Consider the following 103,664-nt stretch of genomic DNA (forward strand, 5'->3'; position numbering starts at 1 on the left):
CGTGAAGACCCTGCTGCTCACCCACAATGTCGAGACCCTTGGCCAGATGAGCTGCAACCCGGCCATCGGCGGGATCGGCAAGAGCCACCTGGTCAAGGAAATCGATGCCCTCGGCGGGGCCATGGCCACCGCTACCGACAAGGGCGGCATCCAATTCCGCGTGCTCAACAGCCGCAAGGGTCCGGCGGTACGCGCCACCCGCGCCCAGGCCGACCGCGTGCTGTACAAGGCGGCGGTGCGCGAGATTCTGGAAAACCAGGCCAACCTGTGGCTTTTTCAACAGGCGGCCGACGACCTGATTGTGGAAAACGCTGAAGTCAAAGGCGTGGTCACCCAGATGGGGCTCAGGTTCCACGCGGATTCCGTGGTGTTGACCACAGGCACCTTCCTCGGCGGACTTATCCACATCGGTCTGCAGAACTACTCCGGTGGTCGCGCCGGCGATCCGCCTTCCATCGCCTTGGCCCAGCGTCTGCGCGAGCTGCCGCTGCGCGTCGGTCGGCTGAAGACCGGCACCCCGCCGCGCATCGACGGCAGATCAGTAGATTTTTCGCTGATGACCGAGCAACCGGGCGACACCCCGACGCCGCTGATGTCCTTCCTCGGCAAGCGCGAGCAGCAGCCCAAGCAGATCAGCTGCTGGATCACCCACACCAACGCGCGTACCCACGAGATCATCGCCGCCAACCTCGACCGTTCGCCGATGTACTCGGGCGTGATCGAAGGCGTGGGCCCGCGCTACTGCCCGTCGATCGAGGACAAGATCCACCGCTTCGCCGACAAGGACAGCCACCAGGTGTTTATCGAGCCCGAGGGCCTGACCACCCACGAGCTGTATCCCAACGGCATCTCCACCTCGCTGCCGTTCGACGTGCAGCTAGAGATCGTGCGCAGCATCTGCGGCATGGAGAACGCCCATATCGTGCGTCCCGGCTACGCCATCGAATACGACTACTTCGACCCGCGCGATCTGAAGTACAGCCTGGAGACCAAGGTCATCGGCGGGCTGTTCTTCGCCGGCCAGATCAACGGCACCACCGGCTACGAAGAAGCCGGTGCCCAGGGCCTGCTGGCCGGCTGCAACGCCGCGCTGCGCGCCCAGGGCAAGGACGCCTGGTGCCCGCGTCGCGACGAGGCCTATATCGGCGTGCTGGTCGACGACCTGATCACCCTCGGCACCCAGGAGCCGTACCGCATGTTCACCTCGCGCGCCGAATACCGGCTAATCCTGCGCGAGGACAACGCCGACCTGCGCCTGACCGAGAAGGGCCGCGAGCTGGGCCTGGTGGACGACGAGCGCTGGGCCGCCTTCGAGGCCAAGCGCGAAGGCATCGTCCAGGAAGAGCAGCGCCTGAAGAGCACCTGGGTGCGCCCGGGCACGCCGCAGGGCGATGCCATCGCCGCGCGCTTCGGCACGCCGCTGACGCACGAATACAACCTGCTCAACCTGCTGGCGCGTCCCGAGATCGACTACGCCACCCTGGCCGAGGTGACCGAGTCCCCGGCTGTGGATAACCAGGTGGCCGAGCAGGTCGAGATCAAGACCAAGTACGCCGGCTATATCGATCGCCAGCAGGACGAGATCGCCAAGCTGCGCGCCAGCGAGGACACCAAGCTGCCGCAGGACCTGGACTACGCCACCATCTCCGGGCTGTCCAAGGAAATCCAGTTCAAGCTGGGCAACACCCGCCCGGCGACCCTCGGCCAGGCCTCGCGCATTCCCGGGGTCACCCCGGCGGCGATCTCCCTGCTGCTGATTCACCTGAAGAAGCGCAGCGCCGGGCAGAAGCTGGAGCACAGCGCCTGATGTCGGTCACTCAGCGTCACGCCGAAGAACTGCTGCAGGGCGCCCGCGAACTGGGCATCGAGCTCAGCGCCCGCCAGCAGGAACAGCTGCTCGCCTACCTGGGCCTGCTGATCAAGTGGAACAAGGCCTACAACCTCACCGCCGTGCGCGACCCCGACGAGATGGTGTCGCGCCACCTGCTCGACAGCCTGTCGGTAGTGCCCTTCGTCGCCGAGCTCGGCGACAACTGGCTGGACGTCGGCAGCGGCGGCGGCATGCCCGGCATTCCCTTGGCGATCCTGTTTCCCCAGCGGCGTTTCACCCTGCTCGACTCCAACGGCAAGAAGACCCGCTTCCTGATCCAGGTGAAGCTGGAGCTGAAACTCGCAAACCTCGAAGTTGTCCACAGCCGGGTCGAGGCGTTTCAGCCCGAGCGGCCGTTCGACGGCATCAGCTCGCGAGCCTTCAGCAGCCTGGAAGACTTCAGCACCTGGACCCGCCACCTCGGCAGCGCCGACACCCACTGGCTGGCGATGAAGGGCGTGCACCCGGACGACGAGCTGCAGGCGCTGCCGGCGGACTTCCGTCTCAGTGCCACCCACGTGCTGCGGGTTCCCGGTTGCCAAGGCCAGCGCCATCTGTTGATACTGCGTCGCTCGGTCTAAGGGGAAAGAAGATGGCCAAGGTATTCGCGATCGCCAACCAGAAAGGCGGGGTGGGCAAGACCACGACGTGCATCAACCTGGCCGCCTCGCTGGTGGCGACCAAGCGCCGGGTGCTGCTGATCGACCTCGACCCGCAGGGCAACGCGACCATGGGCAGCGGCGTCGACAAGCACGGCCTGGAGCACTCGATCTACGACGTGCTGATCGGCGAATGCGACCTCGGCCAGGCCATGCAGTTCTCCGAGCACGGCGGCTACCAGCTGCTGCCGGCCAACCGCGACCTCACCGCCGCGGAGGTCGCCCTGCTCGAGATGAAGATGAAGGAGAGCCGCCTGCGTTACGCCCTGGCGCCGATCCGCGAGAACTACGACTACGTCCTCATCGACTGCCCGCCTTCGCTGTCGATGCTGACCATCAACGCCCTGGTCGCCGCCGACGGCGTGATCATTCCCATGCAGTGCGAGTACTACGCGCTCGAGGGCCTCTCGGATCTGGTCAACAGCATCCAGCGCATCGCCCAGCTGCTCAATCCCAAGCTGCAGATCGAAGGCCTGCTGCGCACCATGTACGACCCGCGCATCAGCCTGACCAACGACGTCAGCGCCCAGCTCAAGGAACACTTCGGCGATAAGCTGTACGACGCGGTGATCCCGCGCAACGTGCGCCTGGCCGAGGCGCCGAGCTTCGGCATGCCGGCGCTGGTTTACGACAAACAATCCCGTGGCGCCATCGCCTACCTGGCGCTGGCCGGCGAACTGGTGCGCCGTCAGCGCTCCGCCGCGAAAACCGCTACCGCTTAAGGAACCCCCGCATGGCTGCGAAGAAACGAGGTCTGGGACGAGGCCTGGACGCCCTGCTCGGCGGCACCAGTGTCACCGCCCTGCAGGAAGAGGCCGCCCAGGTCGACAATCGCGAACTACAGTACGTGCCGCTGGAGCTGATCCAGCGCGGCAAGTACCAGCCGCGCCGCGACATGGACCAGACCGCTCTGGAAGAGCTGGCCGCCTCGATCCGCGCCCAGGGCGTGATGCAACCCATAGTCCTGCGCCCCATCGGCGGCGGTCGCTTCGAGATCGTCGCCGGCGAACGGCGCTGGCGGGCCAGCCAGCTGGCCGGTCAGGACAAGATCCCGGCCATGGTCCGCGAACTGCCGGACGAAGCCGCCATCGCCATGGCGCTGATCGAGAACATCCAGCGCGAAGACCTCAACCCGATCGAGGAAGCCGTGGCCCTGCAGCGCCTGCAGCAGGAGTTCGAGCTGACCCAGCAGCAGGTCGCCGATGCCGTCGGCAAGTCGCGCGTCACCATCACCAACCTGCTGCGCCTGATCGCCCTGCCGGAAGAGATCAAGACCCTGCTGTCGCACGGCGACCTGGAGATGGGCCATGCCCGCGCGTTGCTCGGTTTACCCCTGGAACAGCAGGTGGAAGCGGCGCGACACGTTGTCGCACGCGGCCTCACCGTTCGTCAGACCGAAGCCCTGGTGCGCCAGTGGCTGACAGCCAAGCCGGCACCGACCAAGGCCAAGGCCGATCCGGACATCAGTCGCCTCGAACAGCGCCTGGCGGAGCGTCTAGGCTCGCCTGTGCAGATAAAACACGGCAGCAAGGGCAAGGGTCAGCTGGTGATCCGCTACAACTCCCTCGAAGAATTGCAGGGCGTGCTCGCCCATATCCGCTGAAACAATTGGCCACATCTGGCCATGTAGCGCACGGTCGGAAATCACTACCCGGCAGTTGAATGGGGGGGATAGGCCCCCTATACTCTGCGCGCAATTTTGTTGGCACTTTTTATGCCAATTCATTGAGTTAAAGCGGTCGAGAGTCGAGGAACCCAGTTGATGGAACGCCGTATGCCGAAGCGCCGGCCCTTCCATCGTTTACCGGTGTTCCCGGTTCTGCTGGCACAGTTGATCGTGCTGCTGTTGGCCGCATTGGTGGCGTGGCAATCGCTGGGGAGCGTTGCCGGTTATTCGGCGTTGTTGGGCGGCATGATCGCCTGGTTGCCGAATCTGTATTTCGCCCACAAGGCGTTCCGCTTCAGCGGCGCGCGGGCGGCTAGAGAGATCGTCCGTTCGTTCTATGCGGGCGAAGCGGGAAAACTGATTCTGACGTTCGTGCTGTTCGCACTGACGTTTGCGGGCGTGAAACCCCTGGAGGCACCGGTTCTGTTCGGTGTCTACCTGCTGACCCTGCTGGTCAGCTGGTTCGCCCCGTTGCTGATAACAAAATTTTCACGACCTTAAAGCGTTCGAGGCAAATAATGGCAGCAGATACCGCTTCGGGTTACATCCAGCACCACCTGACGAACCTGACCTTCGGTCAGCATCCGGTGAATGGCTGGAGTTTCGCCCACACCGCAAAGGAAGCCCAGGAAATGGGTTTCTGGGCCTTCCACGTCGATACCCTGGCGGTGTCGGTGGTGCTCGGCCTGATCTTCATTCTTCTGTTCCGCCTGGCGGCGAGGAAAGCGACGTCCGGGCAACCGGGCGGCTTGCAGAACTTCGTCGAAGTGCTGGTGGAGTTCGTCGACGGCAGCGTCAAGGACACCTTCCACGGGCGTAACCCGCTGATCGCCCCGCTGGCCCTGACCATCTTCGTCTGGGTCTTCTTGATGAACTTCATGGACCTGATCCCGGTCGACTGGCTGCCGATGCTGGCCGCCACCATCGCCGGCGACCCGCACCTGTACTTCCGCGTGGTACCGACTACCGACCCGAACGCCACCCTGGGCCTGGCCCTGTCGGTGTTCGCCCTGATCCTGTTCTACAGCGTCAAGGTCAAGGGCATCGGCGGTTTCCTCGGCGAGCTGACCATGCACCCGTTCAGCTCGAACAACATCGCCATGAAGATCCTGCTGATCCCGGTGAACTTCCTGCTCGAGTTCGTCACCCTGATCGCCAAGCCGGTGTCCCTGGCCCTGCGTCTGTTCGGCAACCTGTATGCCGGCGAACTGATCTTCATCCTGATCGCCATCATGTACAGCGGCGGCCTGCTGCTCGGCGGTCTGGGCGGTGTGCTGCAGCTGGCCTGGGCCATCTTCCACATCCTGATCATCGTGCTGCAAGCGTTCATCTTCATGATGCTGACCATCGTCTACCTGTCGATGGCGCACGAAGATAACCACTAAGCCGTAACAAGTTCCGCGGCGTCGCCCCAGGCGGCGCCTGCCAGGACAAACCCTGCGGCCACGGCCTCGGGGCAGCTGTAAACAAACGATTTCGCTTTACCGCTTCAACAAAAACCTTAACCAATACGACTGTAAGTCGGGAGGAAAAATGGAAACTGTAGTTGGTTTGACCGCTATCGCCGTTGCACTGCTGATCGGCCTGGGTGCCCTGGGTACCGCCATCGGTTTCGGTCTGCTGGGTGGCAAGTTCCTGGAAGGCGCCGCGCGTCAGCCGGAAATGGTTCCGATGCTGCAAGTGAAAATGTTCATCGTCGCCGGTCTGCTCGACGCCGTGACCATGATCGGTGTTGGTATCGCACTGTTCTTCACCTTCGCGAACCCCTTCGTTGGTCAAATCGCAGGCTGATTCACTCGTTTTCGAGTGAATTGGTGTGACGGACAACGAACGAGCGAGGTGTTGGCGTGAACATTAATGCAACCCTGATTGGCCAGTCCGTTGCCTTCTTCATCTTCGTGCTGTTCTGCATGAAGTTCGTATGGCCTCCGGTCATTACGGCTCTGCAGGAGCGTCAGAAGAAGATCGCAGACGGTTTGGACGCTGCCAACCGCGCGGCTCGTGATCTGGAGCTGGCCCACGAGAAAGTGGCCCAGCAACTGCGCGACGCCAAAGGTCAGGCTGCCGAAATCATCGAGCAGGCCAAGAAGCGCGCGGCGCAGATCGTCGACGAAGCCCGTGATCAGGCTCGTGGCGAGGCTGACCGTGTGAAGGCCCAGGCTCAGGCCGAGATCGAACAGGAAATCAACGGCATCAAAGACGCCCTGCGCGCCCAAGTGGGCAGCCTGGCGGTCAGCGGTGCGGAGAAGATCCTGGGCGCATCCATCGACCAAAGCGCGCATGCGGAGCTGGTTAACAAACTGGCAGCCGAAATTTAAGCGAGGGCGCGATCATGGCAGAACTGACCACGCTGGCCCGACCTTACGCTAAGGCTGCCTTCGAGTACGCCCAGGCCCACCAGCAACTGGCCAATTGGTCAGCCATGCTCGGCCTGGCTGCAGCGGTGTCGCTCGACGACACCATGCAGCGCGTGCTCAAGGCCCCGCGTCTGACGAGTACAGAAAAGGCCACCGCCTTCATCGAGGTGTGTGGCGACAAGTTCGACGCCCAGGCACAGAACTTCATCCATGTCGTCGCCGAGAACGACCGTCTGGCCCTGTTGCCGGACATCTTCGCCCAGTTCGAGCTGTACAAGGCCGAGCAGGAGAAGTCGATCGACGTGGATGTCACCAGTGCCTTCGCATTGAGCGATGAACAGCAAGACAAACTCGCCAAGGTTCTCAGTGCACGGCTCGGCCGAGAAGTGCGTCTGCACGCCGCGGAAGATGCCACCCTGATCGGTGGTGTACTGATCCGCGCCGGCGACCTGGTTATCGATGGCTCAGTTCGCGGCAAACTCGCGAAGCTGGCCGAAGCATTGAAATCTTGAGTTTGAAGGGGCAGCAGAGCTATGCAGCAACTCAATCCTTCCGAAATTAGTGAAATCATCAAGGGGCGCATCGAGAAACTCGACGTCGCCTCCCAAGCCCGTAACGAAGGCACCATCGTTTCCGTCTCCGACGGCATCGTGCGCATTCACGGTCTCGCCGACGTCATGTACGGCGAAATGATCGAGTTCCCAGGCGGCGTCTACGGTATGGCGCTGAACCTGGAGCAAGACTCCGTCGGTGCCGTCGTACTGGGTGCTTACACCAGCCTTGCAGAAGGCATGAGCGCCAAGTGCACCGGCCGCATCCTGGAAGTCCCGGTTGGTCCGGAACTGCTGGGCCGCGTGGTCGATGCCCTGGGTAACCCGATCGATGGCAAGGGCCCGATCAACGCCGCCGCTACCGACGCTGTCGAGAAAGTGGCTCCGGGCGTGATCTGGCGTAAGTCGGTCGACCAGCCGGTGCAGACCGGCTACAAGTCGGTCGATGCCATGATCCCGGTCGGCCGTGGCCAGCGCGAGCTGATCATCGGTGACCGTCAGATCGGTAAGACCGCCCTGGCCGTCGACGCCATCATCAACCAGAAGAACAGCGGCATCCGCTGCGTCTACGTGGCCATCGGTCAGAAGCAGTCGACCATCGCCAACGTCGTACGCAAGCTGGAAGAAGCCGGCGCCCTGGCCAACACCATCGTGGTTGCCGCCTCGGCTTCGGAATCGGCGGCCCTGCAGTTCCTCGCGCCGTACGCCGGCTGCACCATGGGCGAATACTTCCGCGACCGCGGTGAAGACGCCCTGATCGTCTACGACGACCTGTCCAAGCAGGCCGTGGCCTACCGCCAGATCTCCCTGCTGCTGCGCCGTCCGCCGGGCCGCGAAGCCTACCCGGGCGACGTGTTCTATCTCCACAGCCGTCTGCTGGAGCGTGCTTCCCGCGTTTCCGAAGAGTACGTCGAGAAGTTCACCAACGGCGAAGTGAAAGGCAAGACCGGTTCGCTGACCGCCCTGCCGATCATCGAAACCCAGGCTGGCGACGTTTCCGCGTTCGTTCCGACCAACGTGATCTCCATCACCGACGGTCAGATCTTCCTGGAATCGGCCATGTTCAACTCGGGTATCCGTCCGGCCGTCAACGCCGGTATCTCGGTATCCCGCGTCGGTGGCGCCGCGCAGACCAAGATCATCAAGAAGCTCTCCGGTGGTATCCGTACCGCCCTGGCTCAGTACCGTGAACTGGCGGCCTTCGCCCAGTTCGCCTCTGACCTGGACGAAGCCACCCGCAAGCAGCTCGAGCACGGTCAGCGTGTCACCGAGCTGATGAAGCAGAAGCAGTACGCGCCCATGTCGATCGCCGACATGTCCGTATCGCTGTACGCTGCCGAGCGCGGCTTCCTGACCGACGTGGAAGTGAACAAAGTTGGCGCCTTCGAAGCGGCCCTGCTGGGCTACTTCAACCGTGAGCTGGCCGATCTGATGGCCAAGATCAACGTGAAAGGTGACTTCAACGACGAAATCGACGCCGCCATCAAGGCCGGCATCGAGAAGTTCAAGGCCACCCAAACCTGGTAAGCCGCAGCGGGCGTCGCGAGACGCCCGCCTGCTAACCCGATAGGTGTCAAATGGCAGGCGCAAAAGAGATTCGCAGCAAGATTGCGAGCATCAAAAGCACGCAGAAGATCACCAGCGCCATGGAAAAGGTGGCGGTCAGCAAGATGCGCAAGGCACAACAGCGCATGGCTGCTAGCCGTCCCTATGCGGAGCGTATCCGCCAGGTGATTGGTCATCTGGCCAACGCCAACCCGGAGTACCGCCATCCCTTCATGATCGAGCGCGACGTCAAGCGTGCCGGTTATGTGGTGGTGAGCAGTGACCGCGGTCTGTGCGGTGGTCTGAACACCAACCTGTTCAAGACCCTGGTCAAGGACATGGCGAAAGATCGCGAGCAAGGCGTGGAGATCGATCTCTGCGTGATTGGCTCCAAGGGCGCGGCATTCTTCCGCAACTTTGGTGGCAATGTGGTTGCTGCGATCAGCCACCTCGGCGAGGAGCCCTCGATCAACGACCTGATCGGTAGCGTCAAGGTCATGCTCGATGCCTACCTCGAAGGGCGTATCGACCGTCTGTCCGTGGTCTCGAACAAGTTCATCAACACCATGACGCAGAAGCCGACGGTGGAACAGCTGGTTCCGCTGGTGGCCGATCCGGATCAAGAGCTCAAGCATCACTGGGACTATCTGTACGAGCCCGATGCCAAGGAGCTGCTCGACGGCCTGATGGTTCGCTACGTCGAATCGCAGGTGTACCAGGCGGTGGTCGAGAACAACGCGGCCGAGCAGGCTGCGCGGATGATCGCGATGAAGAACGCCACCGACAACGCCGGTGAACTGATCAGCGATCTGCAGCTGATCTACAACAAGGCGCGTCAGGCAGCGATCACCCAAGAGATTTCGGAAATCGTCGGCGGCGCTGCCGCGGTTTAAGAACGGTTCAAATATTCAGAGGAACCAAAGATGAGTAGCGGACGTATCGTTCAAATCATCGGCGCCGTTATCGACGTGGAATTCCCGCGTGATCAGGTGCCAGCCGTATACGAGGCGCTGAAAGTAGTCGGCGCCGAAACCACCCTGGAAGTCCAGCAGCAGCTGGGCGACGGCGTGGTGCGTTCCATTGCGATGGGTTCGACCGAAGGCCTCAAGCGTGGCCTGGACGTCACCCGCACCCACAAGGCCATCTCGGTACCGGTCGGTAAAGCGACCCTGGGCCGGATCATGGACGTGCTGGGCAACCCGATCGACGAAGCCGGTCCGATTGGCGAAGAAGAGCAGTGGGAAATCCACCGCGCTGCGCCGAGCTATGCCGAGCAAGCCGGCGGCAATGAGCTGCTGGAAACCGGCATCAAGGTAATCGACCTGGTCTGCCCGTTCGCCAAGGGCGGTAAGGTCGGTCTGTTCGGTGGCGCCGGCGTCGGCAAGACCGTGAACATGATGGAACTGATCCGTAACATCGCCATCGAGCACAGCGGTTACTCCGTGTTCGCCGGTGTGGGCGAGCGTACCCGTGAGGGTAACGACTTCTACCACGAGATGAAGGATTCCAACGTTCTCGACAAGGTAGCCCTGGTCTACGGTCAGATGAACGAGCCGCCAGGCAACCGTCTGCGCGTGGCACTGACCGGCCTGACCATGGCCGAGAAGTTCCGTGACGAAGGTCGTGACGTACTGCTGTTCGTCGACAACATCTACCGTTACACCCTGGCCGGTACCGAAGTATCCGCACTGCTCGGCCGTATGCCGTCGGCAGTAGGTTATCAGCCGACCCTGGCCGAAGAGATGGGCGTTCTGCAGGAACGCATCACCTCCACCAAGAAAGGCTCGATCACCTCGATCCAGGCCGTCTACGTTCCCGCGGACGACCTGACCGACCCGAGCCCGGCGACCACCTTCGCCCACTTGGACGCTACCGTGGTACTGTCGCGTGACATCGCTTCGCTGGGTATCTACCCGGCCGTTGACCCGCTGGACTCCACCAGCCGTCAGCTGGACCCGAACGTCATCGGCAACGAACACTACGAGACCGCTCGTGGCGTTCAGTACGTGCTGCAGCGTTACAAGGAACTGAAGGACATCATCGCCATCCTCGGTATGGACGAGCTGTCCGAGTCGGACAAGCAGCTGGTATCGCGCGCTCGTAAGATCCAGCGCTTCCTGTCCCAGCCGTTCTTCGTGGCCGAAGTCTTCACCGGTTCGCCGGGCAAGTACGTGTCCCTCAAGGACACCATCGCCGGCTTCAGCGGCATTCTCAAGGGCGACTACGACCACCTGCCGGAACAAGCGTTCTACATGGTTGGCGGCATCGAAGAAGCCATCGAGAAGGCGAAGAAACTGTAATCACCCCATGCGCCCGGCGACGGGCGCATCAGGTTGTGGATAAACTTGTCCACAACCTGTCACGTGAGGCAAGCGTATGGCTATGACAGTCCATTGCGATATCGTCAGCGCGGAAGCGGAGATCTTCTCCGGCCTGGTCGAGATGGTGATTGCGCACGGCAACCTGGGTGATCTGGGTATCGCCCCGGGCCACGCGCCGCTGATCACCGATCTGAAGCCGGGTCCGATCCGCCTGATCAAGCAGGGCGGCGAGGCCGAGGTGTTCTACATCTCCGGTGGCTTCCTCGAAGTGCAGCCGAACATGGTCAAGGTTCTCGCCGACACCGTGCAGCGTGCTGCCGATATCGACGAAGCCGCTGCCCAGGAGGCCCTCAAGGCCGCCGAGAAGGCGCTGCACCAGCAGGGCGCGGAGTTCGACTACGGTAGCGCCGCCGCGCACCTGGCCGAAGTCGCCGCTCAGCTGCGTACCGTCCAGCAACTGCGCAAGAAGTTCGGCGGCTAACGCCAACGGCTTCAACCGCGTCGGGAGAAAGGGTAGCCTTGGCTACCCTTTTTCTTTGTCCGCCGTTTTTACCTTTGTCAGTCAGTAGCCCGGATGCAATCCGGGACGATCACCCCCGGACCTGATCCGGGCTACAGATAGGATCTGCTTCCATGTCGCTCGATATCGTTATCCTCGCCGCCGGCCAGGGCACGCGCATGCGTTCCGCCCTGCCCAAGGTCCTGCACCCGGTCGCCGGCCAGTCCATGCTCGGCCACGTGATCGCCACCGCCCGCCAGTTGCAGCCGCAAGGTATCCACGTGGTGATCGGCCATGGTGCCGAGCGGGTACGCGAGCGTCTGGCGGCCGACGACCTCAACTTCGTCCTGCAGGCCGAGCAGCTCGGCACCGGCCATGCCGTGGCCCAGGCGCTGCCGGCGTTGACTGCCGAGCGCGTGCTGATCCTCTACGGCGACGTGCCGCTGATCGAGGCCGAGACCCTGCAGCGTCTGCTGGCCAAGGTCGACGACGAGCAGCTGGCCCTGCTCACCGTCGACCTGGTCGACCCCACCGGCTACGGCCGTATCGTTCGCGACGGCGCCGGCGTGGTGCAGGCCATAGTCGAACACAAGGACGCCACGCCCGAACAGCGGCAGATCTGCGAGGGCAATACCGGCATCCTCGCCGTGCCCGGCAAGCGCCTGGGCGACTGGCTCGGCCGCCTTTCCAACAGCAACGCGCAGGGCGAGTACTACCTCACCGACGTGATCGCCATGGCCGTGACCGACGGCCTGCTGGTGGCCACCGAGCAACCGCAGGACGCCATGGAAGTGCAGGGCGCCAACGACCGCATCCAGCTCGCCGAGCTGGAGCGCCACTACCAGCGGCGCGCCGCGCGGCGCCTGATGGCCCAGGGCGTGACCCTGCGCGACCCGGCGCGTTTCGACCTGCGCGGCGAGGTGACGGTGGGCCGTGACGTGCTGATCGACGTCAACGTGATTCTCGAAGGCCGGGTGCTGATCGAGGATGAGGTACAGATCGGCGCGAACTGCGTGATCAAGGACTCGATCCTGCGCAAGGGCGCCGTGGTCAAGGCCAACAGCCACCTGGAGGGTGCCGAGCTGGGCGAGGGCGCCGACTGCGGGCCGTTCGCCCGCCTGCGTCCCGGCGCCAAGCTGGGGGCCAAGGCCCATGTCGGCAACTTCGTCGAGCTGAAGAACGCGGTGCTGGGCGATGGCGCCAAGGCCGGCCACCTGAGCTACCTGGGTGACGCCGAGATCGGTGCGCGCAGCAACATCGGCGCCGGCACCATCACCTGCAACTACGACGGCGCCAACAAGTTCCGCACGGTGATGGGCGAGGACGTGTTCATTGGTTCCAACAGTGCCCTGGTAGCGCCGGTGACCCTCGGCGACCGCGCCACCACCGGCGCCGGCTCGACCATCACCGCCGATGTGCCGGCCGACAGCCTGGCCGTCGGTCGCGCCAAGCAGCGCAATATCGAAGGCTGGAAGCGGCCAACCAAGAAGACCTGACGGAGCCGGCAAGGATGCCACTGCGTAAACGCTGGATAGTGCCCGGCCTGCTGCTGGTCTGGGCCTTGCTGCCGGAATGGCCGCGGATTCCGGTGGACGGCGCCAGTTCCAGGGACTGGAATCCCCGGACCTTCTGGTTCGAGCCCTGGGGACGTTCCGGCGTGCACAAGGGCATCGACATCTTCGCCAGGCTCGGCACGCCGGTGCGCTCCAGCAGCTACGGCCTGGTGCTGTTTCGCGGCGAGATCGAGCAGGGCGGCAAGGTGGTCGTCGCTCTGGGGCCGAAGTGGCGCATTCATTACTACGCCCACCTGCACCGCATCGACGTCTACCCGGGCCAGCCGCTGCTGACCGGCAGCGTGCTGGGCTCGGTCGGCGACAGTGGCAACGCCCGCGGCAAACCGGCGCATCTGCACTACTCGATCGTCAGCCTGCTGCCGTTGCCCTGGCGTGCGGACGACTCGACCCAGGGCTGGAAGAAGATGTTCTACCTCGACCCCAACGCGATCCTGCCGGCTCGTTGAGCGAGCTGGTCCGGCAGGGCGCCGCCAGGTTCGGCGGCCGCGCCTGCGACCTGCCTGCTCCACGTCGATTGCCGCTTGACTCGAAAGCTTCGTTAGGTTTTGATTTGCGCCATTATCTTTCGAATCGAAACTTAAGCATGTCGAAGCGCAATACGCCGCAACGTCGCCACACCATTCTCGCCTTGCTCGCCGAGCAGGGCGAGGTGAGCGTGGACGCCCTGGCGCAGCACTTCGCCACCAGCGAAGTGACCATTCGCAAGGACCTCGCCGCCCTGGAAAAGAATGGTCTGCTGCTGCGCCGCTACGGCGGCGCGGTGCCGCTGCCGCAGGAACTGATCGGCGAGCCGACACAACCGCTTTCCCCGCACAAGCAGGCCATCGCCCGCGCCGGCGTGGCGCGCATCCGCGAGCACGCGCGGATCATCATCGACAGCGGCACCACCACCGCGGCGATGATCCCCCAGCTCGGCCACCGGCCCGGCCTGGTGGTGATGACCAACTCGCTGAACGTGGCCAACGCCCTGCGCGAACTGGAGCACGAACCGGTGCTGCTGATGACCGGCGGCACCTGGGACCCGCACTCGGAGTCTTTCCAGGGCCAGGTGGCCGAGCAGGTGCTGCGTTCCTACGATTTCGACCAGTTGTTTATCGGCGCCGACGGCATCGACCTGGAGCGCGGCACCACCACCTTCAACGAGCTGCTCGGTCTGTCGCGGGTGATGGCCGAGGTGGCCCGCGAGGTCATCGTCATGGTCGAGAGCGACAAGATCGGCCGGCGTATCCCCAATCTCGAGCTGCCCTGGGGCAGCGTGCATACCCTGATCACCGATTCGCGCCTGGATGCCCAGGCGGCCGAACAAATACGCGCGCGCGGCATCCAGCTGATTCTCGCGCCGCTGGAAACTTGAGGAGACAAGCATGTGTGGAATCGTCGGCGCCATCGCGGAGCGCAATATCACCCCTGTTCTGGTGGAAGGCCTCAAGCGCCTGGAATACCGCGGCTATGACAGCGCCGGGGTGGCGCTGCTGACCGAGCAGGGCGCACTGGATCGCCGCCGCCGCGTGGGCAAGGTCAGCGAACTGCAGGCCGCCCTGCAGGCCGAGCCCCTGGCCGGGCGTCTGGGCATCGCCCACACCCGTTGGGCCACTCACGGCGCGCCGAGCGAGCGCAATGCCCACCCGCACTTTTCGGGGCATGAGTTGGCCGTGGTGCACAACGGCATCATCGAGAACCACGAAGAGCTGCGCGAGCGCCTCACGGGCCTGGGCTACCTGTTCAGCTCCGATACCGACACCGAAACCATCGTCCACCTGCTCGAGCACAAGCTGCAGCAACTCGGCGACCTCACCGCCGCGCTCAAGGCCGCGATTCCCGAACTGCACGGCGCCTACGGCCTGGCGGTGATCAGTGCCAAGCAGCCGGACCGTCTGCTCGCCGCCCGCAGCGGCAGCCCGCTGGTGATCGGCCTGGGCCACGGCGAGAACTTCCTCGCCTCCGATCAACTGGCGCTGCGTCAGGTCACCGACCGCTTTATCTACCTGGAAGAGGGCGACATCGCCGAGATTCGCCGCGACAGCGTGCAACTGTGGGACGCCGCCGGCCAGCCGGTGCAGCGCGAGGCGGTGCAGTACCACGAAGGCGCCGAGGCAGCCGACAAGGGCGAATACCGCCACTTCATGCTCAAGGAAATCCACGAGCAGCCCAAGGTGGTGCAACGCACCCTGGAAGGCCGTCTGGGCAGCGACCATGTGCTGGTGCAGGCCTTCGGCCCGCAGGCCGCCGAGCTGTTCGCCAAGGTGAAGAATGTGCAGATCGTCGCCTGTGGCACCAGCTACCACGCCGGCATGGTCGCCCGTTACTGGCTGGAAGAGCTGGCCGGCATCCCCTGTCAGGTCGAAGTGGCCAGCGAGTTCCGCTACCGCAAGGTGGTGGTGCAGCCGGACACCCTGTTCGTCAGCGTGTCGCAGTCCGGCGAGACCGCCGACACCCTGGCCGCGCTGCGCAACGCCAAGGAGAAGGCGCCGGGCCAGGGCGGCTACCTGGCCAGCCTGGTGATCTGCAACGTCGGCACCAGCTCGCTGGTGCGCGAGTCCGACCTGTGCCTGCTGACCCAGGCCGGCCCGGAAATCGGCGTGGCCTCGACCAAGGCCTTCACCACTCAGCTGGTGGGCCTGATGCTGCTGACCCTGGCCCTCGGTCAGGTGCACGGCAACCTGAACAAGGCGCTGACCGCCGAGCTGGTGGAAGAGCTGCGTCGCCTGCCGACCCGCCTGGGCGAGGCGCTGGCGATGGACAAGACAGTCGAGAAGCTCTCCGAGCTGTTCGCCGAGAAGCACCACAGCCTGTTCCTCGGCCGCGGCGCGCAGTACCCGGTGGCCATGGAAGGGGCGCTCAAGCTCAAGGAAATCTCCTATATCCACGCCGAGGCCTACCCGGCCGGCGAGCTCAAGCACGGGCCGCTGGCGCTGGTCGACGCCGACATGCCGGTGGTCACGGTGGCGCCGAACAACGAGCTGCTGGAAAAGCTCAAGTCCAACCTGCAGGAAGTGCGCGCCCGCGGCGGCGAGCTGATCGTCTTCGCCGACCAGCAGGCCGGCATGCGCAACGGCGAGGGCACCCACGTGGTGGCCATGCCGCATATCCACGACCTGCTCGCGCCTATCCTCTACACCGTGCCGCTGCAGCTGCTGTCCTACTACGTCGCCGTGCTCAAGGGCACCGACGTCGACCAGCCGCGCAACCTGGCCAAGAGCGTCACGGTCGAATAAGGCCGCTGGCGAAGAAAAGCCCGTCCATCTGGACGGGCTTTTGCGTTTCTATCACGCCGAAATCTTGCTCAGGTGCAGCTCTTCGGGGCGCAGCGTAAGCACGCGTACGCCGTCTCGGGTGACCGCCACGGTGTGTTCGAATTGCGCCGAGAGCTGGCCTTCGCAGGTCACCACCGTCCAGCCGTCGCGCAGGGTGCGTACGTCCGCCTTGCCCTGGTTGAGCATGGGTTCGATGGTTAAGGTCATGCCTTCGCGCAGCGTCAGGCCGGTGCCGGCTTTGCCCCAGTGCAGCACTTCGGGTGGCTCGTGCATTTCCCGGCCAATGCCGTGGCCGCAGTAGTCGCGAACCACCGAATAGCCGTGGGCGCGAGCGTGCCGTTCGATGGCGTGGCCGATGTCCCCGAACCGGGCGCCTGGCCTCACGGCTTCGATGCCCTTGCACATCGCTTCATAGGTAATCCGGGTGAGCTGACGAGCCTGGTCCGACACCTCACCGATCAGGTAGGTCTTGCTCGAATCGGCGATGTAGCCGTTCTTTTCCAGGGTGATGTCGAAATTCACCAGATCGCCGCTGCGCAGAATCTCGTCAGCGCTGGGTACGCCATGGCACACCACCTCGTTGCGCGACGTGTTCATGGCGTAGGCGAAACCATACTGTCCCTTGCTTGCCGGGCGCGCCTTGAGTTCGCCGACGATGTAGTTATCCACAAGGTCGTTGACCTGCAGGGTGGACATGCCGAGCAGATCCAGGCGGTCCAGATAGGCGAACACCGAGGCCAGCAACCTGCCAGACTCGGCCATCAGTGCGATCTGCTGCGGCGTCTTGCTCATGAGGCGTCCGCCATGCGCGGCGGGACCACTACGCCGGCAGCACGCAGCTCGGCGGCCATCACCTCGTTGAAGCTCAGCGTCGGGTTCATCTCGCAGAGCATGCCGATGCGGATCCAGAACCCTGCCTGGGCATTGATGGAACGGCCCGACACGCTGCTCGCCCGGCGAATCTGGTCATGCAGCTCATCATCGATATTGACGATACCCATGCTGATTTCCTTTATATGTTTCGTATATGAAGCATATATAAACACGGATAGGTTTAGTCCACCAGCGCCAGTAGCAGGGCAAAGGAGGCTCACTCATCCCTTACACTGGTGCCAGGCATGCGGGGCCCCTGACTCAGGCAGGAACAGGAGAGCGGATGAAGCGCGCAGATGTGAAACGCAGAACGGCCGAGGGCGTTCTGTTCGATACCCAGATCATGGTCAACCCGGCCAACACCACGGAGTGGATCGTGTTGTTCAAGAAAGACGCGGGCCGCAGCTTCTTTCTGGTGGATGAAGCCGAGCAGGTGCAGACCTTTGCCAGCCTGGATGAGTTGATGCCGGAACTGCGGGGCCTGGGTATCAAGTGGGTCGAGGTGCAGCTCTGAGCCGTTGCCCACAGTTGCCGAGGATCAACTTGTGGATATCCTCGTGATACCTGGCTAAAGCCCTGATAGATAGGGTCTTTCAGCGACTTGTACAGAAACTGCTCGCCTGCCTGTCCACTATCCACAGAGCATCTGGATAACAACCTTTCTATCCTGTTGATAAGGCTCTGAAATCAAGAGATAGCAAGGCTTTCAGCGCTTTGTACGGTTTTTCGCCAAGCTCAATCGGTGCCGGGACGGTAGAGATGACGATGCGCCGCGTCATACAACGCCGATTCGGCGAAGGCGCCCGGATCTAGCACGCGGCCGACCAGAATCAGCGCAGTGCGGCGAAAGTCCTTGGCGGCGATCTTGGCCTCGATATCGGCCAGGGTGCCCTGCACCCAGTCCTGATCCGGCCAGCTCGCCCTGTGGATAACCGCGATGGGGCAGTCGGCGCCGTAGTGCGGCAGCAGCTCGCCGACTATGGCCGGCAGCTGACGCACGCCGAGGTGGATGGCCATAGTCGCGCGGTGCCGCGCCAGGTCGTGCAACTGCTCGCCCTCGGGCATCGGCGAGGTGGTGCCGTAGCGGGTAAGGATCAGGGTCTGCGACACGCCGGGCAGGGTCAGCTCGCTTTCCAGCAAGGCGGCGCAAGCGGCGGTGGCGGTGACGCCGGGAACGATCTCGAAGGGGATGCCGAGGGCGCGCAGCTCGCGAATCTGCTCGCCGATGGCACCGTACAGCGAGGGGTCGCCGGAATGTACGCGGGCCACGTCCTGGCCGCGCTTATGGGCCTGATGCAGCAGGTTGACGATTTCTGCGAGATTCAGCTCGGCGGTATTCACCACCCGTTCGGCGCTATGGCCCTGCAGCACCGCTTCGGGCACCAGCGAGCCGGCGTAGAGGATCACCGGGCACGAACGGATCAGGCGCTGCCCCTTGACGGTGATCAGCTCGGGGTCGCCGGGGCCGGCGCCGATAAAGTAGACGGTCATGCTGCGGGCTCTCTCTCGAAAGTGGCCAGCGCACAGGTGGCGTTGGCCGTGCGGTTTTTCTCGCCGAGCAGACGAGGCGTGGCGCCCAGGCGGGCGGCCAGGGCCAGGGCGCAGGGCTCGGCCACCGCGGGGCTGCCGGTGACGGACTGGACCAGGGCGTTGCCGCCGGTGGCCGACTGCTGAGGCGCGAGTTCTTCGCTGCTGAAGAACTGCAGCCTCAGCTTCAGCTGCTCGGCCAGTTCCTGCAGTGCCGTTTCCTCGCGCTTGTGGGCGATGCTGGCCAATCCGGCCAGGTTATCCACAGTCAGCTCATGCTGGCTCAGGCTGTGGATAAGCAGGGCTAGCAGCTCGTCCAGGCTGCAGCCGCGTCGGCAGCCCAGTCCGGCCACCACCTGCGGCGGCGATGCTGAGCGGCATGTGGAAGAGGCGGGCAGCATAGGCGGTATTCGGGCTGAGTGGCGGCGTAGCTCAACATGGCGCCCCCCACCGGTCAACCGCGATTGACCGACCGCCGCGGCCTGCGTAGCCTTCTCGCGTTCGAGGTTCTTCCCGGCAGTGCCGCCGGGAAGCTAAGAGGGAACAGGGTCGATGCCCTGGCTGCCCCCGCAACTGTAAACGGTCTCAAGCCCTTCGACGCACCACTGCCCTATGGCGGGAAGGTGAAGGGTCGCGTATTACGCAGACCGTGAGCCAGGAGACCTGCCTCGTTTCGTCAGCCAACTGTTCGGACGGGGTGATCCGACGCGGCCAGCATGCTCGCGCGTGCTTGTCTGCCCGTCCCCGTCCGCCGAATTTATCGTCGCCACGGGGCCCGCCATGAAAACCCTCGCCAAACTGCCCGTCACCATCGTCACCGGATTTCTCGGTGCCGGCAAAACCACCTTGCTGCGCCATCTGCTGACCCATGCCGAGGGGCGCCGTATCGCGGTGATCGTCAACGAGTTCGGCGAGCTGGGCATCGACGGCGAGATCCTCAAGCAGTGCGCCATCGGCTGCAGCGAGGAAGAGGCCATGGGCCGCGTCTTCGAGCTGGCCAACGGCTGCCTGTGCTGCACCGTGCAGGAGGAGTTCTTCCCGGTGATGCGCGAGCTGGTGGCGCGGCGTGGCGATCTCGACCATATCCTGATCGAGACCAGCGGCCTGGCCCTGCCCAAGCCGTTGGTCCAGGCCTTCAACTGGCCGGAAATCCGCAACGCCTGCACCGTCGATGCGGTGATCACCGTGGTCGACAGCCCGGCGGTGCTCGCCGGCACCTTCGCCGCCTTCCCCGAGCAGGTGGACGCGCAGCGCCAGCTGGACCCCAACCTGGACCACGAGTCGCCGCTGCACGAGCTGTTCGCCGATCAGTTGGCCAGCGCCGACCTGGTGATCCTCAACAAGGCCGACCTGCTCGACGCCGAGGCGCTGGCCGCGGTGCGCGCGGAGGTGGCCGAGGAATTGCCGCCAACGGTCAAGGTGATCGAGGCGCACGGCGGCGAGCTGCCGCTGGACGTACTGCTGGGCCTGAACAGCGAAACCGAGCTGCATATCGACAGCCGCCGCACCCATCACGACGACGAGGACGACGACCACGATCACGAGGAATTCGCTTCGTTCCACGTGGAACTACCGGAGGCCGAGGAGGCGCGCCTGCTGGCCGCGCTGAAGGACGCGGTGGGCAAACACGGCATCCTGCGGGTCAAGGGCTTCGCGGCGATCCCTGGCAAACCGATGCGTCTGCTGGTGCAGGGTGTCGGCCAGCGCTTCGACCGCCACTTCGACCGCGCCTGGCAGGCCGGCGAGCCGCGCCTGAGCCGCCTGGTGCTGATCGGCCAGCAGCTCGACCGCGCGGCCATCGAAGCCGAGCTGAAGGCGGCGCTGGCCTGAGCTGTAGGAGGGGCTAAAGCCCCTCCCACGGAACGAACATGCACCTACTGCGCACCCAGCCCGGCGCCCAACTGCCGGCCGACAGCATCGCCGACCTCGGCCAGACCCCGGCCGAGCTGGTGATCCTGTGCACCGGCGATTCGCACCTGTCCTTGCTGGCCGAGGCCGCCCGGCAGCTGCCGGACGACTACCCCAGCCTGCGCCTGGCCAGCCCGGCGCAGCTGAGCAACCACGCCTCGGTGGATTACTACGTCGAGCAGGTGTTGCAGCATGCCAGGGTCATCCTGGTTTCGCTGCATGGCGGGGTGAGCTACTGGCGCTACGGGGTCGAGCGCCTGGTGGAGCTGGGTGCGCGCGGCGCCAGGGTGATCATGGTGCCGGGTGACGACAAGCCCGACCCTGAGCTGAGTGCGCTCGGCAACGTCGGTGAAGAAGACAGCCAGCGCCTCTGGCAATACCTGCGCCAGGGCGGGCTGGACAACGCGCGCCAGCTGTTTCGCTGCATCGGCAGCCGCTGGCTGGGGCGTGACGACAGTTGGCGGGAGCCGCAAGCGCTGCCGCGCGTCGGCCTCTATCACCCGCAGCACAGTCCGGCCACGCTGGTCGACTGGCGTGCGCAGTGGCAGCCCGGCGCGCCTGTGGTGGCGCTGCTGTTCTATCGCAACCATGTGCAGTCGGCGAACACCGCCTTCGTCGATGCCTTCTGCCGGCATTTGCAGGCCCAGGGCCTCAACCCGCTGCCGATTGCCGTGGCCAGCCTCAAGGAGGCCGTCTGCCTGGAGCAGGTACAGGCCTGGCTGGATGAGACGGATACCGCGCTGATCATCAACACCACCGGCTTTGCCCTGTCCAACCCCGAGGCGCCGCAGGCGCGGGTGTTTCGCCGCGATATCCCGGTGCTGCAGGCCATCTGCGCGCTGGACAACCAGGCGCAGTGGCAGGCCAGCGCCCAGGGCCTGGGCTCGCGCGACCTGGCCATGCACGTGGTGCTGACCGAGCTGGATGGCCGGCTGATTGGCACCGCCATCAGCTTCAAGGGCCTGGCCTGGCGTAGCGAGCGCAGCCAGAGCGACGTGCTGTGCTACCAGGCACATGAGCCGGGGATGGCCTTCGTCAGTGAGCTGGCACGTAACTGGTGCAAGTTGGCGCTTAAAAGCAACAATCAGAAGCGAATCGGTCTCGTCCTGGCAAACTACCCGACCCGCGATGGCCGCATCGGCAATGGTGTGGGTCTGGATACGCCGGCTGCCGCGCTGAATATCCTGCAGGCGCTGCAACAGCAGGGCTACCCGGTGGATAAGCTGCCGGACAGCGGTACCGAACTTGTCCACAGCCTGCTCGGCGGCGTCACCAACGATCTGGATGGCCTGGATTCGCGCCCCTGTGCGCAGAGTCTGGCACTGGATGACTATCTGCGGTTCTTCCACAGCCTGCCTGAGCAAAATCAGCAGGCGGTGCGCGAACGTTGGGGCGAGCCGCAGGACGATCCGATGTTCCGCAGCGGGCGGATGATGGTGGCCGGCCTGCGCTTCGGTCTCACCTTCGTCGGCATCCAGCCGGCGCGCGGCTACCAGCTCGACCCGGCGGCGGTATACCACGACCCCGATCTGGTGCCGCCGCACGGTTATATCGCCTTCTACGCCTGGCTGCGCACGGCCTTCGCCGCCGATGCGCTGATCCACGTCGGCAAGCACGGCAACCTGGAATGGTTGCCGGGCAAGAGCGTCGGCCTCTCCGAGGGCTGCTGGCCGCAGGCGCTGCTCGGCCCGCTGCCGAATATCTATCCCTTTATCGTCAACGACCCGGGCGAGGGTGCGCAGGCCAAGCGCCGCACCCAGGCGGTGATCATCGATCACCTGATGCCGCCGCTGACCCGCGCCGAGAGCTACGGCCCGCTGCGCGACCTGGAGCGCCTGGCCGACGAGTATTTCGAGGCCAGCCAGCTCGACCAGCGCCGCGCCGTGGAGCTGCGCGGCGAGATCCTGGCCAAGGTGCGCGAGGCCAGCCTCGACCGCGAGCTGGGCCTGCAACTCAACGACGATGCCGACAGCTGGCTGCCGCAGCTCGATGCCTACCTGTGCGACCTCAAGGAATCGCAGATCCGCGATGGCCTGCACGTGTTCGGCGAGTCGCCGGCCGGCCAGCTGCGCCGCGACACCCTGCTGGCGCTGTTGCGCATTCCCCGTGGCGATGGCCAGGGCGCCAATGCCAGCCTGCTGCGCGCGCTGGCGCGCGGCCTGGAACTGGGCCTCGACCCGCTCGATTGCGATATGGGCCAGGCCTGGGCGGGGCTGCGTCCACAGGCGTTGCAGGCTGTGGATAACAGCCTGTGGCGCAGCGTCGGCGATACCCGCGAGCGCCTGGAGCTGCTGGCGCTCGCATTGATCGAGCGACGCCTGAATGGTGAGCGCATCGGCGATTTCGGTGCCGAGGTGGCGCTGATTCTCGACGGCCTGGCCGAGCATATCGCGCCTTTGCTGGATGCATGCGGCGACGCCGAGATGGGCGGCCTGCTGGCAGCGCTGGAGGGGCGTTTCGTCCCTGCCGGGCCAAGCGGCGCGCCGAGTCGCGGGCGCCTGGACGTGCTGCCCACCGGGCGCAACTTCTTCACCCTCGATGTGCGCCATCTGCCCACGCCCACCGCCTGGCGCCTCGGCGTGCAGGCGGCGGATCGCCTGCTGGAGCGCCATCTACAGGACGAGGGCGACCACCTGCGCCAGCTCGGCCTGTCGGTGTGGGGCACGGCGACCATGCGTACCGGCGGCGACGATATTGCCCAGGCGCTGGCGCTAATGGGTGTGCGCCCGCTGTGGCAGCCGGGCAGCCAGCGCGTCGAGCGCTTCGAGGTATTGGCTCTGGAACAGCTTGGTCGACCCCGGGTGGATGTCACCCTGCGCGTATCGGGCTTCTTCCGCGATGCCTTCAGCAACCTGATCCGCCTGTTCGACGAGGCGGTGCAGGCGGTGATCGAGCTGGACGAGCCGGAGGAGATGAACCCGCTGTCGGCGCGGGTCTGGCGTGAGTCGCTGGCATTGAAGGACAGCGGACTGGATGAAGCCGAAGCGCGGCGCCAGGCCGGCTGGCGGGTGTTCGGCGCCAAGCCGGGGGCCTATGGTGCCGGGGTGCAGAACGCCATCGAGGAGCGCCTGTGGCAGAGCCGCGCGGATCTCGCCGAGGTGTATCTGAACTGGGGCGGCTACGCCTACGGCAGCGGCGCCGAGGGCACGCCGGCGCGGGCGCAGTTCGCCGAACGCCTGGAGCAGCTGCAGGCGGTGCTGCACAACCAGGATAACCGCGAGCACGACATCCTCGATTCCAACGACTACTACCAGTTCCAGGGCGGCATGCTGGCGGCGGTGGAAACCCTGCGCGGGCTCAAGGTGGCCAGTTACCTGGGCGACAACAGCCAGCCGGACACCCCGCGCATCCGCACCTTGAAGGAAGAACTGGGGCGCGTGGTGCGCGCCCGCGCCGCCAATCCCAAGTGGATCGCGGGCATGAAGCGCCACGGCTACAAGGGCGCCTTCGAGCTGGCCGCGACCGTCGACTACCTGTTCGCCTTCGACGCCACCAGCGAGCTGGTCGATGACCACCAGTACGCGCTGCTCACCGATGCCTACCTGCTCGACAAAGACACCCGCGACTTTATCCAGCAGCACAACCCCGGCGCCCTCAACGACATCCTCGAACGCCTGCTGGAAGCCCAGCAGCGCGGCCTGTGGCAGAACCCCGGCGAGTACCGCGAGGCGCTGGAAAACCTGCTGCTCGATAGCGAGGAGTCATGACGCGAGGCATTCCCCTAGGGTGGGTTAGCCGGCTGTCGCCGTGCCTGGTCGATTCGCCGAAGCGGGTGCGGCGTAACCCACCATCGGCGCCACACGCAACATCGCCCGGTGGGTTACGCGGCGCGCCGAGTTTTTCTGCAGATACAAGGCCGGCGTTCTGCGCCGCTAACCCACCCTACGGGGGCATGCAGCCCGTAGCCCGGATGCCATCCGGGCACTGCGCGACCAACGGCCCCGGATTGCATCCGGGCTACATCCATACCCACGGATCATGTCCATGACCGAATACCACTTCCCCCTCGCCGCCGTGGTCGGCGCCGATTCGCTGAAGCTGGCGCTATGCCTGGCGGCCATCGATCCGGCCATCGGCGGCGTGCTGATCGAAGGCCCGCGCGGCATGGCCAAGTCCACCCTGGCCCGTGGCCTGGCCGATCTGCTGGACGGCGGGCGCTTCGTCACCCTGCCGCTGGGGGCGAGCGAGGAGCGCATCGTCGGCACCCTGGATCTGGATGCGGCCCTCGGCGAAGGCCGCACGCAGTTCTCGCCCGGCCTCTTGGCCCGGGCCGACGGCGGCGTGCTCTATGTCGATGAGGTCAACCTGCTGCCCGATCATCTGGTCGACCTGCTGCTCGATGCCGCCGCCAGCGGGGTCAATCACGTCGAGCGTGACGGCATCTCCCACCGCCATGCCGCGCGCTTCGTGCTGATCGGCACCATGAACGCCGAGGAGGGCGAGCTGCGCCCGCAACTGCTCGATCGTTTCGGCCTCAATCTGGCCCTCGACGGCCAGCCGCAGCCGGCCGAGCGCGCCGAGATCGTGCGTCGTCGCCTGGCGTTCGATGCCGACCCCGCCGCCTTCCTGCAACGCTGGCAGACCGAGCAGCACGCCCTCGCCGAACGCTGCCAGAACGCCCGCCAGCGTCTGGCCGATATACCGCTGGCTGACGCCGCCCTGGGCGAGATCAGCCAGCGCTGCTTCGCCGCCGCGGTCGATGGCCTGCGCGCCGACCTGGTCTGGCTGCGCGCCGCCCGTGCCCATGCCGCCTGGCGCGGCGCGGCGACTATCGAGCCGGTGGATATCGAGGCGGTGGAGGACTTCGTCCTGCGCCACCGTCGTCAGTCGCAACCGCAGGCCGCCATGCCGCCCGAACAGAACCAGGTGCCACAGCAGGCGCCAGAGCAGAGTCAGGGCGAAGGCCAGTGGGGCGAGTTGCCGGCGCAGCCGCAGGCCATGGGCGAACGGCGGGTGCCGCCGCGCTGGGCAAAAAAGCCCTGAGCATCCGCCCGCACACAGCCACAGGCGCGGATGCCGGCAATCGGCCCGGACGACTCGGTGGCGGCCTGCTTGGCGCCGCACGAGCTGGCGCGGGCGGGCGAATCGACTGGCCGGCGACCCTGCTCAAGGGCCGTCCGCAACGCCGCGAGCAACTGGTGCTGCGCCCGCGCAGCCGGCAGGCCGAGCAGCTGTGGCTGGTGCTGGTCGATGCCTCGGCTTCGACCCGCCGCCACGGCGCGCTGAGTCTGGCCAAGGGCGTGCTCGCCGAGGTTTTCGACAGCGCCTACCGTCTGCGCGCGCGCCTGGCCGTGCTGCAGGCCGGCGGTCGTGAGGCGCAGTGGCTGTGGCAGGGGCGCAAGGCCGGCGCCGAACTGCATCGCTGGTTGCAGGAACTCAGCGCCGGTGGCGGCACGCCGCTGCTCAATGCCCTGCAGCAGGCCGGCGACTGGCTGCAGCGTCGCCAGCGGCTGAAACCCAGTGAACGCCAGCGCCTGCTGATCCTCACCGACGGCCGTCTGCGCGATTGGCCGGCGCTGGCGCCGCTGCCGTGTCCGAGCCTGCTGCTCGACACCGAGCGCGCCCCCATCCGCCTGGGCCGCGCGCGCCAGCTGGCGCAGCAGCTGGGCGCCGACTACCACCATATCGACGACCTGGCGCCCGGCGTGCCGGGGCGCACCTGGAGAACCCCATGAAAACCCTGCTGCTGGTCGGCATCGGCGCCGGCGACCCGGACTACATCACCGTCCAGGCGATCAAGGCGCTGCGCCGCAGCGACGTGATCTTGCTGATGGACAAGGGCCCGGCCAAGCACAAGCTCAACGCCCTGCGCCGCGAGATCTGCGCGCGTTTCCTCGACGGCCACACGCCGCGTTTCGCCGAAGGCCTGCAGCCGGAGCGCGAACGCGACGCCGCCGACTACCGCGCCAGCGTCGACGAGCTCAACCGCGACAAGCAGGCGGTGTTCGAGCAACTGATCGACCAGCAGCTGGCCGATGGCGAAACGGCCGCCTTGATGGTCTGGGGCGACCCCTCGCTGTACGACAGCAGCATCCGCATCGCCGAGGCCATCGCCGCCAGTCGCAGCGATTTCGCCTTTGAGGTGATCCCCGGCATCACCAGCCTGCAGGCGCTGACCGCGCGCCACCGCATCCCGCTCAACAGCATCGGCCGCGCCGTGGAGATCACCACCGGCCGCCTGCTCGCCGACGGCTGGCCGCCGGGGGTGGACAGCGTGGCGGTGATGCTCGACGCCAAGGACAGCTACCGCCGCTTCGTCGGCCAGGGCCTTGCCATCTACTGGGGCGCCTACGTCGGCACCGCCGATGAAATCCTCATCGCCGGCCCGCTGGACGAGCTGGCCGAGCGCATCGCCAGCACCCGCGCCGCGGCGCGCGAGCGCAATGGCTGGATCATGGACAGCTATCTGCTGCGTCGAGGGCGGAGCACCGCTTAGGCCGGCTGATAGTTCAACGCCCGCTTCGACGACTCCGGCAGTGCCAGGCCGCCGGCCAGCGCCAGCAGGGCGATGGCGATCAGGTAGTAGGCCGGCGCCATGCGGTCGCCGGTTTGCTCGATCAGCCAGGTAGCGACCAGTGGTGCGGTGCCGCCGAAGATCGTATAGGCCAGGTTGTAGGTGAAGGCCGAGGCGGTGTAGCGCACCCGGGTGGGGAACTGCTCAGACAGCAGCACGGCGGTAACCACGCCGCAGATCACCGCGCCAACGGCCAGCAGCATGGCGCCCAGCGCCGAGGCCAGCAGGCTGCCGGAGGCGGCGAGGGTGAAGGCCGGGTATACCGCGACGATCAGAGCCATGCCGGCGCTGAGAATGGTACGGCGGCGGCCGACGCGATCCGAGTAGCGGCCAACGAAGGGGCATAGCAGCGCGGCGAACAGCAGCGCCATCAGGCTGGCGAGCAGCGCCACCGGGCGTGCGGCATCGCCGACCACCTGCATGTAGGTGGTCAGGTAGGTGGTGAACATGTAGAACGACAGCGCGGTGGCGGAGATGAACGCCCCCAGGCAAAGGATGGTGGCGCCGTGTTCGCGCAAGGTTTCCCGCAATGGTGAATGATTCGGTGCTGGCTCGGCGGCCAGGGCCTGGAATGCCGGCGACTCGTCCAGACGCAGACGCATGTACAGGCCGACCAGGCCCAAGGGCGCAGCGATCAGAAACGGCAGGCGCCAGCCCCAGGCGTGCATCTGTTCGCTGTCGAGCACCTGATCGAGGCCGAATACCAGCCCGGCCGCCGAGGCGAAGGCGAGAAAGGTGGATACCGGCACGAAGCTGCCGTAGCGCGCTTTCTGCTCGGTGGGTGCGTGCTCCATGACGAAGGCGCAGGCACCGGCATATTCACCGCCGGCTGAGAATCCTTGCAGGCAGCGCGCCAGCGCCAGCAGTAATGGGGCGAACAGGCCGATGCTGGGGTAGGTCGGCAGCAGGCCGATCAGCGTGGTGGCGCCGGCCATCAGCAGCACGGTGATCGACAGCACGCGTTTGCGGCCGATGCGGTCGCCGAGGATGCCGAAGACGATGCCGCCGAGTGGGCGCAGGGCGAACGACACGGCGAATACCGCGAAGGTCTGCAACAGCGCCAGTGTAGGGTTGCCCTGAGGGAAGAACAGGGCGGCGATGGTCACGGCGAGAAAGCCGTAGACGGCGAAGTCGAACCATTCGACGAAATTGCCGATGGCCGAGGCAGCTATCACTTTGTGCAGGGTGGCCGGGCTGACCTGTTGGCCGTGACTAGTAGCGTTCATGCGTCTCTCCTGATCCTTGAGTTAGACGGCTTGCGCTGTCTTCAGGGACGTTACCCAGGGGGGTACAGGAGTGACGCTTCGCAGGCGACCGCGGCGTTGCTGTGAGCGACCTCGGCCCGGCTCAGCCCTGTGGAAAACGCGCCGGATCGGCAAAGCAGGCGTGCAGGTGATCGAACACCAGGCGCACGCGGGGTGACACAGGGCCTTGCTGCGGGCGGTAGATGAACAGCTGCCAGGGATCGGGCGCTTGTTCTTCCAGCACCGCCTGCAGGCGGCCGCTTTCCAGGTACGGCTGAGCCAGGTAGGCGGGCAACTGACCGTAGGCCAGGCCGGCGAGCACGGCCTCCAGCTCGGCCTCGGGGTCGTCGCACACCAGCGCCGGTGTGGGCGGATGCAGGCTGGGCCCCTGGGCGAAGGTCCAGGGCCAGGGACGACCGTTCTTGCGGTCGATCAGCACCGACAGCGGCCGCTGTTGCAGATCGTCGAGGGTGCGCGGCGCGCCGCTGGCGGCGATCAGCTCCGGCGTGGCCACCACCTGCAACGGCACCGGCGCCAGGGCGCGGGCGACGTAGCGGCTGTCGCGCAGGAAGCCGACGCGGATGCCGATGTCGATCTGCGCCTCCACCGCGTCGGTGATCTCGTCCTCCAGGCGCAGGTTCAGCACCAGTTGCGGGTGCTGTTTGAGCAAGGGTTGCAGAAAGCCGACCAGAAAGCGCTTGCCGATGGCCTGCGGCGCGGTGATGCCGATGCGCCCGCTGATGGCCGATTCGGCCTCGGCGCGGTGGCCGCGAAACAGCGCGTCGAAATCTTCCAGCATCTGCCGGGCGCGCACCGCGTAGGCCTCGCCGAAGGCGGTGATATGCACCTGGCGGGTGTTGCGATGAAAGAGAATCTCGCCGAGCTCCTCCTCCAGCGCCTTGATCGCGCGGGTCACCGCCTGTGGGGAAACCCCCAGGCGAGTCGCTGCCTCGCGGAAATTGCTGCAGTCGGCTGCGCTGCAGAAGATGCGGATCATCTTCATGCGGTTGAGCATGTCGGGGCGCCTTTGTGTTCCAGAATGTGGAATAGCCTAATCCAAACTCTTCCATTCATTGAAACTGAAATCGCCCCTAACCTGAGCCCATGTTCGGCGTATGGCGCGGACACTCCAACGAATCGAGAGAGGGCTTACCCATGAGCAACAACATTTCCGGCAAGGTCGTGGTCATCACCGGCGCCAGCAGCGGCCTGGGCGAAGCCACCGCGCGTCACCTCAGCCAGCTGGGCGCCAAGCTGGTGCTGGCCGCGCGGCGCCAGGAGCGTCTCGAGCAGCTGGTCAGCGAGCTGGTCGCCGCCGGTGGCGAGGCCGTGGCCTACCCGACCGACGTGACCCGCGCCGATGAGGTGAAAGCGCTGATCCAGGGTGCGCTGGACACCTTCGGTCGTGTCGATGTGCTGGTCAACAACGCCGGGCTGATGGCCATCGCGCCACTGAGCGACGTGCGCGTCGAGGAGTGGGAGCGCATGATCGACATCAACATCAAGGGCGTGCTGTACGGCATCGCTGCTGCACTGCCGGTGTTCCAGCAGCAGAACGCCGGGCATTTCATCAACATCGCCTCGGTGGCCGGGATCAAGGTGTTCAGCCCGGGCGGCACCGTCTACAGCGGCACCAAGTTCGCCGTGCGCGCCATCTCCGAAGGCCTGCGCCATGAGGTCGGTGGCCGCATCCGCACCACCACCATCGAGCCGGGCGCGGTGGATTCGGAGCTGAAGTTCGGCAGCTCGCACCAGCAGAGCCGCGACTTCGTCGTCGACTTCTACAAGCAGGCGATTCCGGCCGAGTCGGTGGCGCGCGCCATCGCCTACGCCATCGAGCAGCCGGCCGATGTCGACATCAACGAGATCGTCCTGCGCCCCACCGTGCAGGAATTCTGATCCACTGCCGCCGGCGCTTGCGATGCGGGTCTTCACGGGCCAGCATGCGAGCGCCTTTTCCGCTTTCAGGAGTCTGCATGAGCGCGTCCATCCGTCCCGTCGACCTGGCCAAGGCCTACCGCCTGCTCAACCATGGCCCCACCGTGCTGGTGTCCGCCCGCCACCAGGCTGTGGATAACGTCATGGCGGTGGCCTGGTGCTGCGCCCTGGATTTCGACCCGCCGAAGCTGACCCTGGTGCTGGACAAGGCCACCCGCACCCGCGCGCTGATCGAAGGCAGCGGCCTGTTCGCCATCCAGATTCCGACCGTAGCGCAGCTGCAGCTGACCCAGGCGGTGGGCAATACCAGCCTCGCCGACGAGCCGGCGAAGCTGGCCCGCGCCGGTGTCGAGTTGTTCGAAATGGACGGCCACGACCTGCCCCTGGTGGCCGGCTGTTCGGCCTGGCTGGTCTGCCGCTTGCTCGATGAGCCGCACAACCAGCAGGCCTATGACCTGTTCATCGGCGAGGTGATCGCGGCCTGGGCGGACGAGCGGGTGTTCCGCGACGGCCGCTGGCACTTCGAGACCGCCGATCCGGCTCTGCGCAGCCTGCATCATGTCGCCGGTGGTCATTACTATGCCGTTGGCGATGCGCTGCAGGCCTGAAGGCTGGGCAACGAGGAGGCTGCATGTTTTCCCATATCTGTATCGGCGTGAGCGACTTCCCACGGGCCTGGGCCTTCTACCAGCCGCTCATGGCGTTGCTGGGCATCGAGCTGCGCTTTGTCGATGAGCACAAGCCCTGGGCCGCCTGGCAATCGAAGCCGGAGCCCCGGCCGTTGCTGCTGATCGGCAAGCCTTTCGATGGCGCCGCCCATCATCCCGGTAACGGGCAGATGGTGGCGCTGTTGGCGCAGAGCCGCGCCCTGGTCGACCAGGCCCATCGGCTGGCGCTCGCCCAGGGTGGACGTTGCGACGGCGCGCCGGGCCTGCGCCCCGAATACCACCCCGATTACTACGGCGCCTACTTCCGCGACCCGGACGGCAAAAAGCTGTGCGTGGTCTGCCACCAGGCCGAATGAGACGGCCGCTGCCCCGGCATATCGGCTAGCCCGGATGCAATTCGGGGCCTGGCCATCGGCCACTCAGTCGGGATACCAGCGCGGCGTATAGACCCACGCGCCCCCCTCGGCGCGGGGGAAGCGGCGGGTCTGGCTGGAGCCGATGATCACCAGGGTGCGCATATCGACCAGCTCCGGCGTCAGTTCACCGAGGGTGAGGGTTCGCAGCGCTTCGGCCGGGCGGCCGATATCGCGGCCGAGCACCACCAGGGTCTGCGGTTCGCGATGCTGGCGCAGCAGCTCCAGGGCGCGGCCGAGCTGCCAGGGGCGGGCCTTGGAGATCGGGTTGTAGAAGGCCATGGCCAGATCCGCTGCGGCGGCGTGCTGCAGGCGTTTTTCGATCACCGCCCAGGGCTTGAGGTTGTCCGACAGCGAGATCAGGCAGAAGTCGTGGCCCAGCGGCGCGCCGGCCTTGGCGGCGGTGGCCAGGGCGGCGGAGACGCCCGGCAGCACCTCCAGCTCGACGCCGTGCCAGGCCTCGCTCTGCGGGCTTTCCAGCGCCTCCATCACCGCGGCAGCCATGGCGAACACGCCGGGATCGCCGGAGGAGATAATCACCACGCGGCGGCCAGCGGCGGCCAGCTCGAAGGCGTGGGCGGCGCGCTGCAACTCTTCGCGGTTGTCGCTGGGATGCAGGCATTGATCGGCGCGCAGCGGGCCGGCCATCTTCAGGTAGGTGTCGTAGCCGAGCAGGTCTTCGGCCTGGTCCAGGGCGCGGCGCACGGCCGGGGTCATATGCTCGGCGGCGCCGGGGCCGAGGCCGACCACGCTAAGGCGCCCGCGGCGCTGGCCGAGGCGCTCGATCTGCAGCGGCTGGTCGCCCAGCAGCAGGCGCAGGCCGTCGCCCCGGTGGCATTCGGCAGGCAACTGGGAGTCGCTGTGGATAAAACGCAGCGGCAGGTTCAACTCGGCTGCTGCCGCATGCAGCTCGCTATGGGCCATCCAGCCTTTGTCCGCCAGCAGGCAGGCCAGCGCCTGCGGCGCCAGCTTGGCTTCGCTCAGCGCCTGCTGCAGACGTGCCGGCAGCTCGCCATCGGGGCGTTCGATCAGCGCGGCGGCGCAGCGCGGGTGGATCAGCAGCTCGTCGGCCCTGGGTGGACGCTGCTCTGCGGTGACATGAATCACCCGCGACGCGGTCTGATCTATCGGCAGCTGCGCGGCCTCCAGCCAGGGCGCCTGGCCTTCGATACGCACGCTTTCGCCGCCGAGCAGGTCGCTGACGAAGCGCTTGCCCTGCTGCAGGTCGGCCAGGGCATAGCCGGCCGGTGGCTCCAGCAGGCAGGTGCCGAAGCGCAGCTCGCCGCTGGTGGTGATGGCCGGCGTAACCCCCAGGTACGCGGCGATCTCGCGGGCCAGGCGATTGACCCCGGCCAGGCCGCCGAGCAGTGGCACCACGGCGCTGCCGTCCTCGGCCAGGGCCAGCACCGGCGGCTCGGCGCCCTTTTCCGCCAGCAGCGCAGCCAGGCTGCGGATGACGATGCCGGCGGCGCACAGCACCAGCAGTGGCTGGCCTGTGCGATACAGGCTACGCAGAGTCTCGCCGAAGTCGTCGTAATGGCGCTCGGCGCCATCGGCGCGCCCGCGCAGGCCATGGATCACGGCCTGTGGATAAAGCCCCTGGAGGCCTTGGGCGGTGGCCAGCGCGCTGGCGCCGAGGATGACGATGTTCATGCGGTAAATCCTGTGGCCCGGATGTTATCCGGGGAATGGGTTTTCCGGATTGCATCCGGGCTACGTTCGAGCGATCCGAACGGGTGTGTAGGGTGGATCGGGGCGCGTAGCTGACGCTTTTTTCATCCACCCTTGCGCGCGGTGGATGGGTGAAGCGTCATCCACCCCACGGATTCAGCCGCGCCATTTCTGCCCGGGCACCAGAATCATCGAGAAATAGGGCGAATCCATCGGCTCCACCTCGTCCAGCGCCACTATCTTCTGTTCGGCCATGGTCGCCCGTTCGACGTAATGGGCGCGGCCATCCAGGCCCAGCTTGCGCAGCACGCGGCGCACCTTGTCGAAGTTGCGCCCGAGCTTCATCACCACGGCGGCTTCGGCGTCGCGCAGGCGCTGTTCCAGCTCGTCTTCCGCCAGCACGCCGGAGAGCACGCTCAAGCTCTGGTTGCGGTACACCAGCGGCGTGCCGAGCACCGAGGCGCAGCCGAGCATGGAACACACGCCGGGCACCACTTCCACCTCGTAGCGGTCGGCCAGGCGGTCGTGCAGGTACATGTAGGAGCCGTAGAAGAACGGGTCGCCCTCGCAGATCACCGCCACGTCCTGGCCGGCGTCCAGCAGCCGGGCGATCTGCGCGGCGCAGGTGTCGTAGAAGTCGGCGATCACATCCTCGTAGGACAGTGGCGGGGCGAGCTTCTCGGTGGTCACCGGGTAGACCAGCGGCAGGCGCTGCTGCGCCTCGTTAAGGTGGGCCTCGATGATGCCGAAGGCATTGCCGCCGTGGCCGGCGTTGTGCTTGGCCTTGGCCACGAAGTAGGCCACCACCGGTGCCGACTGGAGCAGGCGCAGGGCCTTGAGGGTAAGCAGCTCGGGGTCGCCGGGGCCGACGCCGAGACCGAGCAGACGACCGGCCATCATTCCACCTCCGAGGCCAGGGCGTTGACCGCGGCCACCGCCATGGCGCTGCCGCCACGCCGGCCACGGACGATCACGTAGGGCACGCCGCGGCTGTCTGCGGCCAGGGCGTCCTTGGATTCCGCCGCGCCGATAAAGCCCACCGGCATGCCGATGATCAGCGCCGGCTTGGGCGCGCCGGCGTCGAGCATTTCCAGCAGGTAGAACAGCGCGGTGGGGGCATTGCCGATCACCACCACGCTGCCCTCCAGGTGCTCGCGCCAGTGCTCCAGGGCCACCGCCGAGCGGGTGTTGCCCAGTTCGCGGGCCAGCTCCGGCACGCCGGCGTCGTGCAGGGTGCAGATCACTTGGTTGTTCGCCGGCAGGCGCGGGCGGGTGATGCCCTCGGCGACCATGCGCGCATCGCAGAGAATCGGCGCGCCGGCCAGCAGCGCGGCGCGGCCAGCGGCGCCGGCACCGGGGGAGAAGCGCAGATCCTCCACCACGTCGACCATGCCGCAGGCGTGAATCACCCGTACGGCGAGTTTCTCCAGGTCGGCGGGGATGCCGTCCAGGTCGGCTTCGGCGCGGATGGTGGCGAAGGAGCGGCGGTAGATTTCCTGGCCGTCGCGGATGTAATCAAGCATCGGGTGTTCCTGCGGGGTGTTGGCGGGCGAACCAGGCGCCGGCCTCGTCGATGGTCAGGGCCGGCGCCAGCAGACGGCCGAAACCGGGCGCCGCGGGCGTGCGTTGATAGAGCTGGTAGTGGTCGGGTGTGCTGGCCAGCAATGTGTAGGGCTGCACGCGGGCGCTGGCGCAGCTGCGCGGGCAGGCGCTGAGGTGTACTTGCGGGCGGGCGTGGCTTGCGCGCAGCAGCTCGGCCAGGTGCAGGGCGTGCTGCTTGCTGTCGGCCAAACCGCGGGCGCAGGCGGCCGAACCGGTGCAGGCGACCAGGCCGAGCAGCGGCTCGTCGATGTGGGTCAGCAGGCCGAGTTCGCCCAGTGCTGCCAACAGCTCACGGCTGGCGGATTCCGGCACATTGCCCAGCAGCAGGCCCTGCCAGGGCGTCAGGCGCAGCTCGCCGTCGCCATAGCGCTCGCTCAGCTCGGCCAGCGCCAGCAGTTGTTCGGCATGCAGCCGGCCGAGGCGGGCGCCAGCGGCGACCATGCACAGGCCGCTCTGCGCCTGTGGATAAATCCCAGCCGGCGCGCGCTCGACGGCGGCGGCAGGCTGCCAGGTGGCCGGCGCCGGCTGCAGGGCAAAATCCAGGCGCGCCTGCAGGCGTTGCAGCAGTTCGTCGGCTGGCACCTGTGCCAGCAACTGGCGCATCCGCGATTGCTCGGGCGTGGCCAGCTCGAGGAACAGCAGCAGCAGCTGGCGCACCAGTTCGAGCACCTGGCTCGCCTCGATGCGCGCCAGCGGCGTGTCCATGGGGCAGCCGGCCAGGCCCAGCAGCAGGTGCTGGTCGTCCTCGGCGGCCAGCCACAGGTCGTGCGGGTGCTCGCGCATGGCCAGGGCTTCGCCGCCATCGAGTTGCAGGGCGAACTTGGCCGACAGCGCGTGCAGCGCCGGGCTGTCCTGCAGCAGGTCGAGCAATTGGCTGGCCAGCGGGCGCATGTCCATCCGCGCCTGCGGGTCGAGGCCGGCGGCGGGGCTGAGCAGCAGGTTGCGCACATCGTCGGCGGCGGCCACGCGCGGGCCGAGGCCGGCGCTCAGCAGGGCGTCGATCAGCGCGCTTTCCTGGCCGGGCAGCACGCCGCGGATCTGCAGATTGCTGCGGTTGGTCAGCTCCAGCACACCGCTGGCGCCATGCCGCGCCGCCTCGGCAATGGCCCGCGCCTGGGCGCTGCGCAGCACGCCGCCGGGCAGCTTGATGCGGCAGATGCCACCGTCCAGCGCGGGGACGATGCGCAGCAGGCCGGGACAGGCGGAAGGGCGGACGGAGGCGTGCAAGCGGTCACCTGTGGCTAACGACGCGGCGACCGAACCAGCGAAATCCGCCCACAGGGGGACTCCACGGCATCGGTACACCCCGCCCGATGTTGGCACTCGCGACCAGCGTTCGTCGGCAGGTCTCCTGGCTGACAGGTCTTCGTCCGCCGCGCCTTCCCGGTTACCCAGTGGCCGATTGCATTGGACTCGCTGCTTACAGTTGCGGGGGCAGCCACGGTATGACCGTGTTCCCTCTTAGGCCCGTTGCGGAGTCGTATCGACTCAAGGGCACCGACGAAGGCGCTATTATGCCCGCTTTGCCCGGAGCGCGGACAGGCGCTCCGTCGGGCTTGCGCGAGGACATTGGATGAAACCCTGGTTGACCCTGGTCGGCATCGGCGAAGACGGCTACCCCGGCCTGGGCAAGGCCGCGCGCCGCGCGCTGCTGGCGGCTACGCGCATCGTCGGCGCGCCGCGCCAGCTGGCCTTGCTGCCGCCGTGCATCGGTGGCGAACGGGAAACCTGGCCCAGCCCCTTCGACCTTGAGCCGCTGCTGGCCCGGCGTGGCGAGGCGCTGTGCGTGCTGGCCAGCGGCGACCCGATGTTCTACGGCGTCGGCGCCAGCCTGGCGCGCCAGGTGCTGGCCGACGAGTTGCAGGTATTGCCAGCGCCGTCCTCGGTGTCGCTGGCGGCGGCACGTCTGGGCTGGCCGCTGCAGGAGGCGGAGGTGCTATCGCTGGTCGGCCGGCCGCTGGCCACGCTCAACGCCCGGCTGTTTCCCGGCGTGCGCCAGCTGGTGCTGAGCGCCGATGGCGACACGCCCGCGCAGGTTGCCGCAGCGCTGCGCGCCCGTGGTTTCGGTGCCAGCCGCCTGACCCTGCTGGAGCATCTGGGCGGCCCCGAGGAGCGCCGTCTCGATGGCCTGGCCGCGAGCTGGAACCTGCCGCGTGGCGCCGACCTCAACCTGCTGGCGGTGGAGTGCCTGGCCGAGGCCGGGGTGCAGCCGCTGCCACCGACCTGCGGCCTGCCGGACGAGGCCTACCGCCACGACGGCCAACTGACCAAGCGTGACGTTCGCGCGGTGACCCTGGCGCGCCTGGCGCCGCTGCCCGGTGAGCTGCTGTGGGACGTCGGCGCCGGCTGCGGCTCCATCGGCATCGAGTGGATGCGCGCGCATCCGGCCTGCCGCGCCATCGCCGTCGAGGCCAACGAGGGGCGTCAGGATCATATCCGCCACAACCGCGACGCCCTCGGCGTGCCCGCCCTGCAACTGGTCGCCGGGCACGCGCCCGAGGCGCTGGCCGGGCTGCCGCCACCGGATGCGATCTTTATCGGTGGCGGCGTCACTGTGCCCGGCGTGCTGGACGCCTGCTGGGCCGCACTCAAGCCGGGCGGGCGCCTGCTGGCCAATGCCGTGACCCTGCAGAGCGAGGCGGCGTTGGTGGCCTTCCGCGAGCAGCAGGGCGGCGAGCTGCTGCGTCTTTCCGTGGCTCAGGCGCAGCCGCTGGGCGGTTTCGACACCTGGCGCGCCGCACTGCCGATCACCCTGCTGGCGGTGCGCAAGGCGTGAGTGCGCGACTCCTGCTGCTCGGCGGCACCACCGAAGCGCTGCGCCTGGCCCGTTGGTTGGGGCCGGAGACCGTCTACAGCCTGGCCGGCCTCGGCCGCGTGCCGGACGATCTGGCCTGCCGCGTGCGCGTCGGCGGCTTTGGCGGTGCCGAAGGCCTGGCGGCCTTTATTCTGAGCGAAGGCATCGAGCTGCTGCTGGATCTGACCCACCCCTATGCCGCGCAGATCAGCCATAACGCCGCCCGCGCCGCCGAGATCGCCGGCGTGCCCTGCTGGGCCCTGCGTCGCCCCGGCTGGCAGCCGGGCCCGGGCGACGACTGGCGTGAAGTGGATGGCTGGGATGCGTTGACCCGCGCGCTGGCGCCGTTCCAGCGGCCGTTTTTCACCTCCGGGCGCGAGCCGCTGGCCCATCTGCACGAGATACCCGCGCACCAGCACTGGACGGTGCGCTGCCTGCAGAGCGAACCGGCGCCGCCGCGCGCCGAGATCATCGGCGCGCGCGGGCCGTTCTCGCTGGACGTGGAACGCGCGCTGTTCGCGCGTATCCGCTGCGACGTGCTGGTGAGCAAGAACAGCGGCAGCGCTTCCACCGAGCCGAAGCTGCAGGTCGCCCGTGAGCTGGGGCTGCCGGTGCTGCTGTTGCGTCGTCCCCCGTTGCCGGCGGTGACGCGCGAGTTCGGGGATCCGGATAGCCTGTGGGCCGCGTTGGCGCGGTAGGTTGGCGCTGAGCGCAGCGAAGCCCAACAGGGCGCCCGCAGGGCTCCGCGCGGCGATCTGCAGCCCCCGAAAATCCCTGTTGGGCTTCGTCGCAAGCTCCTCAGCCCAACCTACATGCTGCCCCGGATTGCATCCGGGCCACGGGCGGCTGCTAGACTGCCGGCCCGTTTTGGAGACCCCGATGAACCAAGCCCCCTACGCGTGCATCCTGTTTATCGGCCCCGGCCTGGGGCGTGGCGCATCGGCCGAGCGTCTGCAGCAGCGCGTCGAAGCGCTGCTCGGTGAGGCGCACCTGTATGACAGCGAACAGGACGGCTGCTGGCAGGCCATCGACCAGGCGCCGCGACCGCTGTTGGTGGTGGATCTGGAGCCGCGCGCCGATGCCGCGCACCGCGACTGGCTGCGCCAGCGTATCGCCGAGCGCGGCGACGGGGCCCAGGTGTTCGTGCTCTGCACGGCGCTGGAAGACGCCTGGCTCGACGGCCTCGGCGCGCTGCTGGAGCGCCGCGCGGCGCATCTCCCCTGCAGCGAGGTGCCGCCGCTGCCGGCGCAGCATGCCTGGTCGCAGATCCCGCCGCACGCGCAGCGCCTGCTGTTGTGCAACGGCCCGCGCTGCACCCGCAAGGGAGCCCTCGGCCTGTGGAAAAGCCTGCGTCAGCGGCTCAAGGCCGCCGGCCGGCTGGAGTGCGACGGCGGTGTGCATATCACCCGCAGCCAGTGCCAGTTCCCCTGCGACCTAGGGCCGACCGCGAGCCTTTATCCACAGGGCGAGTGGTACGGCATCAAGGACGAGGCGGCGGTGATTCGCCTGGTCGACGAGCGCCTGGTAGCGGGCCGGGCGCTGCCCGAACTGCGCATCGACCGGGACTGACTCTCGGGCCCACGGCACGGCGTGTTGCCCGGGCAATTGAACCCTTGGCCTGACAGAGGGATCATCTGGACTAGGCTGGATGTGTCTTCACGTGCATCCGCAGGAGGGTTTCGCATGCTCGCGCAACTGCCATCCGTACTCCGCGAACTCCAGCTGCCGCTGCGTCTGAAGCTGTGGGACGGCAAGCAGATCGACCTGGGGCCGCGGCCCAAGGTGACCCTGGTGGTCAAGGATCCGAGCCTGGTCAGCCAGCTGGCCAGCCCCAGCCTGGACGCCCTCGGCGGCGCCTATGTCGAGGGCAAGCTCGACCTGGAAGGGCCGATCGATCAGGCCATCGCCGTGGGCGATGCGCTGAGCAGCGCGCTGCTCGGCGACGCCGCCGCGCCGGTGGAGCTGCGCACCGCCCACGACAAGCGCAGCGACGCCGAGGCCATCAGCTACCACTACGACCTGTCCAACGACTTCTACTGCCTGTGGCTGGACCGCGACATGGTCTATTCCTGCGCCTATTTCGAGACCGGCGAGGAAGACCTCGACCAGGCCCAGCAGGCCAAGCTGCGCCATCTGTGCCGCAAGCTGCGCCTGCAGGCCGGCGACAAGCTGCTCGACGTCGGCTGCGGCTGGGGCGGCCTGGCCCGCTTCGCCGCGCGCGAGTTCGGCGCCGAGGTGTTCGGCATCACCCTCAGCCAGGCGCAGCTGGAACTGGGCCGCCAGCGCGTGGCCGAGGAGGGCCTGGGCGACAGGGTCGAGCTGCAGCTGCTGGACTACCGCGACCTGCCGCAGGACGGTCGCTTCGACAAGGTGGTCAGCGTCGGTATGTTCGAGCACGTCGGCCACGCCAACCTGGCGCTGTACTGCCAGCGCCTGTTCGCTGCGGTGAAGACCGGCGGCCTGGTGCTGAACCACGGCATCACCTCGCGCTTCACCGACGGCCGCCCGGTGGGGCGCGGCGCCGGCGAGTTCATCGACCGCTACGTGTTTCCCCAGGGCGAGCTGCCGCACCTGGTCACCATCGGCACCGCGATCAGCGAGGCCGGCCTGGAAATCGTCGACGTCGAGAGCCTGCGCCTGCACTACGCGCGCACCCTGCAGCTGTGGAGCCAGGGCCTGGAGCAGCGTCTGCAGCAGGCGGCGGCGCTGGTGCCGGAAAAGGCCCTGCGCATCTGGCGGCTGTACCTGGCCGGCTGCGCCTACGGCTTCCAGCACGGCTGGATGAACCTGCACCAGATTCTCGCGGTGAAGCCGCGCGAGGACGGCAGTCACGACCTGCCCTGGACCCGCGCCGACCTCTATCGCTGAGCAGCTGCTGGAGTAAGATGCGGCTCGACTCCGCCCTCCGAGCCGCCCATGCCGCAGCAGCACCGCTACCGCGTCGCCTTCACCGTTCTGGCCATTCTCGCCGGCCTGCTGCTCAGCGTCTGGCTGGGCGGGCGCCATGCCGAGCAGCGCGCCTGGGCCGAGCGCAGCGTCGAAGCGCGCGGCCAGCTGCAGCTCTACGCCCAGTCGATCCGCACCCTGGTCGAGCGCTTCAGCTCGGTGCCCGAGGTGCTGGCGCTGGACAGCGACATCAAGAGCCTGCTGCGCGCGCCGCAGGATCGCCAGCTGCGCCATGCCCTCAACCAGCGCCTGGAACGGCTCAACGCCGCCGCCGGCTCCACCGTGCTGTACCTGCTCGATGCCCGCGGCGAGACCCTGGTGGCGAGCAACTGGCGCGACTGGAGCAGCTTCGTCGGCAACAACTACGCCTTCCGCCCCTACTTCCAGGACGCTCTGCGCGACGAAGGCGCGCGCTACTTCGCGGTCGGCGTGACCACCGGCATCCCCGGCTACTTCCTCTCCCATGTGGTGCGCGACGACGACGGCAGCCTGCTCGGCGTGCTGGTGGTCAAGCTGGAGCTGGAGGAGCTGCAGCGCGAATGGGTCGGCCAGCCCGGCGTGCTGCTGGTGGCCGACAGCTACCAGGTGGTGATCCTCAGCAACAAGCCGGCCTGGCGCTTCCGCGCCCTGCAGGCGCTCGACGAGCAGGCGCGGGCCGAGCTGGTGGAGGTGCGCAAGTACGCCGAACAGGCGCTGCAGCCGCTGGCCCAGGAGGTCCACCGGCGCATCGACGAGGATGCCCAGTGGGTGCGGGTGGACGGCCCGGACGGCAGCCGCGACTACCTCTGGCAGCGCCTGGCCATGCCCGAGGAGGGCTGGACCCTACACCTGCTCGGCGAGCCGTCCGGCCTGGCCGACAGCGTGCGCAGCTACCGCCTGGCCGCCGCCGGGGTGTGGATGACCCTGGCCTTCCTGCTGCTGTTCCTCGCCCAGCGGCGCAAGAACCAGCGCCTGCAGGCCGGCATCCGCGAGCGCCTGGAGCGCGAGGTGGAGCTGCGCACCGCCGAGCTGCGCCAGGCCCAGGACGGCCTGGTGCACGCCGCCAAGATGGCCGCCCTGGGGCAGATGTCGGCGGCCCTGGCCCACGAGATCAACCAGCCGCTGACCGCCCTGCAGATGCAGCTCGGCAGCCTGCGCCTGCTCCTCGACAGCGGCCGGCCGGAAGCGGTGCGCGAGGGCCTGCAGCGCATCGACGGCCTGCTGCAGCGCATGGCCGCGCTCACCGGCCACCTGAAGACCTTCGCCCGCAAGACCCCGGCCGGCCTCAGCGAGCGTCTGTGCCTGGGTGGCGTGCTGGAACAGGCGCTGCAGCTGCTGGCGCCGCGCATGCGCAGCGAGCAGGTGGAACTGCGCACGCGGGTGGACGACGAGGCCGAGGTGCTCGGCGACGCCATCCGCCTCGAGCAGGTGCTGCTCAACCTGCTGCACAACGCCCTCGACGCCATGGCCGACAGCGAGGCGCGCATTCTCGAGGTGCGTATCGCCCGCGACGGCGACGCCTGCCTGCTGAGCGTCGAGGACAGCGGCGGCGGCATCGCCGAGGAAACCCTGGGCCGGGTGTTCGAGCCGTTCTTCACCACCAAGCCGGTGGGCCAGGGCCTGGGCCTCGGCCTGGCGGTGTCCTACGGCATCGTCCGCGAGCTGGGCGGTGTGCTGCAGGCGGGCAATGGCGAGCGCGGTGCGCGGTTCACCCTGAGCTTGCCGGCGGCACCGTAAACCTTGTGGCAGGGGGCTTCAGCCGCGACAGCAGCGCCGATGTTTCGCGGCTAAAGCCCCGCCCACGGCCCGTGCACGCTCCGTAGCCCGGCTGCAGTCCGGGGAATTGGTGGTGCGTAGGGTGGATGGCGCTTCACCCATCCACCAGGCCATGGCAACCATGGTGGATGAAAACAGCGTCATCCACCCTACGGACCGCGTTGAATCTTGTGGGCTACACTGCCCGCCGTTTTCGAGAGGAGGTGCCATGAGCGCTCAGGTGATAGTGGTCGACGACGAGGCGGCGATTCGCGAGGCGGTGCAGCAGTGGCTGGAGCTGTCCGGTTTCACCGTGCGCAGCTGCGCCAGCGCGGCCGAGGCCCTGGCCCTGGTCGATCGCGACTACCCCGGCATAGTCGTCAGCGATGTACGCATGCCCGGCAGCGATGGCCTGCAGCTGCTCGACAAGCTGCTGGCGCTGGATGCCGACCTGCCGGTGATCCTGGTCACCGGTCACGGCGACGTGCCCATGGCGGTGCAGGCGCTGCGTCAGGGCGCCTACGACTTCATCGAGAAACCCTTCACCCCCGAGCGCCTGCTCGACAGCGTGCGCCGCGCCCTCGACAAGCGCCGCCTGGTTTGCGAGAACCGCCTGCTGCGCCAGCAGGTGGCCGACAAGGGCCGTATCGAGAGCCAGCTGATCGGCATCTCGCGGCCGATGGAGAACCTGCGCCGGCAGATCCTCGAGCTGGCCGGCACCTCGGTCAACGTGCTGATCCGCGGCGAGACCGGCAGCGGCAAGGAGCGCGTGGCGCGCTGCCTGCACGACTTCAGCCCGCGCGCCGGCAAGGCCTTCGCCGCGCTGAACTGCGCGGCGATTCCCGAGACCATCTTCGAGAGCGAGCTGTTCGGCCACGAGAGCGGCGCCTTCACCGGCGCCCAGGCCAAGCGCATCGGTCGCATCGAGCACGCCGACGGCGGCACCCTGTTCCTCGACGAGGTGGAGAGCCTGCCGCTGGCGCAGCAGGTCAAGCTGCTGCGCGTGCTGCAGGAGAAGACCCTGGAACGCCTCGGCTCGAACAAGAGCATTCAGGTCGACCTGCGGGTGATCAGCGCGGCCAAGCCGGATCTGCAGGGCGAGGTGAAGGCCGGGCGCTTTCGCGAGGACCTGCTGTACCGTCTGAACGTCGCCACCCTGCAGATTCCGCCGCTGCGCGAGCGCCGCGAGGACATTCCGCTGCTGTTCGAGCACTTCGCCCGCGCCGCCGCCGAACGCCACGGCCGCGAGGTGCCACCGCTGGCGCCCAGCGAGCTGGCGCGGCTGCTCGGCCACGACTGGCCGGGCAACGTGCGCGAGCTGATCAACGCCGCCGAGCGCCATGCCCTGGGCCTGTCCAGCCCGCCGCCGGCCGAGCGTTTCGCCGGCCAGGCGCTGGCCCAGCAGATGGAGGCCTTCGAGGCGCAATGCCTGCACAACGCCCTGCTGCAATGCCAGGGCAATATCGCCGCGGTGATGGAGATGCTGCAGCTGCCGCGCCGCACCCTCAACGAGAAGATGCAGCGCCACGGCCTGGCGCGCGGCGACTATCTGCCCGGCGGCGAGGAATAACCCCCCTCTTAGGAGTCCGCCTGCCGGCGATGTTGGTAACGCCGATCGCCCGCCGGTGGGCCAGGGCTTTGCTGGCCTGCATCCGGGCGACCCGATAAGCGGATTTTCGCCGACTGCGTCACAGGGCTAGGCGGATTCCCGCTCAGCGACGCCCCGGTCTCTCGATAAAACCCCTCTATTGCGGGCCTTTCAGGCCCTGGCACGGCATCTGCTATGACTGTTTCAGTCGCCCGGCAGCTTGCCGCCGCGGCGACCATAACAACGACAAGAGGTCTGCCCATGAACTGCCCAGTCTTCCGCGCCATGCTGCCGTGCATGGGCCGCCTCTCGACCGCGCCCGCCGCGGCCCTTGTCCGACGCTGCACCCTGCGCCGCTGATCGCGCACCGCCGACGTCGCCTGACCGGCGTCGTCTAGAGTGAAACTCTGCATAAAGCCATAACAACGACGGAGATACTTCCATGCGACTGACCAAGAAACTCAGCCTGTTCGCCGCTGCCGCGGCCATCACTGCCAGCACCGCGGTGCTCGCCGCACCGACCTTCATCAACGTGCTGACCGGCGGCACCAGCGGCGTCTACTACCCGATCGGCGTGGCCCTGTCGCAGCTGTACAGCAACGGCATCGACGGCGCCAAGACCTCGGTGCAGGCGACCAAGGCGTCGGTGGAAAACCTCAACCTGCTGCAGGCCGGTCGCGGCGAACTGGCCTTCGCCCTCGGCGACTCGGTGGCCGATGCCTGGAACGGCGTGGAAGACGCCGGCTTCAAGGCGCCGCTGAAGAAGATCCGCGCCATCGCCGGCACCTACCCGAACTACATCCAGATCGTCGCCAACGCCGAATCCGGCATCAAGACCCTGGACGACCTCAAGGGCAAGCGCATCTCCGTCGGCGCGCCGAAGTCCGGCACCGAGCTCAACGCCCGCGCCATCTTCGAAGCCGCCGGCCTGAGCTACGAGGACATGGGCAAGGTCGAGTTCCTGCCCTACGCCGAGTCGGTCGAGCTGATCAAGAACCGCCAGCTGGACGCCACCCTGCAGTCCTCCGGCCTGGGCATGGCCGCCATCCGCGACCTGGCCTCGACCATGAAGATCAGCTTCGTCGCCATCCCGGCCGAAGTGACCGCGAAGATCGACAACGCCGCCTACCAGGCCGCCACCATCCCGGCCGGCACCTACGACGGCCAGGATAGCGACGTGCCCACCGTGGCCATCACCAACATCCTGGTCAGCCATGAAGGCGTCTCCGACGAGGTGGCCTACCAGATGACCAAGCTGATGTTCGACAACCTGGATCGTCTCGGCACCGCCCACTCCGCGGCCCAGGACATCAAGCTGGAAAGCGCCACTCAGAACCTGCCGATCCCGCTGCACCCGGGTGCCGAGCGCTTCTACAAGGAAACCGGCGCGCTCTGATGCAGGGCGGGCCGTGGCACGGCGCCACGGCCCTGGTGGGCTGTCTCGGCAGCGTTGCAACGATCACCGGTGCGTATGGCCTCGGCGGCCACGCGACACCCTGCGGATCGCCGCCGCGACAAGGTTTCGAGACAGCCCGCCGGCGATGGGGCTGGCCGCATTGCGGCCGACCCATCCGACGCAGAATCGCGAATAAAACCGGCGTTCACAGGCGGTGGGTTTTGTTGGCGACTCTGTCTCCGTATCGAAGTAGTCACGAGGTTTGCACTTCATGAGTGAGCAGAATCAGGGTCTGGGCGCCAGCCCGTCCGACTGGCCGAAGGCGCTTTTTGCCGTCGCGCTGCTGTTTTCCATCTTCCAGATCGTCACCGCGGCCTTCCACCCGGTGTCGACCCAGGTGCTGCGTGCGGTGCACGTCGGCTTCCTGCTGCTGCTGGTGTTCATCAGCGTGCCGGCCTTCGGCGCCAAGCGCCCCTGGCAACCGCTGGCCTGGCTGCTGGGCCTGGCCGGCATGGCCACGGCGGGCTACCAGTGGTACTTCGAGGCGGACCTGATCCAGCGCTCGGGCGACCTGACCACGGCCGACATGCTCATCGGCCTGACCCTGATCGTGCTGGTGTTCGAGGCCGCGCGGCGGGTCATGGGCATCGCCCTGCCGATCATCTGCGCGATGTTTCTGGTCTACGGCCTGTTCGGCCAGTACCTGCCGGGCGACCTGATGCACCGCGGCTACGGCATCGACCAGATCGTCAACCAGCTGTCGTTCGGCACCGAGGGACTGTACGGCACGCCGACCTACGTCTCGGCCACCTACATCTTCCTGTTCATCCTGTTCGGCGCCTTCCTCGAGCAGGCCGGGATGATCAAGCTGTTCACCGACTTCGCCATGGGCCTGTTCGGCCACAAGGTCGGCGGCCCGGCCAAGGTGTCGGTGGTGTCCTCGGCGCTGATGGGCACCATCACCGGGTCCGGTGTGGCCAACGTGGTCACCACCGGTCAGTTCACCATCCCGCTGATGAAGCGCTTCGGCTACCGCCCGGCCTTCGCCGGCGGCGTCGAGGCGACCTCGTCGATGGGCAGCCAGATCATGCCGCCGATCATGGGCGCGGTGGCCTTCATCATGGCCGAGACCATCAACGTGCCGTTCTTCGAGGTGGCCAAGGCCGCGCTGATCCCGGCGCTGCTGTACTTCGGCTCGGTGTTCTGGATGGTCCACCTGGAGGCCAAGCGCGCCAACCTGAGCGGCCTGCCCAAGGACGAATGCCCGAACCCGTGGAAGGCCGTGCGCGAGCGCTGGTTCCTGCTGATCCCGCTGCTGATCCTGATCTACCTGCTGTTCTCCGGGCGTACCCCGCTGTTCTCCGGCACCGTCGGCCTGGCCCTGACCGCCATGGTCATCCTCGGCTCGGCGATCATCCTGCGGGTGTCGTCCAAGGCCATGCGCTTCGCCTTCTGGATCGCCCTGGGCGTGCTCTGCGCCGGCTTCTTCCAGCTCGGTATCGGCGTGGTGTTCGGCGTCATCGGCCTGCTGGTGGCGGCCTGCTGGTTCGTCAAGGGCGGCCGCGACACCCTGACCCTGTGCCTGCACGCGCTGGTCGAAGGCGCGCGCCACGCGGTGCCGGTGGGTATCGCCTGCGCCCTGGTCGGGGTGATCATCGGCGTGGTGTCGCTGACCGGGGTGGCCTCCACCTTCGCCGGTTACATCCTCGCCATCGGCCAGGACAACCTGTTCCTCTCGCTGGTGCTGACCATGCTCACCTGCCTGGTGCTGGGCATGGGCATCCCGACCATCCCCAACTACATCATCACCAGCTCGATCGCCGCGCCGGCACTGCTGGAGCTGGGTGTGCCGCTGATCGTCTCGCACATGTTCGTCTTCTACTTCGGCATCATGGCCGACCTCACCCCGCCGGTGGCGCTGGCCTGCTTCGCCGCGGCGCCGATCGCCAAGGAGCGCGGCCTGAAGATCAGCCTGTGGGCGGTGCGCATCGCCGTGGCCGGTTTCGTCGTGCCCTATATGGCGGTCTACTCGCCGGCGCTGATGCTGCAGGGCGACAGCCTGCTGGCAACCGTCTACGTGGGTCTCAAGGCCTTGCTGGCCATCGGCATCTGGGGCGCGGTGTTCACCGGCTTCCTGCAGGCCAAGCTGAGCTGGTGGGAACGTGCCCTGGGCTTCGCCGCCGGCGCCAGCCTGATCCTGGCCACGCCGATCAGCGACGAGATCGGCTTCGCCCTCAGCGTCATCTTCATCGGTCAGCACATCTGGCGCGCCCGTCGCGCCCAGGCGGCGCTGGCGTGATCGGCCTGTGCCTGGGGCTGGCCGGCGCTGTATGGGCAGAGCTGCCCGTGCCGGCCTTCACCCTGGCCTGGGATCACAGCATCGAGAAGATCCGCTGGGAAGAGGATTACCGCGTCACCGCCGAGGGCCTGGTCCTCGGCGAGGCGCGGGTCAAGGGTTCCGGCGCCGGGATGGAGATTCCCGACGGCGCCGAACTGCGCAATGGCAGCTGGCACTACAAGCGTCGGCTACCGCCTTTGCAACCCCTGCGAGTCGGGCGTACGCCCGAAGCCGGGGATTACCAACTCTGTATCGACCAGCGTTGTCGCCCGATGAGCGACTGGCTCGGCCCGCCACAAGCGAGCCAGCCGGCGTTGGAACTCTGGAGCTGCGAGCTGGGCTCCCCCGCGGCTGACGCGGGCTAGGTTCGCCAGAGCGGACCAGGCTTCCGGCGCCACAAGTGCCGGGCGGAAAAGAAGAGAACCCCCATACGGCGCAGGCCGGTGGGGGTTTTGTTCGTCTGCGGCCTGCTAGGCTTGGCTAACCACCTGCCCAGGAGATCTGTCATGCGCCCCATCTTTCGTTTCGCCCTTCCGCTCGCTCTCTGTCTGTCACCCCTGACGGCCAGCGCCCTGGACATCCAGCCCGGCGTCTGGGAAGTCAGCTCGCACAACATGCAGGTCGGCGGTCAGGCCGTGCCCGGCATGGAGCAGATGCTGGCGCAGATGCAGAACCTGCCGCCCGAACAGCGGCAGATGATGGAAAGCATGATGGCCGAGCAGGGCATCAAGCTCGGCGCCGGCGGCGTGCAGATGTGCCTGACCGCCGAGCAGATCGCCGCCCAGGACATTCCCCTGCACGACCCCGAGTCCGGCTGCAGCAACGAGATTCTCGAACGCAGCGACCAGCGCTGGCGCTTCCGCTTCACCTGCCCGGATGCCCAGGGCGAAGGGGAGACCCAGTTCGTCAGCGATCGGGAGTTCACCACCAAGGTCACCGGCACCTACAACGGCCAGCCCAGCAGCATGGAAAGCCGCGCGCGCTGGGTGGGTGCGGACTGCGGCAGCTTGCGCAGGCAATGATTTTCAAATGTAGATGTAAATAATTCGTATTGACGCGGGAGGCATTCTATTGCGAGAATTCTGTCGATAATTATTAGCATTTGCACCCATGGCGAATGCACTGCCAATGAGGCAGCCGGCTGCCAAGGGACGAATCGCAGCCATCGACAGCGCATTAGGAGAAGTCCCTTGTTCAGTAGAAAAAACCGCCTGGCCGTGGCGATTGCGGCCGCCTGCAGTTTCAACCAGGCCCTGGCCGCCGAGCAGGAACAGCTCGAGCTGGATGCCCAGACCGTGGTCGGTGCCGCCGAAGCGGCCGAAGTCGACAGCTACAAGTCGCAGCCCAGCAGCGCCGCGACCAAGCTGGACCTGACCCCGCGGCAGACCCCGCAGTCGATCTCCACCATCACCCGCGCCCAGCTCGACGACTTCCACCTCGACAGCGTCAACGACGCGCTGAAGATGGCCACCGGCATCCAGGTGCAGGAGGTCGAGACCGACCGCACCTACTACACCGCCCGCGGCTTCGACATCACCAACTTCCAGTACGACGGCATCGGCATTCCCTTCGTCTACGGCAACGTCGAGGGCGATATCGATACCGCGGTGTTCGAGCGCGTCGAGGTGATCCGCGGCGCCAACGGCCTGATGTCCGGCACCGGCAACCCCTCGGCCACCATCAACTTCGTGCGCAAGCGCCCGACCGCCACGCCGCAGGCGCGCATCGACCTGACCGGCGGTTCCTGGGACAAGCGCCGCATCGACGCCGACGTCTCCGGCGCGCTGACCGACGCCGGCAACATCCGCGGCCGTGCGGTCTACGCCCACGAGAACAAGAACTCCTACCTGGACATGTACTCGCGCGAGAAGAACGTGTTCCACGGTGTGCTGGAGGCCGACCTCGGCGACAAGACCCTGTTCACCATCGGCCATACCCTGCAGAAGAGCGACGCCAACTCGCCGATGTGGGGCGCCCTGCCGCTCAACTACAGCGACGGTTCGAAGACCGACTACTCGCGTTCCACCAGCACCTCGGCCGACTGGGCCTACTGGGACGTGCAGGAGAACCGCACCTTCGCCGAACTGGCCCACGACCTGGGCAACGGCTGGCAGGCCAAGGCCGTGCTGACCCATGTGAAGAAGGAGGGCGACGGCTCGCTGTTCTACGTCTACGGTACCCCGGATCGCACCACCGGCCTGGGGCTGTTCAGCTATCCCTCCGAGTACAAGGACAAGAACACCCAGCTGATCGCCGACCTGCAGCTCAGCGGCGCCTTCGCCCTGGCCGGCCGCGAGCACGACGCGGTGCTCGGCGCCAGCTGGTCGCGTTCGGAGCTGGAGGACATCTCCTGGTACGACTCCTCCACCGGCACCGCCCTGCCGCCGCTGGAAGAGTGGGACGGCAACTATCCGCAGCCGCGTAACGACGCCGGCACCGCCGGCAGCGATTTCACCGACCGCATGAAGAGCGTCTACGGCGCCGCGCGCTGGAGCCTGACCGACGACCTCAGCCTGATCACCGGTACCCGGGTGGTCGACTTGAAGAGCGACGGCACCAACTACGGCCTGGCGAAGTCCTCGAAGAACAGCGGCAAGGTGGTGCCCTATGCCGGCCTGGTCTACGACCTCACCGAGCAATATTCGGTCTACGCCAGCTACACCGAGATCTTCGACCCGCAGACCAAGACCGATATCACCGGTTCGCGCCTGGCGCCGGTGGAAGGGGTCAACTACGAAGCCGGGATCAAGGGTGAGCTGTTCGACGACCGCGTCAATGTCTCCCTGGCGGTATTCCGCACCGAGCAGGACAACGTCGCCGAAGTGGCGGGCATGGTCGGTTCCACCACCATCTACCGCGCCGTCGAAGGCATCACCAGCGAGGGCTACGAGCTGGAGGTCTCCGGCGAACTGCTGCCGGGCCTGCAGGCGATGGCCGGCTACACCTTCGTCGACATCACCGACGCCGAGGACAAGCACGCGGTGACCTACTCGCCCAAGCATATGTTCAAGGCGTCCACCACCTACCGCATTCCCGGCCTGGAGCAGCTCAAGGTCGGTGCCAGCCTCAATTGGCAGGACAAGGTGTACAACGGCATCGCCGAGCAGGATGCCTATGCGGTGGTCAACCTGATGGCCAGCTACGATATCGATCCCAACTGGAGCGTCTCGGCCAACCTCAACAACGTTACCGACGAGAAGTACCTGACCAGCCTCTACTGGAGCCAGGCCTACTACGCGGCCCCGCGCAACGCCAGCATGAGCGTCAGCTGGAAGTACTGATCCACCGCCGCATCGCCACGGGCCGGCTCACAGCCCGTGGCGACGGCGGATTTCCCCCACCAGTTCGGCCCGCTCCAGCAGGAAACGGTCGAACTCGGCAATCAGCTGCGGGCGCTTGATGCTCGACAGGTAGTAGTGATCCTCCACGTGCGCCAGCTGCGCATCGAACACCAGGGCGTCCGGCGCCAGGCCTAGCTGACGCAGGTGGTGGGCCACCACCCGCGGGTTGAGGTACACCGCGTCGACCCGGCCGCTCATGGCCATGCGCAGCAGCGAGTCGATCTGGTTGGCCTGGATCAGCTTGATGCGCCCGGCGCGAATCTCCTCCAGATAGGGCCAGGGGGTGAAGCCGTTCTGCGTGCCGAGCAGGCGGATGCGCGCCTGGCCCTGGCCGAGGTGCGCCGGCTTGACCAGGATGCCGTCGATGTAGGGTGCCGCCGGCTGGCTGTAGCGGATGGCGTGGCCGGCCTTGCGGTCGGCGTTCCATTGCGGGTGGTCGGGGAACTTGAGGTCGAGCCGGCCGCCGAGGAAATCGCCGAGCAGGCGCCTTACCGGCAGCGGCGCGTAGACGAAGCGGTAGCCGCGCTCGGCGGCGAAGGCGTCCAGCAGCTCGCGGGCGTAGCCGCGGTACTCGCTGCCGTGCACGTCGGAGTAGGGCTGGTAGGGTTGCAGCTCGACGCCGACGCGAATCGGCTCCTGCGCCAGGGCATCGAGGCAGAGGCAAAGGCAGAGCAGCAGGGCGAGCGGTGTCTTCATCGCGGGGTCTCGCTGACGGCAAGCAGCGGGCGGCCCCTTAACCATAGTCGCGGCTCAGAGAATCGGCGAGATCAGCCGCGCCACGCGCATGCCCAGTTGCTGCAGGCGGTGCAGGTTGCGCCGGTCGGCGTTGACCAGCTCGCGCGAGCGGCTGAAGTCCTCCTCCAGCATGCTCGCCACCTGCTCGGCGACGGCCGTGTCCAGGGTCAGCAGGCTGACCTCGAAGTTCAGGCGGAACGAGCGGTTGTCCAGGTTGGCGCTGCCCAGCAGGCAGGCGCTCTGGTCGATCAGCAGTGCCTTCTGATGCAAGAAGCCCGGCTGGTAGCGGAAGATCCGCACCCCGGCGCGCAGCGCCTCGAAGGCGTACAGGCTGGAGGCGGCGTAGACCACCCGGTGATCGGGGCGCGCCGGCAGCAGGATGCGCACGTCCACCCCGCGCAGCACCGCCAGGCGCAGCGCCGCGGACACCGCCTCGTCCGGGACGAAGTAGGGGCTGCTCAGCCAGACCCGCTCCCGCGCCGCCTGGATCGCCTCGACGAACAGCAGCGAGCAGGTCTCCTGCGGGTCGGCCGGGCCGCTGGCGATCACCTGACAGAGCACTCCCGGCTCGTCCTGCTTGTGCGGCAGCAGCAGCGGCGGCAACTGGTGGCAGGCCCAGAACCAGTCCTCGGCGAAGGCCTCTTGCAGGCTGGCCACCACCGGGCCGCGCACCTCCACGTGGGTGTCGCGCCAGGGCGCCAGCGGCGGCTTCTGCCCGAGGTACTCGACGCCGACGTTGAGCCCGCCGAGAAAGCCGATCTGGCCGTCGACCACGACGATCTTGCGGTGGTTGCGGAAATTCAGCTGGAAGCGGTTGAACAGCCCGCCGCGGGTGGGGAAGGCGTGGATCTGCACGCCGCCGGCGCGCAGCGCATCGATATAGGGCCGCGGCAGGGCGTGGCTGCCGATGCCGTCGTAGAGCACATGCACCTTCACCCCCGCGGCGGCGCGGGCCAGCAACAGCTGCTGCAGGCGGCGGCCGAGGGCGTCGTCGCGGATGATGAAGAACTGCAGCAGGATCGCCCGCTGCGCACCCTGCAGCGCCTCGAACAGCGCGGCGAAGGCGGCCTCGCCGTCGATCAGCAGCTGCACCCGGTTGCCGGTCAGGCCGGGCATCTGCGACAGCCGCGGCAGGGCGCGCAGGTGCTGGTAGGCCGGCGCCTGGTGCGCGGCCTTGGCTTCCTCGACCCAGGGCCGCCAGTCCTGCGCGGTCATGGCCTGGCGCATCTCGGCGTCGGCCTGGCGGCGCGCCTTGACGTAGGCATCGAAGCGGCTGCGGCCGAGCACCAGGTAGGGCAGCAGCGTCAGGTAGGGCATGAAGAACAGCGACAGGCCCCAGGCCAGGGCGCCCTGGGCGGTGCGCACGGTGAGCACCGCATGGATCGCGGCGAGCACGCCGAGGCCGTGGATCGCGGCGATCAGCCAGGCGAACAGGTGGGGGATGCCAAACTCCATGGACTTCCTCGCTGCGGGGGCCGTATCCAGCTGACCACGGGCGTTGCGCGCCGTTCGCCGGCCATCCTGCCACGGCCCCGCGGCGAATGGCAGGGGGCGGTTTAGCCGTTGTATTTGCCGCTTTCATGCAGTTCTGTTTCTGCATGAGCCGGTTTCATCTGTTACCCTTGTCGGTTCGACCCAAAGGTGGGTCGTCTTTACTCGAGGAGGGCAGACCGTCCTGTTCACGCTCGTTCAGCGAGTCAAACGCATCAAGGAGCACGCCATATGGGAAACGTCCCTTCGCATGACATGACCCCGCCACCCGTAGCGGCAACCCCCGACGGCATTCCGGCCCCGACCGGCGCTGCCAACCTGATCGACACCGACTACGTCATCGGTCAGGACAACATCCAGGGCAAATTCATCTTCTCGATGGATATCCACGGCAAGGTCTTCAGCATCTCCGCGCTGGTCGCAGTGATCTTCGTGGTGCTGGCCCTGGCCCTGCAGAACCAGGTCGAGCCGCTGTTCAGCGCGCTGCGCGACTGGCTCACCCACCACATGGCCTGGTTCTTCATCGGCGCCGCCAACGTCTTCGTCCTGCTCTGCCTCGGCCTGATCGTCTCGCCGCTGGGCAGGGTGCGCATCGGCGGCAAGGACGCCACGCCCGACTACAGCTACGCGGGCTGGTTCTCCATGCTGTTCGCCGCCGGCATGGGCATCGGCCTGATGTTCTACGGCGTGTCCGAGCCGATGTCGCACTACAGTTCGGCGATGGCCGGCATCACCGTCGGCGAGGACGGCGTGCGCACCGACTGGGCGCCGCTCGCCGGCGCCGCCGGCAACAGTGAGGAGGCGGTGCGCCTGGGCATGGCCGCCACCATCTTCCACTGGGGCCTGCACCCCTGGGCGATCTACGCCATAGTCGCGCTGGCGCTGGCGCTGTTCTCCTTCAACAAGGGCCTGCCGCTGTCGATCCGCTCGATCTTCTACCCGATCCTCGGCGAGCGGGTGTGGGGCTGGCCGGGCCACCTGGTCGACATCCTCGCGGTGTTCGCCACCCTGTTCGGCCTGGTCACCTCGCTGGGCCTTGGCGCCGAGCAGGCCGCCGCGGGTATGGAATACCTGTTCGGCATCAGCGCCAGCGACACCAGCAAGGTGCTGCTGATCGTCGCTATCACCATCATCGCCCTGGCCTCGGTGGTCGCCGGCCTGGACAAGGGGGTCAAGCGCCTGTCCGAACTGAACATGGCGCTGGCCCTGGCGCTGCTGCTGTTCGTCATCATCGCCGGGCCGACCCTGGCCATCCTCACCGGCTTCTTCCACAACCTCGGTGCCTACCTGCAGTACCTGCCGGCGCTGTCCAACCCCATCGGTCGCGAGGACGCCAACTTCAGCCAGGGCTGGACCGCCTTCTACTGGGCCTGGTGGATCAGTTGGTCGCCCTTCGTCGGCATGTTCATCGCCCGGGTCAGCCGCGGCCGCAGCGTGCGCGAGTTCCTCATCGCCGTGCTGCTGGTGCCGTCGCTGGTCTCGGTGCTGTGGATGACCGCCTTCGGCGGCACCGCGATCAACCAGCTGCTGGTGGACGGCTTCACCGGCGCCCAGGACGCCGGCCTGGAACTGAAGCTGTTCAGCATGCTCGGCGAAATGCCGCTGACCGCCATCACCTCCTTTATCGGCATCGTGCTGGTGGTGGTGTTCTTCATCACCTCGTCGGACTCCGGCTCCCTGGTGATCGACACCATCACCGCCGGCGGCAAGGTCAACGCGCCGGTGCCGCAGCGGGTGTTCTGGGCCAGCATCGAAGGGGTGATCGCCATCGCCCTGCTGCTCGGCGGAGGCCTGGTGGCGCTGCAGGCCATGGCGGTGTCGACGGGGCTGCCGTTCACCATCGTGCTGCTGGTGGGCTGCGTGTCCATCGTCAAGGGGCTGCTGAGCGAGCCGCGCTAAGCGCCGGCCTCGCCGCCCCGGAGAGCGCGCCTGCGGGCGCGCTTTTTTATGCGCGGGCCCCGCGACCTCGGGTTCGACACCCTCCTGTAGGAGCGGCGCCCCCCCATCGCCAAGCGCCGCCCTCGTCGCTATTGGATAGCCCCGCGCCGCTTGCGCCGCGCAGGCCGGTTTTTCCTTCTGTTAGCGTCGGCCTCCGCGTTCGGCACTGCGCCGCGCGCCGCGTCGAGCACGCGATAACTATAAGGAGCAGCCATATGAGCCATGCCCGAGGGTCCAAGGGGCCCAGTACAGCCAACGACGACGGCATCCCCGCCCCGAGCGGCGCTGCCACTCTGATAGACACCGACTACGTGGTCGGCCAGGACAATATCCGCGGTCGCTACCTGGTCAATCTCGATATCCACGGCACGGTCTTCATCGTCTCGGCGCTCAGCGCGCTGTTGTTCGTGGTGCTGGCGCTGGCCCTGCACAACGAGGTGGAGCCGCTGTTCAAGGCCGTACGCGACTGGCTGACGCAGAACCTGGCGTGGTTCTTCATCGGCTCGGCCAATATCTTCGTGCTGCTGTGCCTCGGCCTGATCGTCTCGCCGCTGGGCAAAGTGCGCCTCGGCGGCACGCTGGCGCGGCCCGACTATTCCTACACGTCCTGGTTCGCCATGCTGTTCGCCGCCGGCATGGGCATCGGCCTGATGTTCTACGGCGTGGCCGAGCCGATGTCGCACTACGACTCGTCGCTGGCCGGCATCGCCGTCGGCGACAACGGCGCGCGCAGCGACTGGGCGCCGCTCGGCGCGGCCGCCGGCGATTCCGCCGAGGCGGCGCGGCTGAGCATGGCCACCACCATCTTCCACTGGGGCCTGCACCCCTGGGCGATCTACGCCATAGTCGCCCTGGCACTGGCGCTGTTCGCCTTCAACAAGGGCCTGCCGCTGTCGTTCCGCTCGATCTTCTTCCCGCTGCTGGGTGAGCGGGTGTGGGGCTGGCCGGGGCATGTGATCGACATCCTCGCGGTGTTCGCCACCCTGTTCGGCCTGGTCACCTCGCTGGGCCTGGGCGCCGAGCAGGCCTCCGCCGGGCTGCACAGCCTGTTCGGCCTGCCGGCCGACACCACCACCAAGGTGCTGCTGATCGCCGTCATCACCCTGATCGCGCTGTGCTCGGTGCTGGCCGGTGTGGACAAGGGGGTCAAGCGCCTGTCCGAGCTGAACCTGGGCCTGGCCCTGCTGTTGCTGCTGTTCGTGGTGGTCGCCGGTCCCACCGCGCTGCTGCTGAGCGGCGTGCTGGACAACCTCGGCGCCTACCTGCAGTACCTGCCGGCGCTGTCCAACCCGGTCGGTCGCGAGGACGCCAACTTCAGCCAGGGCTGGACGGCGTTCTACTGGGCCTGGTGGATCAGCTGGTCGCCCTTCGTCGGCATGTTCATCGCGCGGGTCAGCCGTGGCCGCACCGTGCGCGAGTTCCTGATTGCGGTGCTGCTGGTGCCGTCGCTGGTGTCGGTGCTGTGGATGAGCACCTTCGGCGGCACCGCGCTGCATCAGGCCCTGGGCGGTCTGACCGAACTGCAGCAGGCGGCGCTGGAGCTGAAGATGTTCGTCATGCTCGACCAGCTGCCGATCAGTGCGCTCAGCTCCTTCGTGGCCATCGTGCTGGTGGTGCTGTTCTTCATCACCTCGTCGGACTCCGGGTCCCTGGTGATCGACACCATCACCGCCGGCGGCAAGGTCAACGCGCCGCTGCCGCAGCGGGCATTCTGGGTGCTGCTCGAGGGCGCGCTGGCGGTGGCGCTGTTGCTCGGCGGCGGCCTGGTGGCACTGCAGGCCATGGCGGTGTCCACCGGCCTGCCGTTCACCCTGGTGCTGCTGGTGGGTTGCGTCGCCGTCATCAAGGGCCTGCTCAGCGAGCCGCGTGCGCTGCCGGGCGGGGCCGGGGTGCTGTCGCGCGACTAGCGTCTGTGCGAGGAGCCCCTGGCACTGGAGAAAAAGCCGCGATGCCGCTGGGTATCGCGGCTTTTTTCATGGGCGTTCGGGGCGCACCGGCTATTCCCCTGCGAAGGTTGGGGCGCGGCTAGTGCCACAGCTCGCCCACCGGCGTATGCGTCCAGTGATGAGTGGCCGCCTGCGCCTGCAGCAGTTCGGCGGTGGCCAGGGCGTCGCTCAGCGCATGGTGCGCGCGGTACGCCGGCAGGCCGTAGCGCTGGCGGCTGTCGGCCAGGCGGATGGAGATCGGCCGTTGCCCGCGCAGGCGTCCCAGCAGGCCGGGGCGCCGCCGTGGATGCAGGCGCGCCTCCAGCGCCATGGTGTCGAGCAGGGGGAACAGCAACCCCTCGCCCATTTGGCGGCGCAGCGCCTGGTCGAGGAAGCCGCGTTCGATGCGGTGGTAGTGCACCACCACCAGCTTGCCGGCCAGGGCCTCGAGCACCTCGCCGAGCACCGCGTCCAGCGGCGGCGCATGGCGCACGTCGGAGTGGGTGATGTGGTGGAAGGTCACCGAATCGCCGTGCAGTTCGCTGCTGGGACGCACCACCCAGTAGCGCGCCTCCTGGCAGCGGATGCGGCGCAGATCGAAGGGCACCAGGCCGAGGCTGACGATGGCGTCGCGGCCCGGCTCCAGGCCGGTGGTTTCCACGTCCAGGGCGAGCAGCGGCGCCTCGCCCAGCGGCGTCTCGGCGGCCGGGCAGCCGGCGCGGTAGAAGGCCGCCAGGCGGGGATCGCGGGCAGCTTCGCCGAGCAGGCGCAGGCGCTCGGACCAGTTCGCGGCGCTCATCACAGGCGCCCCATGGGCTGCGCCGGATAGCGGAAACGGAGGAATTTCTGCGCATTGCTGACGATCTGGAAGGCTTCCTTGAGGTTGTGCCGTTCCTCGCTGCTGATCTGCTCCGGTTCGATGTAGTTGCTCAGCTTGCGCTCGGCTTGCAGGTCGTGCGCCTGGTGGCGGATGCGCACCAGGCCGAGGAATTCGAAGGCGTAGCGCAGGCCCTCCAGCGCTTCGTTGGGCAGCAGCTTGGTGGTGGCGATGGCGTCCAGTCGTTCCAGCGAGTTCTGCGCGCGGGAGCCGCAGGCCAGGGCGTGCACGCGGATCAGGTCGGTGAGCGGCGCGGTGCCGCGGCCCTTGAGGTTGATGATGTGTTTCTGCTGGCCGTCGGTCTCCATCACGAAGGTGCGGAAGAAGCCCAGCGGCGGCGTGCGATTGAGCGCGTTGCGCGCCAGCGCGGCGAGGAACGCGGGGTTGCCGCTGGCGCGGCTGGCGAGCAGGTCCTTGAGGTTTTCCACCAGCTCGGTGGCGCCGTAGACGCCGTCGAGGTCGAAGAAGATGCTGGCGTTGAGCAGGGTCTCCGGGTTGGGCTGCTCGATCCACTGGATGAAGTAGTCGCGCCATACCCGCAGCGGTTTGCGCCACTTGGGGTTGTTGGCCATGATCCCGCCCTTGCAGTAGGCATAGCCGCAGGTCGCCAGGCCGTCGTTGACGAACTGCGCCAGCTCGGCGAAGTAGTCGCCGTGCAGGGCGGGGTCGAAGCTGTCGTCGAGCACCAGGGCGTTGTCCTGGTCGGTGAGCAGCAGCTGCTCGTCGCGTGCCAGCGAGCCGGCGACCATGAAGCAGTAGGGCACCGGCGGTGGGCCGAGCTTGTGCTCGGCGAGCGCCAGCAGGCGCTGGGCGAAGGCGCGGCCGATGCCGCTCATGGCCTTGCCGACCATGTTGACGTTGGCGTCGTCGGCGACCATGCGCAGGAAGGTGGCGCGCAGGTCCGGCGTCAGGCGCTTGAGCTCCTCCACCGACTGCTTGTTGAAGATGCCGTTGACCAGATACAGGCTGCTGCGCGACTCGTAGCGGACGATATCGGCCAGGTTGATGACGCCCACCGGCACGTTGCGGCTGAGCACCGGCAGGTGGTGGATGTTGTGCCGCAGCATGCTCAGCATGGCTTCGAACACCGAGTCGTCGGCCTGGGTGGTGATCGGGTCGGGCGACATCACCTGGCTGACCGGGGTGTGGCCGGGCAAGCCTTCGGCCAGCACGCGGGTGCGCAGGTCGCGGTCGGTGAGGATGCCGGCCATCCGCTGCGCGGGGCGCTCGCCGGCGGCCGGCGCGGCGTCCTTCTGCGGCGCCACGACTATCACCGAGGACACGCTGTGCTCCGTCATCACCCGGGCGACTTCCTGCACCGGGGTGTCCGGCACGACGCTGACCGGCGCCCGGGTGACCAGCTTGCGCACGGTGATCTTCATCAGCTCGCTGGCCTTGCCCTGGCTGTCCTCCAGCGCCGACTTCAGGCGCGACTGGCCGACCAGCTCGACGAAGTCGGCGAAGCTGTCGAACTGCTCGCACAGCTGGTGGAACAGGACGCCGGGGATGAAATAGATCAGGCTGTCTTCCAGCGCCCGCGCCGACAGGCGCACGCGGTTGCCGCCCATCAGCCCGGCCTGGCCGAAGATCTCGCCCTCGGTCAGGCGGTTGTGCAGCTCGCCGCTGCGCCTGTGGATCTCTACCGCGCCGTTGCGCACGTAGTGCAGCTCATGGATCGGCGCCCCCGGCGCGAGGATCTCGCTGCCGGCCTTGAAGTAGCCGACCTGCACCTGGCGGGCGATCTCGCCCAGGGTCTCCTCCGGCAGCTTGTCGAAAGGCGGAAAGCGCTTCAGGTGATCGCGGATCTCGATCAGCTCGATCTGCATGGGGCGTCCTTAGCTCGCGGGTGGCCTCCATCTAAGCACAGAGGCCACGGGATTCGCCCCTCCGAATGCGCCCAGCGCCGTCGCAGGCCCGCCGGCGTTTATGGCCGGGCGGGGCAGCGGCTCGTGCCTCACCCCCAGTTCCAGCGGCTCTCGGCCACCGCGTCGTGGGCGTGCAGGCTTTCCGCGTGCACCACCCGCACGCGCAAGGCGCTGGCCTGCGGCAGCTGGCGCAGGGCGCGGTGCAGGCGCCGTACGGCATCTTCGCAGAACATCAGGTTTTGCCCGTTGGCCAGGGCGAAGGCCTGCTCGTCGGCGCGTTTGACCGCGGTCTGCACCGGCGTGCCGAGGGCGCGTTCGGCGCCGTCGAGCAGCGCCAGCAGCGGCAGCTCCTTGCAATCCGGGTTCAGGCGCAGTTGCAGGGTCGCCGTGCTGCGCTGGCTGTGCGGCGTGGCGAGGATGCCCCGGGTGCTGCCGAGCCAGCCGATGATGTCGGCGCGATCGAGGTTTTTGCCTGCAAAATCTTCGTTGAATTGCTGCTGGATCAGCTGCCGGGCCAGCGCCGCCGAGCACGGGCAGGTGGACGAATAGGCCAGCTCGACCTGCAGTTCGACCTGGAATTGGCGGCCGTCCTGGCGTGCGCGAACCTCGAAGGGGTAGTGCTTCCAGCCGCTCAACGGGCTGATCAGCGCCGGGCGCTCCAGCGGCAGCGCGCCGCGCAGAGTCAGGCTGGCGCTGTCCGACAGCTCGCGGTGGCTGCCCAGGCAGTCGTCCAGCAGCCGCTGCAGCGCCGGCACGTCCAGGGGTTGGCCGGCCAGCGCCTGCAGGGCCAGGTACAGGCGTGACATATGGATGCCGCGCGCGCCGCCATCAATCAGGCTGACGCCGATATCGGCCTGGGCCGTCAGCGTCTGGCCGGCCAGCCGCAGCGGCAGGGCGATGCCGGCCATGCCCACCCAGTCCAGCGGCAGGTCGTGGTGGGTGGCTTGGGCGGCTATGTCCGGCAGGGTCTGTACGTTCATCGCAAATCCGTGGGTTGCTGGTTCAATTGAATGTTATGTTATAACACTAAAAAATAAACCAGCCGATGTGCCATGACCCTGACTGTGCCTACCGAAGCCGAACTGCTCGCCCAGCCCGCCGACGCCTATATGAACGACGCCCAGCAGCGCTTCTTCCGCGCCCTGCTGCTGGCCCAGCGTGCCGAATTGCAGGCGCGCATCGACGAGGAATTCGCCGAACTGCGCGAGCGCGAGACCAGCAGCGACGTCGCCGATATCGGCAGCGCCGAGGAGCAGCGCCAGTGGCAGCTGCGCCTGCTGGAGCGGGAGAAGAAGCTGCTGGACAAGATCGACCAGGCGCTCGAACGCCTGGCGCGCGGCGAATACGGCTGGTGCGCCGAGACCGGCGAGCCCATCGGCCTCAAGCGCCTGCTGCTACGCCCCACCGCGACCCTGTGCATCGAGGCCAAGGAGCGCCAGGAGCAGCGCGAAAAACATCAGCGTGACCGTGACTGAACAAGGAACCCCCATGAATCAGCGTCTACCCGTTACCGTGCTGTCCGGCTTTCTCGGCGCCGGCAAGAGCACCCTGCTCAACCATGTGCTGAAGAACCGCGAAGGCCGCAAGGTCGCGGTGATCGTCAACGACATGAGCGAGATCAATATCGACGGCGCCACCGTCCAGCAGGACGTCAGCCTCAACCGCGCCGAAGAGAAGCTGGTGGAAATGAGCAACGGCTGTATCTGCTGCACCCTGCGCGAGGACCTGCTCGACGAGGTCAGCCGCCTGGCCAGCGAAGGCCGCTTCGACTACCTGCTGATCGAATCCACCGGCATCAGCGAGCCGCTGCCGGTGGCCGAGACCTTCACCTTCCGCGACGAGCAGGGCCGCAGCCTGTCCGACCTGGCGCGGCTGGACACCATGGTCACGGTGGTCGACGGGGTGAACTTCCTGCGCGACTTCCACGAGGCCGACAGCCTGGCCAGCCGCGGCGAAACCCTGGGCGAGGAGGACGAGCGCTCGATCACCGACCTGCTGATCGAGCAGGTGGAGTTCGCCGACGTCATCCTCATCAGCAAGATCGACCTGATCAGCCAGGCCGAGCGCGAGGAGCTGATGGCCATCCTCCGTGGCCTCAACACCCACGCCGAGATCCAGGCCATGAGCATGGGCCAGATCGCCCTGGACAAGATCCTCGACACCGGTCGCTTCGACTTCGAGCGCGCCGCGCAGGCGCCGGGCTGGCTCAAGGAGCTGCGCGGCGAGCACGTGCCAGAAACCGAGGAGTACGGCATCGCCTCCAGCGCCTACCGTGCGCGCCGGCCCTTCCATCCGCAGCGCTTCTTCGACTTTATCGCCCGCGACTGGGTCAACGGTCGCCTGCTGCGCTCCAAGGGCTTTTTCTGGCTGGCCAGCAAGTACCAGGAAGCCGGCAGCTGGTCGCAGGCCGGCGGCCTGATGCGCCATGGCCTGGCCGGGCGCTGGTGGCGCTTCGTGGCCAAGCAGCACTGGCCGCAGGACGAGGAGGGGCTGCAGGCGATCATGCAGCACTGGAGTGCCGAGGTCGGCGACTGCCGCCAGGAGCTGGTGTTTATCGGCCAGAACATCGACTTCGCCCGGCTGACCGCCGAGCTGGACGCCTGCCTGCTCACCGACGAGGAAATGGCCGGCGGGCCGGAGGCCTGGCGTCTGCTGCCCGATCCCTTCGGCGCCTGGCAGCAGGAGGCGGCCTGATGTTGGCCCTCAAGCTGCGCCCGGCGCCGCGTCAGGCGCTGGGCGAGGATATCCAGGTGCTCACCGAGGTGCTGCGCGACGAGGTCAACCTGGCTGTCTGGCAGCGCCGCCTGCCGGCGCAGATCGAGGACTTCGCCGCGGCGCTGCTGGCCCAGGGCGAATCCCTGGCGCAGTCCATGACCCTGGAGCTGGCGACGCCCGACAGCGCGCCGAATCTCGACGGCCTGGTGGCGCAGTACGCCGATCTGCCGGGCCAGGCCGCCTTTCTCGCCGACGTGGCCTGGCTGGTGCGCGCCTACGCCTGCCTGCTCGATGCCGAGCGCATCGGCCTGCGCCTGCGTGTGCTGGACAAGGCCATGTGCCCGCGCTTTCACGTCGACCACGTGCCGCTGCGGCTGATCACCAGCTACGCCGGGGTCGGCAGCCAGTGGCTGGAGGAGGGCGGCATGCCGCGCGCACGCCTGGGCGATGGGTCGGCCGAGCCGCAGGACGCGGCAGCGATCCGTCAGCTGCAGGCCGGCCAGGTGGCACTGGCCAAGGGCGAGAAGTGGCAGGGCAACGAAGGCCGTGGGCTGATCCACCGCTCGCCGCAGCCGCCGGCCGGCGAACGGCGGTTGCTGTTGACCCTGGATTGGCTGGCCTGAGGGCGGTTGCGAGGGTTTCCGTTGGGCTTCGTCGCGGGCTCCTCAACCCACGGGATGGCGAACCAAAAAAATAGGCCGGAGCGACTGCCCCGGCCTTAAGCACCAAGAGATCATGTCGACGCGTGACTCGACATGAGGGCCATGTGAGGTACCCGCAGTCATTAGGCGCTGTTTGGGTGACGTTTTGATGTCAGGGTTCGATCCAGGTGCCCTGATACTGGCTGGTGCAGGCCGGCTGCAGATACAGCGCATCGCTGGCCACGCCGTAGTAGTGGATGTCCTGCCGATACAGACCGCTGCCGGCCCGCGCCTCCTGGCACACGCCGTAGGCGCCCGCGGGGCACTGTTCGAGGAACTCCACCTCCACCTTCTGGCCCTGCAGCTGCGGCTGGCAGAAGCCCTCGCGGAACAGCTGGCTCGGGATATTGCGGTTCTCCTGGCACAGCTGCACGTCCAGGCGCTCGGCCTGGCTGTGCACCACGCAAGCCTCGCCCAGGGCCAGGCCGGGCAACAGGGAGAACGGCAGCAACCACGCACGCATCGTATCGACTCCAGAGCAAATTGCCGGCGAATCTAGCACGCCGTCCACCTGCAGTCTGTGCTGGCAACGGCAGCCAAGACCGTCGACCATAGGCCCATGCTCAGTCAGATCCCCACCCACCTGATCGCCGGCCCCCTCGGCGCCGGCAAGACCAGCCTGATCCGCCAGCTGTTGGCGCAGAAGCCGGCGGCCGAGCGCTGGGCGGTGCTGGTCAACGAATTCGGCCAGATCGGCCTGGACGCCGCGTTGCTGGAGCGCGGCGAGGATGGCGTCGCCCTCGCCGAGGTGGCCGGCGGCTGCCTGTGCTGCGTCAACGGCGCGCCCTTTCAGGTCGGCCTCGGTCGCCTGCTGCGCCGGGCGCGGCCGGACCGCCTGTTGATCGAGCCATCCGGCCTCGGCCACCCGCTGCAACTGCTGGAGCAGCTGCGCCAGCCGCCCTGGATTGGGGTGCTGGCGGTGCAGCCGATGCTGCTGGTGCTGGACGCCGCCGCCCTGGCTCGCGGCGAGGCGCTGCCCGACAGCCAGCGCCTGGCGCTGGACGGCGCCGGCCTGCTGCTGCTGAACAAGAGCGAGCACCTGAGCGCCGAGGACCGCGCCCGTATCGCCGCCGCATTGCCGCCGCTGCCACTCTTCTGGACCACCCAGGGCCGCCTCGAACTGGCGCTGCTGCCGGGCCGCTCCGCGCAGGGCGGCAACCTGGGCGCCGCCGCACTGCCCAGCGCCGCAGCGCCCCTGCCGCAGCTGTGGCGCACGCCGGACGAACCCATCTGCCTGATCCAGGATCAGGCCGAAGGCTGGAGCATCGGCTGGCGCTGGCACCCGAGCCAGCGCTTCGACCTGCTCCGGGTGCAGCGCTGGCTGGATGGCCTGGACTGGCGCCGGGCCAAGGCGGTGCTGCACGGCGAAGACGGCTGGCGCTCGCTCAATGCCCTGCACGGCCAGGCCGGCGAGGGCTGGCGCGCCAGCGAATGGCGCAAGGACTCGCGCCTGGAGCTGATCTTCAGCGAGGCGCAGGATGCCGCAGCCCTGCGCGTCGGCCTGGCCGCCTGCCGCGTCTCGTAGACCGCGTTAGCGGTCAGGGATGACTCTGGAACCAGGCGAGGATCTTGCCCGGCGAGCTGGCGAACCACTCGTGCCCGCCCAGCGCCTCGGTATGCCGCGCGGTCGGTATGCCCTGATGGAGCAGGCGGTCGTAGTACAGCTCCATGCTCCACCAGGGCACGGTGAGGTCGACGAAGCCGTGCACGAACAGGGTCGGCGGATGGTCGGCCGGCAGCGTCGGCACGCTGCACAGCGGCCCGGAGCAGGTGGCGTAGGAGCCGGACTGGATCGCCAGCGCCTTGAATCGGCCGGGGAAGGACACCGCCATGCGGCTGCTGTTGTAGCCGCCACTGGAGATGCCGGTGGCGTACTGGCGGCTGGCGTCGAGCGGGCCGAAATGGCCGGCGGCGATGGCCTCCAGCACGTTGCCGAGAAAGTCGTAGTCGGTGCTCAGCTCGTAGTGCTGCGCCAGCCCGGGGATATTGGTCTGCCAGAACAGATCGGCCGGTGCGCTCGGCGCAACCACCGCGTAGCCGTTGTCGAGCAGGCGCTGGATCAGCTTGCCCTCGTAGAAGCCGCCGAACGGCATATTGCTGTAGTAGGTGAAGTCGTCGAGCGGGAAGAACGAGCCCTGGTAGATCAGCACCACCGGCCAGCCGGCGGCCGGCGGCGTGCCCAGCGGCGTCTGGTAGATCACCTGGCGCTGGCCGACCAGGCCGGAATCGATCCAGGCGGACTGATAGCTGCAACTGACCTTGGCCGGCAGCAGCAGGCTCTTGGCGCGCTCGCTGCAGCGCGAGGCGGCCTGGGCCTGGAGGGTGGACAGGGACAGCAACAGCAGGCAGAGACAGGCGGTGCGAAGGCGGGACATGGCGGAATGCTCCGTTGTTGTTATGGGGACCGCGCATCGAATTGAAACAGGAATTCCGATTCCGTCAAGTGCCGCAGGCCGCGCCAATCCTGGCCTGCAGGCGAATGCGGCGGGCTTGAGCGCTGCGGAGAAGAGAAAAATAGAACCGGGGGCTTGCCAGGCTGAAACCAGCGTACTAGTTTATTCGGAACCGATGTTCCGATTCCGATAAAAACAACAGCTGGAGGTCATCGTGGCACATCAAGGAAGGGGCCTGGCGGCAGCCGGCCTGGCATTGCTCGGGGCGCTGCCATTCGGCGTGGCGCAGGGGTTTCAGACCCGTCATGGCGACTGGGGCGTGTCGCTGGACACCACCCTGTCCTACGGCGTCAGCTACCGCATGGAGGGGCAGGACAGCAAGCTGATCGCCCGCGCCAACGGCGGCACAGGCGACAACACGGCGCTGATCAACTCCGACGACGGCAACCTCAACTTCAAGAAGGGCGAGCTGTTCTCCGAGGTGGTCAAGGCCGTCTCCGAGCTGGACCTGCGCTATCGGGAACAATACGGCCTGTTCGTCCGCGGCCGCGCCTTCTACGACTTCGAGCTCGAGGACGACGAGCGTCGCCATCGCCCGATCAGCGACGCCGGCCTCGACGAAGCCGGCTCCAGCACCGACCTGCTCGACGCCTTCGTCTATGGCAGCTGGACGCTGGGCGAGCGCGCGCTGAACGCCCGTCTCGGCCGTCAGGTGATCAACTGGGGCGAGTCGCTGTTCTACCAGAACGGCATCGGCGCCACCAACCCGGTGGACATCAACGCGCTGCGCGCCCCGGGTTCGGAGATCAAGGAGGCCTATATGCCGACCGCCATGGTCTATGCCTCCTTCGAACTGCGCGACAACCTCAGCATCGAGGGCTACTGGCAGCCGGGCAAGGCCTGGGAGGCGTCGAAGATCGACCCCTGCGGCACCTACTACTCGACCCTCGACGTGCTCGGCGAGGGCTGCAACTACCTGTCGGTGGCGCCGCTGCAGGAGGCTATTCTCGGTACTGCCTTCGACAGCCCGGCCGTGGCCGCGGCCTACGGCGAGGCGCTCGGCCCCGGCTTCGTCAACGAGCTGATCCGCGGCTACCTGCCGCGCACCTTCATGCCGCGGGCGCAGGACATCGACGGCGACGACTCGCCCCAGTACGGCGTGGCCCTGCGCTGGTACGTGCCGCAGCTGAACGACACCGAACTGGGTTTCTACTACCTGCGCTACAACATGCAGGTGCCGATGATCGGCCTCACCGTCGGCCAGCCGGTGCTGGTGCCGGTGGTCGGCCTGCTGCCGGACGCCAGCAGTTCGCGCTACTACGCCGAGTATCTGGAGAAGCGCGACCTGTTCGGCGTCAGCTTCAACACCTCGGTCGGCGGCGACAGCATCTTCAACGGTCTGTCGCTGGCCGGCGAGCTGAGCTACCGGCCGGACACGCCGATCGCCCTGGGCCTCGGCGAGTACCTGCCGGACGCCCTGTTCGGCAACCTCGCCGGTCTGCCGGTAGGCACGCGTCTGGACGGCTACCGCGAGAAGGACATGGTCCAGGCCTCGCTGTCGGCCATCTACAACTTCACCGGGCTGCTCGGCGCCAACTCCGCGACCCTGTTCAGCGAACTGGTGGCCAGCCGGGTGCAGGGCCTGGAGTCGGACGTCGACTACTACGAGGCCACCAGCAGCGCCTACGGCGCCCAGGCCAGCCTGCAGCTGACCTACAGCAACGTGTTCAACCTGGTCACCCTGGCGCCGAGTGTCAGCTACCAGTACAGCATCAACGGCGTCGCCCCCCAGCTCACCAACGGCCTCGACGAGGAAGCGCAGAGCTGGTCGCTGGGCCTCGACGCCATCTATCAGGAGGCTTTCACGGTCGGCGCCCGCTACGTCGGCTACAGCGGCGGCGGCTTGTCGAACAAGCGCACCGACCGCGACTACCTGAGCCTCAACGTCAAATACAGCTTCTGAGAGGGAACGCCATGCATCGTCTGAATATCACCCTGCTGGCCTTCGCCCTGTTGGCAGCCGCGCCGGCCATGGCCCAGGTCGACGCCGCGCAGGCCGCGCGGCTCGGCCAGGATCTCACCCCCATGGGGGCCGAGCGCGCCGGCAATGCCGCCGGCAGCATTCCCGCCTGGGACGGCGGCCTGGCCAAGGACAGCGGCGCCTTCGACGCCAAGCTCGGCTACAAGGACCCCTTCGCCGCCGACCAGCCGCTGTTCACCGTGACCCAGGCCAATGCCCAGCAGTACCGCGAGCAGCTCAGCCCCGGTCAGCTGGCCATGCTGCAGCGCTACCACGACAGCTGGAAGCTCAAGGTCTACCCGACCCGACGCTCGGCGTCCTACCCGGACAAGGTGTACGCCGCGGTCAAGACCAACGCCACGACAGCCAAGCTGATCGAGAACGGCAACGGCATCGCCGACTTCCAGCTGGCCACGCCCTTTCCCATTCCCCAGTCGGGCCTGGAGGTGCTGTGGAACCACCTGGTGCGCTACCGCGGCGACAGCGTCAAGCGCTACTACGCCCAGGCCGTGCCGCACGCCAGCGGCGACTACTTCATGACCCGCATCGAGGACCTGTTCCTGTTCAACCAGGACGCCGGCGATCTCAGCAAGGGCAACGGCAACGTGCTGTTCTACTTCCGCCAGTCGGTGCTGGCGCCGGCGCGCCTGGCCGGTACCGAGCTGCTGGTTCACGAGACCGTCAACCAGGTCAAGGAACCGCGTCTGGCCTGGCTCTACGCCGCCGGCCAGCGCCGCGTGCGGCGCACGCCGAACGTCGCCTACGACTCGCCCGGCACCGCCTCCGAGGGCATGCGCACCACCGACAACTTCGACATGTTCTCCGGCGCGCCGGACAAGTACGACTGGCAGCTACTGGGCAAGCGGGAAATGCTGGTGCCCTACAACAGCTACCGCTTCGCCGCCAAGAGCAACAAGTACAGCGACATCGTCCAGCGCGGCCACGTCAATCCCGAGCTGCTGCGTTACGAGCTGCACCGCGTCTGGCACGTACGCGCCACGCTGAAGGCCGGCCAGCGCCACCAGTACAAGCGCCGCGACTTCTACTTCGACGAGGACAGCTACCAGATCCTGCTGGTCGATCACTACGACAACCGCGACAACCTCTGGCGCCTCGGCGAGTCCTACACCATCAACTATTACGATCAGCCACTGGTGTGGACCAAGGGCGACGCAATATACGACCTGATCGGCGGCCGTTATGTCATCGGCATTCTGTCCAACGAAGAACCGGCGGATCAGTTCGATATTGCCCTGAAACCCACCGACTTCACCCCGGCGCAACTTAGAAGGGACAGCGTGCGTTAATTATCGGCAACTTTCAGATAATTGCAGATAAGCCGAGAAAGTTCCTCTGGCACAACTTCCCTGGGCGTCGTGCCGAGGCTGCCGACCATGGTGAAGTAGTTCATCCCGGCCAGCAGCAGATGGGCGCACAGATCGGCCGCCTGGGCGGGATTGGGGTGGCCCAGTTCGGCCGGGTTGGCCAGGGCGATACGGCAGAAGGTCTGACCGATATGGGCATTGAGCTGATGGAAGCGCTGGCGGAAACGCAGGTCCGCCGAGCTGCGCCGGATCAGTGCGCGGAGCAGACCCTCGCTGCCTTCGAACTGGCGCACCAGGCCCTGGATAAAGGCCGCGACGCGCGTCTGCAAAGGCGTTTCGGCATGTGCCAGCTGCTCGGCGAGGGCATCGATGGCGCTGCCGCTCTGCTCGATGAAGCGCTCGTGCACGGCGTACAGCAGCACGTCCTTGTCGCCCAGCAGGCGATAGAAGGTGCCCACCGAGGATTCGGCCAGCTGGGCGATCTGGGAAATGCCGGTGTCTTCGAAGCTGTCGTTGGCGAGCAGCTCGGCGGCGACGTTGAGGAAGCGTTCCAGAGCCTTTTTGCTGCGTGCCTGGGTAGGGCTGGCGATGCTGTACATGATCAATTCTCGAACCGGCACGGGCCGATTCTAGGGGGTTTGGCAAGTCAAGGCAAATAACCGCTCCATTATTAGAAAGTTGTCTGGAAAGTTGATGGATTAACGCCCGGTGGATGATTCCTTTATTGCGAGTCAGGGCACTTTATTGTTTGTTGTTAATTAAGGAGTCGAGTGAGCTATGGACTATCTGCATCTACCCAGTGGACGCATCGCCTATGTTTGCCGCGGCCAGGGCCCGGCCGTGCTGTTGCTGCATGGCCTGGGCTCTTCCTCGCTCGACTGGCAGCCACAGATCGAGCACCTGGCCCGGCACTATCGGGTCTATGCCCTGGACCTGCGTGGCCATGGCCAGAGCGCGCCGCTGCGTGCGCCGGTGAGCCTGGCCGAGCTGGCGGCGGATGTGGCCGACTTCATCCGTGCCCTGGATATCGAGCCGTGCGTCCTGGTCGGCATCTCCATGGGTGGCATGCTCACCTTCCAGCTGCTCGCCGATCACCCCGAGCTGCTGCGCGCGGCGGCGGTGGTCAACAGCGCGCCGAGCTTTCCGCTGGACAGCTGGAAGATCCGCGCCCAGGTCGGCCTGCGCCTGCTGCTGGTGCGCGTGCTCGGCCTGCCGACGCTGGCGCGGCTGCTGGCCGGCAAGCTGTTCCCCAAGGCCGAGCAGCAGGCGCTGCGCGAGCAGCTGATCGAGCGCATCGCCGGTAACGACCGCACCTCCTACCTGCACGCGATGCGCGCCATTCCCGGCTGGAGCGCCTTGCCGCGGGCGGCGCAGGCGGACACCCCGCTGCTGGTGGTGGCCGGCGACCGCGACTACACGCCGCTGGCCTACAAGCGCGCCTATGTCGCCCAGTTGCGCAACGCCCGTCTGGAGGTGATCGAGGATTCCGGCCACGCCACCCCGCTGGACCAGCCGCAGCGCCTCAACCAGTTGCTGCAGGCCTTTATCGCCGAACATTCGCCGCCCGTGCCGGCCTGACGCGGCGCCGGCGCGCCGCTACACTGGCCAGCCGTCATTGGCTGCGGCTGGTCCTCTATGCAACTGCTTCCCTGGTCCCATTCCTGTTCCGCCGGCTTCACCCTGCGCGGCTGGCACAGCCCGCCCTCGGGCAAGCCGCTGCTGCATTTCCTGCACGGCAACGGCTACTGCGGGCGGGTCTACGAGCCGATGCTGGCGCGGCTGGCTGAGGACTTCGACCTCTGGCTGTGCGACGTGCAGGGCCATGGCGACAGCGATCACGGCGGCCGCTTCCACGGCTGGAACCGCAGCGCCGAGCTGGCGCTGGAGGCCTTCGAGGCGTTGCGTGCGCCGTTCGGCGAGGTGCCGCGCTTCGCCCTCGGCCACAGCTTCGGTGGCGTACTGACCAGCCTGATCCTGGCCCGGCATCCCGAGCTGTTCCGGCGCGCGGTGCTGCTCGATCCGGTGCTGTTCAGCCCGGCGATGATCGGCGTGATGGCGCTGTCCGACGTGGTCGGCCTGGCCCAGCGCAGCGGCATGGCGAGCAAGGCGCGCAAGCGTCGCCGGCAATGGCCGGATCGCCCCGCCGCGCACGCCGCGCTGCACGGCCGCGGCATGTTCCGCGGCTGGGACGAGGCGGCTTTTTCCGCCTATATCGAGCATGCGTTGAAGGAGGTGGCGGATGGCGTCGAGCTCAAGTGCCGGCCGAGCCGCGAGGCCGAGATCTTCGGTTCCTACCCGCGCCGCCTGTGGCCGTCGCTGGCCAAGGTGAGCACCCCGACCGAGGTGATCCACGGCGCGCGCAGCTATCCCTTCGTCGCCCGCTCGGTGGCGCGCTGGTGCGCGGGCAACCCGCATGTGCGCGGCCAGGTGGTGCCCGGCGGGCACTGCTTCATGCAGGAGCGGCCGGCCGACAGCGCCGAGCGGGTGGCCAACTTCCTGCTGCAGCGTGGCTAGGTCGTGAGCGCCGAGCGCGAGGAGGTCTGGCTGGCGCTGTCCGACCTGTGGCTGGACAGCGAGCTGGACGAGCCCTGGCTGCGCAGCATCGCCGCGGTGCTGCGCAACAGCGGCCTGAGCCGCGCGGAGCTGGAGCGAATCTTCCACTACGAGGTGGCGCCGGTGGTGTGGCTCAACCACTGGGTGACGGCCGGGGTCTGGGGCGCCTTCGACCGCGACTGGCTGGTGGAGGGCTGTCGGCGCAACCAGGCCCGTGGACGCTGGCATCGCGGCTGTTGCCGGCTGCTGCGCTGGCCGATGAGCTACGGCTGCCGCGGCGAATGGCGGCAGGTGCTGGCGCTGCTGGATGACGCCGAGGGCTGAGGGCTCACTCGGCCTTGCGCCGCCAATCCTCCAGGCGAATCACCTTGTCGCTGCCCTGGGTCGCCACCGGCTCCGGTTGGGCCTCGAGCACCGGATGCGGCTGCAGCTCGATACGCCCCAGGTGCTGGCCGAACATGCTGATCTGCCCGCGCAGGCGCTGCTCGCCGGTGACGGTGAACTCGAAGTCGTAGAGCCGCGCCAGGCGCCGGTGGCCGCGGGCGTCGCGCAGGATGGCCAGGCGGCGCAGGGCCACCGCGCCGTCCAGCAGCTCGACGTCGAGCCTTGCGCAGTGCTGCTTGGCCAGGCTCAGGGCGCGTTCGCGAATGCCGTGGCCGCGCCACAGCCAGGCGCAGAAGGCGGCGAACAGCATCAGCAGGAAGACATCGAACAGATCGATCATTATGACTCCGGCGGCGGGAGAGAGAGCTTAGCAGGCCGTTGAAAAACTACCTACGTTGCCATTGCTGCGTTAAAAACAGACTCGGAATGCTCATTTACAGCTCGTAAACTCCGCTTCCTCGCCTGTTTGACTCGCTGGCGCTCGCCCTTCGGGCCAGCCTTCGGCTGTTACTCCCGTTGGTCGTTGCGCCTTGCACTGGCTGCCTCGCCTACGTTTTTCAACGGCCTGCTAGCCTATCTGCCGCCCGCTTCTCAGCCCATGCTGTCGGGTGGACGCTGGGTGGCTCTCAGCTTTTCTCTTCGCTCAGGGCCTGGTAGCGCTGCTGCAGTTCGGCGCGGATCTGCCGGCGCTGGGCGGCCTGGCGCTGGCGGCGCAGGCCGTCGGGGGTGTCCGGCTGCAGCTCCGGTACCGGCGCCGGGCGGCCCTGTTCGTCCACTGCGACCATGGTGAAGAAGCAGCTGTTGGTGTGGCGCACCGAGCGCTCGCGGATGTTCTCGGTGATCACCTTGATGCCGATCTCCATCGAGGTGCGCCCGCAGTAGTTGACCGAGGCGAGGAAGGTGACCATCTCGCCGACGTGCACCGGCTCGCGGAAGATCACCTGGTCCACCGACAGGGTCACCACGTAGCGACCGGCGTAGCGGCTGGCGCAGGCGTAGGCGACTTCGTCGAGGTACTTGAGCAGGGTGCCGCCGTGGACGTTGCCGGAGAAGTTGGCCATGTCCGGGGTCATCAGTACGGTCATCGTCAGTTGTGCGGTTCCGGCTTCCATAGGTACTCCGTGGGCGGGGGATGGGCGGGACGCTGCAGGACGCCTGCTGTCGTGCCGGCTCGGCGCCGGGATCGCGGCGGCCTCCTGCAAGGACGCCGGCGGGCGCTCGCGCGCCACAGTCCACGGCCGGTTTGGCTGCCGAACGTCAGCGCAGGCCGTACTGCGCCTTGAGCCGCTGCACGCTGGCGTCCTGTTCGACGAGGAAGCGGTCGAAGCGGCGGATCAGTTCCGGGTGGCGGTAGCTGCTCAGGTGGAAGCTGGTGTAGGTCAGCGGCAGTTGCTGATCCAGCTGCAGGTAGTCGCTGGCCAGGCCCATCTCGCCGAGCTGGTAGCGCACCACCTGGGGGTTGGCGTAGAGCGCATCGAGCCGGCCGCGGGCGACCATGCGGATCAGGCTCTGGATGTCCTGGGTCTCCACCAGGTCCACCCCACCCTTGGCCAGCAGCGGCTGCCAGGCTTCGGCGGTGAAGCCGCGCACCGTGCCGAGCTGGCGCACCCGGGCCAGGCCCTGGCCGCGCCGTTCGGCGAGCACCAGGGTGCCGTCGACGATCTGCGCGGCGGCATCGCTGTAGTGCAGGTGCCGACCGGTCTTGGCCTGGCGTGCCCAGGCCGGGTTGTCGGGGAACAGCAGATCGAGGCTCTGCTCGTCGAGCAGGTTGCGGTACAGGCGGTTGATCGGCTGCGGCAGCAGTTCCAGGGTCAGGCCCTCGTGCTCGGCGAAGGCCTGCAGCAGGTCGAGGCAGTAGCCTTCGGGCGGGCTGCCGGCGACGGCGCGGTAGTAGGGGAAGTAGTCGTGCAGCTCAATACCGACGCGCAGCGTCTCGCCCTGGCCCAGATTGGCCAGCAGTGCCAGAGCCAGCAACAGCCAGCGTTTCATGCGTTTCTCCCCGCCCCTCGCCGTAGCAAGCTTAGCCCAGGGGGCGGCGTTCAGGCGTGGCTCAGGTACCAGCGCCAGTCCTGTTCGCCCACCTCGCCCATGAACTGGCGGTACTCGGCCCATTTGATCGCCAGGAACACCTTGAGGAACTCCTCGCCCAGCGTCTGTTTGGCCCAGGCGGAGTTCTCCAGCGCGCGCAGCGCGGTGAGCCAGTCGGTGGGCAGGGTCTCGCGCGCCTGCTGGTAGCCGTTGCCGATGATGGCCTGGCCCGGGTCGATCCGCTCGCGGATGCCCTTGTGGATGCCGGCGAGGATCGCCGCCGCGGCCAGGTAGGGGTTGGCGTCGGCGCCGCAGATGCGGTGCTCGACGTGGCGACTCTTGGCCGGCCCGCCCGGCACGCGGAACGACACGGTGCGGTTGTTCACCCCCCAGCTCTTGGCCAGCGGCGCGTAGCTGTTGGCCTGGAAGCGGCGGAAGGAGTTGGCGTTGGGGCAGAAGATCGCCAGGGCGTCGTCGAGCGTGGCCATCATCCCGCCAATCGCATATTTCAACAGCGGCGTGCCCTGCGGGTTTTCGCTGGCCATGAGATTGTTGCCGTCCGCGTCGGCCAGCGACACGTGCATATGCAGGCCGCTGCCGGCCTGGTCGCCGAACGGCTTGGCCATGAAGCAGGCCTGCAGCCCGTGCTTGTTGGCCACGCCCTTGACCAGGCGCTTGTAGCGCACGCCTTCGTCCACCGCCTGCAGCGCGTCGAAGCGGTGCTCCAGGGTCAGCTCGAGCTGGCCGGGGGCGTATTCGGAGATCGCCGTGCGCACCGGCAGGCCCTGCGCCTCGCAGGCGGCGTAGAGGTCGTCGAGGAACGGCTGCAGCTGCTCCAGCTCGTACACGCCGTAGACCTGCGGCGCCTGCGGGCGCACACCGTTCATCTGCAGCGCCGGTTGCGGCCGGCCGCAGGCGTCGCGGGTCTTGTCCAGCAGGTAGAACTCCAGCTCCACCGCCATCACCGGGTGGTAGCCGTCGGCCTTGAGCGCCTCGATGGCGCGCACCAGCACGTGGCGTGGATCGCCCGGGGTAGCCGGCAGGCCTTCGGTCGGGTGCATGCTCACCTGCAGCTGGCCGGTGGGCACCGCGCGCCAGGGTTGCAGGCACAGCGAGCCGGGGATGGGGTAGGTCCAGCAGTCGGCATCGGCCACTTCCCAGACCAGGCCGCTTTCTTCCACGTCCTCGCCCTGAATGGTCAGCGACAGGATCGAACTGGGCAGCGGCCGGCCGTGCTCGTAGATGGCCAGCAGCTCGTCGCGGTGCAGCAGCTTGCCGCGCGGGATGCCGTTAGCGTCGATCAGCATCAGCTCGATGCTGCGTACCTCGGGGTGGCGTTCGAGGAAGTCGCGGGCTTCCTGGGGGTTGGCGAATTGCATGGTGGTCTCTCACCTGATGGGCACGTTGTGCACCGGGGCGTAGGGTGGATGGCGCTTTATCCATCCACCGGGTATCGGTGGCCTGTTGGTGGATGAAAAGAGCGTCATCCACCCTACGGATTATTCGCGGGCGCCGGGAATGGCCAGCAGCTCGGTGAGGGCCTGGTCGAGCATGCCTATCAGCTGGTCCACATCCTGCTCTGTGGTCGAGGGGCAGCACAGGGTCATATTGTGGAAGGGGGTGATCAGGATGCCGCGGTTGATCAGGTACAGGTGCAGGGCCATCTGCAGCTCGTCGTGGAAGGCCGCCTCGGCCTCGGCGCCGGTGCGCGGCGCGGTGGCGCAGAACTGGAATTCGCAGCGTGCGCCCAGCTCGGTCACCGACCACTTGAGCGCATGCTGGCCGATCAGGCGGCGAAAGCCCGCCGCCAGTCTGGCGGCCAGCGGCAGCATATGGGCGTAGGCGGCCGGGGTCATCACCTGTTCCAGGTTGGCGCGCATGCAGTGCATGGCCAGGGCGTTGGCCGACAATGTGGTGCCCATGCCGCTGTGGCCGTGGCCATGGCTGCCTTCGCTGGCGCGTTTGCGCGCTTCGGTCATGGCCTCGGCCATCGCCGCGCTGCAGCCGAAGATGCCGCAGGGCACGCCGCCGGCGATGGGTTTGCCGACCACGAAGAAGTCCGGCTCGAGATCCCAGAGTTTGGTGCAGCCGCCGATATCGGTGGAGATAGTGTGGGTTTCGTCGATGATCAGCAGCGCGCCGTATTTGCGGGTCAGCTCGCGGCACTGATGCATGAAACCCGGCTCGGGCATGACCATGCCGATATTGGTCATGGCCGGCTCGCAGAGCAGGGCGCAGACGTCGCCCTGGGCCAGCGCGGCCTCCAAGGCGGCGACATCGTTGAACGGGATCGAGCGGCTGTACTGGGTCAGGTCATAGGCCTGGCCGACCAGGCCGGAGCGGGCCACGGTCTGGCCATCGCGATGGCGCACCATCACGTCGTCCACCGTGCCGTGGTAGCAGCCGTCGAACACCAGCAGGGTCTTGCGCTGGGTAATGGCGCGGGCCCAGCGCAGCACATAGCGATTCGAGTCCGTTGCCGTGGCGGTCACCTGCCAGAACGGCAGGCCGAAGCGCGCCGCCAGCAGCTCGCCGCAGACCACCGCGTCCTCGCCCGGCAGCATGGTGGTCAGGCCGTTGTTGCCCTGTTCGGCGATGGCCTTGGCGATCGGGTCCGGCGAGTGGCCGAACATGCTGCCGGTGTCGCCCAGGCAGAAGTCGATGTACTCGTGGCCGTCGACGTCGTAGAAGCGCGCGCCCTTGGCCCGCTCGACGAACAGCGGCACCGGGGTCGACCAGTCGGCCATCCAGTGCATCGGCACACCGCCGTACAGCGAATGCCGCGCGCGCTCGGCCAGGGCGACGGACTTGGGGTTGCGGGCCAGGAACAAGGCGCGCTCGGCGGCGGCGAAGCGTTCCACGGCGGCGGGGCTGATAGCGCTGGCGGTCATCTGGGCATACCTCGGTAAGAATCTGGCGGTATGATATTTTGTGATCACATATTAGTAAATGATGTCGATGAATCCGCTATATTTCGCCGATTCACGGTTTTTTGGTGATCACAAATAAGATGCGCCAGTTCGTCGCTTAGGCACAAAGCGCCGTCTTGAGTACACTCGTGCACATTTTTCACGGAGGCCGCCATGCGTGACTGTAGCCTGACCCTTGCCCAACTGCCGGCGCCGCCGCTGGAGGCGCTCGATGGCCGATAACCTGCAGGAGCAGCTGTACCAGAAGATTCGCGAGGGCCTGCTGGCCGGGCGTTTCCAGCCCGGCGAACGGCTGAAGATCCGTGACCTGGCGGCGCAGTGGGGCACCAGCCCGATGCCGGTGCGCGCGGCGTTGCAGCGGCTGGTGGCCGAGGGCGCGCTGGAGGGCGAGCCGCAGCGTTCGGTGCGGGTGCCGGCGATGACCCGCGAGCGCTACGAGAACATCTTCCAGGTGCGCCTGGGCCTGGAAGGGCTGGCGGTGGAACTGGCCACGCCGCGCCTGCGGGCGGCCGATCTGGCCCTGCTGCGCGACTGCGTGGCGCGCATGGATGCGGCCATCGAGCAGCGTCAGGTGCAGGACTACCTCCGCGCCAACAGCCAGTTCCACCTGCACCTGTACGCCGCCTGCGGCAACCCGGTGCTGCTGCGCTCCATCGAGTCGCTGTGGCTGCAGATCGGCCCCTTCTTCAACCGCCTGTTCACCGGCGCCGACCTGTCGTTGCGGCTCAACGACTTCCACGAGGACGCCTTCGCCGCCATCGAGGCCGGCGACGCCAAGGCCGCGCGTCAGGCGATGGAGCAGGATCTGCTGTACTTCGCGCGCTTTTTGCTCAACCTGCTGGCGCTGGAGCAGGGCGAGGGGTGAGGCGCTGCCCCCCAACGGCGTCGGGGGCAGTCCTGCAGGCGGGGTTAGCCGCCAGCATGGTCAGTGGGGCGGGCGGCACTTTCGCGGCGGCCTGACCCAGCGCCGCTGCCCGGCCCTCAGCTTTCCAGCCAGACGTCGCGGCACCAGTGCCACACCGAATCCCAGCTCTCGTCGGTCAGCTCGCCCTCATCGCCGTCCCACAGCCAGACCTGGCCTTCCACGTCCACCGCGTAGTAGTCGCGGCCGCTCTGGCACAGCGGCACCAGGTCGCGCGGCAGGCCCAGGCTCCAGGCCTCGGCGGCCACTTCCGGCAGGTAGGTGTGCGATTGCGGGTCGCTGGCGGTGACCGGCTCCAGGCGGCCGTAGACCACGTCGCTGACCTTGAGCAGGAACTCGCGCAGCTCGAAGGGCAGGTGGATGAGGATCTGCTCCTGGATCTCCACCAGGGTTTCCTCGTCCGGCAACTCCAGCGGCACCGGCACCGGTTCGTTGAGTTCGCGCAGCTGTTCGATGACTTCTTCCACGGGGGCAACCTCCTGATCAATGCGGCGGGCTTTATACCCCAACAGCCTGCTGGGGCGGTATCGGTGCGCGACGGCTTCAGCCGGCGTGGAAGAAGGCCAGCTTGTTGCCGTCCGGGTCGCGGAAGTAGCCGATATAGAAGCCGGGCATGCGTTCGCCCGGTGCGCCTTCGTCGCTGCCGCCGAGGCTCAGTGCCTTGGCGTGCAGTTCGTCGACCTTGGCCCGCGAGCCCGCCACCAGGGCGGTCATGCAGCCGTTGCCGACGCAGGCCTGCTGCTGGTCGTAGGGCAGGCAGACGCCGAACATCGGCTGCTTCATGCTGGTGCCGAACAGGGTCAGCCGGCCGATATCCACCAGCGGCTTGGCGCCGAGGCCGGCGAGCAGCTCGCCGTAGAAGGCCTTGGCCTTGTTCAGGTCGTGGGTACCGACTGTGGTGTATCCGATCATCCGCGCGTGCTCCTCGAGGTAGGCGCTATCACTCTAGCCGAAAGTCGACGGGCAAAAGAAACCCGGGACAAGCCCGGGTTGCTGTGCTGCGCGGCGCGATCAGTTCTGGCGGATGCCAGCGATCAGCCAGGGCTGGTTGTCGCCCTGGGCGCGTTCCAGGCGCCAGCTTTCGCTGAACGGCTCGCCCTGGTCGAAACGCGAGGTCTTGGCCACGCCGCTGAAGGTCAGGGTGGCGGTGGTCTTCTCGGCGTTGTCGTCGACGCCGTCCAGCTGCACGGCCAGCTCGTCGATGTAGGTGGACTGGAAGCCCTCGCCCAGTTCGGCACGTTCGCGCTTGAGGAAGTCCAGCAGCTGCGGGGTGACGAACTCGGCGATCTTGTCCATCTCGTCGGCGTCCCAGTGCTGCTGCAGGTTCATGAAGTGCTCGCGACCGGCGGCGATGAAGCTCTGCTCGTTGAACCAGGCCGGGGCGTTGATCACCGGACGGGCCGCGGCAGCGGCGTTGCCGCCGAAGATCGAGGTCGGCGCGGCGCTGGCCGGCATTTCGCGCTGGTAGGGCGCGCCGGCGGCGGCGACTTGCGGCTGCTGGCGGGCGCGACGGGCGGCGAGGAAGCGGAACAGCAGGAAGGCGATCAGGCCGAAGATCAGCATGTCCATGATCTGCAGGCCTTCGAAGCCGTCACCCATGAACATCGAGGCGAGCAGGCCGCCGGCGGCCAGACCGGCCAGCGGGCCGAGCCAGCGCGAAGCGCCGCTGGCGGCGGCCGGTTGGCGACCGGCGGTCGGGGCGGTGGCGGCCGGCTGCGTGGGCTGGGCCTGACGGGTCTGGTGGCTGGGCGCGGAGCCGAACGACTTGCCGCCGCCGAAGCGCTTGGCATGGGCCTCGAAGCTGAAGGTCAGGGCCAGGCACAGGACCATGGCGATACTGAGGAAACGCTGCATCACGGTTTTCTCTCTGGTGGAAAGGCGTGGCGGCATCTTGCCCGGCATGGGCGGCGATGACCAGTGACAGAATGTTTCCGGCTTTTGCTTTGCGCCGCGACGGTGCAGCATGGCGGTCGAGTCGAGCCTGTCCGGAGCCGCCACCTTGTATCAGCCGAAAGCCTTCGCCGTGAGCGATCTTGCCACCCTGCACCAGTTGATCGAGCAGAGCCCGCTGGCGACCCTGGTCAGCCCGGGCGCAAACGGCCTGCAGGCCAGCCATCTGCCGTTGCTGCTGGTGGCGCAGGAGGGCGAGTTCGGCACCCTCTACGGTCATTTCGCCCGGGCCAACCCGCAATGGCGCGAGCTGAACGGCGACACCGAGGCGCTGGCGATCTTCCAGGCCGGCGAGGCCTACGTCAGCCCCGGCTACTACCCGAGCAAGGCCGAGCACGGCAAGGTGGTGCCGACCTGGAACTACCAGGCGGTGCACGTGCACGGCCGGCTCGAGGTTTTCGACGAGCGCGAGCGCCTGCTCGATCTGGTCGGCCGCCTCAGCGCCCATCACGAGCGGGGGCAGGCGCAGCCCTGGGCGGTGAGCGATGCGTCGGCCGACTATATCGACAGCATGCTGCGCGCCATCGTCGGCTTCGCCCTGCCGATCCGGCGGATCGAGGGCGTGCGCAAGCTCAGCCAGAACAAGGGCGCCGCCGACTTCGCCGGCGTGCGCGAGGGCCTGGCGCAGTCGTCGCGGGCGGAGGAGCGGCGGATCGCCGAGGCGATGGCGGGTCTGAAACGCTAGGCTGTCGCCGGGCCGCCCGGGCGGTGCGCATCACGGCCTTGTCGGGATTGCGCCCCGGTGTGCGGTTGCTCCTGTAGCCGGATGCAATCCGGGGCTGTGCACGAGGATTTTCCGCGGATTGCCTCCGCGCCGCGCATGCGCGCCATTTCCCCTTCAGCGGCGCAGCAGCAGGGCCAGCGCGCCGCAGCGCAGCTGGCCGCGCAGAAAGGCGCGGAATTCGGCGGCGTCTTCCTCGGGGTGGCGCAGCCAGTGCACGAAGCTGCACAGGTAGGCGCCGGTGAGCAGGGTCTCTTCGGCGATGCGGCGCAGGTGCAGGGTCTCCCGTCCGGCGGCCTCGCGCCACCACTGCACGGTGCGGCTGACGCGCATCAGGCCGAGCAGTTGCAGGTGGATATGCCCGGGCTCGAGCTTGTACAGCAGCATCTGCCCGGTCACCGCGCGGTGCGCGGCGAGGCTGTCGAGCCAGGCCAGCAGGCAGGCTTCCAGGCGCTGTTCGGCGTTCAGTTCGGCGAGGTCGGGCTGGCGTGCGCGGGCCAGCATGGCCAGGTCGGCGCGGTCGAACCAGGCTTCGACCAGGGCGTCCTTGTCGCGATAGTGCGGGGCGATGTCGTCCAGCCCGGCGCCGAGGGCGGCGGCCACTTCGAACAGGTGCAGGCGCTCCCAGCCGCAGACGTCGGCCAGCTGCAGGGCGCTGTCGAGGATGCGGGCGGGGGTGAGGGCGGCTTTCTTCATCGGTTCACCTCGCCTTCGAGTATGGCCGCGCCGCCGCCACCCAGGGCCTGAAACGACAAACGGAAGCCGAGGCTTCCGTTTGCGGGCATGTCATCCGGGCTACGCAGTTCGTAGGGTGGATGTAGAAAGCGACAGCTACGCGCCCCGATCCACCCTACGCTTGTCCGGCTGCGACGCTCGCCTCAGCGCCAGTTGTACAGTTCCTTCTCCGAGACCGAATGCATCGGCGCGGCGAGGGCCTGGAAGGCCTTCATCGAGGCCCAGATGCGGCCGTTCAGCTCGCTCTGCGCGGCCAGCTCGCCGAGCACCACATCGGCCTCGCGCTGCATGGCGTCGAGCACCTCGTCGGGAAAGCGCTTGAGCAGGGTGCCGCTCTTCTTCAGCTGATCCAGGGCCAGGGCATTGTGGTAGACGTAGTCGTCGAGCATGTCCTGGCTGGCGCCGCGGGCGGCCTCGGTGAGGATCGCCTGCAGGTCGGCCGGCAGGCTGTCCAGGGCCTTCTGGTTGACCAGCAGCTCGAGCACCGCCTGTGGTTCCTGCCAGCCCGGGTAGTAGTAGTACTTGGCCGCCTGCTGCAGGCCGAAGGCCTGGTCGTTGTAGGGGCTGACCCAGTCGGTGGCATCGATGGCGCCGGTCTGCAGGGCGGTGAACACCTCGCCGCCGGGGATGTTGACGGTGATCGCGCCGAGCTTGGCCAGCACCTCGCCGCCCAGGCCCGGGGTGCGGATCTTCAGGCCCTTGAGGTCCTCCAGCGAGTTGATTTCCTTGTTGAACCAGCCGCCCATCTGCATACCGGTGTTGCCGACCACGAAGGGCTTCACCCCGTGCGGCGCATAGGCCTCGTCCCACAGCGCCTGGCCGCCGCCCTTGCTCAGCCAGGCGTTCATTTCCAGGGTCGACAGGCCGAACGGCACCGAAGTGAAGAACTGCGCGGTGCTGACCTTGCCCTTCCAGTAGTAGGCGGCGCCGTGGCCCAGCTCGGCGGTGCCGCGCGACACGGCGTCGAACACCTCCAGCGGCGGCACCAGTTCGCCGCCGGCGTAGACCTTGATGGTCAGGCGGCCGTCGCTCATGGTCTTGACCCGTTCGGCCAGGCGCTCGGCGGCGGTGCCCAGGCCGGGGTAGTTCTTCGGCCAGGCGGTGACCATCTTCCACTGGTAGGTCTGCGCCGGGGCGGCGGCCTGCTCGCTGCCGGCCTGGTCGTCCTTGCAGCCGGCCAGGCCGAGGGCGGCCAGCAGGGCCGCGGTGGCGGTGAAGAGATGACGGCGATTCATCGGGGCTTCCTTATTGTGGGTTCTCAATCCCGTGGTCCGGAGGCGAATCGGGACGATGGTCAAAGCGCCTCCAGCTTGGCGTAGCTGAGCATCAGCCACTTGCTGCCTTCGCTTTCGAAATTCACCTGCACCCGCGCCTGCGCGCCGGCACCCTCGAAATTGAGGATGGTGCCCTCGCCGAACAGGCTGTGACGCACGCGCTGGCCCAGGTTGAAGGGGGTCTGCGGCACGGCGCTGCCGGCGAACAGGCTGCCACCGCCCATCGCACTGGTGCTCAGCGGGCGGCTGACACTGTTGCTCAGGCGCACTTCCTGAATCAGCGGTGCGGGGATTTCGCGGACGAAGCGCGACACCTTGTTGTAGGTCTCGCTACCGTAGAGACGGCGGGTCTCGGCGTAGCTGATCACCAGCCTGTGCATGGCACGGGTAATGCCGACATAGGCCAGGCGGCGTTCTTCTTCCAGGCGGCCCGGTTCTTCCAGGCTCATCTTGTGCGGGAACAGACCCTCTTCCATGCCGACCAGGAACACCAGGGGGAATTCCAGGCCCTTGGCGCTGTGCAGGGTCATCAGCTGAATGCTGTCCTCGTTCTCGGCGGCCTGGGTGTCGCCGGCCTCCAGCGAGGCGTGGGTGAGGAAGGCCTGCAGCGGGGTCAGCTCCTCGTCTTCGTCGTTCTCGAAGGCGCGCGCGGCGCTGACCAGTTCTTCCAGGTTCTCCACCCGCGCCTGGCCCTTCTCGCCCTTTTCCGCCTGGTGATAGGCGATCAGCCCGCTCTGCTCGATGACGGTCTGGGTCATCAGGTGCAGGGGCATGGCCAGGACCTTCTCGGCCAGGGTCTCGATCAGCTCGATAAAGCCGGCCAGGGCAGTGGAGGCGCGTCCCGGCAAAGCCTTGCCCGCCAGCATCAGGCGAATCGCTTCCCACATGTGCACGTCGTGGGCGCGGGCGTATTCGCGGATGCTCTCGATGGTCTTCTCGCCGATGCCGCGCGCCGGCACGTTGACGATGCGCTCCAGCGCCGCGTCGTTGCCGCGGCCGTCGAGCAGGCGCAGGTAGGCCATGGCGTTCTTGATCTCGGCGCGCTCGAAGAAGCGCTGGCCGCCGTAGATGCGGTAGGGGATCTTCTCGCGCAGCAGCGCCTCTTCCAGCACCCGCGACTGGGCGTTGGAGCGGTAGAGGATGGCGATCTCGCTGCGCTTGAGGCCTTCCTTGCGCAGCGCGTCCTCGATGCTCTCGACCACGTAGCGCGCTTCGTCGTGCTCGTTGAACGCGGCGTACAGCGCCAGCGGCTCGCCGTCGTCGCCGTCGGTCCAGAGTTCCTTGCCCAGGCGCCCCTGGTTGTTGGCGATCAGCGCGTTGGCGGCCTTGAGGATGCCGGCGGTGGAGCGGTAGTTCTGCTCCAGGCGGATCAGCTGGGTATCGGGGAAGTCGCTGGAGAACTGCTGGATGTTCTCGATCCGCGCGCCGCGCCAGCCGTAGATCGACTGGTCGTCGTCGCCCACCACCATCAGGCTGTCGCCGCCCTGGGCCAGCAGACGCAGCCAGGCGTACTGCACGGCGTTGGTGTCCTGGAACTCGTCGACCAGGATATGGCGGAAGCGCCGCTGGTAGTGCTCGAGCAGGCCCGGCTTGTCGCGCCACAGGTCGAGGGCGCGCAGCAGCAGTTCGGAGAAGTCGATCACCCCGGTGCGCGCGCAGGCCGCCTCGTAGGCCTCGTAGATGCCGCGCATGGTGGCCAGGAACAGGTCGCCGCCGGCCTGGATATGCGCCGGGCGCAAGCCCTCGTCCTTTTGCCCGTTGATAAACCACTGCGCCTGCTTGGCCGGCCAGCGCTGCTCGTCCAGGCCCAGCTCGCGGATCACCCGCTTGATCAGGCGCTGCTGGTCGTCGGAGTCGAGAATCTGGAAGTTCTCCGCCAGCCCGGCTTCCTGCCAGTGCGCGCGCAGCAGGCGATGGGCCAGGCCGTGGAAAGTGCCGACCCACATGCCGGCCGGGTTGTGGCCGAGCATCTGCTCGATGCGCGCGCGCATCTCGGCGGCGGCCTTGTTGGTGAAGGTCACCGACAGGATCGAATGGGGCGAGGCGCCCACCGCCTGGATCAGCCAGGCGATGCGGTGCACCAGCACGCGGGTCTTGCCGGAACCGGCGCCGGCCAGCACCAGTTGGCGCCCGAGCGGGGCGGCCACGGCCTGGACCTGGGCGTCGTTGAGAGAAGCGATCAGGAGTTCGGGGTCGTTTTGCATCGCGGCATTCTAGGGGGCGCGGCCACGCCGGGCAAACCGCGCGCGGCGCACGGCGGCAGCTGACGACCGGCGGGTCAGCGCGGCGACCGGCAAACCAGGGCGGCGGCGGCGCGGACGGCCCGTCGAAAGTTAGGCGCGAGCGGGTGAAATTGGTCACATCTTGGTTGGGCGATGCGTCTGTCTCGGGTATTCTGCCGCGACGCCTAGGCACCATTACAAGAAAATCGCCTATGACCGCCACCACTAGCGCCGTAGTCCCTGAAGTGACGCTGGATCCGTACGCGGCCGAACAGCTGTTCGCCACGGATATCGCCGTCGAACGTACCCGCCTGCTCTACCAGGGCTCGCGCCTGCCCACCCTGTTGATGCTGCTCACCGGCCTGGCCTGTGCCTTCCTGTTATGGAGCGAGCAGCGCGCGCCGCTGCTGGCCGCCTGGCTGGGCTGGATGGTGCTGCTGGTATTGCTGCGCCTGGTGCAGGTCAAGGCCTTCGACGCCGCGCTGCCCAGCCGCCAGGCCGAAGCCCACTGGCGCCGGCGCTTCCTGTTCGGCGCCGGCGCCTCGGGGCTGACCCTGGCCTTCGCCGCCATCGTCCTGGTGCCGGCCGATGCCTTCTATCAGCAGGCGCTGCTCTACGGCCTGATCGCCGCGGCGATCCTCTCCGCCAGCGTCGCCTACGCCGTCAGCCTGCCGGCCTTCCTCACCTTCGCCTTGCCCTGCCTGCTGCCCTCGGTGACCTTCCTGCTGGCCGAAGGCAACAACCTGCAGCGCGGCTGGGGCGGGCTCGGCGTGATCCTCTCGCTGGCCTTGCTGGTGGTGGCCTGGCAGGTCAACCGCCTGGTCCAGCGCAGCCTGCTGCAGCGTTTTCACAACCAGGCGCTGATCGCCAACCTGGAGCACGCCAAACAGCGTGCCGAAGGGCTCAATGAAGAACTGGCGCGTGAGGTGGAGCAGCGTCGCCGTGCCGAGCGCGAATTGCGCGGCGCCCATGGCGAGCTGGAAATGCGCGTGGCCGAGCGCACCCTGGAACTGGACGAGGCGACCCACGCCCTGGGCAAGAGCCAGGCGCGCCTGGCCCTGGCCCTGGAGGCCAGCGAACTGGGCCTGTGGGACTGGGATCTGGAAAGCGACCAGGTGCACCACTCGCACCTGCGCGAGCTGTTCGGCCTGGACGCCGAGCAGGTGCAGGTGATGCTGCGCGACCTGACCCCGCGCCTGCACCCGGACGACCTGCCGACGCTGCGCCGCGCCCTGGTCGAGCATATGAAGGGGCGCAGCGACGGCTATCAGGTGGAATACCGGTTCAAGCACGCCGACGGCCACTGGCTGTGGATCGAGGACCGTGGTCGCGCGGTGGAGCGCGACGCCGCCGGGCGCGTGCGGCGCATGCTCGGCACCCGCCGCGACGTCAGCGCGCGGCGTCAGCAGGAGCAGCAGCAGCGCCTGGCGGCCACGGTGTTCGAGGCGGCCAGCGAGGGCATCTTCATCCTCGACCCGGACTACCGCCTGCTGGCGGTCAACCGCGCGTTCAGCGCGGTGACCGGCTACGCCCGCGAGGAGGTGCTGGGGCGCACGGTGACCAGCCTGATCGGCAGCCGCGAGATGCGCCGCCAGTACCAGCTGATCCGCCAGGAGCTGGACGGCAGCGGCAGCTGGCAGAGCGAGCTGATCGAGACGCGCAAGAGCGGCGAGCTCTACCCGCAATGGCTGCAGCTCAACCTGGTGCGCGACGCCAGCGGGCGGCCCAGCCATATCGTCGGCTTCTTCGCCGACCTCAGCGCGCGGCGCGAGGCCGAGGAGCGGCTGCGCTACCTGTCGCACTACGACGAACTGACCGGCCTGGCCAACCGCAGCCTGTTCAAGGAGCGCCTGCACGAGGCCAGCCAGCGCGCGCGGCAGAGCGGGCGCAGCGTCGCCCTGCTGCATATCGACCTGGACCGCTTCAAGCTGCTCAACGACAGCCTCGGCCACGAGGTCGCCGACCAGCTGCTGCGGCAGATGAGCCGCCGCCTGACCCAGGCGGTGCCGGAGGCCGACTGCATCGCGCGGCTGTCCGGCGACGAGTTCGCCATCATCCTCGATGCCTACGGCAGCCTGTCCAGCCTGGCGCGGGTGGCCAGCCGGCTGCTGGCCAAGCTGCGCGTGCCGATGGACGTCGGCGGCCACGAACTGGTGGTCAGCGCCTCGCTGGGCATCAGCCTGCTGCCGGACTACGCGCGCGAGATCAGCGCGCTGATCAGCCAGGCCAACATGGCCGTGCAGCACGCCAAGCACCTGGGCGGCAACACCTTCCAGTTCTTCACCGACAACCTGCAGGCCTGCACCCTGGAGCGCCTGCAGCTGGAGAACCAGCTGCGCAAGGCGATCGAGGAGGGCCAGCTGGAGGTGTTCTACCAGCCCAAGCTGTGCCTGGCCGACGACAGCCTGAATGCCGCCGAGGCGCTGGTGCGCTGGCGCCATCCGCAGCAGGGGCTGGTGCCGCCCGGCGAGTTCATCGGCCTGGCCGAGGAAACCGGGCTGATCGCGCCGATCGGCGAATTCGTCCTGCGCCAGGCCTGTCGGCAGGCGCGCGAGTGGCAGCGCCAGGGCCTGGCGGAGATCCGCGTGTCGGTGAACATCTCGGTGCACCAGCTGCGCCAGGGCAACCTGACCAGCCTGGTGCGCCAGGTGCTGGAGGAAACCGACCTGGCGCCGCGATACCTGGAGCTGGAGCTGACCGAGAGCCAGCTGCTGGACAACGTCGACAGCGTCATCGCCACCTTCCGCCAGCTGCGCGAGCTGGGGGTGAAACTGGCGATCGACGACTTCGGCACCGGCTACTCCTCGCTCAGCTACCTCAAGCGCTTCCCGGTGCACTACGTGAAGATCGACCAGACCTTTATCCGCGACCTGTCGCCGGGCGGCGAGGACGCGGCGATCACCCGCGCGATCATCGCCATGGCCCACAGCCTGGAGCTCAAGGTGGTGGCCGAGGGGGTGGAGACCCAGGCGCAGATGGATTTCCTCAAGAGCCAGCACTGCGACGAGATCCAGGGTTTCCTCATCAGCCGGCCGGTGGAGGCCGAGGCCTTCGCCGCCTTGCTGCGTGCGCAGATCGACGCCCCGGTGTACTGAGGCTGTTCCCTCCCTACCCAGGCGCCGCGGGGACGGCCGGGCCGACCGAATCAAAGATGGCTGCCGGCGTGCGCCGTCCTGGGGGATGCTGGGGGCTCCCGCTCACGACAAGGAGTTCCCGATGGCCGAAGCCCCATCCCTGAGCCTTGGCCAGCGCCTGCTGCTGGCTTCGCAGCGCATGGCGCCGGTGCCGGTGAAGGCGGCCCTGGTGCAGAAGCTCGGCGCCGAGCAGGCGGCGCAGCTGTCGCCGCATCTGCCGCCGGCGCAGCTGCGCGAGCTGATCCTGGCGCTGCCCGTCGAGTTCCTCGCGCAGGTCACCACCCACCTCGACCCGCAGCTGATCCTCGCCACCTACCTCAGCCTGCCCGACAGCCTGCACCTGGAGGTGGCGCGCCGGCTTTGCGTGATCGGCGCCTTCGCCACCGCCGCGCGCTACGCCGAATGCCTGTCGGCCAGGCAGGTCAAGGTGCTGATCTACGGCATCAACGACGCCGACCACGTGCTGCAGATCGCCCGCCATATCCTCGATATCGAGCTGATCGTGCAGAGCCTGCGCAGCTTCTCCACCGCCTACCTGTGCAAGCTGACCGAGGCGGCGGCGGCCGACGACAACGTCGCGGTGTCCGCCCGGGTGCTCGCCGGCCTGCCGTTGCCGCGCCAGGCGGATGTCTGCGCCCACCTCAGACCGGCCGTGCTGCGCGAGCTGCTGCCGCAGCTGCTGGCCGCCAACCCGCAACTGCGCGACTTGCTGCCTGAACGCCTGCAGCAGACGATCCTGGCCTAGGCTGCGCCGCCGGCCCTCACTTGGCGAACAGCTGGCCGATATCCTTGAACGCCTTGAACTCCAGGGCGTTGCCGCAGGGATCGAGCAGAAACAGGGTGGCCTGCTCGCCGACCTGGCCGGCAAAGCGCACGTGGGGCTCGATGACGAAGGCCGTGCCACGTGCCTGCAGGCGCTCGGCCAGCGCCTGCCAGTCGTCCCAGGCCAGCACCACGCCGAAATGCGGCACCGGCACGTCGTGACCGTCCACCGGGTTGCGGTGCGCCGCCTCCTGGTGCGCCATCTTCGGCGCTTCATGGATCACCAGCTGGTGGCCGAAGAAGTCGAAATCCACCCAGTGCTCGCTGCTGCGGCCTTCGGCGCAGCCGAACAGCTCGCCATAGAAGTGCCGCGCCGCGGCCAGGTCGTACACGGGAATCGCCAGGTGAAAGGGAGCTAGGGCCATTGCGGAGTTCCTCTTGGTTGTTCGCCCCCAGCCTAGCAACAGCCAAATCGATTGAAAGCGAATATCCTTGCTCGCAAGCTCAAATAATTTTGATGGATTGCCGATGCTGCGCGAGTTCAAGACCTTCGTCGCCGTCGCCCGCCTGGGCACCTTCGCCGCCGCCGGCCAGCAGGTCGGCCTGACTCAGTCGGCGGTCAGCGCGCAGATGCGCGTGCTGGAACAGCAGCTGGGCGTGCGTCTGTTCGACCGCAGCGGCCGCGCCGCCGTGCTCAACGCCGCCGGCCGGCATGCCCTGCCGCTGGCTGAGCAGATGCTGGCGCTGTACGCGCAGATGGCGCTGCCGCAGGCGGCGGACCAGTGGCAGGGTGAGCTGCGCGTCGGCGCCATCGCCACCCTGCAGACCGGCTTGCTGGCCGAGGCGCTGCCGCGCTTTCGCCAGCTGGCGCCGCGGGTCGAGCTGAAGCTGGTGCCGGGGGTGTCGCTGCAGCTGCTCAGCCAGCTGGATGCCGGCGAACTGGATCTGGCCCTGCTGATCAAGCCGCCGTTCCCGCTGCCCAAGGAGCTGCTGCAGGTGCCGCTGGCGCGCGAGCCTTTCGTGCTGATCGCGCCGCTGGCGACGGAGGGCGACGAGCCGCTGCGGCTGCTCGCCGAACAGCCGTTCGTGCGTTACGACCGCGCCTCGTTCGGCGGCCGTCAGGTCAGTCGTTTCCTCCGCGAACAGCGCCTGAACGTGCGCGAGGCGCTGGAGCTGGACGAGCTGGAGGCCATCGTGCGCCTGGTGGAGAACGGCATGGGCGTGGCCCTGGTGCCGCGCGCCGGGCTGTGGCTGCAGCGGCCGACGCGGCTACGGGTGCTCGAGCTGGGCGAGCTGACCTTCCACCGCGAACTGCTCGCCCTGCTGCGCCGCGCCCAGCGCCAGCCGGCGCTGGATTGCCTGCTGCAGTGCCTGCAGGCGTAGACACCCTGCGTGCGCAACGTGCAGAAAAAAGCCCGCACGGCGGCGGGCTTCTGGATCGGGCAGTGGCTGCGGCTTAGAACGCCGGCACCACGGCGCCCTGGTACTTCTCGGCGATAAAGGCTTTGACCTCGGCGCTGTTCAGCGCCTTGGCCAGCTTCTGCATGGCGGCGCTGTCCTTGTTGTCCGGACGGGCGACCAGCAGGTTGACGTAGGGCGAGTCGCTGCCCTCGATGGCCAGGGCGTCCTGGGTCGGGTTGAGCTTGGCTTCCAGGGCGTAGTTGGTGTTGATCAGGGCGAGGTCGACCTGGCTCAGCACGCGCGGCAGGGTGGCCGCTTCCAGTTCGCGCACCTTGATCGCCTTGGGGTTTTCGACGATGTCCTTGGGCGTGGCGAGGATGCCGGCTTCCGGCTTGAGGGTGATCACCCCGGCCTTTTGCAGCAGCAGCAGGGCACGGCCGCCGTTGGTGGCGTCGTTGGGGATGGCCACGGTGGCGCCCTGCGCCAGTTCGCCGAGGTTCTTGACCTTGCTGGAGTAGGCGCCGAAGGGCTCGACGTGCACGCCGACCACGCCGACCAGCTCGGTCTTGCGGCTGGCGTTGAACTCGTCCAGGTAGGGCTGGTGCTGGAAGAAGTTGGCGTCGAGGTTCTTCTGCTGCACCTGCAGGTTGGGCTGCACGTAGTCGGTGAACACGCGCACCTTCAGTTCCACGCCTTCTTTGGCCAGCGCCGGTTTGACGAATTCGAGGATCTCCGCGTGCGGCACCGGGGTGGCGGCGACGTTGAGGGTTTCGGCCTGGGCCGAGAAGGCCGCGCAAGCGGCCAGGGCAGTCAGCAGTTTCTTCATTTCAAGGTTCCTTTTGGGAAGGTTCGCGCGGGTCCCGCGGGTGGCGAGTCGCCGCTTTTCATCATTACTTGCGAGAAAAATGTACGACGAGGCGATCACCGACCATCTGCAGCACCTGCACCAGGATCAGCAGGAGGATCACGGTCACCGCCATCACGTCCGGCTGGTAGCGCTGGTAGCCGTAGCGCACGGCCAGGTCGCCGAGGCCGCCGCCGCCGATCAGGCCGCTCATGGCGGTGTAGGAGACCAGGGTGATGGCGGTCACGGTGGCCGCCGCCAGCAGCCCGGGCAGGGCCTCGGGCAGCAGCGCGCGGGTGATGATCTGCCAGGTGCTGGCGCCCATGGCCTGGGTCGCCTCGATGATGCCGCGCTCGACTTCGCGCAGGGCGGTTTCCACCAGGCGCGCGAAGAACGGCGTGGCGCCCACCACCAGCGGCGGGATGGCGCCGGCCACGCCCAGCGAGGTGCCGACCAGCAGCTCGGTGAGCGGGATCATCAGGATCAAGAGGATGACGAAGGGCACCGAGCGCAGGATGTTGACCACCAGCGACAGCGCGCCGTACAGCGCCTTCTGTTCGAACAGCTGGCGCGGGCCGGTGAGAAACAGCAGCACGCCGAGCGGCAGGCCGAGCAGCACGGTGAACAGCATCGAGCCGAGCAGCATGTTCAGGGTGTCGAGGCTGGCCTGCCAGATTTCCGGCCAGAACACGTTGGGCAGCAGTTGTTCGAGCATCAGCGCAGTACCTCCAGATGCACCTCGGCGGCGCCGAAGCGCGCCAGCGCGGCGTCGATGTCGCCACCGGTCAGGGCCAGGGTCAGCTGGCCGTAGGGGGTGTCCTTGATGCGGTCGATGCGCCCGGCGAGGATGCTGTAGTCCACTCCGGTCTCGCGCGCCACGGTACCCAGCAGCGGCGCGTAGGTGGCTTCGCCCTGGAAGGTCAGGCGCAGGATGCGGCCCTGCACATGAGCGAAGTCGTCGTGCTGCTCGGCCTCGTCGACGTGCTCGGACTCCAGCACGAAGCGCCGCGTGGTCGGGTGCTGCGGATGGAGGAACACCTGGGCCACCGGGCCTTCCTCGACTATGACGCCGGCGTCCATCACCGCCACGCGGTCGCAGACGCGGCGGATCACGTCCATCTCGTGGGTGATCAGCACTATGGTCAGGCCCAGTTCGCGGTTGATCTCGGCCAGCAGCTGCAGCACGGCGGCGGTGGTCTGCGGGTCGAGGGCGCTGGTGGCCTCGTCGCACAGCAGGATCTTCGGCCGGGTGCTCAGCGCCCGGGCGATGCCGACGCGCTGCTTCTGCCCGCCGGAGAGCTGCGCCGGGTACTTGTTGGCGTGCTCCTGCAGGCCGACGCGGGCCAGCAGCTCGGCGACGCGGGCGTCGATCTCGGCGCGGCTCAGCTCGCCGGCCAGGCGCAGCGGCATGGCGATATTGTCGGCGACGGTCTTCGACGACAGCAGGTTGAAGTGCTGGAAGATCATCCCGACCTGCTGGCGGAAGCGGCGCAGGCCCTGGGCATCGAGGGCGGTGACGTCGACGCCGTCGATCTCGATGCGCCCGCCGGAGGGCTCCTCCAGGCGGTTGATCAGGCGCAGCAGGGTGCTCTTGCCGGCGCCGGAATGGCCGATGATGCCGAACACCTGACCGCGTTCGATCTGCAGCGCGGTCGGCTGCAGTGCGGGGATCTCGCGGCCGGCGACGCGGTAGGCCTTGTGGACGGATTGAAACTGGATCACGCGAACGACCTTTTGGGTATGTTCAAGGGCGGGCTCCACGGTAGGTGAGCCGGCCAGCGGGCGCCGGGTGGGCGCAAAAGGGCGCTAGTCTACCCGGCCGTGTTTAGGCCGAGAAAATCTTTGTTGGCCTATGGTTATTACAAAATCGCATTAATGAGGCAGGTTTTCCGAACAGTCTAGGCGGCTCACGCTCAGCCGCGTCGCGGGCTGAGCAGCAGCCGCGGCACCTGTTGCGGCACGATCGTCTGGCTCAGTTGCGGGCGAAAGGTCGGGTCGAGCTTCTTGATCCGCGCCGACAGCAGCGCCGCGACCCAAGGATAGTCCTTGGCCTCGCGCACTTCGATGCGCACGGCGCAGCGGAAGGTCACCACGTCCGCCGCCACGCCATCGAGCAGGCGGCGCAGGCGCTCGTTGTCCTGCTTGTCCAGCATCGGCATGGCCACCGCGCTGCTGGCCGCGGCGGGGTCGATCAGGCGCGCCCTGGGCGGCTCGGCGACGGCCGGCGCGGGGGCGGCGAGCTTGGCCGGAACGGCGGCGGCCAGGCGCTCGACCGCCAGGCGCTGCTCGCGCAGTTGCGCTTGGCGCTGCGCGTCGAGCTGGGCGGCGTCGCGCGCCTGCTGTTCGGCGGCGGCCTGGCGGGCGTCGCGGGCGTTCTCGATGGCCTGCTGCAGATCGCCGCTCAGCGCCGGGGCCTGCGGCAGCAGGCTGCGCGCCTGGCCGAGGGCCTTGGCGGCGCGATCCAGATCGCCCTGCTGCAGGGCTTCGCGGCCCTGCTGCAGATAGGCGTCGGCCAGCTGGCGGCGGTACTGCTCGAGACGGGTGTCGCCGGCGGCGCTGCGCTCGAGGGCGGCGAGCTGGGTCTGGGCATCGTCCAGCCGCTCCTCGGCCAGGCTCAGATCGAGCTGGCGCAGGGCGAGCACCAGCTCGTCGACCGGCGGCAGCGGCTGCTGCGGGGCCTGCTGGCAGCCAGCGAGGAACAGAACCAGCAGCAGGGGGAAACCACGGAAAACGAACGACTTCATGACTGTGCGTCTCGGATTGTGCAAAAAACGCGCAATCATACAGGGTTGCACCGGCGAATTCACGCCGATCGGCAAGGCTCTGGCCCGGATGGCATCCGCGCTACGCAGGGGCGAGGACGCTATCAGGCGTTGCGCTTGGGCAGGGCGAAGCTGGCGAGAAACAGCGCGGCGGCACTGACGACTATGGACGGCCCGGCCGGGGTGTCCTGGAACCAGGACAGGCTGAGCCCGGCGCACACCGCCACCAGGCCGAGCAGGCTGGCGCCCAGGGCCATCTGCTCCGGGGTGCGCGCGTGGCGCTGGGCGGCGGCCGCGGGGATGATCAGCAGCGAGGTGATCAGCAGCACGCCGACTATCTTCATTGCCACGGCGATCACCACGGCGATCAGCAGCATCAGCGCCAGGCGGATGGCCGCCACCGGCAGGCCCTCGACCCGCGCCAGCTCCTCATGCACGGTGATCGCCAGCAGCGGCCGCCACAGCAGCGCCAGCAGCACCAGCACCAGCGCGCTGCCGCCGAGAATCCAGGCCAGGTCGGCCGGGCCGACGGCGAGCAGGTCGCCGAACAGGTAGCCCATCAGGTCGATGCGCACCTCGTGCATAAAGCTCAGCACCACCAGCCCCAATGACAGGGTGCTATGGGCGAGGATGCCCAGCAGGGTGTCCGAAGCCAGCGGCTGGCGCTGCTGCAAAGTCACCAGCAGCACGGCGAGCAGCACGCAGCCGACCGTCACCGCCAGGGTCGGGCTGACGTCGAGCATCAGGCCGAGGGCCACGCCGAGCAGGGCGGCGTGGGACAGGGTGTCGCCGAAATAGGCCATGCGCCGCCACACCACGAAGGAGCCGAGCGGGCCGGCCACCAGGGCCAGCGCCAGGCCGGCGAGCAGGGCGTTGAGGAGAAAATCGGGCATCAGTGTTTGCAGTCCGGGCCGTGGACGTGGGCCGGGCCGTGGATGGTCAGGCCCGGCTTGACCACGCTGCCGTGCAGGTCGTGGTCATGGTCGTGATGGTGGTGGTAGACGGCCAGGCTCTTGGCGTCCTGGCCGAACAGTTCGATAAAGGCCGGATCGAAGCTGACCTGTTCCGGGTGGCCGGAGCAGCACACATGGCGATTCAGGCAGACCACCTGGTCGGTGGCGCTCATCACCAGGTGCAGGTCGTGCGAGACCATCAGCACGCCGCAGCCGTGGCGCTCGCGCAGGCGCGAGATCAGCCGGTACAGTTCGGCCTGGCCGGCGACGTCGACGCCCTGTACCGGCTCGTCCAGCACCAGCAGTTCGGGCTCGCGCAGCAGCGCGCGGGCCAGCAGCACGCGTTGCAGCTCGCCGCCGGAGATGCCCTGCAGCGGGCTGTCGATCACCTGTTCGGCGCCGACTTCGGCCAGCGCGGCCAGCGCGCGGGTGCGGTCGACACCCGGCACCAGGCGCAGGAAACGCAGCACCGACAGCGGCAGGGTGGCGTCGACGTGCAGCTTCTGCGGCATGTAGCCGATGCGCAGGCGCGGCTTGCGCCAGACGCTGCCGCGCTCGGCCTGCAGCAGGCCGAGGACGACGCGCACCAGGGTGGTCTTGCCGGCGCCGTTGGGGCCGATCAGGGTGACGATTTCGCCCGGGCGCACGCTCAGATGGGCGTCTTCCAGCACCGCCTGGCCGTTGAAGCTGACGGCGATGTTGGCGAGGCGGATCAGCGCCTCGCTCATGCCGCGCCCTTGCAGCCGGCGCAGAGACCGACCACTTCCACGGTCTGCGCTTCGACGGCGAAGCCGACCCCGGCGGCGCCCTCGACTATGGCCTGGCTTATGGCCGGCTGTTCCAGCTCGATGGCGGCATGGCAGGCGCGGCAGATCAGGAACTGACCCTGGTGCGCGTGCTCCGGGTGGCTGCAGCCGACGAAGGCGTTGAGCGAGGCGATGCGGTGCACCAGGCCGTTTTCCAGGAGGAAATCAAGCGCCCGGTAGACGGTCGGCGGCGCGGCGCGGCGGCCGTCCTCGTCGCTCAGCACGCCGAGGATGTCGTAGGCACCGAGCGGCTTGTGGCTGGCCCACACCAGTTCCAGCACGCGCTTGCGCAGGGCGGTCAGGCGCAGGCCCTGGCGCGTGCAGATGGACTCGGCCTCGGCCAGGGCATGGCTGACGCAGCGGGAGTGGTCGTGGGGGCGCGAGGCCAGGGGCGTGTCGGTCATGGGCAAGGACGGCGCGGGCTGGAGACGTTATTATATTACCCGTTCAATCCCGCCCGAGTATGCCCCGTGTCGCGTCTTTTCTGTCTCGTTGCCCTGCTGTTCGTCGCCAATGCCCAGGCCGAGGTGCGCCTGCTCACCAGCATCAAGCCGCTGCAACTGATCGCCGCGGCGGTGCAGGACGGCGTCGGCGTGCCCGATGTGCTGCTGCCCCCCGGCGCCTCGCCGCATCACTATGCGCTGCGTCCGTCCGACGTGCGCCGGGTGCGCGAGGCTGACCTGCTGTACTGGATCGGCCCGGACATGGAAGGCTTCCTGCCGCGGGTGCTGGATGGGCGCGACAAGCCGGACGTGGCGGTGCAGGAACTGCCCGGCCTGAGCCTGCGTCATTTCGGCGACAGCCATGCTGGGCACGAGCACGAGCACGAGCACGAGCACGAGCACGACGAGCATGGCCATGATCAGGCGGACGACGGCCTGGGCCATGACCATGACCATCGCCCTGGCAGCCTCGACGCCCACCTCTGGCTGCTGCCGGCCAACGCCCGGGTGATCGCCGCGCGCATGGCCGCCGACCTGGCCAATCTCGACGTTGCCAACGCCGCGCGCTACGCCGCCAACCTGCAGGCCTTCGAAGCCCGCCTGGATGCACTGGATGGCCGTATCCGCCCGCAGCTGGCGAGCATCGCCGACAAGCCCTATTTCGTCTTCCACGAGGCCTACGACTACTTCGAGGCCGCCTACGGGCTCAAGCATGCCGGCGTGTTCAGCGTGCTCGACGAGGTGCAACCCGGCGCCCGCCACGTCGCCGCCATGCGCCAGCGCCTGCAGCAGGCCGGCCCCAGCTGCGTGTTCAGCGAGCCGCCGCTGCGCCCGCGCCTGGCGGAAACCCTTACCGCCGGCCTGCCGGTGCAACTGGCCGAGCTGGATGCGCTCGGCGGCGAGCTGCCGGTGAGCGCCACGAGCTACGAGCAACTCCTGGAAAACCTGGCCAATGGCCTGACGGAGTGTCTGGGTAGCCTGTAAAACGAGTCTCGCTCTGCTTCCGGGTGAGGTCCTCATAATTCGTAGCGCCTTCTCGCGGCAGTGTGCGTGGGAGGGCTTTAGTCGCGACCAGCCGAGCTACGAACTGTAACCACCCGTACGTTGCCGCTCGCAGTCGCTAACCACTAGGCTTGCGCTTTTGCCGCGAGCGCCCGCCATGTCGCCATCCGCACCTCGCCCGTCCAACGCCACGCTGGTGCTGCTGGCCTCGCTCTATTGCGCGCAGGGCCTGCCATCCGGGCTGATCGCCCACTCGCTGCCGGTGCTGCTGCGCCAGCACGGCGTCGACCTGGCGCTGATCGGCCTGCTCAAACTGCTGGCGCTGCCCTGGCTGCTCAAGGTGTTCTGGGCGCCCTGGATCGACCGCCTGGCTTCACCGCGCTTGGGCCATCATCGCGGCTGGATTCTGCCGCTGCAGGCAGGCGTGATCCTCTGCGTGGCTGCGTTAGCCACGTTGGCGCCGCAGACCCTGTTCGGCTCAGGCCTGTGGCTGCTGCTGGGCCTGCTGCTGACGATCAATCTGCTGGCGTCCACCCAGGACATCGCCACCGACGGCCTTACCGTGCGCCTGCTGCCCGAGCGCTGGCGCGGCCTGGGCAACAGCCTGCAGGTGGGCGGCTACAAGGTCGGCATGATCGTCAGCGGCAGCGGCCTGCTGCTGGTGATCGACCCGCTGGGCTGGAACCTTGCCGTTGGTCTGCTGGCCGGGCTGATTCTGCTGATGACCGTGCCGATCTGGCTGTTCCCCGAGCGCCGGGTATTGCCCTTCCAGCCGGCATTGGCGGAAAGCGCACTGGGCCCGCGTCTGCTGCTCGAGCACTACCGCGGCCTGCTGGCGCAACCCGGCATGCTGCTGTGGCTGGCAGTGGTGCTGACCTTCAAGCTGGGCGATTCGCTCGGCTCGCCGATGATCAAGCCGATGCTGGTGGACCAGGGCTGGAGCACCGCGGCGCTCGGTCAACTGACCCTGATCAGCAGCCTGGCCGGCATCGCCGGCGCCCTGCTCGGCGGCCTGCTCTACGCCCGCATCGGCGTGTTGCGCGCGCTGATCCTGTTCGGCGCCCTGCAGGCTCTCGGCATCGCCGCCATGGCACTGCTGGTGGGGCAGGGCGGCAATGTCGGACTGGTCTACGCCGTGACCCTGTTCGAACAGGTGGCCGACGGCATGTCCACCGTCGCCCTGTTCGCCGCCATGATGCGCATGTGCCGCCCCGAACACGAAGGCGCCGATTTCACCCTGCAGGCCTCGGCGCAGTTGCTGCTGTCCGGCTTCGTCGGGGCCAGCAGCGGGGTGTTGGCCAAGGTGTTGGGGTATGAGGGGTTGTTCATCGGGGCGGGGGTGTTGGGTTTGCTGGTGCTGACGGTGGTTTTCATGCATGCGAGGTGGTCGCGACGGGGCCTCTAGAACCAGGTCACGAATAGGGCGTCAGAGACAAATCCATGCTTCGTATGACAGGGCGCACAGAGCACGGGCGTGAACCTGGCGTTGCCCGCCTGGCGGTAGGTATTGTCTGAGCCCTGCCGATAAAGCCAATTTCCCTGGCTGGCCTGTTAGGCTAAGCCGCCGATCTGATTGACAAGGACGTTGCCATGTATCGTCGACTGATACTTCCTCTTATCGCTCCGCTGCTGGTGGTGGGTTGCCAGGCGCAGTCGCAGCCCCTGCCGAAAAGCGAAAAGCTCAGCCCGGAGAAGGTTGCGGCCATCGCCGAGCGAATCGACTCGCAGTACGCCAAGCTATCCGCCGAGCTGCGCAGCCAGGTGCTCACTACAGTGGTGCGCTCGCTGGATGAGATGGTGTTTATCGAAGGGGGCGAGTTCGAGATGGGCGACTTCGGCGCGCCCTGCGATTTCGATCAGACCAATATGGGCACCTGGCCCTATGGCTACGAGCCGGATGAGCTGTGTCCGATTACCCCCAAGTTCCACGATGACTATCTGCATCAGGTGCGTTTGAGTAGTTACTACCTGGCGAGTTACCAAACTCGGCTGGGAGATTTCGATTTATTCCGTACCAGCCAGGGACTACCTTTGTTCGATGTGGAGTATCGAGATAGGAAAGATTTAGCTGGCGAATTTGATCCGAACAAGCCTGCTCCACCCAAAGAATGGCAAGAGGCCAAAGACTATTGTCTGTGGTTGGGGCAGCTCAGTGGCTATCCAGTGGGCTTGCCGACTGAGGCACAGTGGGAATATGCCGCCCGTAATCGTGGACAGTACGTACAATTCCCTACGGATACGGGAAGCCTGGACTATGGGCGTAATATTCCTCGTGATGAAGACACCGACATACATCCCGTTGGACAGTTCGCTCCGAATCCACTGGGCCTATATGATATGGCTGGTAACGCCACCGACTGGGTCAATGACTGGTATGACCCTGATTACTACAGAAATTCGCCTGCTGATAATCCACAAGGGCCAACTACAGGCGCCCAGAAGATTCGTCGAGGGTCAAACTATTTTGAGTCAGGTTGGCAGTCTGCGAATACAGTTCGACGCTGGGCAGATAAGCCAGAGCAGGACGGATATTATCCAGGAACCAGTTTCCGCTGCGCTATTCAGCTCGACCATGAACTTTAAGAGACAAGGGCTCCCTATTGGGAGCCCTTGCTTTTTAGGCTAGCCCGTCGAACTGCCCACTGGATCTTGCCGCGATCAGAACGTCGCGCTTGCGCCATGCGTCTGTGGGTGTCCAAGCCAGCATCACAGTCGGGCTGGAGTCCATTGAGCCCGGTAGACCGCGTACGGCCAGTTGCTCGATAAATTGATTGAACTCCTGCTGCTGCCGTCCATCGAGCAGACGGTTAAGACGATTGAGGCTTTCCATTGCATTGACCTTGGCGCCATTCGGTGAGCAATGTTCCATTGCCTCTATGAATTGACGCCAGCGGCGATAAAGGTGGCTGAGTAGCAGGACGATCGCTTTTTCTTGGTATTCCTGAAAGCTTTCCACATAGCTTTCACTAAGCACATACAGCATTGGGCCGACGGTTTGCGGTGGAAGTTTATCTAGAGGTAAGCGCTTGCCATTTATCAGTACGGCGCGATTAGTCAGAAGATAGCGGGCTAGGTTTTCTGCCTCGACCATGGAGGCGCTACGCCTCCTCCACCAAATGGACATCTTTTGAGCACCATTTTCAAACGCCTGGATTGCAGCAGTACCAGGTGCGCTTGCCACTTGATACAAACCCCAAGCCATATAGTTAAAAGCCTCCTGAGAAACCCCCAGCAGATATCGATAATCCACATCAGCCAGTGCTTCACACACCAGCTTCAGCAGTGCGTAGGTTTTCTCCAGATCCACCACGGTCGAGAAGCCACCGCTGGCCCCGGGACCGAACACCAGGCGGCCTTTGCAGTTCACGGCGAGTCGGTCGCTGGCGATGGTGATACCGAAGTCGCCACCAATACCGGCACCGAAGGCCGCGCTGGCCTCGGCCTTGATTTCGGCCAGGCTGCTCCATCTGCTGCCAGCGTTGGACTGACCGCTGACAATGGCGCCGCGTCCCTGTTCGGAAGGGTCGACCCACTGCAGCGCACCGCTCAATGCGCCACCTGCCTGGGCACCGGCGAAGGCATCGCCTTTCAGGCCGATATTGCCGCCGCGGCTGGGGGCGATATGAGGTGAGCCGAGCAGCGCCGTGGCGCCCCCCGCGGCTTCGTCGCCGGGCTTGTAGCGCACGCTGACGCCCGCCGAGGCCTGGGCATGGGCACCGACGAAACAGGACAGCTCCACTTTTCCTTGCAGACGTATGACGCCCAGCGGGCAATCGACCTCGCGCCCTTCCGCGTTGCGGTAGCGCAGGCGCAGTGGGTAGCCGCCTTGGGAGGGGAAGAAGCTGGTGAGCGAAACCGAGCCTTCCGCCAGCGAGAACGCGGCACTGCCCTTGGCGCCGACTTCGATATTGCCCTGGGCTGGATTCCAGTTGTTCACGCCGGCACTGGCGCTGGCAGCAAAGCGCAGGGCATGGGCTTCCGATGAGACGGCGTAGGGGGCGGAGTCATCCGGGTTGCTGGTCCAGCTGGTCTCTTTGTGCAGGGCGTTGAGTAGGTTGTCTTCTTTGCTCGTCCAGCCGACCAGCTTGGCCTCCAATGCGCCGATTGGGCTGGCTTTGCGGCCTTCGCCAATTCCCTTGCGGATATCGTCGAGCAAATCCTTGGCCAATTGACTGCCGAAGGGTTTGCCTGCCAGTACGGTACTGCGCACCTTGAGTTTCCAGTCCACCTGCTCGTGGTAGCGGGTGCTGATGTAATAGCGTCGGTCCGGTTGGCTGAACAGCACGACTTCGACGACGGTGACACCACTTCGGCGTCTTGTACCTCGTTCTCTTTCGCCGCTGCGGCCACGTCCGTGAGCCAGATCCGGGCGGGTGCCGCTGCCCAGGGTGCTGCTGTCATCCGGCTTGCTCGATAGCCGTCCACGTAGAGTGACGATCTCTGCATCCAGCTCGGCCAGCTTCTTCTGCCGCAGTGCTCGCCAGTTGCTTTCCATCAGGTTGCCGGTGGCGTGAGAAGAGTTGAACCAGGGGGTATAGGATGCGTACCAGTTGCGCGCATCCTGCAGAGTGCGCAGCTGGCCCTGGATGTCTTCCGCGGAGGTCAGCAGGGGGATTTCGTTCTCCTGCGGAGGAGGGGACAGCAGTAGAAGGCCGGCCTGTTCGGCTTTTTCGTTCCAGGCCTGTTTGATGCAGCGGCTGCAGTCGCATGCGTTGCCCTGGGTGCGTTCCTTCAGGCATTCGATGCGTTCTTTGGCCTGGGCCAGCTTCTGCTGCAATTCGTCCATCAATGCCTGTACACGCTGGATTTCGCGCTTCAGTGCCTGGGCTTGTGGTTCGGTCAGCACGTAGTAGTGGGTGTCGCCTGTGATATGCACCACATCGACCAACTCGTCGTTGCATTGGCTGGCACACTGCGCCTGCGCGCTGCTGGGGTCGTTGGCGTGCTGGGCAGGGGGTAACTGTCTTGCCCCGCCAGCGGAGGGCGCCGCTGCGGGCGTTTCATTGGCCGCAGCCTGGGCGGGGAGTTTGAGCTTCCAGCCGGGCTGAATGATGTTCGGGTCGCGAATTATCGGATTGATTCGCTGCAGCTCAGCCGTTGTGGTGGCGTGTTGTTGGGCGACGCCGCTGAGGGTATCGCCGCGTTGCACGATGTAAGTCTTGCCGCTCGACATGTCCTTGTCCCTAGCCCGAAAGGCTTTCCAGTTCATCCAGTTTTGCGCCCGTCGTCAGATCCTGGCGCGCCAGGACTGTTCGTGCAGGCTCTGATTTCCAGAATCCCGTGCCATGGCTCAGGGTCAGTCGCAGCCAGCGTTCGTATTGGGCTTTCTGGGTAATGCCGATGTCGTAGGCAGCAAGCAACTGTTGTTGCACGAAGTCTTCGGGAGGCGAGGCTTCGATCACCGCGGCGTAGTCATCGGCCATCTGTGCGGCGATCAGCCGTAGTCGCACCTTCTCCATCTCTCGCTGTCGTTGTTGACCCAACCATAGCCAGCCGGGCTGTTGCAGCCTGCCGTCCCACGGTTGTGGGCGAGAGGCGTAGCGCCAGCCCAGTTCGTTGCGCCAGGCCAACCCGGAAAACGGGCCAAAGAATGCCTGCCGCTCTCCAGCGCTCAGGGTTTCCAGAAGCGGCTCGATCCAGCGTGGTTCGAAGAAGCGCATCAACTGGTCGGGACGCTCTTCCGTGCGGACGCAAAGCAGGCTTTGGCAATGTGTAACCGCGGCATTCCAGTGTTGCAGGTCATCCAGATAGAGCAGGCAGCCCGCGTCGCTTTGGGCCAGCAGGGCGTGGGCGTACTCGCTCCACGGATCGTCTGTCGAGCTGATCACCAGCGCTGGGCCCTGCTCGCTCAGGGCCCGATAGGGCGTATCCAGAAAAAGCGGCGCCCATTGTGGCGTGCCCTCTGGCGCTAGCTGATAAAGCCACCTTGGCATATCCGGGTCGGCGGTAGCTTCGAGGATCACGCAGCGAAGGTGTGTATCCGGTGCCTGCTCGAACGGGGAGGGGATCGGGTTCGCCATGTCGCTCATCCGTGATTGTGGATCATGCATTTCCCGCTGGCGTCGAACACGCAACCAGAGGCAGGCAGCAGGTGTCCGGCTAGGGCCTGGTCGCGGTAGTTGCTGGTTACCATACCGGCTTCATCCGCATCCGCCGGCTTCGCCGCCCCCGGCAGTATCGGTGCCGCTCCCGAGCCGCTGCCCGGTACGCCGCCGGAGTTGATCTTGATCACCGGCCCGACCAGGGTGATGCCGCCGCCGTCGAGTTTGATAAAGCTGCCGCCGCCCTTGAGGGTCAGTTCGCTGCCTGCCTCCAACACCACCTTGAGCCCGCTGGAGAGGTGGATCTCGCTGCCGGCCTGGATGAACTGGCCGTTGCCCAGCTTGATGTGCTGGCTGTCGCCGACGGTGAGGTGGTCGTTGGCCTTGATCTCGGTCTTGCGGTCGGCATGGGTGGTGCGGTGTTCTTCGGCCTTGAAGTGGCTGTAGGCATTGGCCTCGACCGTGTCGTGGCGTTCGTTGCCGACGCGGATCTTCTGGTCGTGCTCGATGTTCTCGTCCCAGTCGCGCTGGGCGTGAAGATAGATCTGCTCGGCGCCCTTGCGATCCTCGATGCGCAGTTCGTTGTAGCCGCCACCGCCGGGGCTGCTGAGGGTCTTGAACACGCTGCGGGTCTTGTTCGCCGGCAGGTCGTAGGGCACCACATGTTCGGCGTGGTACAGGCAGCCGGTGATCAGCGGCTGATCGGGGTCGCCTTCGAGGAAGGTGACCAGCACTTCCATGCCGATGCGCGGGATGGTGATGGCGCCGTAACGATCACCGGCCCAGCTGGAGCTGACCCGCAGCCAGCAGCTGGTCTTGTCGTCGGCCTGGCCTTCGCGATCCCAGAAGAATTGCACCTTCACTCGACCATATTCGTCGCAGTGGATTTCCTCGCCGACAGGTCCCGTGACCACGGCGCTCTGGCTGCCGAGTATGCGCGGCTTGGGGTGGGCCAACTGGGGACGGTAGGGCACGTTCCAGGGCGTGGCGGTGAAGCGGTTGCGGTAGCCTTGGGTGAAGC

General features: G+C 67.2%; 96 protein-coding genes and 2 riboswitches (1 of these 98 running past the window's edge). Of the genes, 56 read left to right on the forward strand and 40 right to left on the reverse strand.

Features of this window, described 5'->3' with window-relative positions:
• The 17 genes from mnmG to glmS all read left to right on the forward strand — a co-directional run.
• On the forward strand, window positions 1–1,807 hold the 3' portion of the coding sequence (mnmG, locus tag ACIGFL_RS18605) for a tRNA uridine-5-carboxymethylaminomethyl(34) synthesis enzyme MnmG (protein ID WP_397498118.1). It extends 86 nt beyond the left edge of the window; 1,807 of the gene's 1,893 nt are visible here — the last part of the coding sequence; the start codon falls outside the window, past its left edge; the stop codon is at window positions 1,805–1,807.
• Window positions 1,804–2,451 carry a 16S rRNA (guanine(527)-N(7))-methyltransferase RsmG gene (rsmG, locus tag ACIGFL_RS18610; RefSeq protein WP_397498193.1) on the forward strand — a complete coding sequence of 216 codons (648 nt, stop codon included), beginning with the start codon at window positions 1,804–1,806 and terminating at the stop codon, window positions 2,449–2,451. Before mnmG ends, rsmG begins: the two co-directional genes overlap by 4 nt.
• An 11-nt stretch (window positions 2,452–2,462) precedes the next feature.
• Window positions 2,463–3,251 (forward strand): ParA family protein, encoded by a 789-nt coding sequence (locus tag ACIGFL_RS18615; RefSeq protein ID WP_021442432.1) that lies wholly within the window; start codon window positions 2,463–2,465, stop codon window positions 3,249–3,251.
• An 11-nt stretch (window positions 3,252–3,262) separates the two neighbouring features.
• On the forward strand, window positions 3,263–4,132 hold the full coding sequence (locus ACIGFL_RS18620; protein ID WP_397498119.1) for a ParB/RepB/Spo0J family partition protein: 870 nt from the start codon (window positions 3,263–3,265) through the stop codon (window positions 4,130–4,132).
• Between the two features lie 159 nt (window positions 4,133–4,291).
• The gene (locus ACIGFL_RS18625; protein ID WP_031302725.1) at window positions 4,292–4,696 is read left to right on the forward strand and encodes a F0F1 ATP synthase subunit I; all 405 of its coding nucleotides are present in this window, start codon (window positions 4,292–4,294) and stop codon (window positions 4,694–4,696) included.
• A 17-nt stretch (window positions 4,697–4,713) separates the two neighbouring features.
• Window positions 4,714–5,580, forward strand: a complete 867-nt coding sequence (gene atpB, locus ACIGFL_RS18630) for a F0F1 ATP synthase subunit A (RefSeq protein ID WP_122109589.1) — start codon at window positions 4,714–4,716, stop codon at window positions 5,578–5,580.
• 148 nt (window positions 5,581–5,728) lie between these two features.
• Window positions 5,729–5,986, forward strand: coding sequence for a F0F1 ATP synthase subunit C (gene atpE / locus ACIGFL_RS18635; RefSeq protein WP_003097235.1), 258 nt, complete (start codon window positions 5,729–5,731; stop codon window positions 5,984–5,986).
• A 56-nt stretch (window positions 5,987–6,042) separates the two neighbouring features.
• Entirely contained in the window at window positions 6,043–6,513 is a 471-nt protein-coding gene (locus tag ACIGFL_RS18640; RefSeq protein ID WP_021442428.1) for a F0F1 ATP synthase subunit B, read from the forward strand.
• Between the two features lie 14 nt (window positions 6,514–6,527).
• On the forward strand, window positions 6,528–7,064 hold the full coding sequence (locus ACIGFL_RS18645) for a F0F1 ATP synthase subunit delta (protein ID WP_397498120.1): 537 nt from the start codon (window positions 6,528–6,530) through the stop codon (window positions 7,062–7,064).
• Window positions 7,065–7,085: 21 nt separating this feature from the next.
• Window positions 7,086–8,630, forward strand: a complete 1,545-nt coding sequence (gene atpA, locus ACIGFL_RS18650; protein ID WP_397498121.1) for a F0F1 ATP synthase subunit alpha — start codon at window positions 7,086–7,088, stop codon at window positions 8,628–8,630.
• 50 nt (window positions 8,631–8,680) lie between these two features.
• The gene (gene atpG / locus ACIGFL_RS18655; protein ID WP_397498122.1) at window positions 8,681–9,541 is read left to right on the forward strand and encodes a F0F1 ATP synthase subunit gamma; all 861 of its coding nucleotides are present in this window, start codon (window positions 8,681–8,683) and stop codon (window positions 9,539–9,541) included.
• 30 nt (window positions 9,542–9,571) lie between these two features.
• Window positions 9,572–10,948 (forward strand): F0F1 ATP synthase subunit beta, encoded by a 1,377-nt coding sequence (atpD, locus tag ACIGFL_RS18660; RefSeq protein ID WP_021442424.1) that lies wholly within the window; start codon window positions 9,572–9,574, stop codon window positions 10,946–10,948.
• A gap of 76 nt (window positions 10,949–11,024) precedes the next feature.
• Window positions 11,025–11,450 carry a F0F1 ATP synthase subunit epsilon gene (locus ACIGFL_RS18665; protein WP_397498123.1) on the forward strand — a complete coding sequence of 142 codons (426 nt, stop codon included), beginning with the start codon at window positions 11,025–11,027 and terminating at the stop codon, window positions 11,448–11,450.
• Between the two features lie 152 nt (window positions 11,451–11,602).
• Entirely contained in the window at window positions 11,603–12,964 is a 1,362-nt protein-coding gene (gene glmU, locus ACIGFL_RS18670) for a bifunctional UDP-N-acetylglucosamine diphosphorylase/glucosamine-1-phosphate N-acetyltransferase GlmU (protein ID WP_397498124.1), read from the forward strand.
• Window positions 12,965–12,978: 14 nt separating this feature from the next.
• A complete protein-coding gene (locus tag ACIGFL_RS18675) occupies window positions 12,979–13,488 on the forward strand; it encodes a M23 family metallopeptidase (protein WP_397498125.1) in 510 nt (169 codons plus the stop codon).
• A gap of 137 nt (window positions 13,489–13,625) precedes the next feature.
• Complete coding sequence (locus ACIGFL_RS18680; protein ID WP_397498126.1) at window positions 13,626–14,396, forward strand: DeoR/GlpR family DNA-binding transcription regulator; 771 nt, start codon at window positions 13,626–13,628, stop codon at window positions 14,394–14,396.
• A 10-nt stretch (window positions 14,397–14,406) separates the two neighbouring features.
• Complete coding sequence (glmS, locus tag ACIGFL_RS18685; RefSeq protein ID WP_397498127.1) at window positions 14,407–16,257, forward strand: glutamine--fructose-6-phosphate transaminase (isomerizing); 1,851 nt, start codon at window positions 14,407–14,409, stop codon at window positions 16,255–16,257.
• 51 nt (window positions 16,258–16,308) lie between these two features.
• Here glmS and map read toward each other — a convergent pair whose 3' ends face one another.
• Both map and ACIGFL_RS18695 read right to left on the reverse strand, forming a co-directional pair.
• Window positions 16,309–17,088 (reverse strand): type I methionyl aminopeptidase, encoded by a 780-nt coding sequence (gene map / locus ACIGFL_RS18690; RefSeq protein WP_397498128.1) that lies wholly within the window; start codon window positions 17,086–17,088, stop codon window positions 16,309–16,311.
• Window positions 17,085–17,297, reverse strand: coding sequence for a ParD-like family protein (locus tag ACIGFL_RS18695; protein WP_021442417.1), 213 nt, complete (start codon window positions 17,295–17,297; stop codon window positions 17,085–17,087). Before ACIGFL_RS18695 ends, map begins: the two co-directional genes overlap by 4 nt.
• A 155-nt stretch (window positions 17,298–17,452) precedes the next feature.
• Here ACIGFL_RS18695 and ACIGFL_RS18700 point away from each other — a divergent pair, with 155 nt between their 5' ends.
• Window positions 17,453–17,683, forward strand: a complete 231-nt coding sequence (locus ACIGFL_RS18700; protein ID WP_397498129.1) for a hypothetical protein — start codon at window positions 17,453–17,455, stop codon at window positions 17,681–17,683.
• 221 nt (window positions 17,684–17,904) lie between these two features.
• Here ACIGFL_RS18700 and cobM read toward each other — a convergent pair whose 3' ends face one another.
• Both cobM and ACIGFL_RS18710 read right to left on the reverse strand, forming a co-directional pair.
• Window positions 17,905–18,660, reverse strand: coding sequence for a precorrin-4 C(11)-methyltransferase (gene cobM / locus ACIGFL_RS18705; protein WP_397498130.1), 756 nt, complete (start codon window positions 18,658–18,660; stop codon window positions 17,905–17,907).
• Window positions 18,657–19,097: a cobalamin biosynthesis protein gene (locus ACIGFL_RS18710; protein ID WP_397498131.1), complete on the reverse strand. Its 441-nt coding sequence runs from the start codon at window positions 19,095–19,097 to the stop codon at window positions 18,657–18,659. Before ACIGFL_RS18710 ends, cobM begins: the two co-directional genes overlap by 4 nt.
• 86 nt (window positions 19,098–19,183) lie before the next feature.
• A riboswitch (cobalamin riboswitch) is annotated at window positions 19,184–19,382 on the forward strand.
• Between the two features lie 94 nt (window positions 19,383–19,476).
• Between ACIGFL_RS18710 and cobW the strand changes: the two genes are divergently transcribed.
• From cobW to cobF, 5 genes are all read left to right on the forward strand, one after another.
• The gene (cobW, locus tag ACIGFL_RS18715; protein ID WP_397498132.1) at window positions 19,477–20,526 is read left to right on the forward strand and encodes a cobalamin biosynthesis protein CobW; all 1,050 of its coding nucleotides are present in this window, start codon (window positions 19,477–19,479) and stop codon (window positions 20,524–20,526) included.
• 38 nt (window positions 20,527–20,564) lie between these two features.
• Window positions 20,565–24,311, forward strand: coding sequence for a cobaltochelatase subunit CobN (cobN, locus tag ACIGFL_RS18720; protein ID WP_397498133.1), 3,747 nt, complete (start codon window positions 20,565–20,567; stop codon window positions 24,309–24,311).
• Between the two features lie 271 nt (window positions 24,312–24,582).
• The gene (locus ACIGFL_RS18725; RefSeq protein WP_397498134.1) at window positions 24,583–25,587 is read left to right on the forward strand and encodes an ATP-binding protein; all 1,005 of its coding nucleotides are present in this window, start codon (window positions 24,583–24,585) and stop codon (window positions 25,585–25,587) included.
• A complete protein-coding gene (locus tag ACIGFL_RS18730; protein ID WP_397498194.1) occupies window positions 25,569–26,279 on the forward strand; it encodes a VWA domain-containing protein in 711 nt (236 codons plus the stop codon). The genes ACIGFL_RS18725 and ACIGFL_RS18730 overlap by 19 nt, the downstream gene beginning before the upstream one ends.
• Window positions 26,276–27,040, forward strand: coding sequence for a precorrin-6A synthase (deacetylating) (cobF, locus tag ACIGFL_RS18735; protein ID WP_397498135.1), 765 nt, complete (start codon window positions 26,276–26,278; stop codon window positions 27,038–27,040). Before ACIGFL_RS18730 ends, cobF begins: the two co-directional genes overlap by 4 nt.
• Here cobF and ACIGFL_RS18740 read toward each other — a convergent pair.
• Window positions 27,037–28,344, reverse strand: coding sequence for an MFS transporter (locus ACIGFL_RS18740; RefSeq protein WP_397498136.1), 1,308 nt, complete (start codon window positions 28,342–28,344; stop codon window positions 27,037–27,039). The two genes, cobF and ACIGFL_RS18740, sit on opposite strands and share 4 nt — an antisense overlap.
• A gap of 121 nt (window positions 28,345–28,465) precedes the next feature.
• Entirely contained in the window at window positions 28,466–29,377 is a 912-nt protein-coding gene (locus ACIGFL_RS18745; RefSeq protein ID WP_397498137.1) for a LysR family transcriptional regulator, read from the reverse strand.
• Window positions 29,378–29,517: 140 nt separating this feature from the next.
• Between ACIGFL_RS18745 and ACIGFL_RS18750 the strand changes: the two genes are divergently transcribed.
• The 3 genes from ACIGFL_RS18750 (at window position 29,518) to ACIGFL_RS18760 (ending at window position 31,324) form a co-directional block, all read left to right on the forward strand.
• On the forward strand, window positions 29,518–30,261 hold the full coding sequence (locus ACIGFL_RS18750; RefSeq protein ID WP_397498138.1) for an SDR family oxidoreductase: 744 nt from the start codon (window positions 29,518–29,520) through the stop codon (window positions 30,259–30,261).
• A 77-nt stretch (window positions 30,262–30,338) separates the two neighbouring features.
• Window positions 30,339–30,908 carry a flavin reductase family protein gene (locus tag ACIGFL_RS18755; RefSeq protein WP_397498139.1) on the forward strand — a complete coding sequence of 190 codons (570 nt, stop codon included), beginning with the start codon at window positions 30,339–30,341 and terminating at the stop codon, window positions 30,906–30,908.
• A gap of 23 nt (window positions 30,909–30,931) precedes the next feature.
• Window positions 30,932–31,324 carry a VOC family protein gene (locus tag ACIGFL_RS18760; protein ID WP_397498140.1) on the forward strand — a complete coding sequence of 131 codons (393 nt, stop codon included), beginning with the start codon at window positions 30,932–30,934 and terminating at the stop codon, window positions 31,322–31,324.
• Window positions 31,325–31,387: 63 nt separating this feature from the next.
• Here ACIGFL_RS18760 and cobJ read toward each other — a convergent pair whose 3' ends face one another.
• The 4 genes from cobJ to cobG form a co-directional block, all read right to left on the reverse strand.
• Window positions 31,388–33,034 (reverse strand): precorrin-3B C(17)-methyltransferase, encoded by a 1,647-nt coding sequence (gene cobJ, locus ACIGFL_RS18765; protein WP_397498141.1) that lies wholly within the window; start codon window positions 33,032–33,034, stop codon window positions 31,388–31,390.
• Window positions 33,035–33,208: 174 nt separating this feature from the next.
• On the reverse strand, window positions 33,209–33,952 hold the full coding sequence (locus ACIGFL_RS18770; protein WP_397498142.1) for a precorrin-2 C(20)-methyltransferase: 744 nt from the start codon (window positions 33,950–33,952) through the stop codon (window positions 33,209–33,211).
• On the reverse strand, window positions 33,949–34,575 hold the full coding sequence (locus tag ACIGFL_RS18775) for a precorrin-8X methylmutase (protein WP_397498143.1): 627 nt from the start codon (window positions 34,573–34,575) through the stop codon (window positions 33,949–33,951). Before ACIGFL_RS18775 ends, ACIGFL_RS18770 begins: the two co-directional genes overlap by 4 nt.
• The gene (cobG, locus tag ACIGFL_RS18780; RefSeq protein WP_397498144.1) at window positions 34,568–35,881 is read right to left on the reverse strand and encodes a precorrin-3B synthase; all 1,314 of its coding nucleotides are present in this window, start codon (window positions 35,879–35,881) and stop codon (window positions 34,568–34,570) included. The genes ACIGFL_RS18775 and cobG overlap by 8 nt, the downstream gene beginning before the upstream one ends.
• 96 nt (window positions 35,882–35,977) lie before the next feature.
• Window positions 35,978–36,171, reverse strand: a riboswitch (cobalamin riboswitch).
• A 56-nt stretch (window positions 36,172–36,227) separates the two neighbouring features.
• On the opposite strand from cobG, the gene cbiE reads away from it, so the two are divergent.
• From cbiE to ACIGFL_RS18835, 11 genes are all read left to right on the forward strand, one after another.
• Entirely contained in the window at window positions 36,228–37,430 is a 1,203-nt protein-coding gene (gene cbiE / locus ACIGFL_RS18785) for a precorrin-6y C5,15-methyltransferase (decarboxylating) subunit CbiE (RefSeq protein WP_397498145.1), read from the forward strand.
• Window positions 37,427–38,146 (forward strand): cobalt-precorrin-6A reductase, encoded by a 720-nt coding sequence (locus ACIGFL_RS18790; protein ID WP_397498146.1) that lies wholly within the window; start codon window positions 37,427–37,429, stop codon window positions 38,144–38,146. The genes cbiE and ACIGFL_RS18790 overlap by 4 nt, the downstream gene beginning before the upstream one ends.
• Window positions 38,147–38,327: 181 nt before the next feature.
• Window positions 38,328–39,017 (forward strand): (2Fe-2S) ferredoxin domain-containing protein, encoded by a 690-nt coding sequence (locus ACIGFL_RS18795; protein ID WP_397498147.1) that lies wholly within the window; start codon window positions 38,328–38,330, stop codon window positions 39,015–39,017.
• A gap of 114 nt (window positions 39,018–39,131) precedes the next feature.
• The gene (gene cfaB, locus ACIGFL_RS18800) at window positions 39,132–40,316 is read left to right on the forward strand and encodes a C17 cyclopropane fatty acid synthase CfaB (RefSeq protein ID WP_397498148.1); all 1,185 of its coding nucleotides are present in this window, start codon (window positions 39,132–39,134) and stop codon (window positions 40,314–40,316) included.
• Window positions 40,317–40,364: 48 nt separating this feature from the next.
• Window positions 40,365–42,110 (forward strand): ATP-binding protein, encoded by a 1,746-nt coding sequence (locus ACIGFL_RS18805; protein ID WP_397498149.1) that lies wholly within the window; start codon window positions 40,365–40,367, stop codon window positions 42,108–42,110.
• A 247-nt stretch (window positions 42,111–42,357) separates the two neighbouring features.
• Complete coding sequence (locus tag ACIGFL_RS18810; RefSeq protein WP_397498150.1) at window positions 42,358–43,698, forward strand: sigma-54-dependent transcriptional regulator; 1,341 nt, start codon at window positions 42,358–42,360, stop codon at window positions 43,696–43,698.
• A gap of 460 nt (window positions 43,699–44,158) precedes the next feature.
• Entirely contained in the window at window positions 44,159–45,112 is a 954-nt protein-coding gene (locus ACIGFL_RS18815; RefSeq protein ID WP_397498151.1) for a TAXI family TRAP transporter solute-binding subunit, read from the forward strand.
• 271 nt (window positions 45,113–45,383) lie between these two features.
• Window positions 45,384–47,411, forward strand: a complete 2,028-nt coding sequence (locus tag ACIGFL_RS18820; RefSeq protein ID WP_021442332.1) for a TRAP transporter permease — start codon at window positions 45,384–45,386, stop codon at window positions 47,409–47,411.
• A complete protein-coding gene (locus ACIGFL_RS18825) occupies window positions 47,408–47,815 on the forward strand; it encodes a DUF1850 domain-containing protein (protein ID WP_397498152.1) in 408 nt (135 codons plus the stop codon). The genes ACIGFL_RS18820 and ACIGFL_RS18825 overlap by 4 nt, the downstream gene beginning before the upstream one ends.
• 141 nt (window positions 47,816–47,956) lie before the next feature.
• Window positions 47,957–48,472: a DUF3617 domain-containing protein gene (locus ACIGFL_RS18830; RefSeq protein WP_397498153.1), complete on the forward strand. Its 516-nt coding sequence runs from the start codon at window positions 47,957–47,959 to the stop codon at window positions 48,470–48,472.
• Window positions 48,473–48,640: 168 nt separating this feature from the next.
• Window positions 48,641–50,731, forward strand: a complete 2,091-nt coding sequence (locus tag ACIGFL_RS18835; RefSeq protein WP_397498154.1) for a TonB-dependent siderophore receptor — start codon at window positions 48,641–48,643, stop codon at window positions 50,729–50,731.
• Between the two features lie 27 nt (window positions 50,732–50,758).
• Here the strand turns inward: ACIGFL_RS18835 and ACIGFL_RS18840 are convergent, their stop codons facing one another.
• Window positions 50,759–51,487, reverse strand: a complete 729-nt coding sequence (locus ACIGFL_RS18840) for a substrate-binding periplasmic protein (protein WP_397498155.1) — start codon at window positions 51,485–51,487, stop codon at window positions 50,759–50,761.
• 54 nt (window positions 51,488–51,541) lie between these two features.
• Complete coding sequence (gene cls / locus ACIGFL_RS18845) at window positions 51,542–52,981, reverse strand: cardiolipin synthase (protein WP_397498156.1); 1,440 nt, start codon at window positions 52,979–52,981, stop codon at window positions 51,542–51,544.
• Between the two features lie 267 nt (window positions 52,982–53,248).
• On the opposite strand from cls, the gene ACIGFL_RS18850 reads away from it, so the two are divergent.
• Window positions 53,249–54,916 carry a BCCT family transporter gene (locus ACIGFL_RS18850; RefSeq protein ID WP_397498157.1) on the forward strand — a complete coding sequence of 556 codons (1,668 nt, stop codon included), beginning with the start codon at window positions 53,249–53,251 and terminating at the stop codon, window positions 54,914–54,916.
• 254 nt (window positions 54,917–55,170) lie between these two features.
• Window positions 55,171–56,862: a BCCT family transporter gene (locus ACIGFL_RS18855; protein ID WP_397498158.1), complete on the forward strand. Its 1,692-nt coding sequence runs from the start codon at window positions 55,171–55,173 to the stop codon at window positions 56,860–56,862.
• A 118-nt stretch (window positions 56,863–56,980) separates the two neighbouring features.
• Here the strand turns inward: ACIGFL_RS18855 and ACIGFL_RS18860 are convergent, their stop codons facing one another.
• The 3 genes from ACIGFL_RS18860 to folE2 all read right to left on the reverse strand — a co-directional run bounded on the left by ACIGFL_RS18860 (window position 56,981) and on the right by folE2 (window position 60,602).
• Window positions 56,981–57,679, reverse strand: a complete 699-nt coding sequence (locus tag ACIGFL_RS18860; protein WP_397498159.1) for a 3'-5' exonuclease — start codon at window positions 57,677–57,679, stop codon at window positions 56,981–56,983.
• Window positions 57,679–59,583, reverse strand: a complete 1,905-nt coding sequence (locus ACIGFL_RS18865; RefSeq protein ID WP_397498160.1) for a DUF294 nucleotidyltransferase-like domain-containing protein — start codon at window positions 59,581–59,583, stop codon at window positions 57,679–57,681. The genes ACIGFL_RS18860 and ACIGFL_RS18865 overlap by 1 nt, the downstream gene beginning before the upstream one ends.
• A gap of 128 nt (window positions 59,584–59,711) precedes the next feature.
• Complete coding sequence (folE2, locus tag ACIGFL_RS18870; protein WP_397498161.1) at window positions 59,712–60,602, reverse strand: GTP cyclohydrolase FolE2; 891 nt, start codon at window positions 60,600–60,602, stop codon at window positions 59,712–59,714.
• A gap of 72 nt (window positions 60,603–60,674) precedes the next feature.
• On the opposite strand from folE2, the gene dksA reads away from it, so the two are divergent.
• From dksA to ACIGFL_RS18885, 3 genes are read left to right on the forward strand one after another with little or no spacing between them, the layout of a single operon-like run.
• Window positions 60,675–61,097, forward strand: coding sequence for an RNA polymerase-binding protein DksA (gene dksA / locus ACIGFL_RS18875; protein WP_021443112.1), 423 nt, complete (start codon window positions 60,675–60,677; stop codon window positions 61,095–61,097).
• Between the two features lie 13 nt (window positions 61,098–61,110).
• The gene (gene zigA / locus ACIGFL_RS18880; RefSeq protein ID WP_021443111.1) at window positions 61,111–62,316 is read left to right on the forward strand and encodes a zinc metallochaperone GTPase ZigA; all 1,206 of its coding nucleotides are present in this window, start codon (window positions 61,111–61,113) and stop codon (window positions 62,314–62,316) included.
• Complete coding sequence (locus ACIGFL_RS18885; protein ID WP_021443110.1) at window positions 62,316–62,960, forward strand: DUF1826 domain-containing protein; 645 nt, start codon at window positions 62,316–62,318, stop codon at window positions 62,958–62,960. Before zigA ends, ACIGFL_RS18885 begins: the two co-directional genes overlap by 1 nt.
• 190 nt (window positions 62,961–63,150) lie before the next feature.
• Here the strand turns inward: ACIGFL_RS18885 and ACIGFL_RS18890 are convergent, their stop codons facing one another.
• Window positions 63,151–63,501, reverse strand: a complete 351-nt coding sequence (locus ACIGFL_RS18890; RefSeq protein WP_021443109.1) for a hypothetical protein — start codon at window positions 63,499–63,501, stop codon at window positions 63,151–63,153.
• A 96-nt stretch (window positions 63,502–63,597) separates the two neighbouring features.
• Between ACIGFL_RS18890 and ACIGFL_RS18895 the strand changes: the two genes are divergently transcribed.
• Window positions 63,598–64,563 (forward strand): CobW family GTP-binding protein, encoded by a 966-nt coding sequence (locus ACIGFL_RS18895; RefSeq protein WP_397498162.1) that lies wholly within the window; start codon window positions 63,598–63,600, stop codon window positions 64,561–64,563.
• 13 nt (window positions 64,564–64,576) lie between these two features.
• On the opposite strand, the gene ACIGFL_RS18900 is transcribed toward ACIGFL_RS18895, so the two are convergent.
• Window positions 64,577–65,413, reverse strand: a complete 837-nt coding sequence (locus tag ACIGFL_RS18900) for a plasmid partitioning protein (RefSeq protein WP_397498163.1) — start codon at window positions 65,411–65,413, stop codon at window positions 64,577–64,579.
• Between the two features lie 232 nt (window positions 65,414–65,645).
• On the opposite strand from ACIGFL_RS18900, the gene ACIGFL_RS18905 reads away from it, so the two are divergent.
• Both ACIGFL_RS18905 and ACIGFL_RS18910 read left to right on the forward strand, forming a co-directional pair.
• Window positions 65,646–67,394: a DUF1302 domain-containing protein gene (locus ACIGFL_RS18905; RefSeq protein ID WP_397498164.1), complete on the forward strand. Its 1,749-nt coding sequence runs from the start codon at window positions 65,646–65,648 to the stop codon at window positions 67,392–67,394.
• 11 nt (window positions 67,395–67,405) lie between these two features.
• Window positions 67,406–68,758 carry a DUF1329 domain-containing protein gene (locus ACIGFL_RS18910; RefSeq protein ID WP_397498165.1) on the forward strand — a complete coding sequence of 451 codons (1,353 nt, stop codon included), beginning with the start codon at window positions 67,406–67,408 and terminating at the stop codon, window positions 68,756–68,758.
• On the opposite strand, the gene ACIGFL_RS18915 is transcribed toward ACIGFL_RS18910, so the two are convergent.
• On the reverse strand, window positions 68,755–69,375 hold the full coding sequence (locus ACIGFL_RS18915; protein WP_397498166.1) for a TetR/AcrR family transcriptional regulator: 621 nt from the start codon (window positions 69,373–69,375) through the stop codon (window positions 68,755–68,757). The genes ACIGFL_RS18910 and ACIGFL_RS18915 overlap by 4 nt on opposite strands.
• Window positions 69,376–69,553: 178 nt before the next feature.
• Between ACIGFL_RS18915 and ACIGFL_RS18920 the strand changes: the two genes are divergently transcribed.
• From ACIGFL_RS18920 to ACIGFL_RS18930, 3 genes are read left to right on the forward strand one after another with little or no spacing between them, the layout of a single operon-like run.
• Window positions 69,554–70,354, forward strand: a complete 801-nt coding sequence (locus ACIGFL_RS18920) for an alpha/beta fold hydrolase (RefSeq protein ID WP_397498167.1) — start codon at window positions 69,554–69,556, stop codon at window positions 70,352–70,354.
• A 57-nt stretch (window positions 70,355–70,411) separates the two neighbouring features.
• Entirely contained in the window at window positions 70,412–71,290 is an 879-nt protein-coding gene (locus tag ACIGFL_RS18925; RefSeq protein WP_397498168.1) for an alpha/beta fold hydrolase, read from the forward strand.
• A 3-nt stretch (window positions 71,291–71,293) separates the two neighbouring features.
• On the forward strand, window positions 71,294–71,653 hold the full coding sequence (locus ACIGFL_RS18930; RefSeq protein WP_021445733.1) for a hypothetical protein: 360 nt from the start codon (window positions 71,294–71,296) through the stop codon (window positions 71,651–71,653).
• Window positions 71,654–71,657: 4 nt separating this feature from the next.
• On the opposite strand, the gene ACIGFL_RS18935 is transcribed toward ACIGFL_RS18930, so the two are convergent.
• The 5 genes from ACIGFL_RS18935 to ACIGFL_RS18955 form a co-directional block, all read right to left on the reverse strand.
• Window positions 71,658–72,053, reverse strand: coding sequence for a DUF3301 domain-containing protein (locus tag ACIGFL_RS18935; protein WP_122110153.1), 396 nt, complete (start codon window positions 72,051–72,053; stop codon window positions 71,658–71,660).
• Between the two features lie 286 nt (window positions 72,054–72,339).
• On the reverse strand, window positions 72,340–72,825 hold the full coding sequence (locus ACIGFL_RS18940; RefSeq protein ID WP_021445701.1) for an acyl-CoA thioesterase: 486 nt from the start codon (window positions 72,823–72,825) through the stop codon (window positions 72,340–72,342).
• Between the two features lie 145 nt (window positions 72,826–72,970).
• The gene (locus tag ACIGFL_RS18945; protein WP_158603108.1) at window positions 72,971–73,702 is read right to left on the reverse strand and encodes an ABC transporter substrate-binding protein; all 732 of its coding nucleotides are present in this window, start codon (window positions 73,700–73,702) and stop codon (window positions 72,971–72,973) included.
• A 50-nt stretch (window positions 73,703–73,752) separates the two neighbouring features.
• Complete coding sequence (locus ACIGFL_RS18950; protein ID WP_397498169.1) at window positions 73,753–75,120, reverse strand: glutamine synthetase family protein; 1,368 nt, start codon at window positions 75,118–75,120, stop codon at window positions 73,753–73,755.
• 120 nt (window positions 75,121–75,240) lie between these two features.
• Entirely contained in the window at window positions 75,241–76,632 is a 1,392-nt protein-coding gene (locus ACIGFL_RS18955) for an aspartate aminotransferase family protein (protein ID WP_397498170.1), read from the reverse strand.
• Between the two features lie 250 nt (window positions 76,633–76,882).
• Here ACIGFL_RS18955 and ACIGFL_RS18960 point away from each other — a divergent pair, with 250 nt between their 5' ends.
• Complete coding sequence (locus ACIGFL_RS18960; protein WP_397498171.1) at window positions 76,883–77,536, forward strand: GntR family transcriptional regulator; 654 nt, start codon at window positions 76,883–76,885, stop codon at window positions 77,534–77,536.
• 116 nt (window positions 77,537–77,652) lie between these two features.
• Here the strand turns inward: ACIGFL_RS18960 and ACIGFL_RS18965 are convergent, their stop codons facing one another.
• The 3 genes from ACIGFL_RS18965 to ACIGFL_RS18975 all read right to left on the reverse strand — a co-directional run bounded on the left by ACIGFL_RS18965 (window position 77,653) and on the right by ACIGFL_RS18975 (window position 79,447).
• Complete coding sequence (locus ACIGFL_RS18965; RefSeq protein ID WP_021443680.1) at window positions 77,653–78,060, reverse strand: SMI1/KNR4 family protein; 408 nt, start codon at window positions 78,058–78,060, stop codon at window positions 77,653–77,655.
• Between the two features lie 76 nt (window positions 78,061–78,136).
• The gene (locus ACIGFL_RS18970) at window positions 78,137–78,505 is read right to left on the reverse strand and encodes a VOC family protein (RefSeq protein ID WP_021443681.1); all 369 of its coding nucleotides are present in this window, start codon (window positions 78,503–78,505) and stop codon (window positions 78,137–78,139) included.
• 99 nt (window positions 78,506–78,604) lie between these two features.
• A complete protein-coding gene (locus tag ACIGFL_RS18975; protein WP_397498172.1) occupies window positions 78,605–79,447 on the reverse strand; it encodes a Tim44 domain-containing protein in 843 nt (280 codons plus the stop codon).
• Window positions 79,448–79,592: 145 nt separating this feature from the next.
• Between ACIGFL_RS18975 and ACIGFL_RS18980 the strand changes: the two genes are divergently transcribed.
• On the forward strand, window positions 79,593–80,228 hold the full coding sequence (locus ACIGFL_RS18980) for an FMN-binding negative transcriptional regulator (RefSeq protein ID WP_397498173.1): 636 nt from the start codon (window positions 79,593–79,595) through the stop codon (window positions 80,226–80,228).
• 153 nt (window positions 80,229–80,381) lie between these two features.
• On the opposite strand, the gene ACIGFL_RS18985 is transcribed toward ACIGFL_RS18980, so the two are convergent.
• The 3 genes from ACIGFL_RS18985 to uvrD all read right to left on the reverse strand — a co-directional run bounded on the left by ACIGFL_RS18985 (window position 80,382) and on the right by uvrD (window position 84,477).
• On the reverse strand, window positions 80,382–80,960 hold the full coding sequence (locus ACIGFL_RS18985) for a TetR/AcrR family transcriptional regulator (RefSeq protein WP_397498174.1): 579 nt from the start codon (window positions 80,958–80,960) through the stop codon (window positions 80,382–80,384).
• Between the two features lie 182 nt (window positions 80,961–81,142).
• The gene (locus tag ACIGFL_RS18990; RefSeq protein ID WP_397498175.1) at window positions 81,143–82,234 is read right to left on the reverse strand and encodes a TRAP transporter substrate-binding protein; all 1,092 of its coding nucleotides are present in this window, start codon (window positions 82,232–82,234) and stop codon (window positions 81,143–81,145) included.
• Window positions 82,235–82,293: 59 nt separating this feature from the next.
• Window positions 82,294–84,477: a DNA helicase II gene (gene uvrD, locus ACIGFL_RS18995; protein ID WP_397498176.1), complete on the reverse strand. Its 2,184-nt coding sequence runs from the start codon at window positions 84,475–84,477 to the stop codon at window positions 82,294–82,296.
• Between the two features lie 230 nt (window positions 84,478–84,707).
• Here uvrD and ACIGFL_RS19000 point away from each other — a divergent pair, with 230 nt between their 5' ends.
• Window positions 84,708–87,590: an EAL domain-containing protein gene (locus ACIGFL_RS19000; RefSeq protein ID WP_397498177.1), complete on the forward strand. Its 2,883-nt coding sequence runs from the start codon at window positions 84,708–84,710 to the stop codon at window positions 87,588–87,590.
• A 121-nt stretch (window positions 87,591–87,711) separates the two neighbouring features.
• Window positions 87,712–88,374 (forward strand): hypothetical protein, encoded by a 663-nt coding sequence (locus ACIGFL_RS19005; protein ID WP_397498178.1) that lies wholly within the window; start codon window positions 87,712–87,714, stop codon window positions 88,372–88,374.
• 16 nt (window positions 88,375–88,390) lie between these two features.
• Here the strand turns inward: ACIGFL_RS19005 and ACIGFL_RS19010 are convergent, their stop codons facing one another.
• Window positions 88,391–88,816, reverse strand: a complete 426-nt coding sequence (locus tag ACIGFL_RS19010; RefSeq protein ID WP_397498179.1) for a VOC family protein — start codon at window positions 88,814–88,816, stop codon at window positions 88,391–88,393.
• Between the two features lie 103 nt (window positions 88,817–88,919).
• Between ACIGFL_RS19010 and ACIGFL_RS19015 the strand changes: the two genes are divergently transcribed.
• Window positions 88,920–89,774, forward strand: a complete 855-nt coding sequence (locus tag ACIGFL_RS19015) for a LysR substrate-binding domain-containing protein (RefSeq protein ID WP_397498180.1) — start codon at window positions 88,920–88,922, stop codon at window positions 89,772–89,774.
• 73 nt (window positions 89,775–89,847) lie between these two features.
• Here ACIGFL_RS19015 and ACIGFL_RS19020 read toward each other — a convergent pair whose 3' ends face one another.
• The 7 genes from ACIGFL_RS19020 to zur all read right to left on the reverse strand — a co-directional run bounded on the left by ACIGFL_RS19020 (window position 89,848) and on the right by zur (window position 95,561).
• Window positions 89,848–90,618, reverse strand: coding sequence for a MetQ/NlpA family ABC transporter substrate-binding protein (locus ACIGFL_RS19020; RefSeq protein WP_021443439.1), 771 nt, complete (start codon window positions 90,616–90,618; stop codon window positions 89,848–89,850).
• 64 nt (window positions 90,619–90,682) lie between these two features.
• A complete protein-coding gene (locus ACIGFL_RS19025; RefSeq protein WP_021443438.1) occupies window positions 90,683–91,351 on the reverse strand; it encodes a methionine ABC transporter permease in 669 nt (222 codons plus the stop codon).
• Window positions 91,351–92,358, reverse strand: a complete 1,008-nt coding sequence (locus tag ACIGFL_RS19030) for a methionine ABC transporter ATP-binding protein (protein ID WP_021443437.1) — start codon at window positions 92,356–92,358, stop codon at window positions 91,351–91,353. The genes ACIGFL_RS19025 and ACIGFL_RS19030 overlap by 1 nt, the downstream gene beginning before the upstream one ends.
• A 191-nt stretch (window positions 92,359–92,549) precedes the next feature.
• Window positions 92,550–93,380 (reverse strand): PA5502 family lipoprotein, encoded by an 831-nt coding sequence (locus ACIGFL_RS19035; RefSeq protein WP_397498181.1) that lies wholly within the window; start codon window positions 93,378–93,380, stop codon window positions 92,550–92,552.
• A gap of 122 nt (window positions 93,381–93,502) precedes the next feature.
• The gene (gene znuB / locus ACIGFL_RS19040) at window positions 93,503–94,291 is read right to left on the reverse strand and encodes a zinc ABC transporter permease subunit ZnuB (protein ID WP_021444556.1); all 789 of its coding nucleotides are present in this window, start codon (window positions 94,289–94,291) and stop codon (window positions 93,503–93,505) included.
• A complete protein-coding gene (znuC, locus tag ACIGFL_RS19045) occupies window positions 94,291–95,079 on the reverse strand; it encodes a zinc ABC transporter ATP-binding protein ZnuC (protein ID WP_397498182.1) in 789 nt (262 codons plus the stop codon). Before znuC ends, znuB begins: the two co-directional genes overlap by 1 nt.
• Entirely contained in the window at window positions 95,076–95,561 is a 486-nt protein-coding gene (gene zur / locus ACIGFL_RS19050) for a zinc uptake transcriptional repressor Zur (protein ID WP_122110166.1), read from the reverse strand. The genes znuC and zur overlap by 4 nt, the downstream gene beginning before the upstream one ends.
• Before the next feature lie 66 nt (window positions 95,562–95,627).
• Between zur and znuA the strand changes: the two genes are divergently transcribed.
• The 3 genes from znuA (at window position 95,628) to ACIGFL_RS19065 (ending at window position 99,185) form a co-directional block, all read left to right on the forward strand.
• Window positions 95,628–96,584, forward strand: coding sequence for a zinc ABC transporter substrate-binding protein ZnuA (znuA, locus tag ACIGFL_RS19055; protein WP_397498183.1), 957 nt, complete (start codon window positions 95,628–95,630; stop codon window positions 96,582–96,584).
• A gap of 175 nt (window positions 96,585–96,759) precedes the next feature.
• Window positions 96,760–98,007 (forward strand): MFS transporter, encoded by a 1,248-nt coding sequence (locus tag ACIGFL_RS19060; RefSeq protein WP_397498184.1) that lies wholly within the window; start codon window positions 96,760–96,762, stop codon window positions 98,005–98,007.
• Between the two features lie 185 nt (window positions 98,008–98,192).
• Window positions 98,193–99,185, forward strand: a complete 993-nt coding sequence (locus ACIGFL_RS19065; protein WP_397498185.1) for a formylglycine-generating enzyme family protein — start codon at window positions 98,193–98,195, stop codon at window positions 99,183–99,185.
• Window positions 99,186–99,219: 34 nt separating this feature from the next.
• Here ACIGFL_RS19065 and ACIGFL_RS19070 read toward each other — a convergent pair whose 3' ends face one another.
• The 3 genes from ACIGFL_RS19070 to tssI form a co-directional block, all read right to left on the reverse strand.
• A complete protein-coding gene (locus ACIGFL_RS19070) occupies window positions 99,220–101,775 on the reverse strand; it encodes a LysM peptidoglycan-binding domain-containing protein (protein WP_397498186.1) in 2,556 nt (851 codons plus the stop codon).
• Between the two features lie 10 nt (window positions 101,776–101,785).
• Window positions 101,786–102,622, reverse strand: coding sequence for a DUF4123 domain-containing protein (locus ACIGFL_RS19075; protein ID WP_397498187.1), 837 nt, complete (start codon window positions 102,620–102,622; stop codon window positions 101,786–101,788).
• A 5-nt stretch (window positions 102,623–102,627) separates the two neighbouring features.
• Window positions 102,628–103,664: type VI secretion system tip protein TssI/VgrG (tssI, locus tag ACIGFL_RS19080; protein WP_397498188.1), on the reverse strand; the 1,037-nt coding region annotated here is incomplete at its 5' end.

Origin of the sequence: Pseudomonas sp. NPDC077649, from assembly GCF_044542855.1 — a bacterium.
Lineage (GTDB): Bacteria > Pseudomonadota > Gammaproteobacteria > Pseudomonadales > Pseudomonadaceae > Aquipseudomonas.

Excerpts from the sequence above, each read along its gene's own strand:
- ACIGFL_RS18805 (WP_397498149.1), top strand. The coding sequence starts at position 40,365 with ATGCCGCAGCAGCACCGCTACCGCGTCGCCTTCACCGTTCTGGCCATT.
- glmS (WP_397498127.1), top strand. The coding sequence starts at position 14,407 with ATGTGTGGAATCGTCGGCGCCATCGCGGAGCGCAATATCACCCCTGTT.
- ACIGFL_RS18865 (WP_397498160.1), bottom strand. The coding sequence starts at position 59,583 with ATGCAGATCGAGCTGATCGAGATCCGCGATCACCTGAAGCGCTTTCCG.
- atpE (WP_003097235.1), top strand. The coding sequence starts at position 5,729 with ATGGAAACTGTAGTTGGTTTGACCGCTATCGCCGTTGCACTGCTGATC.
- ACIGFL_RS19015 (WP_397498180.1), top strand. The coding sequence starts at position 88,920 with ATGCTGCGCGAGTTCAAGACCTTCGTCGCCGTCGCCCGCCTGGGCACC.
- ACIGFL_RS18710 (WP_397498131.1), bottom strand. The coding sequence starts at position 19,097 with ATGCTGCCCGCCTCTTCCACATGCCGCTCAGCATCGCCGCCGCAGGTG.
- ACIGFL_RS18645 (WP_397498120.1), top strand. The coding sequence starts at position 6,528 with ATGGCAGAACTGACCACGCTGGCCCGACCTTACGCTAAGGCTGCCTTC.
- ACIGFL_RS18955 (WP_397498170.1), bottom strand. The coding sequence starts at position 76,632 with ATGACCGCCAGCGCTATCAGCCCCGCCGCCGTGGAACGCTTCGCCGCC.
- ACIGFL_RS18970 (WP_021443681.1), bottom strand. The coding sequence starts at position 78,505 with ATGATCGGATACACCACAGTCGGTACCCACGACCTGAACAAGGCCAAG.
- ACIGFL_RS18795 (WP_397498147.1), top strand. The coding sequence starts at position 38,328 with ATGAACCAAGCCCCCTACGCGTGCATCCTGTTTATCGGCCCCGGCCTG.
- ACIGFL_RS18615 (WP_021442432.1), top strand. The coding sequence starts at position 2,463 with ATGGCCAAGGTATTCGCGATCGCCAACCAGAAAGGCGGGGTGGGCAAG.
- ACIGFL_RS18960 (WP_397498171.1), top strand. The coding sequence starts at position 76,883 with ATGGCCGATAACCTGCAGGAGCAGCTGTACCAGAAGATTCGCGAGGGC.
- ACIGFL_RS19025 (WP_021443438.1), bottom strand. The coding sequence starts at position 91,351 with ATGCTCGAACAACTGCTGCCCAACGTGTTCTGGCCGGAAATCTGGCAG.
- znuC (WP_397498182.1), bottom strand. The coding sequence starts at position 95,079 with ATGAGCGAGGCGCTGATCCGCCTCGCCAACATCGCCGTCAGCTTCAAC.
- ACIGFL_RS19075 (WP_397498187.1), bottom strand. The coding sequence starts at position 102,622 with ATGGCGAACCCGATCCCCTCCCCGTTCGAGCAGGCACCGGATACACAC.
- ACIGFL_RS19005 (WP_397498178.1), top strand. The coding sequence starts at position 87,712 with ATGGCCGAAGCCCCATCCCTGAGCCTTGGCCAGCGCCTGCTGCTGGCT.
- ACIGFL_RS19010 (WP_397498179.1), bottom strand. The coding sequence starts at position 88,816 with ATGGCCCTAGCTCCCTTTCACCTGGCGATTCCCGTGTACGACCTGGCC.
- zigA (WP_021443111.1), top strand. The coding sequence starts at position 61,111 with ATGAATCAGCGTCTACCCGTTACCGTGCTGTCCGGCTTTCTCGGCGCC.
- ACIGFL_RS18900 (WP_397498163.1), bottom strand. The coding sequence starts at position 65,413 with ATGTCCCGCCTTCGCACCGCCTGTCTCTGCCTGCTGTTGCTGTCCCTG.
- atpD (WP_021442424.1), top strand. The coding sequence starts at position 9,572 with ATGAGTAGCGGACGTATCGTTCAAATCATCGGCGCCGTTATCGACGTG.
- cobJ (WP_397498141.1), bottom strand. The coding sequence starts at position 33,034 with ATGAACATCGTCATCCTCGGCGCCAGCGCGCTGGCCACCGCCCAAGGC.
- znuB (WP_021444556.1), bottom strand. The coding sequence starts at position 94,291 with ATGCCCGATTTTCTCCTCAACGCCCTGCTCGCCGGCCTGGCGCTGGCC.
- ACIGFL_RS19065 (WP_397498185.1), top strand. The coding sequence starts at position 98,193 with ATGTATCGTCGACTGATACTTCCTCTTATCGCTCCGCTGCTGGTGGTG.
- ACIGFL_RS18855 (WP_397498158.1), top strand. The coding sequence starts at position 55,171 with ATGAGCCATGCCCGAGGGTCCAAGGGGCCCAGTACAGCCAACGACGAC.
- ACIGFL_RS18840 (WP_397498155.1), bottom strand. The coding sequence starts at position 51,487 with ATGAAGACACCGCTCGCCCTGCTGCTCTGCCTTTGCCTCTGCCTCGAT.
- ACIGFL_RS19060 (WP_397498184.1), top strand. The coding sequence starts at position 96,760 with ATGTCGCCATCCGCACCTCGCCCGTCCAACGCCACGCTGGTGCTGCTG.
- map (WP_397498128.1), bottom strand. The coding sequence starts at position 17,088 with ATGAGCAAGACGCCGCAGCAGATCGCACTGATGGCCGAGTCTGGCAGG.
- cobM (WP_397498130.1), bottom strand. The coding sequence starts at position 18,660 with ATGACCGTCTACTTTATCGGCGCCGGCCCCGGCGACCCCGAGCTGATC.
- cobW (WP_397498132.1), top strand. The coding sequence starts at position 19,477 with ATGAAAACCCTCGCCAAACTGCCCGTCACCATCGTCACCGGATTTCTC.
- ACIGFL_RS18675 (WP_397498125.1), top strand. The coding sequence starts at position 12,979 with ATGCCACTGCGTAAACGCTGGATAGTGCCCGGCCTGCTGCTGGTCTGG.
- ACIGFL_RS18695 (WP_021442417.1), bottom strand. The coding sequence starts at position 17,297 with ATGGGTATCGTCAATATCGATGATGAGCTGCATGACCAGATTCGCCGG.
- ACIGFL_RS18895 (WP_397498162.1), top strand. The coding sequence starts at position 63,598 with ATGCTCAGTCAGATCCCCACCCACCTGATCGCCGGCCCCCTCGGCGCC.
- cfaB (WP_397498148.1), top strand. The coding sequence starts at position 39,132 with ATGCTCGCGCAACTGCCATCCGTACTCCGCGAACTCCAGCTGCCGCTG.
- ACIGFL_RS18920 (WP_397498167.1), top strand. The coding sequence starts at position 69,554 with ATGGACTATCTGCATCTACCCAGTGGACGCATCGCCTATGTTTGCCGC.
- ACIGFL_RS18935 (WP_122110153.1), bottom strand. The coding sequence starts at position 72,053 with ATGATCGATCTGTTCGATGTCTTCCTGCTGATGCTGTTCGCCGCCTTC.
- ACIGFL_RS18850 (WP_397498157.1), top strand. The coding sequence starts at position 53,249 with ATGGGAAACGTCCCTTCGCATGACATGACCCCGCCACCCGTAGCGGCA.
- ACIGFL_RS18915 (WP_397498166.1), bottom strand. The coding sequence starts at position 69,375 with ATGTACAGCATCGCCAGCCCTACCCAGGCACGCAGCAAAAAGGCTCTG.
- atpA (WP_397498121.1), top strand. The coding sequence starts at position 7,086 with ATGCAGCAACTCAATCCTTCCGAAATTAGTGAAATCATCAAGGGGCGC.
- ACIGFL_RS18830 (WP_397498153.1), top strand. The coding sequence starts at position 47,957 with ATGCGCCCCATCTTTCGTTTCGCCCTTCCGCTCGCTCTCTGTCTGTCA.
- dksA (WP_021443112.1), top strand. The coding sequence starts at position 60,675 with ATGACCCTGACTGTGCCTACCGAAGCCGAACTGCTCGCCCAGCCCGCC.
- ACIGFL_RS18760 (WP_397498140.1), top strand. The coding sequence starts at position 30,932 with ATGTTTTCCCATATCTGTATCGGCGTGAGCGACTTCCCACGGGCCTGG.
- ACIGFL_RS18940 (WP_021445701.1), bottom strand. The coding sequence starts at position 72,825 with ATGGAAGCCGGAACCGCACAACTGACGATGACCGTACTGATGACCCCG.
- cbiE (WP_397498145.1), top strand. The coding sequence starts at position 36,228 with ATGAAACCCTGGTTGACCCTGGTCGGCATCGGCGAAGACGGCTACCCC.
- uvrD (WP_397498176.1), bottom strand. The coding sequence starts at position 84,477 with ATGCAAAACGACCCCGAACTCCTGATCGCTTCTCTCAACGACGCCCAG.
- atpG (WP_397498122.1), top strand. The coding sequence starts at position 8,681 with ATGGCAGGCGCAAAAGAGATTCGCAGCAAGATTGCGAGCATCAAAAGC.
- ACIGFL_RS19020 (WP_021443439.1), bottom strand. The coding sequence starts at position 90,618 with ATGAAGAAACTGCTGACTGCCCTGGCCGCTTGCGCGGCCTTCTCGGCC.
- atpB (WP_122109589.1), top strand. The coding sequence starts at position 4,714 with ATGGCAGCAGATACCGCTTCGGGTTACATCCAGCACCACCTGACGAAC.
- cobF (WP_397498135.1), top strand. The coding sequence starts at position 26,276 with ATGAAAACCCTGCTGCTGGTCGGCATCGGCGCCGGCGACCCGGACTAC.
- folE2 (WP_397498161.1), bottom strand. The coding sequence starts at position 60,602 with ATGAACGTACAGACCCTGCCGGACATAGCCGCCCAAGCCACCCACCAC.
- glmU (WP_397498124.1), top strand. The coding sequence starts at position 11,603 with ATGTCGCTCGATATCGTTATCCTCGCCGCCGGCCAGGGCACGCGCATG.
- ACIGFL_RS18755 (WP_397498139.1), top strand. The coding sequence starts at position 30,339 with ATGAGCGCGTCCATCCGTCCCGTCGACCTGGCCAAGGCCTACCGCCTG.
- ACIGFL_RS19035 (WP_397498181.1), bottom strand. The coding sequence starts at position 93,380 with ATGAAGTCGTTCGTTTTCCGTGGTTTCCCCCTGCTGCTGGTTCTGTTC.
- ACIGFL_RS18860 (WP_397498159.1), bottom strand. The coding sequence starts at position 57,679 with ATGAGCGCCGCGAACTGGTCCGAGCGCCTGCGCCTGCTCGGCGAAGCT.
- ACIGFL_RS18985 (WP_397498174.1), bottom strand. The coding sequence starts at position 80,960 with ATGAAGAAAGCCGCCCTCACCCCCGCCCGCATCCTCGACAGCGCCCTG.
- ACIGFL_RS19000 (WP_397498177.1), top strand. The coding sequence starts at position 84,708 with ATGACCGCCACCACTAGCGCCGTAGTCCCTGAAGTGACGCTGGATCCG.
- ACIGFL_RS18700 (WP_397498129.1), top strand. The coding sequence starts at position 17,453 with ATGAAGCGCGCAGATGTGAAACGCAGAACGGCCGAGGGCGTTCTGTTC.
- zur (WP_122110166.1), bottom strand. The coding sequence starts at position 95,561 with ATGACCGACACGCCCCTGGCCTCGCGCCCCCACGACCACTCCCGCTGC.
- ACIGFL_RS18625 (WP_031302725.1), top strand. The coding sequence starts at position 4,292 with ATGGAACGCCGTATGCCGAAGCGCCGGCCCTTCCATCGTTTACCGGTG.
- ACIGFL_RS18810 (WP_397498150.1), top strand. The coding sequence starts at position 42,358 with ATGAGCGCTCAGGTGATAGTGGTCGACGACGAGGCGGCGATTCGCGAG.
- ACIGFL_RS18665 (WP_397498123.1), top strand. The coding sequence starts at position 11,025 with ATGGCTATGACAGTCCATTGCGATATCGTCAGCGCGGAAGCGGAGATC.
- ACIGFL_RS18775 (WP_397498143.1), bottom strand. The coding sequence starts at position 34,575 with ATGCTTGATTACATCCGCGACGGCCAGGAAATCTACCGCCGCTCCTTC.
- cobN (WP_397498133.1), top strand. The coding sequence starts at position 20,565 with ATGCACCTACTGCGCACCCAGCCCGGCGCCCAACTGCCGGCCGACAGC.
- ACIGFL_RS18885 (WP_021443110.1), top strand. The coding sequence starts at position 62,316 with ATGTTGGCCCTCAAGCTGCGCCCGGCGCCGCGTCAGGCGCTGGGCGAG.
- ACIGFL_RS18725 (WP_397498134.1), top strand. The coding sequence starts at position 24,583 with ATGTCCATGACCGAATACCACTTCCCCCTCGCCGCCGTGGTCGGCGCC.
- ACIGFL_RS18750 (WP_397498138.1), top strand. The coding sequence starts at position 29,518 with ATGAGCAACAACATTTCCGGCAAGGTCGTGGTCATCACCGGCGCCAGC.
- ACIGFL_RS18820 (WP_021442332.1), top strand. The coding sequence starts at position 45,384 with ATGAGTGAGCAGAATCAGGGTCTGGGCGCCAGCCCGTCCGACTGGCCG.
- ACIGFL_RS18890 (WP_021443109.1), bottom strand. The coding sequence starts at position 63,501 with ATGCGTGCGTGGTTGCTGCCGTTCTCCCTGTTGCCCGGCCTGGCCCTG.
- ACIGFL_RS18925 (WP_397498168.1), top strand. The coding sequence starts at position 70,412 with ATGCAACTGCTTCCCTGGTCCCATTCCTGTTCCGCCGGCTTCACCCTG.
- ACIGFL_RS18680 (WP_397498126.1), top strand. The coding sequence starts at position 13,626 with ATGTCGAAGCGCAATACGCCGCAACGTCGCCACACCATTCTCGCCTTG.
- ACIGFL_RS18945 (WP_158603108.1), bottom strand. The coding sequence starts at position 73,702 with ATGAAACGCTGGCTGTTGCTGGCTCTGGCACTGCTGGCCAATCTGGGC.
- ACIGFL_RS18910 (WP_397498165.1), top strand. The coding sequence starts at position 67,406 with ATGCATCGTCTGAATATCACCCTGCTGGCCTTCGCCCTGTTGGCAGCC.
- ACIGFL_RS19070 (WP_397498186.1), bottom strand. The coding sequence starts at position 101,775 with ATGTCGAGCGGCAAGACTTACATCGTGCAACGCGGCGATACCCTCAGC.
- ACIGFL_RS18975 (WP_397498172.1), bottom strand. The coding sequence starts at position 79,447 with ATGCAGCGTTTCCTCAGTATCGCCATGGTCCTGTGCCTGGCCCTGACC.
- ACIGFL_RS18770 (WP_397498142.1), bottom strand. The coding sequence starts at position 33,952 with ATGATGGCCGGTCGTCTGCTCGGTCTCGGCGTCGGCCCCGGCGACCCC.
- ACIGFL_RS18740 (WP_397498136.1), bottom strand. The coding sequence starts at position 28,344 with ATGAACGCTACTAGTCACGGCCAACAGGTCAGCCCGGCCACCCTGCAC.
- ACIGFL_RS18950 (WP_397498169.1), bottom strand. The coding sequence starts at position 75,120 with ATGCAATTCGCCAACCCCCAGGAAGCCCGCGACTTCCTCGAACGCCAC.
- ACIGFL_RS18745 (WP_397498137.1), bottom strand. The coding sequence starts at position 29,377 with ATGCTCAACCGCATGAAGATGATCCGCATCTTCTGCAGCGCAGCCGAC.
- ACIGFL_RS18620 (WP_397498119.1), top strand. The coding sequence starts at position 3,263 with ATGGCTGCGAAGAAACGAGGTCTGGGACGAGGCCTGGACGCCCTGCTC.
- cls (WP_397498156.1), bottom strand. The coding sequence starts at position 52,981 with ATGGAGTTTGGCATCCCCCACCTGTTCGCCTGGCTGATCGCCGCGATC.
- ACIGFL_RS18990 (WP_397498175.1), bottom strand. The coding sequence starts at position 82,234 with ATGAATCGCCGTCATCTCTTCACCGCCACCGCGGCCCTGCTGGCCGCC.
- ACIGFL_RS18815 (WP_397498151.1), top strand. The coding sequence starts at position 44,159 with ATGCGACTGACCAAGAAACTCAGCCTGTTCGCCGCTGCCGCGGCCATC.